A 113823-nucleotide genomic window follows, 5' to 3' on the forward strand; every position below is an offset into this window, starting at 1 on the left:
GCGGGGGCGTGGGGCACTTCGCCGTCCAGTTGGCGGCGCTGGCGGGCGCCCGGGTGACGGCACACGTGGGTTCGCCGGACCGGGCCGCCGGACTCCGCGAACTGGGGGCCGACAAGGTCCTGACCGACCTGGCCGAGACCGAGTGCCGCTTCGACCTCGTCCTGGACACGGTCGGTGGGCCGCTGACGGTCCAGGCGTGGAATTCCCTCGCCGAGGGCGGCACCATCCACGTGGTCGGTTACTCCTCGGGGCAGGACACCACGTTCCCGTCAGGGATCTTGTTCGGCTTCGGCGAACCCCGCAGCATCGCCACCTACGGCGACATGACGCCGACCAGCGGGGAGCTGACGGACCTGCTGGGCCTCGTGGCCGCCGGGAAGCTCTCGGTCCCGGTCGGACTGCGAGGCGACTGGCAGGACGTGGACGACGCCGTCCGGGCACTGTTCGCGCGGAAGGTACACGGAAAGATCGTTCTTGACGTGGTCTGACGCCCGACGACGAGAAGGGAACGATGGACGTACTCGCGGAGGCCTTGCGTGTATCGGGTGCGCGAGGGGCGCTCGGGGTCGTACTGAAGGCCGGCGGAACCTGGGGCCTGCGGCTGGACTCCGCTCCGGGAGCTGCACTGCACGTGGTGTCCCGGGGCACGATGTGGCTCCACGTCCCGGGCGGGAGGCCCCTGGAGGTGCAGGCAGGAGACGCCGTCCTGCTGCCGCCTGGCACCGCCCACGGGATAGCCGGCGGGTCCGGTACGACGATGAGTCCCTGTGACCGGAAGGCGACGGACCAGGCCCTCACCGACGGCAGCCCCCTGCACCTGGGCTCGGCGCCGGCGCAGACGGAAGTGCTCGTCCTGCGCTATGAGCAGGACCCGGAGGTGAGCACGCCGGTGCTCACCTCCCTCGTCCGGCCGATGCACGTCACGAGCCGGGAGAACACCCAGCTCAGAATGACCGTCGAGCTTCTCACGGCGGAGCTCGCACAGCCGCAGATCGGCACCACCGCCGCCGTCAACAGCATCGTCGACCTTCTGCTCATCCAGTTCGTACGCGTCTGGCTGGCCCGCCACCCGGAGGAGCAGTCCGGCTCATGGCTGGGCGCGATGCGTGATCCGGTCGTGCGCGACGCCCTGGCATGTGTCCACGCCCGGCCGGAACACCCCTGGACCACCGAGTCCCTGGCGGCCGCTACGGCGGTCTCCCGAACGACGCTGTCCAGGCACTTCCGGTCCGCGCTCGGACAGACGCCGGGCGCGTACGTGACGCAGTGGCGCATGGACCTGGCGTCCGTCCGGCTCCGCGACACCGACGAGCCGGTCGAGTCGATCTCCGGCACGGTCGGCTACGCCTCGCCGCACGCTTTCAGCCGTGCCTTCCGACGTGCCCGGGGCATGCCCCCGGGCGAGTACCGTTCTCGACTTCGCAAGTGATCGCAGGCAGGCGATCACCGGCGACACAGGTCAGCTCCCGCTGGAGGTCACGCTGGAGTTCGCCGACAGCGGCGAGGGTCTGCACCATGAACTTGACGGTGGACAGCCTCGATCCCGGCCTCGTCCAGGACGAGCTTCTGCCGGGCGGTCAGCTGCCGGCCGGTCGGCTGCCGGGCTGCTGGTCCATCGGCTGCTGGCCGGTCGAGACCCGCTCGTAGACCAGGTTCGCCGCAGGGGCCCCTTCCGTACGGAGGACCGGGCCCTATCGGTCGTCCGTCGAACCCTGTCGGCGATCACCATCGGATCTGATGGGATCCGGCCTCGTGGTGCGGTGCACCAGGCCGTCCAGGATGAGGGTCAGGCCGGCCTCGAATGCCGACTCGTGGTCGATCACGGGCATGTCCGCCTGCGGTTCCGAGTCGTCGCCGGAGCCGGCGTCCGCCTGTTCCTCCAGGGCGCTGCCGACCGTGAAACGGCCGGCGGCCAGCATGGCCATCTGTGCGTCCCGCTCAGGCACTCCCGAGGTGACCAGGAAGGTCATCTTGCGGCGGATCCGGTCGAGGTCGCCCGCGGGGGTGCTGCCCGCGTGGAGGCGTGCGCCGTCCCGGCGCATCAGCAGGGTGCGCCGGAAGCTTCGTGTGTTGTCCAGGAACCAGTCGCGCCAGTCGTCGTCGGGCGTCGGCAGCGGGGCGGCCGCATGCGGTGCCATCGCCGCCTCCGCCATGGCCGCGAGGAGGTCCTTCTTGGTGCGGAAGTACCAGTAGAGCGAGGGCTGTTCGACGCCCAGCCGCTTCGCCAGGCGCCGCGTACTGACCGTGTCCAGCCCGACCTCGTCGAGCAGGTCGAGCGCTTCGGAGACGACGATCTCGCGGTTCACCTTGGTCACGTTGACAAAACTATCACTGATAGATGACGCTGAAGAGGAATCATTCACCGATAGATTTTTGGGGTGACGGGCATGGCCGACGGATCGGGAGCGCGCCCCCTGCGGGTCCTCGTCGCCGGTGGCGGGATAGCGGGCCAGGCGCTGGCCTTCTGGCTCACGCGGGGCGGCCACAGCGTGACCGTCGCCGAACGCTTTCCGGCGCTGCGGGCCACCGGGGCGCAGGTCGACCTCCGCGGGCAGGGCATCGAGGCCGTCGAGCGGATGGGACTTCTGGACGCCGTCCGCGGCAGACTGGTGGACGAGGCGGGTGTCGCCTTCGTCGACGCGCGCGGCCGGGCCAAGGCGACGATCATGGCCAACACCTCCGGCCGCGGCCGGCAGAGCCTCACGTCCGAGTACGAGATCATGCGCGGTGACCTGGTACGCATCCTGCACGACGCCACCAAGGACGACACCGGGTACGTCTTCGGCATGAGCGTGGACGGCTTCGAACAGGACGGACAGAAGGTCGTCGCGCACTTCTCCGACGGCTCCTCCGGCGAGTTCGACCTCCTGGTCGGCGCGGACGGGCAGGGATCGCGCATCCGTCGGGCGATCCTCCCCGCGGACTTCAACCCGTACCGGCGGATCGGCATCCACATGGCCTACTGGTTCGTGCCGCGCACAGCGTCCGACAGCACCATCCGGGACACCTACATGGTCCCGGGCGGTCGTCAGATCATGCGCCGCAGCCACAACCCGACCGAGACCCAGGTGTACTTCGTGATGCGGGAGGAGTCCGAGGAGGCCTCGGCGATCCACCGGGAGCCCGTCGAGCGCCAGCAGGAGTTCTGGGCCGGCCGGTTCCGCGACGCGGGGTGGCAGACCGAGCGCTTCATCGGCGGTATGCGGACGAGCCCCTTCTTCTACTCCCAGGAGATCGTCCAGGTCCGGACCGACACCTGGTCCAAGGGCCGCGTGGTCCTCGTCGGCGACGCCGCCCACTGCGCTTCCCCGTACAGCGGCATGGGCGTCTCCGGCGGCCTGGTGGGCGCCTGCGTACTGGCCGGCGAGATCAACCGGCACCCGGGCGACCTGCCGACCGCACTGGCAAACTACGACCGCGTGCTGCGGCCCTTCGCCGACGAGATCCAGGGCGGGGTGAATCCGCGTCTCCTGCGCCTGGGCATGCCGATGACCCAGCGCGCGATCGACGCCTTCCAGGCCGCCACCGCGCTGGCCTGCTTCCTGCGCGTTCCCGATCTCGCCGCGCGCTTTTCGAAGGAGGACCGCGGCGGCAGCTGGCAGCTCCCCGAGAACCCGGCGCCGATCAGCACCGCCTGAAAGCAGCGGGACATCGGGGGCAATGGCCGTCGCGAGTGGCACGGCAAGAACGAAGGCACCGGCCCGCAGAGTGGTCAGCGCTCTGTCGGCCATGCCGGAGTCGGCGCCGGAGATGTGCGTGAACGTTTCCGTCATGCCGGGCAGCCCGGCGGCAACCTGGACGTACACGGCGTGCGGGGCGGAGGCGGGTTCGGCGAGGTGTCCGGCCTGCTCGCTCTCCAGGACGAGCGCGGTGAGCGCCTCCGGCTCGGCGGTCAACCGGCACGCCGAGGACCGTAGAGCCCGCTGGACAGGCAAAACGGGCACGTCACCGAACTGGAACCAAGGTCGCTCCGCTACCGGTGTTTTCCGTTCGGATGCTCCCCGAGGGCCGGTCCCCGCCGGGCCCGGCGGAACCCGCCCGACAACTGTGGATCTCTGGTGACCACATGACAGACTGTCACCATGTCTCCGACCCGTTCCCAGGCCGAACGCGACGCGATGACCGTCGAGATCGGTTTCGCCCTGCTGACCGGTGTGTTCGCGGCCGTCCTCGCGTTCGGCGTGGTCGTGAGTCCCCTGTTCTTCATCGGTCCGGACCGGACCTGGACGGGGGTGTTCCTGGCGGCGGCCGGAAGCGCGGCGGGGGTCGCGTTCGTGTGGCGGGTGGTGCGTGTCCTGCGCCGATTCACCGGCCGGCGCTCCGGGCAGGGCCGGTAGGGCGCTTCCGACGGATCTCCGCGGCCTCGGCACGCCCGGTACGCACCCCGGCCCGGCCGGCCGGAGAGCGCTCCCGGGCCGGACGGGCGGCTACCCGAGCCACCCCGGGCGCACCAGACCCGACTCGTAGGCCAGCACGACCAGTTGGGCCCGGTCCCGGGCGCCCAGCTTGACCATCGTGCGGCTGACGTGGGTCTTGGCGGTCAGCGGGCTGACGACCAGACGGCGGGCGATCTCCTCGTTCGACATCCCGATGCCGACGAGAGCCATCACCTCCCGCTCCCGCTCGGTGAGCGCGGCCAGCGTGCCGTCGGCCGCCGGTTCCTTGGAGCGGGCGGCGAACTCGGCGATCAGCCGGCGGGTCACGCCCGGGGAGAGCAGCGCGTCGCCCTCGACCACGGCGCGTACGGCCCGCACGAGTTCCTCCGGCTCGGTGTCCTTGACCAGGAACCCGGAGGCGCCGCAGCGGATCGCCTCGAAGACGTACTCGTCCAGCTCGAAGGTGGTGAGCATGACGACCTTCACGGCGGACAGCCGGGGGTCCTCGGTGATCTGGCGGGTGGCGGCGAGACCGTCCAGCACCGGCATCCGGATGTCCATCAGGACGGTGTCGGGCCGCAGCTCGCGCAGGGCGACGAGCGCTTCCTCGCCGTCCGCCGCCTCGCCGACGACCTCGATGTCGGGCTGGGCGTCCAGCAGGGCCCGGAATCCGGCGCGGACCAGCAGCTGGTCGTCGGCGAGCAGTACCCGGATCACGACTCCTCCTCGGTGGCGTGGGGCTTCACCGTATCCGGAGCGTGCGCGGCACCGGGCCGCTGCGGCTCCGGTGGCCCGGCGGGTGTCGCGGGGCGCAGCGGGACGCGGGCGTGCACCCGGAATCCGCCGTCCGGGCGTGGCCCCGCCTCGACGGTGCCGCCGAGTGCGGCGGCGCGTTCCCGCATGCCGATCAGGCCGTTGCCGCCCCCGATGACGTCTCCGGCGCGCCCGGCCGCGGTCGCCGGACCGTCGTCGTCCACCGTGATCTCCAACGCGTCGGTGCGGTGCCCGAGCCGGACCCGGGCGGTGCGGGACCCGGAGTGCCGCACGATGTTGGTCAGCGCCTCCTGGACGATCCGGAAGGCGGCCAGGTCGGCGCCCGGAGCGAGGCCGGTGCGGGCGCCGCTCTCGGTGACCTCCACCGTGAGCCCGGCGCCCGCGGCCTGCTCGCGGAGTTCGGGCAGCCGGTCCAGGCCGGGTGCGGGGGCGCGCGGGGCGTCGCCGGGGGTCCGCAGCGTGTCCAGGACCTGTCGGACCTCGCCCAGTGCTTCCTTGCTGGCGGCCTTGATGGTGGTCAGGGCGGTGCGGGCCTGTTCGGGGTCGGCGTCCAGGAGGGCGAGGCCGACGCCCGCCTGGACGTTGATGACGGAGATGCTGTGCGCGAGCACGTCGTGCAGTTCGCGGGCGATCCGCAGCCGTTCCTCGTCGGCCCGCCGCCGCTCGGCGGCCATCCGCTCGGCGCGTATCCGCGCGAACTGTTCCCGGCGTACGCGCGCCAGCTCGGAGACCGCCACGACCGCCGCCACGACGGCCGTGACGAACAGCTGCTCTCCCCAGGGCGCGGGCCGGTCGCCCGGCGGCGGCAGCCAGCGGTACAGCCAGTGGCCGACCAGGAGGTGGCTCGCCCAGACCAGACCGACGCCGGTCCAGGCCGCCGTGCGGTGCCCGGCGACGATGCCCGCGAAGCAGCCGAAGGCGACGACGAACAGGACCGGACCGTACGGATATCCGGCGGCGAGATAGACGGAGCAGACGACGGCGGTGCCGAGGGCGACGGTACGCGGGTGGCGGTGCCGCAGGAGCAGCAGGGCCGCGCCCGCGATCAGCAGCGTGTACGCGAGCGGGCCGAGGTCGGCGCGGCCGGGCTGCCCCTTCGCGGCGAACCGCGTGCCGACCAGCACGAACACGGTCAGCCAGACCGTCGAGAACCAGGGCAGCCGGGCACCGCCCCAGGCTCCGGGGTGAACACCCCCCGCCGCCCGCCACCCGCCCGGACGCGGGCCGCCCGGTCGCGGGCCCTGGCAGAACCGCGCCCACCGCGGCCGTCCGTCGTCCATGCCGCCACGCTAGACCGGCGCACCGTACGGGGGCGTCAGCCCGGCGTGGTGATCACGCGTACTCCGCGGGGAGTAGCTCCGGGGAGCGGCCGGAGGAAGTCGCCTGCGGGGTACGGCCACAGGAGGCTGCCCGCGGGGAGCGGCCGCAGAAAGTCGGCTGCGGGGAGTGGCCGCAGGGAGTAGCCGACGACGGCGGCATCGCCGACACTGTTCGCCACCGGGGCACGGCTCCCCCGCCGGGAGACACCCCGTCACCCCGTACAGGAGCACCCCGTACGGGAGCGCCCCCGTACAGAAGCGCCCACGGACAAGAACGCCCCCGTACAAGAACACCCCATACAGGAGCCCCATCCCAGAGCACCCCTCCCCCGGAAGCCCCGCTTCTCCCGGAAGCCCCGCTTCCGCCGACGCCCAGGAGGCCGCCCGATGACGACCACCCCTGCCTACGACAAGCCCGGCCGCCTCACCGTCCGTCTGAACGGTGTGATCGGCTGGTTCGCCCGCCACGGTGTCAGCTTCGCCGGGGCCGCGGACCTGGCGGTGCGGGGACGTACGAGCGGTACGTGGCGGCGCGTCCCGGTCAATCCGCTGACGTACCGGGGCAGCACGTACCTGGTGTCCGCCCGCGGCACGTCGGCGTGGGTGCGCAATCTGCGGGCGGCGGGCGGGGGCACGCTGCGCGTCGGCCGGCGCACCCGGAGCTTCACGGCCGAGGAGCTGCCTGCCGCCGAGACCCCGGAGCTGCTGCGCGCCTACCTGAAACGGTGGGGCTGGGAGGTGAAGCTGCACTTCGGCGGGGCGGGCACGGACTCCTCCGACGAGGAACTGCTCGCGGTGGCGCCCGGCCACCCGGTCTTCAGGCTGACGTTCGCCGCATCGGAGCCCGAGCCGTCCTGAGGACGGCCCCGGCCCCGCCGCGACCGAACCCGCCCGCCCCGGGCCCTACCGGTCCAACGTCCCCAGCGCCCGCCGCGCGACCGGATGCGTACGGACGATCTCGGCCAGCGTCGTCGTGCCGCGGACGATCTTCGCGAAGGCGTGCCAGGCCGGGCGGAAGCCGGTGAGGGCCGCGTGGATCATGCCGGGGCGGCGGGAGAAGAGGGTGAGCATACGGCGCCCGACGCCCATCTCCACCCCGAGCCCGGCCTTGATCGCGAAGGCGTAGTTCAGGGCCTGGCGGCGCGCGTCCACCGCGTCGTTGGCCTCCGCGACGCGGGCCGCCCACTCCCCCGCGAGCCGCCCCGACCGCAGCGCGAAGGAGATGCCCTCGCGGGTCCACGGCTCCAGCAGTCCGGCGGCGTCGCCGCAGACCAGGACGCGGCCGCGGGAGAGCGGCGAGTCCTCGGCGCGGCAGCGGGTCAGGTGCCCGGAGGAGATGTCCGGCTCGAAGCCCGCGAGGCCGAGCCGGCCGATGAAGTCGTCCAGGTAGCGCTTGGTCGCGGCGCCCTCGCCGCGGGCCGAGATCACGCCGACGGTGAGGGTGTCGCCCTTGGGGAAGACCCAGCCGTAGCTGCCCGGGATCGGGCCCCAGTCGATGAGCACCCGCCCGGCCCAGTCCTCGGCGACCGTCGGCGGTACCGGGATCTCGGCCTCCAGGCCCAGGTCGACCTGGTCCATCTTCACGCCGACGTGGGCGCCTATCCGGCTGGCGCTGCCGTCCGCGCCGACCACCGCGCGGGCCAGCACCACCTCGCCGTCGCCCAGCACCACGGCGACGGTCCGCCGGTCGGGCACCGCCGAGCCGTGCTGTTCGACCCGGGAGACCGTGGCGCCCGTACGGAGCTCGGCTCCGGCGTCCTGGGCGGTCTTGACCAGCTGGGCGTCGAACTCGGGGCGGTTGATCAGCCCGAACAGCATGTTCTTGGAGCGGCGGGTGCGGGTCAGCTTCCCGTTCAGGGAGAACGTCACCGCGTGCACGCGGTCGCGCAGCGGCAGGTCGAAGCCGGGTGGCAACGCGTCGCGGGACGGTCCGATGATGCCGCCGCCACAGGTCTTGTAGCGGGGCAGGTCGGCTTTCTCCAGGAGCAGCACCCGGCGTCCCGTACATGCCGCGGCGTAGGCGGCCGACGCTCCGGCGGGCCCCGCGCCCACCACCACGACGTCCCACACCTGCTGGTTCTCCTCGGCTGCGCTGTCGCTGCTCACCTGTGCTTCTGCTCCCGTTCGATGCCTTGCTGCGCGTACCGCCCGCATCCTACGGCGCGCCGCCGGACGGTCTTCCTGTGGGAAGATCGGCCCCAGAATCGCCCGTACGTACGGTTGGTCCGGTGGGGTAGAACCGGACGGACCGGCACGTGAGACCCACGTGTACAACGCCGCGCCCACAAGGAGCGTTCCATGCCTGAAAGCCCGCTCGCGCAAACCGTCGCCTCGCTGCAGTCCCGGGCCAGGACCGAGCTGGCCGAGCTGGTGGCCTTCAAGTCGGTCGCCGATCCGGCGCAGTTCCCGCGCAGTGAGTGCGAGGCCGCCGCAGAGTGGGTCGCGGGCGCACTGCGCTCCGAGGGCTTCACGGATGTGGCGCTGCTGGACACCCCGGACGGCACGCAGTCCGTGTACGGCTTCCTGCCGGGGCCCGCCGGGGCGCCGACCGTGCTGCTGTACGCGCACTACGACGTGCAGCCGCCGCTGGACGAGTCCGCCTGGATATCGCCGCCGTTCGAACTGACCGAGCGGGACGGCCGCTGGTACGGGCGCGGTGCCGCCGACTGCAAGGGCGGCCTGATCATGCACCTGACGGCGCTGCGGGCGCTCAAGGAGCACGGCGGCGTCCCGGTCAACGTCAAGGTGATCGTGGAGGGCTCGGAGGAGCAGAGCACCGGCGGCCTGGAGCAGTACGCCGAGGCCCACCCCGAGCTGCTGACCGCCGACACCATCGTCATCGGTGACACGGGCAACTTCCGCGTCGGCCTGCCGACGGTGACGGCGACGCTGCGCGGTATGACGGTGGTCCGCGTCCAGGTGGACACCCTGGAGGGCAATCTGCACTCCGGCCAGTTCGGCGGGGCGGCCCCGGACGCGCTGGCGGCGCTGATCCGCGTACTGGACTCGCTGCGGGCCGAGGACGGCACGACGACCGTCGACGGTCTGGAGCCGGACGCGTGCTGGGACGGCCTGCAGTACCCGGAGGAGGAGTTCCGCAAGGACGCCAAGGTGCTCGACGGCGTCGCCCTGACCGGCAGCGGTACGGTCGCCGACCGGATCTGGGCGCGCCCCGCCGTCACCGTCCTCGGCATCGACTGCCCGCCGGTGGTCGGCGCCACGCCGTCCGTGCAGGCGGGCGCGCGGGCGCTGGTGAGCCTGCGGATTCCGCCGGGCACGGACGCGGTGAAGGCGTCCGAGCTGCTCACCGCGCACCTGGAGAAGGCCGCCCCGTGGGGCGCGCGGGTCACCGTCGAGCAGATCGGGCAGGGCCAGCCGTTCCGCACCGACACCGGCAGCCCGGCGTACGCGTCGATGGCGGAGGCGATGCGGGAGGCGTACGACGGCGCCGAGATGCAGACGTCCGGTATGGGCGGTTCGATCCCGCTGTGCAACACCCTCGCCGCGCTCTACCCGCAGGCCGAGATCCTGCTCATCGGCCTCAGCGAGCCGGAGGCGCAGATCCACGCGGTCAACGAGAGCGTCTCGCCGCAGGAGCTGGAGCGCCTCTCGCTCGCCGAGGCCCTGTTCCTCCAGCGGTACGCGCGGCAGTCCGGCACCGCCACCGGCTGAGCACCCCTACGGCACGGGCACCGGCTGAGCACCCCTACGGCACGGGCACCGGCTGAGCACCCGTACGACGCGAACGCCGGCCGGGGGCCCTTCCGCCGCCCCCGGCCGGTGCCGCCTCATCCCACAGGGACGCCCGCCTCAAGATTGAGCGGGCGTCCCTGTTCGCGTGCGCGCAGGGCCCAGCGGAGCCGGTTCCAGCGGACCGGGGGCAGCATGTCCGCCGCCTCCTCCTCGGTGGCGAACCGCCAGTCCCGCAGTTCGGGTCCCGGCAGCAGCAGATCGCGGATCTGCTCGCCCGCCAGCCGCCCGCCGTCGAAGAGCATCCGCAGCCCCCCGAAGCCGGGCGGCACGGGTGGTTCCCAGTCCAGCACCAGCAGCCGTGGCGCGCTGCGCAGCCGGATGCCCAGTTCCTCGGTCACCTCGCGCAGCCCCGCGCGGGCCGGCGGCTCGCCCGGCTCCACGACGCCGCCGGGGAACTCCCAGCCCGGCTTGTACGTCGGGTCCACCAGGAGCACCCGGTCGGCGTCGTCGAAGAGCAGTACCCCGGCCGCCAGGGTCTCCGCCGTGGGCTCCGGTGTCTGCACGATGTCGCAGGCCCCGGCGCCGGTGCGGACCGCTTCCGCGACCCGCTCGGCGGTCTCTCGGGGCGTCAGCCGGGCGGTGTCGATGACGTGCGCGTCCTGCTTGAGCCAGCCGAGCGCGTCCTCGTACGACTCCAGGTGTGCGCGCTGCCGGGCGGCCGTGTCGCCCGCCGGGCCCCCGGTACGGCCGGCACGGCCCGCCCGCTCGCGGAGGATCGTTTCCTCCGCGTGCAGCAGGACATGGCGTACCGGCACCCGGCGCGAGGCGAGGCCGCCGAATATCTCGTCCCGGTAGTCCTGGCGCAGCAGCGGCATGGGGGTGATGAGCGGCCCCGGCACCTCGTTGAGCAGGGCGGCGGCCGTGTCCACGACGAGCCGGCGCCAGGACGGCAGGTCCTGGTAGTCGCCGATCTGCGCCAGCCGCGCGGCGGGCAGCATCAGCCGCAGCTCGCCGCCGACCAGTTCGGGGTCGTAGAGCGTGCTTCCGGGAAGCAGGTCCAGCAGGTGCCGGGCCGCGGTGGACTTTCCCGCACCGGACGCGCCGTTCAGCCAGACGATCACATTGCCCCCTTGTCCCTAGACCCCTGTGAGTTGCCCGTAACACCCTGCCACGGAAACTTTTGCGGGGACGGGGCTATCCGCGTGCTGTCGCAGACGTGGCCTTTTCCACCTTCGGCGCGATCCCGGAAGGTTTGAAGACCCCCTTGTACGCGCTGATCGCGGCCACGGCGGCGACGAGGATGCTGGTCACCACGTCCTTTCCGGCGAAGTCCCCGGCGAAGAGCGCACTCCCCAGTCCCACCAGCACCGAGACCATCACCTGCACCAGAGTTCTGGTGGCGTGCGACCATTGCGGCTGATTCACGACGGAGATGAGCAACGGCGACACGAACCCCACGATCAGCGCCCACATCTGAGCATTCGTCATGACGCTCCCCTTTCCCGCTCGGGATGTAGCCGGAGCGTCTCCGCCCCGGCCGGGCCCGGCAAGGGGCCGCGCACCGATATTCCCCGCGCGGGCGCGCGGTGACACGGACCGGTCCCCTCATCCCTTGTCATCCTTTGTTCGCACCCAGGGTCAGACCCGCGATGAAGTGCCGTTGCAGGAGCAGGAAGACGACGATCGTGGGCAGCGCGACGATGACCGAACCCGCCGCCAGCAGGTTGTAGTCGGTGAAGAACTGGCCGCGCAGATTGTTCAGTGCCGAGGTGACCGGGAGTTTGTCCCCGTCGGACAGGAAGACCAGGCCCCAGAGGAAGTCGTTGTACATCCAGGTGAATTCCAGGGTGCCCAGCGCGGCCAGCGCGGGCCGGCACAGCGGCAGGGTCACCCGCCGGTAGCGCGTCCACACCCCGGCGCCGTCGACGATCGCGGCCTCCAGGATTTCCCGGGGCAGGGTCCGCATGAAATTCGCCAGCACGAAGACGCAGAAGCCGAGCTGGAAGGCGACCTGTACGGCGAGCACGGCCCAGAGCGAGTCGTAGAGCGTCAGCGAGTCGGACATCCAGTACGGCAGCGGCACCTTGGTGAAGAGCACGTAGAGCGGGGTGACGATGACCTGTTGCGGCAGCAGGTTGCCGGCCGTGAAGAACATCAGCAGGAGCAGCGAACCGCGCAGCCGCAGCCGGGCCACGGCGAAGGCGGCGAAGGACGCCAGGAAGAGCGTGATCAGCACGCCCGGTACCGCGATCAGGAGGGTGTTCAGGAAATAGCGGCCCATGCCGGAATCGGTGAACGCCTGCCGGTAGTGGTCGAAGGAGAGCCGGTCCGGCAGGGAGAAGTAGCCGTCCCTGGCGGTCTCCTCGTACGGGCGCAGCGACGCGTAGACGGCGAGCAGCAGCGGCGCGAGGAAGGCGAGCGAGACGGCGAGCAGGAAGGCGTGCACCCCCCAGCGGCCACGGCGGCGGTCACGGCGGCGGCCGGGTGCGCCTCCGGCCGGTCCGGCGGGGCGTACCGGGCGCGCGGTCCGTACGGCGGGCACGGTCATCGGCGCTCCTGCCCCCTCAGTTCCTGGACGAGAAAGGTGACGATGAACCCGAGCGAGACCAGCAGCAGGACGACGGCGATGGCCGAGCCGAAACCGATCCGGCTCGCCTCGCCGACGATGTTGTCGGTCACCAGGACGGACAGCAGTTCCAGTCCGTTGCGGCCCTTGTTGACGGCGTAGACGATGTCGAAGGCGCGCAGGGCCTCGATGACGGTGATGACGCCGACGATGACGTTCACCGGGCGCAGTGCGGGCAGCACGACCCGGAGGAACGTCTGCCGTTCGGTGGCCCCGTCGATGGCCGCGGCCTCCTTGAGCTCCGGGTCCACGGACTTCAGCCCGGCGAGGTAGAGGATCATCACGTATCCGGTGTGCCGCCAGCAGGCGGCCAGCAGGATCATCCAGATGTTGAGGTCCGGGTCCCCGAGCCAGTCGACCGGGTCGTTCCCGATGCCCAGCAGGGCGTTCAGGGCGCCCTGGTCCCGGGAGAGGATCAGCTGGGCGATGAAGCCGACGACGGCGAGCGAGAGCACCACCGGCATGTACAGCGTGGACTGGTAGAAGCGGCTGAACCGCACGCCGCGGTCGATGAGCGCGGCGAGCAGCAGTCCGAACGGTGTCGCGAGCAGGCCGAGGGCGGCCAGCCACAGGAGGTTGTTGCGGACCGCCGGCCAGAACTGCGGATAGTCGGCGAAGAGATGCTCGTAATTGCCCAGCCCGGCCCATTCGATGTCGCCGACGCCGTCCCAGTCGGTGAAGGACAGGCCGACGGAGGCCAGCGTCGGGCCCCAGACCAGGACGAGGTCGAGCAGGACCGGCAGGCCCAGCAGGACGCACAGGACGGCGAGGTCGCGGCGGCTGTGGCGCCGCGGGCCCCGGCGTCCGGCGCGCCGTGCCGCGGTCTTCGGCATGGTTTCCGGCCCCCCGTCGGTCGTGCGGGTCGTGGTGGTCACGGCGTCAGTCCGCGGCGAATATCTGCTTCTTCTGCCGTTCGATGCTGTTCACCAGGCCGTCGATGTCGCCGGGATTGCCGATGAACTGCTGGATCGCCTGGATCAGTACGGTGGAGGCGAAATCGGGGCGGGTGTCGCGGTCCATGAACTGCGATATCTGCCGGGCGCCGGCCACCAGCCGGACGGCTTTCTTCTGGAGGGCGTCATACGTCTGTGTGCCGGCCTCGCCGTTGGCCGCGACGTTGTTCGGGTCCCGTTTCAGGTAGACCAGCTCGGCCTGCGGAGTGGCGAGGAAGGTGAGCAGGTCCCGGGCGGCGTCCCGGTGCCGTGTCTTCTTCGCCATCAGGAACCCGTCCATCGGCGCCTCGACCGCCTCCTTCCCGAAGGCCGGATCGATCTCGGGGAACGGGAAGAGGTCCAGGTCCGCGCGGTTCTCCGCGGTGAACTGCTGGCCGGGGTGCTGTAGTCCGAGGACCGTCATGCCGGCCTTCTTCCCCTGGAGGGACTGTGCCGCCTCCTGCCAGGTCCGGCCGTTGGCGCCTTCCTGGTGGTACGGCAGCAGGCTCCGCCACAGGTCGAAGACCTGCCGTACCTGCGGGCCTGTCCAGGATTTCTCCCCGCGCATCAGGGCGATGTGGAAGTCGTAACCGTTGGCCCGCATGTCGAGGTAGTCGAAGGTGCCCATGGCGGGCCATCCCTCCTTGTCGCCGAAGGCGAATGGGGTGAGGCCGTCCTTCTGCATCTGCCGGGCGAGCGCACGGTATTGATCGAAGGTCTCGGGCACTTCGTAACCCCGCGTCCGGAAAACGCTCTTCCGGTGGAAGACCGCCCACGGGTAGTAGTAGTACGGAACGAAGTACTGCTTGCCGTCCTCGCCCGTGGACTGTTTCTTCACCGCGTCGGAAAACCCGTCGAACTCCCTCCAGAGATCGCTGATGTCGGCGAGCAGGCCCTTTCGCGCGAAGTACTGCATCCGGTATCCGGCGAACCAGGTGAAGACGTCATCGGGTGTGCCCTGGAGGTAGCGGTTGATGTTCTCCTGGAAGTTCTCGTGGTTGACGGTGTTGACCTTCACCGTCTTCTTCGACTGCTTCTCGTACGCCGCGATGGCGTCGGCGTACGCGCGTTTGGGCACCGCGTCCGAGGCGTTGGACCCCAGGGTGGCTCCGCCGCCGGGGCCGTTGCCGCACGCGGTGAGCAGGGACGGCAGTGCGACCGCCCCCGCACCGGCCGCCGCGCCACGCAACAGGGACCGCCGGGGCACCCCGCGTGGCGCCCGGTGCGTACCCCGGCCCGAACCGCCGCCCGATGACTGGACCATGATTCCCCCTCCTCGGCGATGGAACCGAACAGAACCGAACGCGAGTGCTGGGATCTCACTCCCAACGAGGGGGACAGTCAAGGCTTTTGGCGGTCTCTTCCCGCGCCGCCGCCCGTCGTCTTCCAACACAGTCCAACAAGCCTTACCGTAAACACTCGGAATTGACTGGTACATGACTTCACTGCACTCTCCGAGAACGGAGGACGCGAATCATGCGCCCGCACACCCCCCTCACCCCCCTGCGCGCCCGGCGAAGAGTCGTCGCGGCGCTGTCCGCGGCGCTCCTGAGCGCGGCAGGGGTGACCGCCCTGCCCGCCGCGGCCCGCCCGGCCGACGCCACCGGCGGCCCGCCCGGCCCGCCGCCCGCCGCGAAGGCCGCCGCCCCGGCCGCGTCCGCCGCCCCGCGGCTGCCCGACGGCCTGGCCAGGACGCCTCCCATGGGCTTCAACAACTGGAACTCCACCCACTGCGGAGCCGACTTCAACGAGGCGATGATCAAGGGAATCGCCGACATCTTCGTCGAGAAGGGCCTGAAGGCCGCCGGTTACGCGTACGTGAACCTGGACGACTGCTGGGCCAAGAAGGAGCGGGACGCGAACGGCAAACTGGTCCCGGACCCCACCCGGTTCCCCAACGGCATCAAGGCCGTCGCCGACTACGTCCACTCCAAGGGACTGAAGTTCGGCATCTACACCAGCGCCGGCACCACGACGTGTGCACAGGCGATGCCGGGCGCACTGGGCCATGAGTACTCCGACGCCCGGCAGTTCGCCGACTGGGGAGTGGACTACCTAAAATACGACAACTGCAACAACCAGGGGGTGGACGCGAAGAAGCGCTACCTCACCATGCGCGACGCCCTGAAGGCGACGGGCCGCCCCATCGTCTACAGCATCTGCGAGTGGGGCGAGAACAAGCCATGGGAGTGGGCGGCGGACGTCGGGCACCTGTGGCGCACCACCGGTGACATCAGTGACGTGTGGGACAGCATGGTCTCGATCTTCAAGGCGAACGCGCCGCTGTCGCCGTACGCCGGTCCCGGCCACTGGAACGACCCGGACATGCTGGAGGTCGGCAACGGCGGCATGACGGACGCCGAGTACCGCAGCCACTTCTCGCTGTGGTCGATGATGGCCGCGCCGCTGCTGATCGGCGCCGACCTGCGCAAGGCCTCGCAGGCGACCTTCGACATCCTCGACAACCGCGAGGTCGTCGCGCTCGACCAGGACCCGCTGGGCAAACAGGCCCAGGTGCTGAAGTCCGAGGGCGGCCGCTGGGTGCTGAGCAAACCGCTGGCCGACGGCGACCGGGCGGTGGCCCTGTTCAACGAGACCGACCGGCCGCAGCACATCACCACCACCGCCAAGGACGCGGGCCTACCGCAGGCGAGCGGCTACCGGCTGCGCGACCTGTGGAAGGACGAGAACACCCACACCGCGGGCGAGATCGCCGGGACCGTACCGGCTCACGGCACACTGCTGTACCGCGTCACCGCCGACCGCCACTGGGCGCAGTACCCGCCGGCCCTGGACACCGCGGCGGAGGGCGTCGCGCCCATCGAGGTCGGCAAGGAGGTCCGGACCGCGACCCTCACCCGCAACCTGGGCCGGACCCCCGCGCTGGACGTCAAGGTCGACTTCAAGGGCCCGCAGGGCTGGCGCGTCGAGCCGGTCACGTCCACCGCCGCCCACACCCTGCCCCCGGGCAAGGAACTGGCCACCGCCTGGAAGATATCGCCCCTGGCGGGGACCAGGCCCGGCCCGTACGAACTGACGCTGACCACCGACTACCGCTCGACGCGCGGGCAACGCGTGACCCTGGCGCTGCCGTTCGCCGTCACCGTCGTCCAGGCGCCGCCCCCCGGCACCTCGTACGCCAGCGACCTGACCTGGCTCTCCGCCACCAACGGCTACGGTCCGGTGGAGAAGGACACCAGCGTGGGCGGGCCGCAGGCCGGTGACGGGACGCCGATCACCATCGGCGGCGTGCCGTACGCCAAGGGGCTGGGCGCCCACGCGCCCAGCGAGATCACGTACTACACCGGCGGGAAGTGCTCGGCGTTCAGCGCGCAGGTCGGCGTGGACGACGAGACGGGCGACCAGGGGACGGTCACCTTCGAGGTGTGGGCCGACGGGCAGAAGGTCGCCGAGAGCGGCAGGCTGACCGGCCCGGACCCGGCGAAGGCGATCAGCGCCGCGGTCTCCGGGGCGGGCACCGTGCGGCTGGTCGTACAGGACGCCGGGGACGGCTTCTTCTACGACCACGGCGACTGGGCCGACGCGAAGTTCACCTGCTGACACGGCCGTTCACCGCACGGCGCGGCACCGGCCGGGCGGGCCGCACGGCCCGCCCGGCCACCCGCGTACGGACGGGCCCGGCCCGGGTCAGCAGACCGGCAGGCCCGGGACCGGCGCGTCGTTCCGGCCGCCCTTGAGGTAGACGGCGCTGACGTACACCCCGGTATTGCCGCTGTCGTCGTCCGTCTTGGCCCACCACGTGTTGGTCCACCGGCCGTACGTTTCCCGGCGGCCCAGATTCGCCTGGCAGTAGAAGTAGTTGGTGCCCGCGTTCAACGTGCCGACCTGCTGGAAGGAGCTGGTGTACGAGGCGGCGCCGCGCCACACCAGGCAGTTGGAATTGCCGCCGCCGGCCGGCGCGCACGAACTGGGCTCCGGAGCGCCGCCGGTCCCGCCGGTGGCACTGCCGCCGCCCGAAGCGGCGGACCCGCCTCCGGACGCGGAGCCGCCGGTAGCACCCTGCCCGCCGTCGCCACCGCCGCCCGTGCCACCGGTCGCCGTGCCGCCGTCGCCGCCCTTGCCGGTCGTCCCGCCGCCACCGGGCGCGGGCTTCCCGGACGCGGCGCCCTTCGACGGCCCGCCGCCCGGAGTGGCGGGCGCCATGCTCGGCCCGCCCTCGTCCTTTCCGCCCGCCTCGGCACCGGGCTTCGCGTCCCCGGTCTCCTTCGGCGCGCCCGACGCGCCCGCCCGCGCCGTCTGTTCCTCCGGGGACGCGGGCTGCCGCCGCTCCGCGACCGTACTGCCGGAGTCCCGGGCCAGCAGTCCGTACGTCACTCCGCCACCCGCCAGCAGGACGGCGGCCACAGCGGCGGCGGTGAGCGCGGCGGTACGGCGCCCGCGCCCCGCCGTGCCCGCGGCAGGCACGGTGCTGGTCTCCCGCTCGCCGAGGCCGCCCGCGGACACCGGCCCCGTGGGGCTCTGCCCGCTGACCGGCCCGGCATCGGCGGACGTCACCGCTCCGGCGGCAGAACCGGAGCCGCCGGTCTCCGGGCCGTGCGGCGGGGGCGGCGGCGACGCCCAGACGTCCGGCGCGGTCGGCGTCCGCGGCGTACCCGTACCCGTGCCCAGCCGCACCGTGTCGCGCCCGTCGGCCGCCGCCGCCAGCAGCGCCCGCGCCTCGGCCGCGCTCGGCCGGGCGGCCGGGTCCTTGGCCATCAGCGCGTGCAGCACGGGCGTCAGCGGCCCGGCCCGGCGCGGCGCGGGCAGCGGTTCGGAGACGATCGCCGTCAGGGTCGACCAGACCGACGTACGGCGGAACGGCGCGCCGCCGCCCTCCACGGCCGCGTACAGCGTCATGCCCAGCGACCAGATGTCCGAGGCGGGCGACGGCGGCTGCCCCTGGGCGCGCTCGGGCGGCAGGTAGTCGAGCGAGCCGACGAGTTCGCCGCTGCGGGTGAGGTGGGTGGTCGCCCCGTCGTCGGGCGCCTCGATGCTGGCGATGCCGAAGTCGGTGAGCACCACCCGGCCCACCCCGGCGTCCGGGCGGGACGCACGCCGCTCCCAGCCCTCCAGCAGCACATTGCCGGGCTTGACGTCCCGGTGCAGCACGCCCACCTGGTGGGCGGCGTCCAGCGCGTCCATCACCTTGGCGCCGATGGCGGCGATCTCGCGTGGGTCCATGGCGCCGCCCCGGTCGAGCACGTCGTCCAGCGAAGGGCCGTCGACGAGCTCCATGACGATGACCGGGCGCCCGTCCTCGTCGATCACGTCGTGCACGGTGACCACGCCGGAGTGCCGGATACGGGCCGCGGCCCGTGCCTCGCGCTGCATCCGGGTGCGCAGGTCGGCCAGTTCCGGCGCGGACGCGTCGGTGTAGGCGCGCAGCACCTTGACGGCGACCTCCCGGCCCAGCACCTCGTCGACCGCCCGGCAGACGACGCCCATGCCGCCGCGCCCGATCTGGCCGGTGACCCGGTACCGCCCGCCGAGCAGCCGCCCGGTCAACTCCCCGGCGCCGCCGCTGCCTTCACGAGCGCCCCCGCCGTCCCCGCCGCTGCCCACGTCCCCCGGCCCGTCCACGCCATTCACGCCACTCGCCCCGTTCGCCCCACTCGTCCCCTGTCATGGTCGGCACCAGCCTAGAGGGAGACCTGGCCCCCAACGGCCCTTCAGGCCGTCGGGGCGAAGGCATCGAGACGCGACTGTTGCGCGGCGGCGGCCGCGGCACCCACCACACCGGCGTCCGTACCCATCCGGGCCGGTACGACCGTGATGCCCCGGGCGAAGGAGAGCGTCGCGTAGTCGTGCAGGGCGCGGCGCAACGGAGCGAAGAGGATGTCACCGGCGCCCGCCACGCCGCCGCCGACCACCGCGATCTCGATCTCGACGAGCGTGGCGGTGGCCGCGATACCGGCGGCCAGGGCCTGGGCGGCCCGCTCGAACGAGTGACGGGCCACCGGGTCACCCGCACGGGCCGCGGCGGCCACCGCGGCGGCGCTGGTGTCGCCGTCGGGGCCCGGCCGCCAGCCGCGTTCGAGGGCGCGGCGGGCGATGTTGGGGCCGCTGGCGATGCGTTCGACGCAGCCGCGGGCGCCGCACGGGCAGGGGTCGCCGTCGAGGTCCACGCTGATGTGGCCGATGTGGCCCGCGTTTCCGGTGGGGCCCGGATGCAGTCGGCCGTCCAGGACCAGGCCGCCGCCGACGCCCGTGGAGACCACCATGCACAGGGCGTTCGCGTAGCCGCGGGCGGCGCCCTGCCAGTGTTCCGCGGCGGTCATGGCCACGCCGTCGCCGACCAGGACGACCGGGCGCGCCCCGACCAGACCCTGCACCTCGGCGACGACCGGGAAGTCCCGCCAGCCGGGGATGTTGACCGGGCTGACCGTGCCGCGCCGGGCGTCCACCGGGCCCGCGCTGCCGATGCCGACGGCGGCCACCCTGGCCCACTCGGGGTGCGCGGTCAGCTCGCCCACGACCTCGGTCAGAGCACGCAGCACGGTGGCGCCGTCCCGGTCGGCGCGGGTGGGCCGGGTGGTGCGGGCGAGCAGCCTGCCGCGCCCGTCCACCAGTGCGCCGGCGATCTTGGTGCCGCCGATGTCCAGCGCTGCGCTCAGGTCCGTCTGCATCGGTGTCGAATCTCCTGGTGGGCGCCTGGGCCGGGGGGCGTGGGCCCGGCACGGGAACGCCAGTCTCGTGCTAAGTGACAACGTTGTCCAGAGGTTATGCTCGACGCCGTACCGCGCACCCTCGCGCGATACCGCCGGACGGTCCCGTCCGGCCGGCCCCACGCACCGGCCGCCCGGACGCCGCCACAGCCATCATCGGCGTACCGGAGGGGGAACCGCCACACCCGTCCCGCCCGTCTCTCCAGCAACAGCCGGAGCGAGAGCCGGAACCGTGGCCGCACCAGGGCCGCCCGGACGCCGCAACCGCCGCCGGCACCCCACCGCAGCCGACAGAATCAGGACCGCGCACCGTGACCGACACCGCCCGGGGCACCTCCCGCCGCTACGGCAGCCGGCCCACGATGAAGGACGTCGCCGCCCGGGCCGGCGTCGGCCTCAAGACGGTGTCCCGGGTGGTCAACGGCGAACCCGGCGTCACGCCGGAGACCGAGCGCCGCGTCCAGGACGCCATCACCGCCCTCGGCTTCCGCCGCAACGACTCCGCCCGCATCCTGCGCAAGGGCCGCACCGCCAGCATCGGCCTGGTCCTGGAGGACCTCGCGGACCCCTTCTACGGGCCGCTCAGCCGCGCCGTCGAGGAGATCGCCCGGGACCACGGCGCACTGCTGATCAACGGGTCCAGCGCCGAGGACCCGGCCCGTGAGCAGGAGCTGGCGCTCGCCCTGTGCGCGCGCCGGGTGGACGGCCTGGTGATCATTCCGGCGGGTGACGACCACCGCTATCTGGAGCCGGAGATCGCGGCGGGCGTGGCCACCGTCTTCGTGGACCGCCCGGCGGGCCGGATCGAGGCGGACACGGTGCTGTCCGACAGCTTCGGCGGCGCCCGCGACGCGGTGGCTCACCTCATCGCGCACGGCCACCGCCGCATCGGTTTCATCGGCGACCAGCCGCGCATCCACACCGCCGGGGAGCGGCTGCGCGGCTACCGTACGGCGATGGCCGACGCCGGACTGGCCGTCGACGAGTCGTGGGTGTCCCTCGGGTCAACCGCCCCGGACCGGGTACGTTTCACGGCCACCGCCATGCTGGACGGCGCGCGGCCGGTCACGGCGCTGTTCGCGGGCAACAACCGGATCACCGTCACGGCGGTACGGGTGCTCGCCGAACGCCCGTACCCGGTGGCGCTGGTGGGCTTCGACGACTTCGAACTCGCCGACCTGGTGTCCCCCGCGATCACCGTCGTGGCGCAGGACGCCGCGCGCCTCGGCCGTACCGCCGCCGCGATGCTCTTCCACCGTCTCGACGGCGCCGAGCGCCCTCCGCAGCGCCAGGAGATCCCCACCCGGCTCATCCCGCGCGGCTCGGGCGAACTTCCGCCACCGGCGGGCAGCTGAGCCCCGCCGCACCGGCCGGGCGGCGGCCTCATACACCGGCCTCCCCCTTCCCCTGCGTCAGCCCCCTCACCAACAGCCGTTGCACGTGGGTGTCCCTGCTGGCGCCGGGCGGCCTGCCGGTGACGCGTTTGAAGGCGCGGCTGAAGGCGGCCTGGGAGGTGTAGCCGAGGCGTTGCGCCACGGACTGGATCGGCAAGGTGTCCTGGGCCAGCAACTGGCTGGCGAGGAGCATCCGCAGCTCCGTGGCGTAACGCAGGGGCGGCATGCCGATCGTGGTCTGGAACCGGTCCGCGAAGACGGACCGGGAGACATGGCATTCCGCTGCCAGCTCCGCCACGGTCCAGTGACGTCCGGGCCGCCGGTGCAGGGCCAGGATGGCGCACGCCAGGCGGGGGTCGCGCAGCGCGGCCACGAGGCCGGAGCTGTTGTCGCAGCCGCATTCGATCCAGCCCCGCACGATCATGGCCGCCGCCACTTCGGCCAGCCGCGCGAGGATGCCGGCGAAACCCACACGCGCGGAGCAGGTTTCGCACTTCATGGACGTCAGGATCGGCATGAGTCCGGGATAACGCTGCCCCTCGGCATCGACCAGCATGACATCCGGCATCAGTCGGCTGATCCCCTGCATTCCGCCGAGGTCGAACTCCATGAAGCCGGTGAAGAAGACCGCGCTGGGAGCCGGTTCGGCGCTCGGGCAGGCATCCACGTCACACACCGCGTTGTTGAGGGGCACCGCGTCGAAACTGTCTATCCCCTGAGCCGGTGTGCCCGGACCGGAAAGCAGCTGATGGGACTCGCCGTGCGGCATGAATACGGCGTTTCCGGCGGAGAGTTCGCGGACGGTTCCGTCCTCGGTGCGCAGAACGGCGGAGCCGACGGCGAGGAAATGGAAATAGGCGCGTCCTGGCTTGGCGTCGAATGTGAGGCCGAACCGCGGGCCCACATGGACGCGGCGGTAGCGGACACCGCGCAGCCGCATGCTGGTCAGCAGTTCACTGATGAGGTCGGACGACAGGGCGAACGGCTCAACAGCCTTCCCGTCCGGAGTTTCGGTCACATAGTGCAGACGCTCTGTCATAGCTCATCCTGAAGTTCGCGTGCAGGCTTGACTTGACCTTTTCACGCGAGGCAAGAGAGCTGAACCGTTGAGCAGTGATGTGTGTGACACCGTGTCCGATACCGAACCCCGGGCGGCCGAAGGGGAACCGGTACCGCCCGAACCGGCCCCGTCGTCGTGGGCTGCGGTGTTCTCGCTGGCGGTGGGTGTCTTCGGACTGCTGACGGCGGAGTACCTGCCGGCCAGCCTGCTGACGCCGATGGCCGCCGACCTGGGGGTGCCGGAAGCCCTGGCGGGGCAGGCGGTGACGGTCACGGCGGTGGCGGCGATGCTGTCCGGACTGCTGACGGCGAGCCTGACCCGGAGGGTCGACCGCAGGGTCGTGCTGCTCGGCTTCACCGTCCTGATGATCGTGTCCAACCTGCTGGTGGCCGTGGCCGCCAACCTCGCGGTGCTGTTGCTGATGCGCATCCTGCTGGGTGTCGCGCTCGGCGGTTTCTGGAGCATGGCGGCGGCGGTGACGATGCGTCTGGTGCCCGCGGCTCTGGTTCCGCGGGCGATATCGGTCGTCTTCAGCGGGATCGCGGTGGCGACCATCGTGGCGGTGCCGCTCGGCAGCTACCTGGGCGAACGGTCCGGCTGGCGCAGCACCTTCCTGGCGGCGGCCGCACTCGGGGTGGTCACGTTGGTGTTCCAGCTGTTCGCGCTGCCCCGGATGACACCCCGCGGAACGGCACGGCTGGGCACGTTGTGGGAGGTGCTGCGGCGACCGGGCTTCGGGGTGGGCATCGTGGGAATGCTGCTGGTGCACATCGGGCACTACGCGCTGTTCACGTATATCCGGCCCGCTCTGGAAAGCGTGGTGAAGGTCGACGCCGATGCCTTGGCGCTGCTGCTGTTCGTCTTCGGAGTGGCGAACTTCGTGGGCACGCTGGCGGCCGGATGGCTTCTGCAGATCAGCCTGCGCCTGGCGCTGACGCTGACGCCTGCGCTGATGGGCGTGGCAGCACTGGGCGTGGCACTGCTTCCCGCCGGGCAGGCGGGGTACGTGGCGCTGGTGGTCCTCTGGGGCCTGGCCTTCGGCGGCGTGTCGGTGGCGTGGTCGAACTGGTCGACCCGCATGGTGCCCGACCAGGCGGAGAGTGCGGGCGGGCTCGTGGTGGTGGGCGTGCAGTCCGCCATCGCCGGCGGGGCCGCCGCGGGCGGTGTGATGTTCGGTCTCGGCGGCGTCGTCACCGTATTCACCGTCTCCGGCGCCGTGTTGCTCGCCTCCGCGTTGCTGATCGTCCTGCGGGTCCGGGCGCCCCGGCTCACGTGAGGAACCGGGGCGCCCGGCCGCTGGATCACGACATCGCGCCGGAGTGCTGGACGTGCGAGCTGGTGAGGACGACGAGCTGCTGGGTCGCCCTGGTCATCGCGACGTAGCGGTCGACGGTGCCTTCGATGCCCGCGCCGAACTTCTCCGGGTCGACGAGGACGACCAGGTCGAACTCCAGCCCCTTCGACAGCTCCGGCGTCAGCGACCGGACGCGGGGCGTCGCCCGGAACGCGGGGTCGCCGATGACGCAGGCGATCCCGTCGTCGTGCGCGGTGAGCCAGGCGTCGAGGATCGCGTCCCGGTCCGTGACCGGCCCGTGGACGACGGGGACGCCGCTGCTGCGGAGGGAGGCCGGCACGTTGGCGTCCGGGAGCGCGGTCCGGATGACCGGCTCGGCTTCCGCCATGACCTCTTCCGGCGTCCGGTAGTTGATGTTCAGGGACGCCACGTCGACCCGGTCGAGCCCGATCCGTTCGAGCCGCTCCCGCCACGACTCGGTGAAGCCGTGCCTGGCCTGGGCCCGGTCCCCGACGATGGTGAAGCTCCGGGACGGGCAGCGGAGCAGCAGCATCTGCCACTCCGCGTCGGTCAGTTCCTGCGCCTCGTCCACGACGACGTGCGCGAACGGGCCGGCGAGCAGGTCCGGTTCGACGGTGGGCAGCGCGGACTCGTCGATCAGGCTGTCCTTCAGGTCCTGTCCGTGCAGCATCGTCACCGCCCCTTCACCGTCGTCGTCGGCGGCGATCACGGTGTCGATGACGCGGTCCATGCGCTCGCGTTCGGCGGCGACGGCGGCGTTGTGCCGGCGCTTGCGCAGTGACGCCTCCGGGTCGCCGAGCCGCTGCCGTGCCGCGTCCAGGAGCGGCAGGTCGGACACCGTCCAGGCCTGCGGGTCCGCGCGCCGCAGCTTGCGGGCGTCGTCGCGGCCGAGCCAGGGAGCGCACAACCGCAGGTAGGCGGGGACCGACCAGAGGTCGCCGACGAGGTCGGCCGCTTCGAGCAGCGGCCACGCGCGGTAGAGGGCCCTGAGCAGATCCTTGTTGCTGTGCAGCGCCTTGCGCAGCAGGGCGGGCGGGACGTCGCCGTCGTGCTTGTCCGTCAGGATCGAGAGCAGCTCCTCCCATATCTGCTCGCGTGCGTCGTTGTGCGGGGTGCCCGGTTCCGGTGCTTCGAACGCCTCGGCCCAGTCGTCGGCGCTCAGCCGGACGTCGGACCAGGGCGTCGTGACCGTCATCCCCTCGGTGGGCGGCTCCTCGTAGAACCGGACGGCCGCCTCGATCGCCTTCACCATGTGCGCGGACGACTTCAGGAGGGCCACGTCCGGGTCGGCCTCGACGGCCGCTCCGGCTCCCTCGGCGACGAGGTCGCGCAGGGTGCAGGTCTGTACGCCCTCCTCGCCCAGGCTGGGCAGGACGTCGGCGACGTAGGCCAGGTAGGGCTGGTGCGGGCCGACGAACAGCACGCCACCGCGGCGGTGACCGAGGCGGGGGTCGGAGTAGAGGAGGTAGGCGGAGCGGTGCAGGGCGACGACGGTCTTGCCCGTACCCGGGCCGCCGTCGACGACGAGGGCGCCGCGGGACCCCGCCCGGATGATGGCGTCCTGGTCGGCCTGGATGGTGGCGAGCACGTCGCGCATCCGGTCCGACCGGTTGCTGCCGAGGCTGGCGACGAAGGCGGAGTGGTCGTCGAGCGCGGCGTGGCCTTCGAGCCCGTCGTCGGTGAACACCTCGTCCCAGTAGTCGCTGATCCGGCCGCGGGTCCAGCGGTACCTGCGGCGGCTCGCCAGCCCCATCGGGTCGGCGTGGGTGGCGCCGAAGAACGGCTCGGCCGCCGGGGAGCGCCAGTCCACCAGCAGGCGGCGGCCCGTGCTGTCGGTGAGGCCGAGCCGTCCGACGTAGACGGGCTCGGGGCTGTCCGTGCCGACCATGTGCCCCAGGCACAGGTCCAGGCCGAAGCGGCGCAGGGCACGCAGGCGTTTGTTCAGCCGGTGCACCTCCGTGTCCCGGTCCATCGCCTGCCGTCCGATGCCGCCGGGCGCCCTCAGCTCGGCGTCGAGGGCTTCGGACAGTTCGGCGATCGTGCGCTCCAGGCTCTCCGCGATGGCGGCGAAGTGCTGTTCGTCGCCGGCCGTCAGCTTGGGGTCGGCCTTGGCGGAGAGCCGGTCGGGAAGGTCGAAGACGCTGGTGGTCAGGGAGTTCATGTCGTCAGCTCCGATCCGGGGCCGCGCCTGCGGGGTCCGGCTGCGCGCACATCCGTACCTCGGGGCCGCGTGCCCGCGGCCGCGGTGCGGGTCCCCCCAACGGCTTCCCGTCATCGCACGCCACCTGGACCGACAACAACACACGCACTTCGTGAATCTCCCGTTTCCGCAGGTACTGGCCTCGGCGAGTGATTCTGCGGCATGACGGGGGCCTTGCCGCAAGCCCCCCTGTGCGCTATAAGTTGAAAGTGGCAAGGAGCGGGTGCTCCTTGCCTTTGTTTTTTGTCGTCCGCCGGCAGCCCGTCGTCCGCCGGCAATCCCCCGGCAGCGTCGCCAGTCCCCCGGCAGTCCGCCGTCAGGCGTTCCGGGCCGTGCGGCCCGCCAGGCCGTCGAGGTCGGCGCGGGTGAGCCCGGTCAGGCGGGCGGCCTCCGCGATGTCGACGGCGCCGCAGTCCAGGCCCCGCAGCAGATAGCCGCTGAGCGCCTTGGCGGTCGCGGGCTCGTCCATCACGTCGCCGCCCGCCTTGGCCACGTACGCGGCCAGCCGGGCCGCGGCCTGCTCCAGGCCCTCGCGGTAGAAGGTGTAGACGGCGGCGTAGCGGGTGGGCAGGTGGGCCGGGTGCATGTCCCAGCCCTGGTAGTACGCGCGGGCCAGCGAGCGGCGCACCAGGCCGTGGTGCAGCCGCCAGGCGTCGTGGACCCGGGTGGTCGCGCCGACCGGGAGGACGTTGGTCGAGCCGTCGGAGAGGCGGACGCCGGTGCCGGCGGCGGCGACCTGCATCACGGCCTTGGCGTGGTCGGCCGCCGGGTGGTCGGGCGACTGGTGGGCGGCGCTGACGCCGCAGGCGGCGCTGTAGTCGAAGGTGCCGTAGTGCAGGGAGGTGGCACGGCCCTCGGCGGCCTCGATCATGCGGGCCACGGTGGCGCGGCCGTCGGCACCCAGGATGGACTGGGTGGTCTCGATCTGGATCTCGAACCCGATCCGGCCGGACGGCAGGCCGTGCGTCTTCTCGAACGCTTCCAGCAGCCGCACCATCGCGGTGACCTGCTCGGCGTAGGTGACCTTGGGAAGGGTCAGCACCAGGCCGTCCGGGAGGCCGCCGGCCGCCATCAGGCCGGTCAGGAAGATGTCGAGGGTACGGATGCCGCGGTCGCGGACGGCGGCCTCCATGCACTTCATGCGGATGCCCATGCAGGGCGCGGCGGTGCCGTCCCGGTAGGCGGCCGCGACGAGGGCGGCGGCGCGGGCGGCGGCCTCGTCCTCCTCGGCGTCGGGACGGGGGCCGTAGCCGTCCTCGAAGTCGATGCGCAGGTCCTCGACGGGCTCGCGCTCCAGCTTGGCCCGTACCCGCTCGTACACCGGCTCGGCGAGTTCGTCCGGTATCCCCAGGACACCGGCGAACGCCTCGGCGTCCGGGGCGTGCTCGTCGAGCGCGGCGAGGGCCGCGTCGCCCCAGGCGCGGACGGTGCCGGCGGTGCAGACGTCGCCGGGGACGTAGACCGTGTGGACCGGCTGCCGGGTGCCGGGGTCTCCCGGGTAGCGCCGCGCGAGGTCCGCGTCGACCTCCGCGAGAGCGGCTCCGATCCCCTCGCGTACGGTGTCCCCGAGACTTGTCGCCACCGTCTCGTGCTGCCCCATCCGGCACCCTCCCAGTGCTCGCGCCCATCCCGTGGGCTCAACCGCCTTTTCCGCTTTACGGAATCAACAATCCGTAGAGCGAAGTTATCCGGGCCGAGTTCGCAGGTCAACACCCTCCGGGAACGGGATCGGTGGGGCGCTCCACGGGGAGCGTTCCCCACGGCGCGCGCCGCGCGCCCGCGCTGCGCAGATCCCGTTTCACCCCTTTCGGTGCTTCTCACGCCTTCACCGGCCGGGACGGAACGCCCGTGCGTAACATCACCGGCGCGGTGTGCGCGGCCCGGCCGCCCGCACGAGGCGTGGGGGGGGGCTGTATGCCGGAGGAGTTCGGGGACGCGCTGCGGCGGCTGCGGCGGGAGCAGGAGGTCTCCCTCCGGACCCTGGCGCAGCTGGTGCACTACAGCAAGGGCTATCTCAGCAAGATCGAGAACGGTGAGAAGCCGCCGACCGGGGACGTCGCCCGCCGCTGCGACGCGGCCCTGGCGGCGGACGGCGCGCTCACCCGGCTGCTGTCCGCCCGCACCCCCGGCGACCGCTGCCCCTACCCGGGGCTCGCCGCCTACACCGCCGAGGACGCCCCCTGGTTCTTCGGCCGGGAGCGCGCCACCGCCGCGCTGGTCGGCCGCCTCGCCGAGCGCCTGGAGGCCGCGGGTCCGCTGGTCGTGGCGGCCCCGTCCGGCGCCGGAAAGTCCTCCCTGCTCCGGGCCGGCCTGCTGCCCGCCCTGCGCGCCGGGGCCCTGCCCGGCTCCCGGCACTGGCCGGTCCGCGTCCTGACGCCCGGCGCGCACCCGCTCACCGAACTGGCCGCGGCGCTGGCCGTGCCGCCGTCGGCCCCGGGCCCGACGGCGGCACGGCCCCCGGCCGCCACACCCGACGCCACCACCACGGCCTCCGCCACCACACCACCCGCCACCACACCCCCCGCCATCGCCGCCGCCGCCGAAGACCTGGCCGAAACGCCCGGACGGTGTGCCGCCGCCGTCCGCGCCGCTCTCGGCACCCGCCCGCGCCTGGTCCTCGTCGTCGACCAGTTCGAGGAGGTCTTCACCGCCTGCGAAGACCCCCATGAGCGGCGGGCGTTCGTCGCGGCGCTGTGCGCGGCCGCCCGGAACGCCCCGTGCGCCGTGGTCCTCTGCGTACGCGCCGACTTCTACGGCCAGTGCCTGGACCACCCCCCGCTCGCCCCGGCCCTGTCCGCCGGGATCTTCGCGCTGCGGCCCATGTCCGTACCGGAGGTACGCGCGGCGATCACCCGGCCCGCGCGGGAGGCCGCACTGGAACTGGAACCGGGCCTCGAAGAGCTGCTCCTGTCCGACCTGGGCATCCACGAGGACGACGGCCCGGTGGCCGGAGGAGCGCTGCCCCTGCTGGCGCACGCCCTGCTCGCCACCTGGCAGCAGCGCAGCGGCCGCACCCTCACCGTCGCCGGCTACCGCCTGACCGGCGGCCTGCACGGCGCCGTCGCCACCACCGCCGAACGGGTGCACGCCGAACTGGACCCGGCCGAACGGCGGGCCGCGCGGCAGGTGCTGCTGCGGCTGGTGCAGGTCGGCGAGATCGCGGGGGAGACGCGCCGCCGCGTCCCGCACGGCCGTCTGCTGGAGCACCTGCCGGACCCGGAGAAGACCGCCGCCGTGATCGACGTCTTCGTACGCGCCCGGCTGCTGACCCTGGACGCGGACACCGTGGAGATCACCCACGAGGCGCTGCTGCGGGCCTGGCCGCGGCTGCGCGGCTGGATCCGGGCCGACCGGGCGGGGCTCGTCGTCCACCAGCGGCTCTCCGAGGCGGCCGGGGCGTGGAAGCGGGAGGGCCGGGAGGCCGCGGGGCTGTACCGGGGCACGCGGCTGGCGGTGACCCGCGAATGGGCCGGGCAGCAGGGCGAGGACGCCGGACTCAGCCCGCTGGAGGAGGAGTTCCTGCACGCGTCGCAGACGCGCGAGGCGGCCGCGGCGCGGGCCGGGCGCCGCCGGGTGCGCCGCCGCCGCAGGCTCGCGGGCACCCTGGCCGTGCTGCTCGTCCTCGCCGTGTGCGCGGGCGTGCTGGCGGTCCAGCAGTGGCGTACGGCGGAGTCCGGCCGCCTCGACGCGTACGCCGGTGAACTGGCCGCCCGATCCGGCCAGGTGGCCACCGGTCAGCCCGAGGCGGCCATACTGCTCGCCGCCGAGGCGTACCGGCTGCGCCCGTCCCCCGCCTCCCGCAGCGCGCTGCTCAGCACCCAGGCCCGGCCGTTCGCGGGTCGCCTGACGGGGCATCAGGGGCCGGTCAACGCCGCCGCCTTCAGCCCCGACGGGCACCTGCTGGCCGGGGGCAGTTCGGACGGCACGGTCCGCCTGTGGGACCCGCGCAACCGCCGTCCGCTGGGCACCGCGATCCGGGCGGGCGCGGCGCGCGTCCGCGGGGTCGCCTTCAGCCCGGACGGAGGGCTGCTGGCGGCAAGCGCCGCGGACGGTTCGCTACGGGTACGGGACACCGGCCGCCGGGCCCCGGCCACCACCGTGCCGGGCGACGGTCCGGGCGGCGAGTTGGCCTTCGCGCCCGCCGGTCCGGGCAGCCGGGCCGGTACCGGCGCGGGCCGCGGGCAGGTCCTCGCTGCCACCGGCCCCGGCGGCAGCGTGACCCTGTGGGACGCGCCCCGGATGCGGCTGACGGCCCGGCTGCACGGGCGCGGCGGCGGCGCCTCCGGCAAGGTGGCGTTCAGCCCGGACGGGCGCCTGCTGGCCCGCGGCGACGGCAACGGCCGGGTCCGGGTGTGGCGGCTGCCGCCCTCCCTGACCGCGTCCGCGCCCGGCAGCGCCCTGCCCGACGCCGACCGCCCCTCCTCCCCCACCGTCCTGGCCGACCGCTCCGGGCACGGCAACGGAGCCGTGGCCGTGGCCTTCAGCCCGGACAGCGCGACGCTGGCCGTCGGCGGCACGGACCGCACGGTGACGCTGTACGACACCCGCGACATGACCGTCATCGGCCGGCTCACCGGCCACAACGACGACATCAACGCACTGGCGTTCTGCCCCGACGGCGACACCCTCGCGTCCGCTTCCGGCGACGGCTCCGCACGCCTGTGGGAGGTCGCCACCCGCCGTACCGTCGCCGCCTTCACCGGACACAGCGACTACGTGCTCACCGTCGCCTTCTCCCCGGACGGCCGCACCCTGGCCAGCGGCAGCTTCGACCGGACGCTCACCTTGTGGAACCCGGCGGGCGCGGCGCTCACCGCCCGTCCGGTGTCCGGCCGTTCCGCCGTCGCCTTCGCGCCCGGCGGGCGGCGGCTGGCCGCCGCGGGCACCGACGGCTCCGTCCAGCGGTGGGACGTACGGTCCCGTACGCAGCTGGGGCCGCCGCTGCGCGCCCATCACGGCCCGGTGCGGGGGCTGGCCTACAGCCCGGACGGCCGGGCGTTCGCGACGGCCGGCGCCGACGGGACGGTCCGGCTGTGGGACGCGGCGAGCGGCGTCCGCAAGAGACTCCTCACGGGGTCGCGCGGATCGGTGTTCGCGGTCGCCTTCTCCCCCGACGGGCAGCGGCTGGCAGGGGCCAGCGAGGACGGCACGGTACGGCTGTGGAACCTCGCGCGGGGCGGATCGACCGTCCTGACCGGCCACGACGACTTCGTCAACGGTGTGGCGTTCAGCCCGGACGGGCGGCTGCTGGCCAGCGTGAGCGACGACCGTACGGTACGGCTGTGGGACGCCGCCACCCACCGCCCGGTCGCCGTGCTGCGCGGGCACACCGGCGCGGTGTGGGCGGTCGCCTTCAGCGCGGACGGACGCACGCTCGCCTCGGCGGGCAACGACCGCACGGTACGCCTGTGGGACGTCCGGCGGCACCGCGCCACCGGTGTGCTGCGCGGCCACACGGGGTCGGTGCGCGGCATCGCGTTCGCGCCGCGCGGACGGCAGTTGGCCACGGCCGGCTTCGACGGCACCGTACGCGTCTGGGACACGGCCGCCCATGCACAGGTCGCGACGCTGACCGGGCACACCGACGTGGTGTGGTCGGTGGCCTACGCGCCGGAAGGCGGAGCACTGGCGAGCACCGGCGCGGACGGCTCCGTACGCCTGTGGGACCTGGACTCCGGCCGGGTGGCCGGACGCATCTGCCCCTTGGTGGGCAGGACCGGTCCCGCGCGCTGGCGGGAGCTGCTGCCCGATGCCCCCTCTGGCCCACTCTGCGGGCAATGACGCCACGCGGTCCCGGGCCCGGGAGGAATTTAACCCGTGGCGTTCCCCGATCATGCCGGGTGACACTCTCCCGCATGACATGGATCGCACCTCAAGTGGAACGCCGTGCCGAGCCGTACGTGGCGGACGAACGCGTCATGCTCCAGGGCTGGCTGGACTGGCACCGCGACACCCTGCTGGCCAAGTGCGCCGGGCTCACCCCGGACCAGCTCGTCCGGGCGAGCGCCGAACCGTCCAACCTGACGCTGCTCGGCCTCGTACGGCACATGACCGAAGTGGAACGCGCCTGGTTCCGGACCCGCGTCGCGGGCCAGAAGATCGGCCCCCGCTACTTCACCGAGGAACAGCCGGACGCGGACTTCGAGGCGCTCGACACCGCCGGGGCCGAGGAGGCGCTGGCGGTGCTGCGCGCCGAATGCGAGGCCGCCGACCAGGCCGTGGCGCACCGCGGCCTGGACGACACCTTCCCGATGACGGACGGCCGGATCATCAGCCTCCGGTGGGTGTACATCCACATGATCGAGGAGTACGCACGGCACAACGGGCACGCGGATCTGCTGCGCGAGCGGATCGACGGGGCAACAGGCGAGTAGGAGCGGACTGACCGGCAGGGGCGGACGGGCTAACAGGGGCGAACGGGCCGGCAGGGGCGGACGGGCGCGGGGCGCCCCCGGAGTGCGCTCGCCCCCAGCGCGGCTCCCGCCCACCGGATCCCGCGCTACGCTTCTGCGTTACCGCGCGGCGGGCCGACCGCGGCGCAGTCGCCAAGGGGCAGCCATGCGCGTCATCCGGATCCTCGCCGTGTTCGCCGCCACCACTCTCCCCCTCACCGCCTGCTCGGACACCACCGAGCCGGATCACAGAGCCCCCTCCACCCAAACCCCCTCCACCCAGGCCCCCTCCACCCAATCGCCATCCGGCCAGACGTCATCGGGCACCGCCGTGGCCACCCCGGCGGTTCCGGAGATCGAGCCCCCCAAGGTGTCCGGTCTCGGCACGACCGCGCACACGGCCGGCTCCGGCGGCGGGATGCTCGACCTCACGCCGTCCAGCGTCGTGTACGTACCCCGCACCAAGAGCAAAACCCCCGTGAACGGGACATACGCCGTCGTGGCCTACAAGGCCCGCTCGACCACGGCAGTGGCCGCGACCGAAACGACACCGACCGCGAACGGCGGCTGGCGATGGACCGCCCGGGACGGCCGGACCGTGACCACACTCACCGGCAACGCAACCAGCGTGACACCCAACGGCTTCAACGGCTCGGGCCCCGTAAAACCCGGCAGCGACCAATGGCGCAGCCGGACATTCGACCTCCCGAAATCCCAGCACGGCGGCACCCTGGCCTACACCGACGGCAAGGGCCGGGTACACCGCTGGGCAATCCCCGCGAAGGACAGCGGCCCCGAAACAGCGAAACTGAAAAAGGCCCTGGAAGAGTAGCGTCGCCTTCCCCCGCCCCTCACCCCACCTCCACCATCCCCTCCCGCAGGCCCGTGAGGATGCGGGTCAGGAGGCGGGAGACCTGCATCTGGGAGATTCCGAGGGTTCTGCCGATTTCGGTCTGGGTCAGTTCTGCGACGAATCGCAGGTGGAGGATTTGCCGGTCGCGTTCTTCCAGGGCGCCCAGGAGTGGTTTGAGTGCCTGGATGTTCTCCGCCTTTTCCAGGGCGGGGTCCTCGCCTCCCAGGTAGGCGGCGAGTGTGCCGCCCGCCGAGTGTGTGTCGCCGTCCTCCGGTGGGGCGTCGAGGGAATCGGCGGAGTATCCGTTGCCGGCGTACAGCCCTTCGATGACGTCTTCCTGGTCCCTTTCCAGGTGCTGGGCCAGTTCGGCGGTGGTGGGCGCGCGGTTCAGGTCGTGGGCGAGTTTTTCGCGTGCTCCGGCGAGGTCGATACGGAGTTCCTGGAGGCGGCGGGGGACGTGCACCGCCCAGCTGGTGTCCCGGAAGTACCGCTTGATCTCCCCGACGATGTACGGGACGGCGAAGGCGCTGAACGGCACTTCGCGCGAGAGGTCGAACCGGTCGATCGCCTTGATCAGCCCGATGGTGCCCACCTGGACCAGGTCCTCGGTCTCGTCGGCACGGCTGCGGAATCTGCGGACGGCGAAGTGCACCAGGGACAGGTTCATCTCCACCAGGCAGTCGCGCGCGTACCGGTGGGCGGGATCGTCCTCTGGGAGGGTGGCCAGCCGTTCGAAGAAGAGCCGGGACACCTCGCGGGCGTCCTGCGGGGTGACGGCGCCCGCGTCCTCCAGCCAGGGCAGTCCGGCGGGTCCGGCCGCGGGCCGGTCCGTCACGGGGACGAGTTCGGTCATCACGCGGCCGCCTGCCCGCCACCGGCGGCCGAGCGCGGGTGGCGCACGCGGAACCACACCCATTTCCCGGTGCGTGTCCGGTCGAAGCCCCAGCCGTCCGCGAGCGCCCCCAGGAGCTCCAGGCCCCGGCCGCCCTCGGACAGCGGCCCGCGCTCGGCGCCGGTGGCCATCGGTACCGTACGGGCGGTGTCCCGGACCGCCGCGAAGAGCGTGCCGTCCGCCTCGCCGATCAGCATGAGCGGGATGTCGGGCGCGGTGGAGTGGCGTACGGCGTTGGCCACCACCTCGGACAGGCAGGTCTGGCCGTCACCGAGCACGTAGCGGTCGGGGTCCAGGACGGCGCAGACCGACTCGCGGGCCAGGCGGGGGGCCTGGGGGCTCGCCGGCAAGCGCATCCGCAGGGCGCGGACGGGGGCCTCGGCCGGGGCACGGACGGGGGCCACGGCCGGGGCGCCGGTGAGGGCTTCGGCGGGGGCTTCGGGCAGGGACATCGTGCGGGTCTTCCCTTCGGTCCGCAGTCGGGTTCCGGCACCCTCGTTGTGCCCCCGGGGCGGCCCGGAACCCGGGGCTTATGTCCTCGCGTGCGGGACGTAAGCCCCGAACGTCTCCGTGCGCCCGGACAGGCCCAGGGCCCGTACGCGGGTGCGTACGGGCCCTGGGCTCGTCTCTGGCGCGGCACGGTCCCGCCGTGCCCGGCGGGGTCAGCCCTTGCGGGCCTTGACCTCGTCGGTGAGGGCCGGGACGACCTCGAAGAGGTCGCCGACCACGCCGTAGTCGACCAGGTCGAAGATCGGCGCCTCGGCGTCCTTGTTGATGGCGACGATGGTCTTCGAGGTCTGCATACCGGCACGGTGCTGGATCGCGCCGGAGATGCCCGCCGCGATGTACAGCTGCGGCGAGACGGACTTGCCGGTCTGGCCGACCTGGTTGGTGTGCGGGTACCAGCCCGCGTCCACCGCGGCGCGCGAGGCGCCGACGGCCGCGCCGAGCGAGTCGGCGAGCGCCTCGATGACCGGGAAGTTCTCGGCGCCGTTGACGCCGCGGCCACCGGAGACCACGATCGCGGCCTCGGTCAGGTCCGGGCGGCCGGTGGACTCGCGCGGGGTGCGCGAGACGACCTTGGTGCCCTTGGAGGAGTCGGCGACGGTCACCGCGAGCTGCTCGACCGTACCGGCGGCCGGCGCGGCCTCCGGGGCGGCGGAGTTGGGCTTGACGGTGATGACCGGAGTGCCCTTGGTGATGCGGGACTTGGTGGTGTACGAGGCCGCGAAGACGGACTGCGTGGCCACCGGGCCCTCGTCGCCGGCCTCCAGGTCGACGGCGTCGGTGATGATGCCGGAGCCGATGCGGACCGCGAGGCGGGCGCCGATCTCCTTGCCCTCGGCGGAGGACGGCAGCAGCACGGCGGCCGGGGAGACGGCCTCGTACGCGGCCTGGAGCGCGTCGACCTTCGGCGCGACCAGGTACTCGGTGAACTCCGGCGCGTCGGCGGCCAGCACCTTCACCGCGCCGTGCTCGGCGAGCGTCGTGGCGGCGGTGTCGGCGCCGGGGCCGAGGTGGACGGCGACCGGCTCGCCGATGCGGCGGGCGAGGGTGAGCAGTTCGAGGGTGGGCTTGCGGACGGCACCGTCCACGTGGTCGACGTAGACAAGGACTTCAGCCATGGGATTGCTCTCCTGCGGGAAAAGTGAGGGCGGTGGTGCGGAAGGGATTCCGGGGGCTCAGATGAACTTCTGGCCCGCGAGGAACTCGGCGAGCTGCTTGCCGCCCTCGCCCTCGTCCTTGACGATCGTGCCCGCGCTGCGGGCGGGACGCTCGGCCGCCTCGTCGACCTTGGTCCAGGCGCCCTCCAGACCGACCTCGTCCGCCTCGATGTCCAGGTCGTCCAGGTCCAGGGACTCCACCTTCTTCTTCTTGGCGGCCATGATGCCCTTGAAGGAGGGGTAACGCGCCTCGCCGGACTGGTCGGTGACCGACACGACGGCCGGCAGCGACGCCTCCAGCAGCTCGGTGGCGGTGTCACCGTCACGGCGCCCCTTGACGACACCGCCCTCGACGGAGACCTCGGAGAGCTGGGTCACCTGCGGTACGCCCAGGCGCTCGGCGAGCAGCGCGGGCAGCACGCCCATGGTGCCGTCGGTGGAGGCCATGCCGCAGACGACCAGGTCGTAACCGGTCTTCTCGACGGCCTTGGCAAGTACGAGGGAGGTGCCGAGCGCGTCGGTGCCGTGCAGGTCGTCGTCCTCGACGTGCACGCCCTGGTCGGCGCCCATCGACAGCGCCTTGCGCAGCGCGTCGCTCGCGTCCTCGGGGCCGACGGTCAGGACGGTGATCTCGGCGTCGCCGTCGGCGGCTTCCTTGATCTGCAGGGCCTGCTCGACCGCGTACTCGTCGAGCTCCGAGAGCAGGCCGTCCACGTCGTCGCGGTCGACGGTCAGGTCCTCGGCGAAGTGCCGGTCGCCGGTGGCGTCGGGCACGTACTTCACACAGACAACGATCCTCAGGCTCACGCCGGCTCTCCTACCTGCTTCGACTCTTCAGAACTGCCTTGTGCTGGCAGCATAGGCGCCTGTTGGGGCGGCTTCCGGTCGGACGGGTTCCCCGCGCCGACCGAAATATTACTCGCCAGTACATCCACCCCATTCCCCGGAAGCAAGGCCGTTGAACTGTGACGTTGCCAACGGATACGGAAGGGGCGGACGCGTCCCGCGCACGGAACCGGCGGACCGCGCGACGCGTTGAGACGGCCGCGCGGCACGCGCCGGAGCGGACTCAGTCGCGCAGCGCGTTGTAGCGGCCCCCGTGGTAGAGGAGCGGGCGGCTACGGCCCGCCGTCCCGGCATATCCCTCCGGGTCGCCCTCGACGACCCGGCCGAGCACGATCCGGTGGTCACCGGCGGGCACCCGGGCCACCACCTCGCAGACCAGCCAGGCCAGCACACCGTCGAGCAGCGGCACGCCGTGCGGGCCGGGGCGCCAGGAGGTCGGGGCGGCGAAGCGGTCGGCACCGCTCCGCGCAAAGGTGCCGGCCAGCTCCTGCTGGTGCTCGCCGAGTATGTGGACGCCGATGTGCCCGGCCTCGGACACCGCGGGCCAGCTGGAGGAACCGGTGCTGATGCCGAAGGACACCAGCGGCGGGTCGGCGGCCACCGAGGTCAGGGAGGTGGCGGTGAAACCGGCCGGGCGGGCGCCGGGCACGGTGATCACGGCGACGCCGGCGGCGTGCTGCCGGAAGACGGAGCGCAGGAGGTCGGGGGCGGCGGAACGGGGCGTACCGAGGTCGGCCGGTGCCGTCATGGAGATGTCCTTCTGCCGTGGTGTACGGGCCGGAGCGGCGCCGTCGCCGGCGCAGCCGAAGTCGTCGCTGCTCACGTGGCGGGACAGCGCACGCCGACGGTGCGTCGGAGGTCCGCGTGCGCGCGTCCGCGAAGGAAGGGGCCTGACCGCATGACGTCACCCTGACGATGCGTGTGCCGGGCAGTCAAGTGACGCCCGGTTTCTGGGAGATCAATCACGGACGGCGTCCCCCAGGGCGGCGATGACATCGGCCTTGCGGGGCTGCCCGGCCGCGCGGCGCACCACCGCGCCGCCCCGGTCGAGCACCAGCACCGTCGGCGTGCGCTCGATGCGCAGGGTCCGCACCAGGTCCAGGTGCGCCTCCGCGTCGATCTCGACGTGGGCCACTCCGTCCACCATGTCCGCCACCTCGGCCAGGGTGCGCCGGGTGGCCCGGCAGGGCTGGCAGAAGGCGCTGGAGAACTGGACGAGCGTGGCCCGCTCCCCCAGTCCGGCGCCCACTTCGGCGGCTCCCAGCCGCGTCCCCACGTCCTGCCCTGACACCCGTCACCCTCCCGTCGCGGTGGTACGCGGCATGCCGGAAGCCCGCTGCCACGGGCACGGCGTCGCGCTCCATCGGTCCTGTCGTCGACGGGTGCAGCGTCCGCGGGGCCGGATTCATTCCCGCCGCCTGCGCGCGCCAGGTGTACCTTCTGCTGCGGAGGGCAACTGGACGGTGTGACCGGCACGTGATGAGAATCTCCCGGCAGCGGGGTCCCGTACGGTAGCCGCAGGGCCTCCGATCGGGCACGATCTCCCGAAAGCCGCATACTTACGGCTGCGTAACTTCTTCGCCGGGAGAACCCTCCCCAGGCACAGAAAAGGGGTCCCCCGACATGGCAGAGCTCGTCTATCCGCCCGTCATCGGCGCCGCCCGTACGGCGTTCAAGGCGCTCGACCTGAAGTTCGACATCGCCGGGGCCGACCACATCCCCCGGCGCGGCGGCGCGGTACTGGTGAGCAACCACATCGGCTATCTCGACTTCATCTTCTGCGGTCTGGCCGCCCGTCCCGCCAAGCGCCTGGTGCGCTTCATGGCGAAGGAGTCGGTCTTCCGGCACAAGGTGTCGGGGCCGCTGATGCGCGCGATGAAGCACATCCCGGTGGACCGCACGCAGGGCGTGCACGCCTACCGGCACGCGCTCAGCGCGCTGCGCGGCGGCGAGATCATCGGCGTCTTCCCGGAGGCGACGATCTCGGAGTCCTTCACGCTGAAGACCTTCAAGTCGGGCGCGGCCCGGCTGGCGCAGGAGGCGGGCGTACCGCTGCTGCCGATGGCCCTGTGGGGCACTCAGCGGCTGTGGACCAAGGGGCACAAGCGGGACCTGGGCCGCAACCACTTCCCCGTCACCATCCGGATCGGCGAGCCGGTCGAGGCCTCGCCGGACGAGCAGGCGGAGAAGATCACCGACCGGCTGCGGTCCCGCGTGCAGGACCTGCTGGAGGCGGCGCAGCGCGCGTACCCGGTGCGTCCCAAGGGCCCGGAGGACACCTGGTGGGTCCCCGCGCACCTCGGCGGCACGGCTCCCGCCCCCGGGGCGACGGCCTGAGTCCTGCCGTCCCGGCGGCTTCCGGAGGGACGGCGCGGCCGCGGCGTCCAGGTGGCCGCCGCGGCGCGGCTCAGTCGAAGAACCGCGGCTCCCGCACCTCGATGCGGGCGTCGGGGCAGGTCTTCGCCAGCGCTTCGGCGAGTTCGGCGGCCGCGGCGGTCAGTTCGGCGGCGGTCATCGGCGCCATCCGCTCCAGCAGGAACAGCGCGTTCACGGAGGAGTCGGTGAGCCGCGTCCGTACGCCCTGGCGCCAGTTCCAGCGGCGGCAGGTCACGCCCTCGTCGTCGCACCACACCACCTCGCCGGGCTCCGGGTGTTCGACGACCTGCTCGCCGCCGGCCGCGGTCACGAACGGTTCCGCGCCGGTGGCCCGTACGAGCCGCATGCCTCCCCGGATGTGGTCCAGGTCCTCACCGCCGACGGGGATCAGGTGGGCGACGCTGATGGCGTTGTAGAGGTCGACGAGGCGGTTGATGCGGGGCAGGCCGCCGTCCGCGAGGGCGCGCTTGGCCAGCGCTTCGGCCGAGTTGCGGGTACGGGACGGCTTGGTGCCGAAGGCGGTGTACGCGGCGCGCCAGGCGGCGATGTGCGGATCGTCCTGCGGGGCCCGGCCGTCCAGCCGCTCCGCGAGCCGTCGGGCCGCGGCGTCGAGCAGGGCCGAGCCGGCCTCGTCGCTGGGGCCGTTGGTCAGACCGTACGCCTCGACGGCGACATGGCCGAAGCCGGGCGCGAGGGCGCGTACCTCGTCGGAGACGTGCAGGGGGAAAGTCATGTTCGGCGTGCCTCGGGGATCGCTGGTGCGGTGGGGAGCAGCTGCCATAGGTGCGGCCGGTCGTCGGCCTTCCGGAGGCATTGCAGCACAGCGGGACGCGGTTCAGCAAACAGTACCTGGTAGTCCACTTCATTGGACTCCGGCCGGACCGGCCACGCCGGCTGCTCGCGGTCGGGGCGGAACCGCGACGCGTCGACACCGGGCTTACTCCGCAGCGCCCGACCGGAAGCCAATGATTCTCCGGTCGGGCGCATAGTGGTTCAGCTGATCCGAAAGATGCGGCCTAGCGGCCCATCTCCTCGCGCAGCGCGGCCAGCAGGCCGTCCACGTCCTCCTCCGTCGTGTCGAAGGAGCACATCCAGCGGACGTCGCCCGCCGCCTCGTCCCAGAAGTAGAAGCGGTAGCGCTTCTGGAGCCGCTCGGTGACGTCGTGCGGCAGCCGCGCGAAGACGGCGTTGGCCTGGACGGGGTAGAGGATCTCCACGCCGTCGACTTCGCGGACGCCGGCGGCGAGCCGCTGGGCCATGCTGTTGGCGTGGCGGGCGTTGCGCAGCCACAGGTCGCGTGCGAGCAGTGCCTCCAGCTGCACGGATATGAAGCGCATCTTGGAGGCCAGCTGCATGGACATCTTGCGTATGTGCTTCAGCGCCCGCACCGCGTCCGGGTTGATGACCACCACGGCCTCGCCGAACAGCGCCCCGTTCTTCGTGCCGCCGAGGGAGAGCAGGTCCACGCCGACCGCGTTCGTGAACGCCCGCATCGGTACGTCCAGCGACGCCGCCGCGTTGGCGATCCGCGCCCCGTCCAGGTGCACCAGCATGTCGCGCTCGTGGGCGTGCTCGCAGATGGCCCGCACCTCGTCGGGCGTGTAGACCGTGCCCAGCTCGGTGTTCTGGGTGATCGAGACGACCTGCGGCATCGCACGGTGCTCGTCGTCCCAGCCGTACGCCTCGCGGGCGATCAGCTCGGGGGTGAGCTTGCCGTCCTCGGTCGGCACGGTCAGCAGCTTCAGACCGCCGACGCGCTCGGGCGCGCCGCACTCGTCCACGTGGATGTGCGCGCTGTCCGCGCAGATCACCGCGCCCCAGCGGTCGGTCAGCGCCTGGAGGGCGACGACGTTGGCGCCGGTGCCGTTGAAGACCGGGAACGCCTCTGCGGTCTGCCCGAAGTGGCTGCGGACGGTCCGCTGGAGGTGCTCGGTGTACTCGTCTTCGCCGTAGGCGACCTGGTGGCCGCCGTTGGCGAGGGCGAGGGCCGCGAGGACCTCCGGGTGGGCGCCCGCGTAGTTGTCGCTGGCGAAGCCGCGCACCGACAGGTCGTGGCGCCGCCGGGCGTCGGTCTGCTGTTCGGTCACGCTTCGGGGGTCAGCCACAGACGCTGTCCATTCACTTCCTGGGCGGGCCGCTCCCAGACGCCGCTGACGGCCTGGGCCAGGTCCTTGACGTCCGTGAAGCCCGCGAACTTGGCATTCGGGCGCTCGGCGCGCATCTGGTCGTTGACGAGCGCCTTGACGACCAGGATGGCAGCCGCCGCCTTCGGGCCGTCCTCTCCCCCCGCCTTGCGGAAGGCGTCGCCGAGGGCCAGCGTCCACGCCTCGGCGGCCGCCTTGGAGGCGGCGTACGCGGCGTTCCCGGCGGTGGGCTTGCTCGCGCCCGCGGCGCTGACCAGCAGGAACCGGCCGTTGCCGGACCGCTCCAGCGGAGCCTGGAAGGCGAGCGAGGTGTGCTGGACCGTACGGATGAGCAGCTTCTCCAGCAGGTCCCAGTCCGCGAGGTCGGTCTCCGCGAACGACGCGGAGCCGCGCCAGCCGCCGACCAGGTGCACCAGGCCGTCGACGCGGCCGAACTCCTTCTCCGTGCGGTCCGCCCAGGCGCGGGTCGCGTCCAGGTCCAGCAGGTCCACGGTGTCGCCGGTGACGGTGGCGCCGCCGTGCGCGTACCGCGCGGCGTCCACGGCCTCCGCCAGCCGCGCGGCGTCCGCGTCGGAGGCGACCACGGTCGCCCCCGCCTCGGCGAGCCGCAGCAGTGTCGCCCGCCCGGCGGGACCCGCCGCCCCGGCCACCGCGATGACCGCGCCTTCCAGTGCTCCCTGGCCGTTCGTCGCAGTACTCATGTTCCTCGTCTCCTCGTGCTCCGGCCTGCCTTGTGTACCGTCGGCGCTCACACCGCCGCCAGTACGTCGCTTCCGGCCGTGATGCCCTTGGTGGAGGCAATCACGCCGCGCAGTTTCTTGGCGAGGGCCTCGTAGAACATGCTGAGCGGAAACTCGTCCGGCAGGACGTCGTCGACGAGCTTGCGCGGCGGCTTGTCGAGGTCGAGCGCGTCGGGTCCCTTGGCCCAGACGGAGCCGGGGTGCGGGGCGAGGTAGGTCGAGACGAGGTCGTAGGCGGCGAACCAGTGGACCAGCTTGGGCCGGTCGATGCCGTCCCGGTAGAGCTTCTCGATCTCGCCGCACAGCTGGTTGGTGACCTGCGGGGCCCGCTCCCAGTCGATGTGGAGGGTGTTGTCCGTCCAGCGTACGACGTCGTGCTTGTGCAGGTAGGCGAAGAGCAGCTGACCGCCGAGGCCGTCGTAGTTGCGCACCCGGTCACCGGTGACCGGGAAGCGGAACATCCGGTCGAAGATGACCGCGTACTGGACGTCGCGGGCCTGGCGGAAGCCTTCGGCCTCCAGCTTGACGGCCTCCTTGAAGGCGGTCAGGTCGCAGCGCAGCTCCTCCAGGCCGTACATCCAGAACGGCTGGCGCTGCTTGATCATGAAGGGGTCGAACGGCAGGTCGCCGTGGCTGTGGGTACGGTCGTGGACCATGTCCCAGAGCACGAACGCCTGCTGGCAGCGGTCCTGGTCGGCGAGCATCCCGCGGATGTCGTCGGGCAGTTCGACGCCCAGCGTCTCGACGGCGGCCTCGCTGACCCGGCGGAAGCGGGCGGCCTCGCGGTCGCAGAAGATACCGCCCCAGGTGAAGCGCTCGGGGGCCTCGCGCACGGCGATGGTCTCCGGGAAGAGGACGGCGGAGTTGGTGTCGTACCCGGCGGTGAAGTCCTCGAAGGTGATGCCGCAGAACAGCGGGTTGTCGTAGCGGGTGCGCTCCAGCTCCGCCAGCCAGTCGGGCCAGACCATGCGCAGCACGACCGCCTCGAAGTTGCGGTCCGGGTTGCCGTTCTGCGTGTACATGGGGAAGACGACCAGGTGCTGGAGGCCGTCGGCGCGCTGCCGCGCCGGCTGGAAGGCGAGCAGCGAGTCGAGGAAGTCGGGTACGGCGAAGCCGCCGTCGGCCCAGCGGCGCAGGTCCGCCACGAGCGCCTGATGGTAGGCGGCGTCGTACGGGAGCAGCGGCGCCAGCTCCCCGATGGCCGATATGGCGCGCTCGACCTCGCGCCGGACGGCGTCGGCAGCGGGTGCGCCCTCGGCGGCGAGGTCGATCGAGCCGTCCTTGGACTGCCACGGACGAATGGTCTCGATGGCGTCCTTCAGCTCCGGCCACGCCGGGTGCGCTACTACACGCTCTGCTGTCTCGATGCCCCCCGGGGCACCCACAGGCGAAAGAATTTCCGTCATGACTACCCTCCGGCAGGAGATCCTGTTGTCCGGCCACCGTATCCAGGGGTGCTTCGTCACCTCAAGAGCCACAGGGAAAAATCTTTCGTCAAACCCCCATGGTCACGAATTTTTTTCCTGCCTACCTAAGAGGAAGCGGAAGTTTCTGTCACGCGGGCTCACGGCTGCCACTCATCCTCCAGCCCGCATCCCGGAACAGCACGCATGCGTGACGGCGGCCCCCGGAACGATCACCTCATACGGCGCGGAGCGGCGGCCGAGGGGCCGCAGGAGCGGCATCCGGCCCCTGGGGGCGGGTGGATCCGGCCGATCCCGTCCGCCCGCCGGGCCGCTCCCGTACGGCGCCGCCTCGTGCAGACCACCACGCACACCCGGCGGCCGGGCCCGCCAACTGCGCCTCCGGGCCGCCCGGACTCCCCGCCGCGCTTCCGCCGCCGCCCCGCACCGCCCGCCCTCGCTTGACCGGTTCCTGTCACTCAGGCCGCCGCGCGGTCCTCCGCCGCCATCACGAACCGGGCCCAGCGGCCCGCCGCGTCAGCGCGTGAAGGACTCGCCCACGCACGAGTGAGCCGTTTTCCGGGCCGACAGCGCGGAGGGGGACGGCCGAGGCCCCCGGCGCGCGCCCGTCGCCGCGGAGCGGGCCGCCCAGGACCCGGGAAACGCCCCGGTTCCCGCGTTTTCAGCGGGTACGGCCGAGGGCTTGGCAAGCCCCCGTTCCGGCCACGTCACAGGGCTGTCCGACATCGGTTCCGCCGGTCGGGCCGCCCGTTAGGCTGTGCGCCGTTTCGAGAGAGCAGCCGGTGGGCCCGCGCCCGGCACAGGCCCGGCAGCCGTGCCCCACGGCCGGTACCGCTCTGCCGGCACCCCCGACAGAAACGAGGCAGCCTTGTCCTTTCTCACCATCGGACACCGCGGGATGATGGGCGTCGAGCCGGAGAACACCCTGCGCTCGTTCGTCCGCGCCGAACGCGAAGGTCTCGACGTCATCGAGCTGGACCTGCACCTGAGCAAGGACGGCGCGCTCGTGGTCATGCACGACGCGGACGTGGACCGCACGACCGACGGGACCGGTCCGGTCGCCGACCGCACCCTGGCCGAACTGCGCGACCTCGACGCCGGTGACGGCGAGCGCGTCCCGGTGTTCGAGGAAGTCGTGGACGCGGTGCGGGCGCCGCTCCAGGCGGAGATCAAGGACGCGGCCGCCGCCCGCGCGCTCGCGGACCTGCTGCGCGCCCGCGACCTGACGTCCCGGGTCGAGGTGATCTCCTTCCACGACGAGGCGCTGGTCACGGTCTCCCGGCTGCTGCCCGGCGTACGGACCGCGCTGGTCGCCGAGCACTACGGCACCGACGTGGTGGACCGCGCGCTGGCCGTGGGCGCCTCGGCGCTCTCCCTCGACATCCGCCGGCTCACCCTGGAGCTGGTGGACCGCGCCCACACCGCACAGCTGCGCGTCTTCGGCTGGACCGTCAACACCCACGACCAGCTCCGGCTCAGCCGCGGGCTGGGGCTGGACGGCGTCGTGACCGACTTCCCCGAGATCCGGCGGGCGGTGCGCTTCACGGCCTGAGGCCGCGGCCGCGCGGCACTCGTCAAGCGTCTCCGCCCTGGTCGAGCCTCTTGACCAGCAGCTCGAATTCCAGGTCGGGGCGCTGCGGGATGCCGAACCGCTCGTCGCCGTACGGGAACGGGAACATCCGGCCGGTACGCCGGTAGCCGCGCCGCTCGTACCAGGCGATCAGGTCGTCGCGCTGCCGGATGACGGTCATCCGCATCTCGGCCGCGTCCCACTCGGCGCGGGCGGTGCGCTCCGCCTCGGCCATGATGACCTTGCCGAAGCCGCCGCCCTGGAGGGCCGGCCGGACCGCGAACATTCCGAAGTACACGTGGTCGCCGCGGTGTTCGAGCTGGCAGCAGGCGACGATCTGCCCGGCGTTCTCGGCGAGCAGCAGCCGGCTCTTCGCGTCGCGCACCACGGCCGCGACACCCGCGGGGTCGGTGCGCTGCCCCTCCAGCAGGTCCGCCTCGGTGGTCCAGCCGGCCCGGCTAGCGTCGCCACGGTAGGCGGACTCGATCAGCTCGACGACCGCCGGGACGTCGGCCTCGGTGGCGGATCTGTAGGTCAGCTCGACGGTCGTCATGGGCGGAGGTCCTCTCGGTGGCGTACGGCGCGGCGGTACGGGCGCCGCGCCGGAGCGCCGCGCACGGTACGGCCGTACCGGAGGCTAACAAGAGCGACCGGACGGCCACCCGGGCCGTCCGGTGTTCCGCCACCTCGGCGGACGGCTTCCGAAAACGCCCCCGTGATCCGCGGCGCCCGGAGGCGTAGGGTCCGCAGCATGGTGCATGTACTGAGCAGCAGGGTGCTGGTGCGGCCGTCCGACCCGGAGCGGTCGCGGGAGTTCTACGGCCGCGCGCTGGGCCTGGCGATCTACCGCGAATTCGGTACGGGCCCGGAACGCGGAACGGTCTACTTCCTCGGCGGCGGCTTCCTGGAGGTCTCCGGCCGCTCCCCCGAGCCGCCTACGGCCACGCTCCAACTGTGGCTTCAGGTGGACGACGCGGCCGCCGCGCACGAGGAGCTGGCGGCCCGGGGAGTGGAGATCCTGCGCCCGCCGGTGCGGGAGCCGTGGGGCCTGGTCGAGATGTGGATCGCGGACCCGGACGGCCACCGGATCGTCCTGACCGAGGTCCCGGCCGACCACCCGCTGCGGTACCGGCCCGGCATCTGACCGCCCCGGCGTACGGCCTCCGCCTCCCGGGGGCCCGTGTCCCCGGAGTCCGTGTCCTGGGAGTCCGCCTCCCCAGGGCCCGCCTCCCCGGCCCCGCGCCCTGACGCCCCGTACTGCCGGTCTGCCGTCCTGCCGTCCCGGCGCCCTTCTGTCCCGCCGTCCCGCCGTCCCGCCGTCCCGCCGCGCATGCTCCCCGTCTGCGCCCGTGCGCTCCCGATTCAGGGTTTCCCGCGGGCGTCCGTGGGCCGTCCGCGGGGCACGATGCCGCTGTACGGGGCTGCACGACACCGGGCCGCGCGACACCGCGCCGGCCACGCCGCCCGCGTGCGACCGCCGTACGGGCTCGCGGGGAGGACGCCGTGCACGGACCGCCTTGGGTCGGATGGCTGCTGGTGCTGCTGTGCGCCGGAGCAGGGGCGTACTGCCTGTCGAGCGTGCGGCGCGGTACGGCCGCGCAGCGGCGGGAAGCGCGCGGTGAGGCGCTCATGGGGCTGGGCATGGCGGCGATGGCGGTGCCCGCCTCCGCCGTGGCGCAGCCGTCCTGGACGCCATGGGCGTTCGCGGCCGTCTTCGGTGCCGCGGGCCTGTGGGCGCTGCTGCTGAGGCATCCGCACCACGCGGTGGGCGCGGCGGCGATGGTCTACATGGCCCTCGCCATGGTGTCCGTCCCCGGCGGCGGGCCGGAGGGCGGCGGGCACGCGGCGCACACGGAATCCATGGAGCGGGCAGGGGCGATGGGGCCGGGTGGCCTGCCCGCGTTCACGGCGCTGCTGCTGGCGTACTACGCCGTGTACGTCGTCGTCGCCGGTGTGCGGCTGGCACCGGCAGCCACCCCGGATGCGGCGGACGTCGGCACGGCGGTCCCGGTGCGGGCCGCGTGGCCGGAGGTGGTGGGGGCGTGCCGGGTGGCGATGGGCATCGGCATGTTCGCGATGCTGCTGGCCCTGTGAGCGGATGCCGAAGCCCTGTGAGCGGATGCCCAAGGAGGGCGGATGCCGAAGGAGGACGGCCTCTCCTGAGCGCCGCCCGCCTCGGATGCCGGTGGTATACGTCACTTCCGGCGCGAGATCGTACCTCGCGGTAGCCGCGCGCTCATAGGCTGACGCCCATGATGGTCCCTCTCGCGCTGATGATGCTCGGCGCGCTGGCTGCGGCGATGGCGCCGCGCCTGATGGCCCGCGCCGACTGGCCCGACCGCGAACCGGTGCTCGCCCTGTGGGTGTGGCAGTGCGTGGTCGCCGCCGTCCTGCTGTGCTGCGTCCTCGCGATGTCGCTCTGCGGCGCCGCCGCGTGGGAAGCCGTGCGCAGCCACCTCTTCGGCCACGCGCCGCGCGTCGTCGTCGAGGCGTACGCGCTCAAGGCGTACGGCCCCTGGTCCGGAGTGCTGGCCGCGGTCCTGGCGTGCGGCGGCGCGTGGACGGCCGTCATGCTCACCCGCGAGGTGCGCGGCGCCCACGCCCGGCGCCGGCAGCGGCGCGCCGATCTGCTGCTGCGCTCCCCGCTGCTGCCCGGCGAGCAGCCGACGGCCGACCGGCTCGTGGTCCTGGAGGGCGATCGCCCCGAGGCGTGGTGGCTGCACGGGTCCGCCGCCCAACTGGTCATCACCACTTCGGCGTTGCGCCGCCTGAAGGGCCGTCAGCTCGACGCGCTGATCGCCCACGAGCAGGGGCACGCGCGGGCCCGCCACGACGTCCTGCTGCACTGCGCGTCGGCGCTCGCGACCGGCTTCCCGCAGGTGCCGGTCTTCGCCGCGTTCCGCGACCAGGTGCACCGGCTGGTCGAACTGGCCGCCGACGACGTGGCCTCGCGCCGTTTCGGACGGCTGACGATCGCCCTGGCCCTGGTCGAACTCAACGAGGACCGCGGGGTGTTCGGACCGTGCCCCGCCCAGTGCGCCCAGGTCCCGCACCGGGTGCACCGGCTGCTGGCCCCCGCGCCGCGCTTCACTCCCGGCCGCCGGCTGCGGATGACGGCGGTCGCGGCACTGGTCCCGGCCGTCCCGCTGCTGGTGACGTTCATGCCGGGGTTGAGCGCGCTGACGGGCTGACGTGCCGGGGCGTGCTGGGGCGTGATGGGGCGTACTAGGGCGACGTCCGAGGCGCTGAACCGCGGTGCTGACGCGGCGCGGTGCCGACGCGACGCGATGCCGTCACGGCGCGGCGCTGACCCGCGGAGCCACCGGCGTACGCGGCTCCGGCGGGAGCGCGCGGACGTGCGAACGCCCCCTCGTACGGGGACTTCCTGGCCCTCCCCCACCCCCCTCCGCAAAGATTCCCCCATGCCCCCCATGCCCCCCAAGCCCCCCAAGCCCCCCGCCCCATCCCTCTCACCACCCCGCCCCCACCTCTTCCGCCACCCCCTCCCCTCCTTCCTCCCCTGCCTCCTCCTCTCCCTCCTCTTCGCCGTACTCCTCGCCCTCGTGTCCGCCCGCTGGAGCCCGCTGCTCGCGCTCGACCGGGACATCGCCACGGCCCTGCACCACACGGCCGTCACGGCGCCCGGCCTGACACAGGCCAACAAGGTCTTCTCCGACTGGATCTGGGACCCGTGGACCTTGCGCGCCCTCCTGGCCGTCGCGTTCATCGCGCTCCTGCGGCGCGGTCAGTGGCTGCTCGGCTGCTGGGTGGTGGTCACGGCAGCGGTGGGCACGGCACTCCAGCAGGTGCTGAAAGCCCTGGTCGGCCGTCATCGCCCGGTGTGGCCGGACCCCGTCGACTCCGCGCACTACGCGGCTTTTCCTTCCGGCCACGCGATGACAGCGGCGGTCGTGGGCGGCCTGGCGCTGTGGCTGCTACGGCTGTACGGAGCACGTCGGCGGTGGCGGTGGGCCGCCGCGGCGCTGGTCGCCGGGTCCGTGGCGGGTGTCGGATTCACCCGCGTCTACCTGGGGGTCCACTGGGCGACGGACGTGCTCGGCGGCTGGCTGCTGGGCGCTGCCCTGGTGGCGGCCGCGTCGACCGCGTACGCCCGCCGGTACGGGACGCACCGGTGACGGCGGGCCGTCGGCACGACAGGATGGCCCTATGACGATCAAGGGTGTGCTCTTCGACTTCTCCGGGACGCTGCTGCGCATCGAATCGCCGGAGAGCTGGCTGCGGGCGGTGCTGGCCGAGACCGGGACGGACGTCGCGGAGGAGGACACCGTCCGCCTCGCGGCGGAGCTGAGCCGCGCCGGCGCGCTGCCCGGCGGTTCCTCGCCGGTGCGCCTGCCGCCCGGTCTGGCCGCTCTCTGGGAGGACCGGGACCGCAGCGCCGGTCATCACCGCGAGCTGTACACCGGGCTGGCCCGGCAGGTGGCCCTGCCCGACGACGCGTTGTACGACGCGCTGTACGAGCGCCACATGACGCCCGCCGCGTGGGCGCCGTACCCGGACGCCGCCGCTGTCCTGGGCGAACTGCGGCGGCGCGGCATCCGTACCGGCGTGGTCAGCAACATCGGCTGGGACCTGCGCCCGGTGCTCCGCGCGCACGGTCTCGACCGCTTCGTCGACAGCTACGTCCTGTCGTACGAGCACGGCATCCAGAAGCCGGACCCGCGGCTGTTCGAGATCGCGTGCGAGGAGCTGGGGCTGGCGCCCACGGACGTCCTGATGGTCGGCGACGACCGGACGGCGGACGGCGGCGCGACGGCACTCGGCTGCGGCTACCTGCCCGTCGACCACCTCCCGGTGACCGACCGCCCGGACGGCCTCCGCCCCGCCCTCGCACTGGCCGGCTGACCACCCACACGACCACCGGCCCTACGGCCGCAACACCTCCGTGTGAACGGCCAGCTTGAACTGGGCGTGCGCCCGGCCGGCGTCCCCGGATGCACGAACATCTGCCACGGGTACGTCTTGTACTGGCCGCTTGCCTTCTTGCATACCTGGGCTCTGCAGGCGCGACCGCAAAGAAAAGATCGAGCCGATCGGTTCAGCACCTATTGGCAGAAGATGGCGGCATCGAGATCGCTGTAGTCGGGCGGCGAAATAGGACAGCACGCATCAAGATGCACGACGGAACGCGAACTTCCCATTCGGCCCGCAAGTCGGGCGAGATGCTTTTCGGGCAGCCCCTTGTCGAGACTGTTGACTCCTACCATTTCCTCGTTGAAAATCTCCGCGGAACCCCCACAGGAGGGGTTGAGGAGGGGGAATGTCGTGAGGATATCCGGCAGAACGTTAGCTCTCGGCTTTGCGAGCGCGGCTCTCACTGTATGCAGCCCTGCTACGCCGGCCGCCGCAGACAGCCCTCAGGCTACAACCGTTGCCGCGGACGGCACTGTCATCACTGCGGATGATTCCGAGGCCGGTCACGTCACCACCCATAAGCGTGGCGACGGCACGGAACCGCCCGCCGAGCTGGGCAATCCCTCCGAATGGGGCGTGGTGAAGATCCAGATGACGGCTTCAGCTCACTCCGGCAGGCCGGACCAGGAGGCCTGCGTCAACGCCAGCGGTGGAAAGTGGTGTTATGGCTGGTACACCGATTTCAACCCCGGCAAGTACTGCTACTCGAACTATTTGCATGAGACGAAGTGGCACAGATCCTCGGTGAAGCTCGGCAGCGGCTCACGCTCCAGCGGTTCGGTGAAGCCCGGCAGCGCCTCCAATGCCCACCTCTCAGCGGGTTTGGCCTACACCTGCTACACCTACTACAGCATCGATTAGGCTCTGATCCCCGCATCAAGCGGTGCCCCCTCGGCAGACAGGGCAGGTTGGCGCACCGCTCGGGGGCCGTTCGGTCGCTCGTGCGGTCCTGGAGTGGCGCCGCCTCCGGCTCTGGCTCAATCACGGAACAGGCAAGGGAAATCATACATTTACCACGCACTCGCGTCGTGCCGCTTGCAGTGTCTCTAGGGGCGGGTTTGCTACTCGGCTTGGCGGGCCCCGTCGCCGGAAAGTGGGACAATCCCTTTTGCGCCGCCCTGAGTCTTGTTTTTTCCGGCGGGTGGTCGTGGGCTTGCTATGCGTTCTTGGTGGGCTATTTCCGCCGGTCCAAAATCGAGTCAACGCTGCTGCCGTCTTTGGGGTTGGCTATCGGGGTGGTCGCGTACTACCTGTTCAAGGACATGAGCCCCGCCGTCCCGGCCGGGCTGGAATCCGGCACCTCCGGCGAGAAGCTGTTCTCCAGGATTCTCACGTGGGGAATTGCAGCTTTCGCCCTCGGGGCACCCGTGGGGCTCCTGGGCAACCTGGCGCGAGTGCCGGGTGTCGGCGGTCTCCCCTTCCGGCTGATCATTCCGCTCGTAGCCTTTTTCGAGACCTCCATGCGGCTGACCGCAGAAGCGGACGGGCAGGGCCCGCTGGTCGGAATGATGTGGAATGTGATTCGGTTCGCCGCCTGCGCTGTTGCGTTGGCCCTGGTGGGTCACACCATCTGGAGCTGGTGGCACGCTCGGCGCACTCGCCCCTCGGAGGCTGACGAGCACCGCGCCAGAGGCGGCATCACGTCTGTGTGACCTTCTGGAGTCCGGCCCCCCGCCATCGCGCGACCCTGCGTCCGTGAACCCCTCGCCCCGGCGGCCCCGCCGGTTCCATTGCGCCACAGGTTCCGGTCGGCCGGTAGACGGCGGGCGGAATTTGGGGCGGTGCTCGGGAACCGGGCGGGGGGAGCGAGGAGGGAGTGAGGGGGGAGCGGCGGTTCAGCAGATGCCTACTGTGGACAGGGCGTGGCGTTGTGCGGCGGTGACCTCGGTGGGGAAGTAGACGTAGCAGATGCCGCCGGTGCCGCTGACGACTTTGCCTTCGGCGTTCTTGCGTTTGGTGCGGAGCCAGATCTTCTCGAACTGGCGGCGCTGGTAGACGCGGCGGACCGCGGCGTTGGTCGGCGAGTTGGGGTCGTTGGCGACGACGTCGCCGGTGCGGGTGAAGCCGATGACGGTCATCAGGTGGCCGGCCGTGCCGTAGCCCGCGCCGGTCAGTTCGGGGGCCAGGAAGGACTGCGAGGTGATCACCGGGATGCCCGCCGCGATCAGGGTCTCGGCGTCGGAGAGGGTGCGCAGCCGGGTGACGACGCCCTCCATGTCCCGGTACGTGGCCGCGTAGGCGGTGTTGAAGGGCCAGTTGCCGCAGCCCTCGTACTGGTAGTCGAAGGTGTAGCGGGCGGCGTGGCAGACCTGGGGGTCGGCGTAGGCGGGGTTGACCCAGGCCAGGTCGGCGGCGGTGGGTTTGCGGCCCCAGTACTCGATGATCATCTGGGAGGAGGTGGGGCTGCACCACGCCTCGCCCCCGTTGTCGTACTCCGGGTACTGGCCCTTGTGGGTCTCCTGCGAGTACCGCGGCACGACCAGTTCGCGGCCGGTCGCGACGCCCGGCTTGGCGGCCGGCACGTCGAAGCGGTCGGGGATGTCGGAGCCCATCAGGCCGAGGCGCCACACCGTGGGCGTCAGGGTGGTGCCGGGCTTCCGGTAGAGCGTGACGCGCAGCTCGTACGAGGTCAGCCGCAGGCCGCTCGCCGGGGCGTCGATGGCGAAGGTGTCGGTGGAGATGCTGCTCCTGCCGTCCTTCTGGCCGTCGACGGAGGTACGGCGGATGTCGCCGTCCCCGGCGGCCCAGCGGCCCATCACGTACCACGGGGTCTTCACCCCGTCGCCGTACGTGCCGCGCAGCTCGACGGCGATCCAGGTGCCGGCCGGCGTCTCGGCGTTCCAGGAGACGACGGCTTCCGTGGACGGGACCTTGAGGGTGCGGGCCGGGGAGGTCCAGACGGCGTACTCCCAGGTGGCGGTCGCACCGGTGTGTGGGTCGCGGTAGTCGGCGGAGCCGGCCGGGCGGTCGATCACCACGCCGGGGCGGCGCCCGTCGACGGTGCGGGTGCCGTTCGCGACGCCCTGGTTCCAGTCGGCTGCGGTGTGCCAGGCTCGGTAGTCCACGAGACGCTTCGCCTTCGGTGCGGCGGACGGTGCGGAAGGGGAGGCGGCGTGCGCCAGGGGGGTGGCCGTGCCCGCCGCGACGGCGAGGGCGGCGGCCAGGACGGTACGCCGGGGCGTGGGTCTGCTCATGGTGGAGTCCCCCAGTCGGATGCGATGGTTTGAGCCAGGAGAACGGTGGTGCTCAACTATTGCCCTTGCTTGCGCCCTTCGGCCAGCCATTCGTCGCGCGTCGCGGCAGGGATCACCGGGGTGCGGCGGCCGGGGCCCGTACGCGGGCGCGGGCGTTCCCGGGAACCGGCAGCCCGCAGGCCCCGCGGACCCGCTGGGCCGCACGTCCCGTACCGGTAATCTTGCGGCGTCCCACCGGTCACACCAGACAGGCAGCAGCGTGAGTCAAGAGCCGTTCCGGCCGTTCCCGCCCGGCCCGGAGCACCTGGGCGCGCTCGCCGGCCGGCTGCGCGCGCTGCCCCCGTCCTGCGGCCCTGTCCGGCTGATCGCGGTGGACGGCCACGCCGGATCCGGCAAGAGCACCTTCGCGCGGCGCCTGGGCGCGGCGCTCGGCGGCGCGCCGGTCGTCCGCCTGGACGACATCGCGACGCACGATGAACTGTTCGACTGGACGGAGCGGTTCCGCGCCGAGGTCCTGGAACCGCTGTCCCGCGGGGAGAGCGCCCGGTACCGGGTGTACGACTGGGAGCGCAGGGAGTTCGCCGCGCGCCGGGAGCTGGCACCGGCGCACGCCGTCATCGTGGAGGGCGTCGGTGCGGGGCGCCGCGCCGTGCGCCCGTACCTGGCGTGCCTGTTGTGGATGGAACTGACGGCAGGTCACTCCTGGGAACGGGGGCGGCGGCGGGACGGACCGGAGCTCGCCGCGTTCTGGGATGACTGGATCCCGGCGGAGCGGGCCCATTTCGCGGCGGACCCCTCGCGTCCGCACGCCGGTCTGCTGGTACGGGCGTGCGCCGAGGGCTACGAGGTGCTCCCGGGGCCCGGTGAGGTGCCCGGTACCCCTTGAACCGTCACCGAACGTGACGAACCACGGGCGGTACGCAGATCGTCGCCCTACGCGTACCGCCGACTGCCTCAACTCGGCTTGACCTGGGGGGCGTACAGGACTTACGTTCTCAATGTGCGGTTCTGACGGACCGCCCGCAGACGCGAAGCCCCCGGTTGTTCCCCCGTGATCGGGGGCTTCGTTCTGTGCCGGGCGCTCTTCGCGCGCCGCGCACCGTCCGCCTCCTCACCCTATGTCACCGCCCCCTTCGCGCCGCGGAGCCTCGTCTTCCCCCGTACCGCCCTCTTCGGCCTGCACCGATACCGCAGGTACGATGCGAGTCTGTGCCACCGAAGGACGCAAACGAAGGGCCCGGGGGGACCGGCAACTGCCGCCCCGGGTAAGGCGGTTCGATCGAACACGCTGCGGCCTGGCACTCGCCCGGCGGCACACCACGGGGGACGTTTTGTGGGGGACGTGATGGATTTCGGCACGCAGGGCACACACGCCCCGGCCGAACTCGCCTGGCTTCGCGCGGTGGACGCCTACACAGTAGGCGCTTACCCGCAGGCCGAGGAGGAGTTCCGGGCCGCGGTGCGGATGGATCCGACGATGGCCGACGGCTGGCTCGGCCTGCACGCGCTGCGTGCGGACACCTCGGCCGCGCTGCTGCACATGCACCGGCACCGCGACCGTTTCGGGGAGCAGCGGGCCCGGCACCGACGCACACTCAATTCCTGGTACTGGCTCGGCTGGTGGGTGCAGCCGGTACTGGAGACCGGCCGCGACCTGCTGCTGGCGCACGCCTCGCACTGGCTCGACGGCCGCCATGTGGCCGAGCTGGACCAGGCGTTGGCGGGCTGCCCGCCGGTGGACACCGACCCGCAGGTGCGCTTCCTGCACGCCTGCCGCTCCTATCTCGTCAAGGACTGGGACCAGCTCGTACGGCACACCGAACCCCTGCTCGACGACCCGCTGCTCGGCATCGAGGCCGGGCTGTTCGGCGGCATGGCCCGGGTGCGCCAGGAGATGTACGGGCAGGCCGAGCCGCTGCTGTCGGCCGCCCTGATGCGCTGCCGCAGCGAGCAGCCGCAGCGCAAGGAGCTGCGGTACTGGCTCGCCCGCGCCCACGAGGGCACCGGCCGCAGCGCGGCCGCGCTGCCGCTGTACCGCTCGGTGCACCGGGTCGACCCGGCGTTCATGGACACCGCGGCGCGGCTCGCGGCCATAGCCGAGGGGGACGGCCTGGAGGAGGGCACCGACCTCGCGGCCGTCTCCGCCGGTTTCGGCCAGGAGGCGGGCGGGGATCTCGACCCGCTCTCCCCGCTCGATCCGGTGGACGGGCGGGAGCTGCTGGCCACGACCGAGCCGGAGGGCCCGGACGGTGACCTGGCGGGCGGTTCGCCGGGGGACGCCGGCCCGGCCGTACGGGAGAAGGCCGCGTCCGGCGGCCCGCGCGGGTCCGGTCAGCTGCCCGCCGGTCCGTCCGATCCGGTGCTGCTGGAGAAGGCGCTCGCCGAGCTGGAGCGGATGGTCGGGCTGGAGCCGGTGAAGCGTCAGGTCAGAGCGCTGTCGGCGCAGTTGCGCATGGCACGGTTGCGGGCCGGCCAGGGCCTTCCTGTGCAGCCGCCGAAACGACACTTCGTCTTCTCCGGGCCCTCCGGCACCGGCAAGACCACCGTGGCCCGGATACTCGGCCGGGTGTTCTACGCGCTCGGACTCCTCGGCGGTGACCACCTCGTCGAGGCGCAACGGGCCGACCTGGTCGGCGAGTTCCTGGGGCAGACCGCCGTGAAGGCGAACGAGCTGATCGACTCGGCGCTGGGCGGGGTGCTGTTCGTGGACGAGGCGTACAGCCTGTCGAACTCCGCGTACAGCAAGGGCGACGCATACGGCGACGAGGCCCTGCAGGTCCTGCTCAAACGGGCCGAGGACAACCGTGACCGGCTGGTCGTGATCCTCGCCGGCTACCCGGAGGGGATGGACCGCCTGCTGGCCGCCAACCCCGGCCTGTCCTCGCGCTTCACCTCACGCGTCGACTTCCCGAGCTACCGGCCGCTGGAGCTGACCGCCATCGGCGAGGTGCTGGCCGCCGAGAACGGCGACCACTGGGACGAGGAGTCGCTGGAGGAGCTGTGCAGCATCAGCGGCCACGTCGTCGACCAGGGCTGGATCGACGAACTCGGCAACGGCCGCTTCCTGCGCACCCTGTACGAGAAGAGCTGCGCCTACCGTGACCTGCGGCTTTCCACCTGGTCCGGCGCTCCGTCCCGGGACGACCTGGCGACCCTGCGGCTGCCGGACCTGATGCAGGCGTACGGCGAGGTCCTCTCCGGCCGCGGACCGGCCACCGGGCCGGGCCCGGAGGCACCGCCGCCGCTCTGACCGGCCGGGGCGCCCGGCCGAACGGGCGCCCCGGCCGCGCCCCGGCCGGCCTCCGCGAACAGCGGGAAGCGGCCAGCGGCCAGCGGCCGACAGTCGCCGTCCAGCGGTCGCCGTCCAGCAGTAGTAGGCGTCCAACTGCGCAAGCTACGCCGTTGAGCCGGGCGCCCCCGCAGACGGTACGAGCCCGCGGATCACCGCGGGCCCACACCGTCCGGCACCGGCGGATCACCCCGCCAGCGCCCGGTCCTCCCGGGCCGGTCCCGACGCGGTGCGCGGGCCGGCGAGCCGGTCGCCGGGCACCTCGGGGACGCGGGAGCCCGGCGGGCCGCCGAGCTGCGGTACGGACGGCAGGTCCTGCCGGTGCGCCGGGTCGCGCACCTCCCCCACCAGCTTCTCCAGCACGTCCTCCAGCGCGACCAGCCCCAGCACCCGCCCGGTCGCGTCCGCGACGGCGGCCAGGTGGGAGGCGGACCGGCGCATGGCGGTCAGGGCGTCGTCCAGGGGGAGTTCGGCGCGCAGCGTCGTCATCGGGTGCCAGATGTGCTGCGGCACCGCGCGTGCGTCGTCTTCCAGGTCCAGGACGTCCTTGACGTGCAGGTAGCCCATGTAGGCGCCGCCGGGCGCGGACACCGGGAAGCGGGAGTAGCCGGTCTTGACGGTCAGCTCCTCGACCTGGCGCGGGGTGACGGCCGGGTCGACCGTGACCAGCCCGGCCGGGTCCAGGAGGACGTCGGTGACCGGGCGGCTGCCCAGCTCCAGCGCGTCGGACAGGCGTTCCTGCTCGGCCGGGGCCAGCAGGCCCGCCTGCTTGGAGTCCTCGACGAGGTGGGTGAGCTGCTCGCTCGTGAAGACCGCCTCGACCTCGTCCTTCGGTTCGACGCGGAACAGCCGCAGGACGCCGCGCGCGCACGCGCCGAGCAGCGCGGTGACCGGGCGGCACAGCCGGGCGAAGGCGACCAGGCCGGGGCTGAACCACAGCGCGGTCTTCTCCGGCGCGGCCATCGCCAGGTTCTTCGGGACCATCTCGCCGATGACGAGGTGGAGGAAGACCACCACGGCCAGGGCTATGACGTAGCCGAGGGGGTGGATCAGCGGTTCGGGCAGGTGTGCCGCGTGGAAGAGGGGCTCCAGGAGGCGGGCGACGGTCGGTTCGGCGACCGCGCCGAGCGTCAGGGAGCAGACGGTGATGCCGAACTGGGCCGCCGCCATCATCTGCGGCAGGTTCTCCAGGCCGTGCAGCACCCTGCGGGCCCGTTTGGAGCCCGCGGTGGCCAGCGGTTCGATCTGGCTGCGGCGCACCGAGACGAGCGCGAACTCGGCGCCCACGAAGAAGCCGTTGACCAGGACCAGGAAGACGGCGAAGAGGAGTTGCAGAAAACTCACCGGGCCACCTCCGCCGGCATCGGGGCGGGCGCGGCGGCGCCCGCGGTCCGTATGATCCGGACCCGCTCGGCGCGGTGGTGGGACACCAGCCGCACCCGCAGCCGCCAGCCGTCCAGTTCGGCGGTGTCGCCGGGGGCGGGCACCCGTCCGAGTATCTGGGCCACCAGGCCCGCGACGGTCTCGTACGGGCCGTCGGGGGTGTCCAGTCCGATCCGCCGCAGGGTGTCCACCCGGCAGCCGCCGTCGGCGTCCCAGGCGGGCCGGCCGTCCTCGGGCGGTGCCTGGGCCAGCTCGGGCAGGTCGATCCGGTCGTGCTCGTCGCGGACCTCGCCGACGAGTTCCTCGACGATGTCCTCCAGGGTGACGACGCCGGCCGTGCCGCCGTACTCGTCGACCACGACGGCTATCGGCTGCTCGCTGCGCAGCCGCTCCAGCAGCGGCTGCACCGGCAGCGTCGCCGGGACCAGGAGCGGCGGTACGGCGATCCGCCCGGCGGGGGTGCGCAGCCGGTCGTTGACGGGCACCGCGAGGGCGTCCTTGAGGTGCACCATGCCCACCACCTCGTCGAGTCGGGTGTGGTAGACGGGGAAGCGGGACAGGCCGGTGGCACGGGTGAGGTTGAGGACGTCCTCGGCGGTCGCGGACGCCTGCAGGGCGCTGACCCGTACCCGCGGGGTCATCACGTTCTCGGCGGTCAGCCCGCCGAGGGAGAGGGTGCGCACGAACAGGTCGGCGGTGTCCTGCTCGATCACTCCGGCGCGGGCCGAGTGGTGGGCGAGCGAGACCAGTTCGCCGGGGGTGCGGGCGGAGGCCAGCTCGTCGGTCGGCTCCACGCCCAGGGCCCGTACGAGCCGGTTGGCGACGGTGTTCAGCAGGGAGATCACCGGGCGGAAAAACCGCGAGAAGGCGCCCTGCGGGCCCGCGACGAAGCGGGCGACCTGGAGCGGCTTGGAGACCGCCCAGTTCTTGGGCACCAGCTCGCCGAGGACCATCTGCACGGCGGAGGCCAGCAGCATCCCGATGACGACGGCGATGCCGGGTACGGCGCCGGCCGGCAGCCCGGTGGCGGTCAGCGGCGCGGACAGCAGGCGGGCGAGGGCGGGCTCGGCGAGCATGCCGACCACCAGGGAGGTGATGGTGATGCCGAGCTGGGTGCCGGAGAGCTGGAAGGAGAGTTCGCGCAGCGCGTCGACGACGGTGCGGGCGCGCCGGTCCCCTTCGGACGCGGCCCGTTCGGCCTCGGCCTTCTCCACGGTGACCAGGCCGAATTCGGCGGCGACGAAGAAGCCGTTGGCCAGGATCAGGACGAGTGCCGCCGCGAGCAGCAGCAGTGTGGCGGTCATGCCGCCGCCTCCGTGCAGGGGAATTCCCGCTGGCGCGGGGGTTCCGGTGGAGGGGCGGCGCAGGTACTACCGGACGATCCGTCCATTGCTGGAGGGAGTCACTCCTCAGGTGGCAGGGGCCCGCTGGCGGGGCGGGGCGCGGGGCGCGCCCTGGGCACCAGGGTAATCAGCAGGGCCGGGGTGCGGGCAGGGTCACCGGGCCGGCTGGTCTCCGGAGCCGTGGTTCTCGGCGAGCGCCCGCAGGGTGCGGGCGTCCCGGATGGCCTGGTTGCGCGCGATGCCGGGCTGGATGCCCATCGCGGGCAGGCTGGTGCCGTCGGCCAGGTCGAGGTGCACCCAGGCGTCGCCCTGGCGCAGGTTGACCCGCAGCACCTGGGCCCAGTCCAGTTCGCGCTTGGTGGTCAGGTTGACGACCGTGATGCCGTCCTCCCGGGCGACCACCTTGGGGCGGGCGAGCAGCAGGAGCACGGCGAGCACGATCAGTCCGGTGAACACGAAGCTGATCCGCTCGCCGCCGCCCAGCTTCGGCAGCAGGAAGGCGATCACCGTCAGGACGGCGAGCTGGGCGATGCCCACGCCGTACAGGACGGCTCGGGTGCGGCCCGGCCGGAAGGTCACCGGGAGGGCGGGCAGGGGCGCGGATGCGGGCGCGGACACGTCGCTGGGCTCTTTCGTACGGGCCGCCGGCACGGGCCGGCGGCGGGTGTGGCCGCCGCCCGTCGGCGGCGGCCGGGCCGCCGGGTCAGAGGCGGCAGGCGTGGATGCCGGTGGTCAGGATGGCGCGGGCGCCCAGTTCGTACAGCTCGTCCATGATGCGCTGGGCGTCCTTGGAGGGGACCATCGAGCGGACCGCGACCCAGCCCTCGTGGTGCAGCGGGGAGACGGTGGGCGACTCCAGGCCCGGGGTGAGGGCGACGGCCTTCTCGACGTGCTCCACGCGGATGTCGTAGTCCATCATCACGTAGCGCCGGGCCACCAGGACGCCCTGCATGCGGCGGAGGAACTGGCGGACCTTCGGGTCGTCCTCGGGGGCGCCCTTGCCGCGGATGACGACCGCCTCGGACTTCAGGATCGGCTCGCCGATGATCTCCAGCCCGGCGTTGCGCAGGGTGGTGCCGGTCTCCACGACATCGGCGATGATCTCGGCGACGCCGAGCTGGATGGCGGTCTCCACGGCGCCGTCCAGGTGGACGACGGAGGCGTTGACGCCGTGGTCGGCGAGGTGCTGGGTGACCAGTCCGGAGAAGGACGTGGCGACCGTCATGCCGCCGAAGTCGGTGACCTCCCGGGCGGTGCCCGGCCGGGTGGCGTAGCGGAAGGTCGAGCCGGCGAAGCCGAGCTGCATGATCTCCTCGGCCCGCGCGCCGGAGTCGAGCAGCAGGTCCCGGCCGGTGATGCCGATGTCCAGCTTGCCGGAGCCGACGTACACCGCGATGTCGCGCGGGCGCAGGAAGAAGAACTCGACCTCGTTCTCCGCGTCGACCAGGACCAGTTCCCTGCGGTCCTTGCGCTGGCGGTAGCCGGCCTCATGGAGCATCGCCGACGCAGGCTCGGACAGTGAACCCTTGTTCGGGACGGCGATGCGCAGCATGAGGGCGACTTCTTTCGTGCGAGGGGTGACGGAAAAGCGGTGCGGTGCGGTCGTGCGGGGGCCGGGCGACGGCTCAGAGATGGGCGTAGACGTCGTCGAGGGAGATGCCCTTGGCGACCATCATCACCTGAAGGTGGTAGAGGAGCTGGGAGATCTCCTCGGCGGCGGCCTCGTCGGACTCGTACTCCGCGGCCATCCAGACCTCGGCGGCCTCCTCGACGACCTTCTTGCCGATCGCATGGACGCCGGAGTGGACCAGCTCGGCGGTGCGGGAGGTGGCGGGGTCGCCGGAGGCGGCCTTCTGCTGGAGCTCGGTGAAGAGCTCCTCGAACGTCTTCTTGGACATGATGTGAACCACCCTACGCGGTCGCCGGTGCCCGCTCAGCGCCAGGGCTCGGCGACGGTGCGCAGCGTCGCGGCGGTGGCGACGGCCGCGGTCACCGCCTCGTGGCCCTTGTCCTCGGTGGAGCCGAAGATTCCGGCCCGGTCCAGGGCCTGTTCCTCGGTGTCGCAGGTCAGCACGCCGAATCCGATCGGTACGCCGGTGTCGACGCTGACCTGCGTCAGGCCCTGGGTGACGCCCTGGCACACGTAGTCGAAGTGCGGCGTGCCGCCGCGGATGACGACGCCGAGCGCCACGATCGCGTCGTAGCCGCGGCCCGCCAGGACCTTGGCGACCACCGGCAGCTCGAAGCTGCCGGGCACGCGCAGCAGCGTCGGCTCGTCGATGCCCAGCTCGGACAGGGCGCGCAGGGCGCCGTCCACGAGGCCGTCCATCACCTTCTCGTGCCACTGGGCGGCGATGACGGCCACCCGCAGGTCGCCACAGTTCTTCACGGACAGTTCGGGTGCGCCTTTGCCGCTCACTGTTCTCCTCGTGGTGCGGTGCTCGGATATGTACGTGGTGGGTCGGCCGGGGTCCGGCCGCGGTGCTACTGGTTGCCGCAGGCCGACGCGCGGTCCGCGTCGAGCCAGGGCAGGTCGTGCCCCATCCGGTCCCGCTTGGTGCGCAGGTACCGCAGGTTGTGTTCGCCGGCCTGTACGGGCATCGGCTCGCGGCCGGTGACCTTGAGGCCGTGCCGGACCAGCGCTTCGGTCTTCTCCGGGTTGTTGGTCATCAGCCGCAGCGACCGGACGCCGAGGTCGGCCAGCACCTGGGCGCCGGCGCCGTAGTCCCGGGCGTCGGCGGGCAGGCCCAGCTCCAGGTTGGCGTCGAGGGTGTCGCGGCCGCGCTCCTGGAGCTCGTACGCCCGCAGCTTGGACAGCAGTCCGATGCCGCGCCCTTCGTGGCCGCGCAGGTAGATGACCACGCCGCGCCCGGCCTCCGAGATCCGGCGCAGCGACTCCTCCAGCTGGGGGCCGCAATCGCAGCGCAGCGAGTGGAAGATGTCGCCGGTCAGGCACTCGGAGTGGACGCGTACGAGGACGTCCTCTCCGTCGCCGATCTCACCGGCGACCAGCGCGATGTGCTCGACGCCGTCGACGGTGGAGCGGTAGCCGTACGCGGTGTACTCGCCGTAGCGGGTGGGCAGCCGGGTCCGGGCCTCGCGCCGGACGGTGGGTTCGGCGCTCCGGCGGTAGGCGATCAGGTCCTCGATGGAGATGACGGACAGGCCGTGCTTGCGGGCGAAGGGGATCAGCTCGGGCAGCCGCAGCATCGTGCCGTCCTCGCCGGCGATCTCGACGATGGCGGCGGCGGGCCGCAGTCCGGCCAGCCGGGCGAGGTCCACGCCGGCCTCGGTGTGGCCGTTGCGGACGAGTACGCCGCCCTCGCGGGCCCGCAGCGGGAAGATGTGGCCGGGGCGTACGAAGTCTGCGGGTTCGGCCTCGCCGGAGGCGAGCAGGCGCAGGGTGGTGGCGCGGTCGGCGGCGGAGATGCCGGTGCTGACGCCGTGCGCCGCGGTGGCGTCGACGGAGACGGTGAACGCGGTGCGCATCGACTCGGTGTTGTGCTCGACCATCTGCGGCAGCGCGAGGCGGTCCAGGTCGGCGCCTTCCATGGGGGCGCAGATCAGGCCGCGGCACTCGCTCATCATGAAGGCGAGGATCTCCGGGGTGACCCGTTCGGCGGCGACGACGAGGTCGCCCTCGTTCTCGCGGTTCTCGTCGTCCACGACCACGACCGGACGGCCGGCGGCGATGTCGCCGATGGCCTGCTCGACGGGGTCCAGGGCCAGGACGGCGGCGTGCCCGCCGGTGCCCTCGGGGTCGTACCAGCTCTGCAGTGCGGTCATGCCGCCGCTCCTTCCAGGACGGGCTGCGGGTTGGTGCGGGAGCGCAGCCACCAGTCGCGCATACCCCACAGCACGAGGCCGAGGTAGACGACGTAGACGAGGCCGGAGAAGGCCAGGCCGCTGCTGAAGGCGAGGGGGACGCCCACGATGTCGACGAGCAGCCAGGCGAACCAGAACTCGACCAGGCCGCGGGCCTGGGCGACCATCGCCGCCAGGGTGCCGACGAAGATGTACGCGTCGGGCCAGGGGTTCCAGGACAGCTGCGGCAGCAGCGCGAACAGGGAGCCGACGGCGGCGGTGCCGACCGCCGTGCCGGCGATCAGGAGGCCGCGCTCCCGCCAGGTGGCGAAGCGCACGGCGATGGAGCCGTCCTGGGCCTGCTGCCGGCCGCGCTGCCACTGCCGCCAGCCCCACAGCGCCACGGCGATGACGAGCAGCTGCTTGCCGACGCCGCCGCTGAGGTGGGCGTAGGCGTACGCGGAGACGAGGATCAGGCCGGAGAGGAACTGCGCGGGCCAGGTCCAGATGGAGCGCCGCCAGCCGAAGGCGAGGGCGGCCAGGCCGACGCTGTTGCCGATCATGTCGGACCAGATGACCTGCTGGCCGAAGGCGGTGAACGCCGGGCCGTTCAGCCAGCCGAGGACGTTCACCGCAGGCTCTCTTCCACGGCCGCGGCGGCCGCCGCGGTGCCCCGGCCCTGTCCCAGCAGCCGTTCCACGTACTTCGCCAGCACGTCGACCTCCAGGTTGACCGGGTCGCCGGGCTGCTTGGTGCCGAGGGTGGTCAGGGCGAGGGTGGTGGGGATGAGGCTGACGGTGAAGTAGTCGTCGGCCGCGTCGACGACGGTGAGGCTGACGCCGTCGACGGTGATGGAGCCTTTCTCCACGACGTAGCGGGCGAGTCCGGCGGGCAGCGCGACCCGGACGATCTCCCAGTGCTCGCCGGGGGTACGCGACACGATCGTGCCGGTGCCGTCCACGTGCCCCTGGACGAGGTGGCCGCCGAGGCGTCCACCGAGGGCCATCGGGCGTTCGAGGTTGACGGGCGAGCCGGGGGCCAGCGCGCCCAGGCCGGAGCGGCCGAGCGTCTCCGCCATCACGTCGGCGGTGAAGGTGCCCCCGCCGGTCTCCACGACGGTCAGGCAGACGCCGTTGACGGCGATCGAGTCGCCGTGTCGTGCGTCCTCGGTGACGAGCGGGCCGCGCAGGGTGAACCGGGAGCTGTCCCCCAGGTTCTCGACGGCGGCGACCTCACCCAGTTCTTCGACGATTCCGGTGAACACGTCAGTTCTCCTCGGTCGGGGTGTGGCGGGCGGGGGTGGCGGTGATGCGCAGATCGGGGCCGAGCCGGACGGTGTCGGTCACATCGAGGCGCAACGCCTGGCCGATCGTGCCGATTCCGGCGTCGCCCAGGGCGGCGGGACCGGCGCCGAGCAGCACGGGCGCGAGATAGCCGACGACCTTGTCGACGGCGTGCGCCGCGAGGAAGCCACCGGCCAGCGTCGGGCCGCCCTCCAGGAGCACCGACCGGACGTCGCGCTCGTACAGGGCGTCGAGCAGGGCGGGCAGGTGCACCCCGGTGCCGCTCGCGGAGCGCGGCAGCCGGACGATCGGGGCGAGCCCTTCGAGATGGCGGGCGTCGGCGTCCTCGGCGACCGCGATCAGGGTGGGTGCGGTGCCGTCCAGCACCCGGGCGCCGGGCTTGACGACGGCGGCGCCGGTGTCGATCACGACCCGCATCGGCTGGCTGACCTCGTCGTCGGTCAGGCCCGCGAGCCGCGCGCCGAGGTGCGGGTCGTCGGCGCGGGCGGTGCCGGACCCGACGATCACCGCGTCGGCCTGGGCGCGCAGCCGGTGGACGTCGGCGCGGGACTCGGCCGAGGTGATCCAGCGGCTGGTGCCGTCGGCGGCGGCGATCCGGCCGTCGAGCGTGGCGGCGTACTTCCACAGCACGAAGGGGCGGCGGCGCAGTACGGCGGTCAGCCACGCCTCGTTGCCGGCGGCGGCCTCGTCGGCGAGCAGGCCGCCCTCGACCCGGACGCCGGCCGCGGCGAGGGTGGTGGAGCCGCCGGTGGCGGCGGGGTTCGGGTCCGCGACGGCGTAGTACACCCGGGCGACGCCCGCGTCGATGAGGGCCTGGGCGCAGGGGCCGGTGCGGCCGGTGTGGTTGCAGGGCTCCAGCGTGACGAAGGCGGTGCCGCCCCTGGCCCGCTCGCCCGCGGCGCGCAGCGCGTGGACCTCGGCGTGCGGACCGCCGGCCCGCTCGTGCCAGCCCTCTCCCACGACGTGTCCGTGCGCGTCCAGGACGACACAGCCGACGACGGGATTGGGGCTGGTGTGTCCGAGGCCGCGGGCGGCAAGCTGGATGGCTCGGCGCATCGCCGCGGTCTGCGCGGGGGCTGGGGTGGCCACCGGGTCCTCCTGCCGCTCAGGGCACGGACTCCGGGGCTGTCACGAGGACAGAAAAACGGGAACGGAACAACGGGGACACCGAGGCCGGAGAGGAGGACGCCGTCGTGAGAACGAGGACGCCCGCCGGCGGCGGTGTACCGCTGCTCGCCCGCCGCGCACTGCCTCCCATCCGGACTTTAACCGTCGGTGCAGGAATTCCACCTGCTCAACCGGCCGCTGGAGGCGGCCGGGTCGCGGACTATTACCGCCGGTTCGGACTTTCACCGACCCCGGAGTGCGCTGCGTATGTCAATTCAGTACGGCTTCAGTCTGCCACGTCTGATCGTCGGCCATGCGGGCGGCGAGCTGTGGAGTGGCTCACAGGACACGGCGCGGGCGGTCGCACCCGGCGCCGGCCCTCCCGTTCCGTCGGCGACGGGCCCGCGCGGCCCGCTCGGCGACGCCCCGCCCCCTACTCCGAGGACCCACGGCGATGACGACGATTCTGGTGACCGGCGGCACGGGCACGCTCGGCCGGGCCGTGGTCGGGCGGCTGCTCGCCGCCGGTCACGACGTACGCAGCCTCAGCCGCCGCCCGCACACCGGCACCGAACGGCCCCGGCTGCGCTCGTACGCGGTCGACCTCCGCGACGGCTCGGGGCTGGCCGTGGCGCTGGCGGGCGTGGAGACGGTGGTGCACTGCGCCTCGTCGCCGAGCGGCGACACCGAGGCGGCCGGCCGGCTCGTCGAGGCGGCACGCGCGGCGGGGGTACGGCACCTGGTCTACATCTCCATCGTCGGTGTGGACCGCATCCCGCTGGGCTACTACCGCACGAAGCTCGACGTGGAGCGGCTGATCGGGGAATCGGGGCTCGGCTGGACCGTCCTGCGCACCACGCAGTTCCACGATCTGGTGCTGCGGCTGGTCAAGGCCGGGGCGCGGCTGCCGGTGGTGCCGGTGCCGGCCGGGGTCCGGTTCCAGCCGGTGGACGTGCGCGAGGTCGCCGGGCGGCTGGTCGAGCTGGCGTCCGGCGCACCGGCGGGCCGGGTGGCGGACCTGGGCGGCCCGGAGGCACGCAGCGCCCGTGACCTCGTACGGGACACCCTGCGGGCCGGCGGGCGGCGGCGTGTGCTCGTACCGCTGTGGGTGCCGGGCAGGATGTTCGGGGCACTGCGGCGGGGCGAGAACCTGACCCTCCGGCACGCGGACGGCACGGTGCGCTACGGGGACTTCCTGGCGGAGCGGGGCGGCGGGAAGGCGACGGCCGGGCGGTAGGAGAGGGCGCCCGCGGGCGCCCTCCGGTCTCAGGCCGCGGGCCCGAACAGGTCGTCCTGGGCGGCGTCCATCGCCGCGAGCACCGCCCCGCGCAGCACGGCCCGGCCGCCGACCGTTCCCGCGCGCACTTCGGTACGCAGCGGGGACATCCGCGCGAGGTGCTCCGCGACCCGGGCGGCCAGTGCGTCGCCGCCCGCGCGGCCGGTCTCGCCGCCCAAGACGACGCAGCCGGGGTCCAGGACGGCGCAGACGGCGGCGGCCCCGATGGCGACCCGGGCGGCCAGTGCGTCCAGGAAGGCGGCACCGGCCTCGCCCGCCCGTACAGCGGCGCGCACCAGTGCCTCGGCCGCGGGTGCGCCGGTCCCGTCCGCGTCGCCGGGGCCGGTCCGGCCCTCCCCGGGCGGCGCCTCGATGCCGTGCTCGGCGGCCAGTCGGCACACCGCGGCGGAGCCCGCCAGCGAGTGGAAGCCGCCGTCGCAGCCCGCGGCCGTGGGCAGCGTGTCCGTGCCCGGTACGGGCAGGAAGCCGATCTCGCCGGTGCCGCCCGAGGCACCGCGGCGCAGCCGGCCGTCCAGGACGACGGCGGCGCCGGTGCCGTGGCCGAGCCAGAGCAGGACGTAGGTGTCGCGGTCGCGCGCGGCGCCGTCGCGCTGCTCGGCGATGGCGGCAAGGTTGACCTCGTTCTCCAGCAGGACCGGGGCGGCGGGCCGGTCGCCGAACGCCGTGACCAGCGCGGCGTGCCAGGCGGGCACCCATTCCGTACCGCCGAACCGCCCGGTGGCCGGGTCGACCAGGCCGGGCGCGCCGACCGCGACGACGTGCGGCCTTCCGGCTCCCGCCTCGCCGGCCAGCTTCTCCAGGGCGGCCACGCCGTTCGCCGCCGCCCGGCCGGGGCCGGTGTCCGGCCCGACCGGTACGACCGCCTCGGCCAGCACCCGGCCGAGCAGGTCGGCGACCGCGAGGGTGGCGCTGTGCGTGCGCAGGTCCACGGCGGCGAGGTGGGCCCGGCCGGCGACGATCCCGTACAGCCGAGCGTTGGGCCCGCGCCGCCGCGCGCCGGATTCGCCGACCACCGCGATCAGTCCGGCGTTCTGGAGGCGTTCGACGAGGTCGGCGACGGTCGGCCGGGACAGGCCCGTGGCCGCCTTCAGCTGACCGGCGGTCAGCGGTCCTTCGGCCTGGAGGAGCCGGAGGGCCAGGCGGTCGTTGATGGCCCGTGCGGTGCTCGGTGAGGCGGTGCGCGGGGTGGTGCGTACGGCAGCCGAGGGGGTACGGGCGGGAGCGGCTGCGCGCGTCTCATCCATGTCCGGATCCTTCCAGACCCCCTGGTGCGGGGATCGCTGCGGTGCGGGCGAGGTATTCCCCTTATTATCAGGCAGGGTTCCTGATAGTTTGCCGCCCATGGATGGCACCGGCGTTCCCGACGCGGCTCCCCCGCCCGCCCCACCCCCCACGCACCACCCGGTCGGACACGTCCCCCCGGACCGGCTGCGCCGCGCCCGCTGGTCCGTCGCGGTGGTCTTCCTCGTGCACGGCTCGGTGACCGGCAGCTTCGCCACCCGGGTCCCCTGGATCCAGGACCACGCCCAGATCAGCGCGGGGCAGCTGGGCCTCGCCCTCGCCTTCCCCGCGATCGGCGCGTCCCTCGCCATGCCGCTGGCCGGCCGGATCAGCCACCGCCTCGGCGCCCGCACCGCGCTGCGCCTGCTGCTCGCCCTCTGGACGCTCTCGCTCACCCTGCCCGCCCTCTCCCCCAACCTGTACGGGCTGTGCGGCGCCCTGCTGGTGTACGGCGCGACCGCGGGCATGGCGGACGTGGCGATGAACGCGCTGGGGGTGGAGACCGAGGACCGGCTCGGCAAACCGATCATGTCGGGGCTGCACGGCATGTGGAGCGTGGGCGCCCTGCTCGGCTCGGCGGCCGGCACCGCCGCGGCGCACGCCGCCACCGACGCCCGGCTGCACCTGGCCGTCGCCGCGGCGGTGACGACCGTCCTGGGCGCCGTCGCCTGCCAGGGCGTGCTGGATCTGCGCAGCACTCCGGACGAGCACCCGCCGCCGCGCTTCGCGCTGCCCCCGAAGTCCGCGCTGGTCATCGGTGCGATCGGGTTCTGCGCGGTCTTCGCGGAGGGCGCCAGTCTGGACTGGTCGGCGGTCTATCTGCGCGACGTGCTGGACACCGACGCGGGCCTGGCGGCCGCGTCGACCACGGCCTTCTCGTGCACCATGGCGGTCGCCCGGCTGGCGGGCGACCGGGTGGTGGCCCGCTTCGGGCCGGTGCGCACCGTACGGGTCAGCGGGGTGCTGGCGACCGTGGGCGGTCTGCTGATCGTGCTGGCGCGGCACCCGGCCATGGCGCTGACGGGCTTCGCGCTGATCGGCCTGGGCATCGCCGTGGTGGTACCGCTGGCGTTCGCGGCGGCGGGGCGCAGCGGCCCGGCGCCCAGCCAGGCCATCGCGGGTGTCGCCACCATCACGTACACCTCGGGGCTGATCGCCCCGTCCGCCATCGGCTCCATCGCCCAGGCGACCTCGCTGACCGGCTCGTTCCTGCTGGTGACGGTGCTGGCCTGCGGGCTGTTCGTGGGCGCGGGGGTGCTGCGGGCACCGGGCCGGAGCGCCGCCGGGCGCGGCACGGCGCCGGCCGGCGGCCCGGAACGTCCCTGACCCGGGGCGTTCCCGTCCTGGACTGGATCGCATCCCGGACCACCCGGGCCCGGACGCCCGTCCGCATCCGTACCGCGGACGGGCGTCCTGCTGCTCAGGCGGCCTGCGCCTCCGGGTGCAGCAGCTCCGCCGCTATCCCCCGGGCGTGGTCCGACCAGGGGGTGGGCCGCAGCGCCTGCGGGTCGACGCGGACCAGGACGCGGTGGCCGCGCGCGTAGGTCTGTTCGCCGTCGGCGGAGCAGAGCCGGAAGCCGTACGTCAGGCCGGTGCGGCCCAGGCGCTCGACCCACAGGTGCGCGGCGTAGTAGCCGGGCCGGGTGACCGGCTGCTCGTACGAGACCTTCATCTCCTTGATCACGTTGCACATGTCGCCGGCCGCCGCCCAGTCCCCGTCGAAGCCGAAGCCGCGGGCGTGCCAGAACTCGGCCCAGGCGCGCTCGACGAGCAGCGGGTAGCGCGAGTTGTGCAGCATGCCGAGCGCGTCGAGGTCGTCGAAGTGCACGGTGACGGGGACCAGCTGTCCGTACGGGACGGCGGGGGCGGCCTCAAGGGCTTCGACGCTCACGGGTGGTGCTCCTGGTTCTGCGGCGGGCGGTGCCCGATGCTGTTGACTGTTCAAGAAGTGAACACGGCCATCGTAAGCAGCTGCTTAAAATGCTCCGGCCGCCGGGGCGGCCGATGCCGACCTACCATGTCCCGGCCGGTGCCCCGCCCGGCCGACCCCCTGCGACGTACGTGAAGAAGTGGAGCACTCATGGGCCTCGGTGTGCGCTGGACCGTGCACGGCGACGGGCGCACCCCCGCCCCCGGAGCCGTCGTCAGACCGGACGAACGGCTGTCCTGGCCGCGCACCGCCGGTCTCGGCGCGCAGCACGTGGTCGCCATGTTCGGCGCCAGCTTCGTCGCTCCGATCCTGATGGGCCTGGACCCCAACCTCGCCATCATGATGTCGGGCGTCTCGACCGTCATCTTCCTGCTGGCGACGCGCGGCCGGGTGCCGTCCTACCTCGGGTGCTCGCTCTCCTTCGTCGGTGTCGCCGCCGTGATCCGCGCGCAGGGCGGCAGCAGCGCCACCGTCACCGGCGCGGTCTTCGTCGTCGGCGCGGCACTCTTCCTCGTCGGCCTGGCGGTGCAGCGGTTCGGCGCGCGCATCATCCACGCGGCGATGCCGCCGGTGGTCACCGGTGCCGTCGTCATGCTCATCGGCTTCAACCTGGCGCCGGTGACGGCGAGCACGTACTGGCCGCAGGACCAGTGGGTGGCGCTGCTGACCATGCTCTTCACCGGGCTGGCCGTGGTCTGCCTGCGCGGCTTCTGGTCGCGGGTCGCGATCTTCCTGGGCCTGGTCTTCGGGTACGGCATCTCCTGGGTCCTCGACCTGGTCTTCGGGAAGATCCACTCGGTGAACGGCGCCGGGCAGGTCACCGACCACTGGCGCCTGGACCTGTCCGGCGTCGGCAAGGCCGAGTGGATCGGCCTGCCGTCCTTCCACGCGCCGTCCTTCCAGTGGTCCGCGATCCTGGTCGCGCTGCCGGTGGTGATCGCGCTGGTCGCCGAGAACGCCGGGCACGTCAAGGCGGTCGGCGAGATGACCGGCGACCCGCTCGACGACAAGCTGGGCACCGCGGTCTCCGCCGACGGCGTCGGCTCGATGCTCTCCACCGCGCTCGGCGGCCCGCCCAACACCACGTACTCGGAGAACATCGGGGTGATGGCGGCCACCCGCGTCTACTCCACCGCGGCCTACTGGGCGGCGGCCGGTTTCGCGCTGCTCTTCGGCCTGTGCCCGAAGTTCGGCGCGGTGGTGGCCGCGATCCCCGGCGGCGTGCTGGGCGGCATCACCGTCATCCTGTACGGCATGATCGGCCTGCTCGGCGCGCAGATCTGGGTGCACAACAAGGTGGACCTGCGCAATCCGCTGAACCTGGTGCCGGTCGCCGCGGGCGTCATCATCGGCATCGGCGGCGTCAGCCTGAAGATCAGTGACAACTTCGAGCTGAGCGGTATCGCGCTCGGCACGATCGTGGTGCTCTCCGGCTACCACGTGCTGCGCGCGCTGGCCCCCGCCCACCTGAAGCGGCAGGGTCCGCTGCTCGACGAGGGCACCAGCGCGTACGACGAGAAGGCACCGGGCGGGCCGGAAGAGCCGCGGGCGAAGGCGTGACGCTCCCCGCGCGGCGGCGCCGGCCCGGCGGGGCCCCGGCTCAGCCGAGTTTCTTGACCGCCTGGTAGTACGTCCACGCGAGCGCGCCGCACGAGGTCTTCTTCGCGCCGCTGTACTTGGCGCAGACCCGCTTGAGGTCTTCGTACAGCGCGCTGTCCAGCCGCGGCTTGTTCGCCGGGAAGGTCCCGGCCTTCTTGTAGTTGCGGTAGCCGAAGTCATGGCGGGCGCAGGAGGTCTCGAAGGGGAAGCCGAACGGGTTGTCGGGCGATTTGGAACAGTAGTCGGTGCTCCAGTCGAACTTGTACGCCGCCCATTTCCCCTGGTTGCCGCGGGCCGCGAGCCAGCTGCCGTAGCTGCCGGCGCCGGTCTGCGTCCAGCCGGACAGCACCTTGGACCGGTCGGCGGGAGCGGCCTGCGCCGGGGCGGCGGCCGCCGCCAGCGCGGTCACGGTCATGGCCGAGGCGGACAGGGCGGCGGCCAGTCTTCGGGACATCTTCAACCTCCGGTGCGCGGCGACCCCTTGGCGGGCCGGACCACTTCGTTGAAGGCTGAAAATATGCAGCTTGAACGAGCGCCGGTGGAGTTTTGACTGAACAGTGATCAGCGGGCGGGCGTCGCCGGGGCAAGAGGGCGGTCGCGTATTACCCCGATCCGGTCATCCCCCACCGGACCGCCCGCTACGGTGCGCACCCGGCTGTCACGCTGTGCGCATGACGACGATTCAGCAGGTCCCGGGAGCCCCGGCGGCGCAGACGGCCGCGCGCGCGGCCCGGCCGGTCCCGGTGGCTCCGCAGGCTTCCGCGCCCCCGGCCCCCGTGGCCGCGGTCCTGGCGCGGATGCGCGTGCTGGAGGCCACGCTGCCGCCCGCCGACGGCGTCGCGGTGTTCAACCGGGTGTACCTGTCCGTCACCGAGGAGATCGCCCGGCGCCTCGGCGCGGGCGGCTTCCAGGACCCCACGGCGGCGGGCGAGCTGGACGCGGTCTTCGCGCGGCGCTACCTCGCCGCGGTGGACGCGGCCGGCGCCGGCCTGACCGTACCGGCCTGCTGGCGTCCGGTGTTCCAGCTGCGCCGCCACCCCGGCGTGCGGCCGCTGCAGTTCGCGCTGGCGGGGATCAACGCGCACATCGGGCACGACCTGGCGCTGGCCGTCGTGGACACCTGCCGCGCCCTGGGGTGCGAACCAGCCGCGCTGGCGGCGGACTTCGAGCGCGTCGGCGACCTCCTGACGGGCATGGAGGAGCGCATCCGGGAGAGTCTGATGCCCGGCCCCGACCTGCTGGACGTGGCCGATCCCCTCACCCACCTCGCCGGTTCCTGGAGCCTGGAGATGGCCCGGGACGGCGCGTGGGCGGCGGCGCGGGTGCTGTGGAGTTTGCGCGGTCTGCCCGCGACGGGGCAGGAGTTCGCCGAGCAGCTCGGTTCGGGCGTGGGCCTGGTGGGCCGCTGCCTGCTGACGCCGCTGGGCTGACGGAGGCCGCGTACGGCGTGCCGTACGCGGCCCTTCCGGTCCGGTCTCAGTCCTCCGGCAGCTCGACCGGCGCGATCTCGTCGTACACGTCGCCCGGCCCGGGGTTGGCCGCGTCCGTGCTGCCGCCGAACTGCGTCATCACGCCCCACACCGCGTTCAGCGCGGTCTGCACGGCGCCCTCGGCCCAGCCCGCCGTCCAGGAGATGTCGTCGCCCGCGAGGAAGAGGCCGCGCTTGTCCGCGGGCAGCCGGTCCTGCATGAAGTGGGTGAACAGGCGCCGCTGGTAGCGGTAGTGGCCCGGCAGGTTGGCCTTGAACGCGCCCATGAAGTACGGCTCGTTCTCCCAGGAGACCGTCACCGGGTTGCCGATGATGTGCTTCCTGATGTCGACCTTCGGATAGATCTCCGAGAGCGACTTGAGCATGACCTCCATACGGTCGTTGGCGTTCAGCGGCAGCCACTTCAGGCTGTCGTCGCACCAGGTGTAGGAGAGGCAGATGACGGCCGGCTGGTCGGGGCCGTCGTCGAGCAGGTAGGTGCCGCGGGTCATCCGGTCGGTGAGCGTCATGCTCATCACGTCCCGGCCCGTCTCCTCGTCGGTGTCCAGCCAGAACGGCCGGTCGACCGGCACGAACAGCTTGGACGACTCCATGTAGTGGGTGCGCTCCATCGCCGTCCAGTGGTCGATGGGGAACAGCGCGTCGTCGCAGGCGATCTTCGACAGCAGCAGCCAGGACTGCGCGGTGAACACGGCCGCCTCGTACGTGCGGATGTCACCGCTCGCGTCGGTGACGGTGACGCGGTTGCCCGCCGTACGGTGCAGCCGGGTGACCGCCGGGCGCGGCGTGCCGTCGTGCAGGGTGGCCAGCGAGGTGCCCTGCTCCCAGTGGAGGATCTTCTCCGGGGCGCGCTCCCACAGGCGCAGCGGCAGCTGCTGGCTGCCGCCGACGATGCCGCGGTGGTGATCGTCGGCCTCGGTGTAGACGACGCGCAGGATCTCCAGGATGGAGTTGGGGAAGTCGGTGTCCCAGCCGCCGGTGCCGAAGCCGACCTGGCCGAAGATCTCGCGGTGCCGGAAGGACTTGAAAGCGGTGGAGTCGCAGAGGTAGCCGTAGAAGGTCTGGTTGTCGAGCTTGTCGACGAGCCGCGCCCAGATCTCCCGGATGCGCGGCACGTCGCGCTCGCGGATGGCGCGGTTCATGTCGGAGAAGTCCGCGCCCTCCTCCAGGCAGGCGTTCCAGGCGTCCATGACCTGGTGGTAGACCTCGGGCAGGTCCTCGACGGTGCGCGCGTAGTGCGACTCGCCCTTGAGGTCGACGACGGTCGACGGGGTGTCGGGCGCGAGCGGGTTGGGGAACGGCTTGGTCTCCAGGCCCACCAGGTCGATGTAGTGCTGGAGGGCGGTGGAGGACGGCGGGAAGCGCATCGCGCCCATCTCCGCCGTCAGCCCGGGGTCGCAGCCCTCGAAGCCGACGGTGCGCAGCCGGCCGCCTATCCGGTCCGCCTCGTAGACGACGGGCTTGAGGCCCATCTTCATCAGCTCGTAGGCCGTGATGATGCCGGACAGGCCGCCGCCGATGACGGCGACCTCCTTGCCGTGCTCGGTCGCGGGCACCTGGCCGAGGCCCGCCGGGTGGGCGAGGAAGTCGTCGTACGCGTACGGGAAGTCCGGGCCGAACATGGTGATGGGCGGCTGGGCGTCCGCGTGGTGGGCGGCGGTGGGCACGGTCATCGGTTCGGGCTCCTTGCAGGCAGGTACATGAGGGGGGGTGCGGGGGCGCGCGGGCAGGCGTGGGAGCGGCGCCGTGGCGCCGCTGCGGGGGTCGGTTCAGGCCGGGGTCAGGTCAGCGAGCCGTAGAGGTCCGGGCGCCGGTCGGCGAGGTACGGGTTGTCCTCCCGCGACCGCTTGAGGAGACCGGCGTCGACGTCGGCGAACACCATCTCCTCGGCGCGTCCGGCGCGGGCGCGCACCACACCGTCCGGCCCGGCCAGACAGCTGAGGCCGACGAACTCGAACTCGCCCTCCGGGCCGACCCGGTTGACGTAGGCGATGTAGAGCTGGCTCTCGAAGGCCCGTACCGGGACGAGCGACTCGGCGACGAACTGGAAGGGGTGCAGCTGGGCGGTGGGCACCAGCAGCAGGTCGGTGCCGGCCAGCGCGTGGGCGCGGACGTTCTCCGGGAACTCCACGTCGTAGCAGATCATCAGGCCGATGCGCAGACCGCCCAGTTCGGCCTGGACGACCGGGACGTCTCCCGGGGTGAACCAGTCGCGTTCGAAGCAGCCAAAAAGGTGCGTCTTGCGGTAGTTCGCCAGCGTGCGTCCCTCGGGGCCGATCAACTGGGCCGTGTTGTAGACCTCCGCGCCGTCGCGCTCGGGGTAGCCGTAGAGCACCGCGATGCCGTGCTCGGCGGCGATCCGGGCGATCGTCCGGGCGGCCGGGCCGTCGGCGGGCTCGGCGAGCCGGTGCAGGTCCTCGCCGATGGCGTAGCCGGTCAGGAACAGCTCCGGGCAGACCAGCAGTCCGGCGCCGCCCGCCGCGGCCGCGCGCGCCGCGTCCTCGACGGCCCGCAGGTTGTACGCGACGTCGCCGGGCCGTCCCGAACTCTGGAGCAGGGCGGTGCGCAGCGACGACATGGGACCCCTCGGAGGACACGTACGGGCGGATCGGGCGGCCGGTCCGGGCACCTGCGGCGCCGTGGCGGCCCGGCGATCGGCGGGACGCCTAGACGGTACGGTCCGCCGAACCGCCCGTACAAGGCATCACCATTGCGTGCAGCCGGATGTTTCGTTGCGTGTTGTACGGCCGGTACGGCGATTCGTTGCGCAGGGTGGCGCGGGGGCTCATGAGGCCGGGCTGATGGCGTCCGCCACCACCTCGCGGACGAGACCGCGCAGCCAGGCGTGGCCCGCGTCCCCGTCCTGGCGCGGGTGCCAGGCCATGCCGACGGCCACCGGGGGCAGCTCCAGCGGGACCGGCAGTGCGCGCAGCCCGAGGCGGCGTACGGAGCGCGCGCCGACCCGTTCCGGCGCGAACGCGACGGCGTCGGTGTCCGCGGCCATCAGCATGGCCGCCGCGAAGGTCGGCACGGTCGCGATCACCTTGCGCCGCAGGCCCAGTTCGGCGAGGGCCGCGTCGACCGGGCCGGTCAGCCGTCCGCGGCGGGAGAAGGTGACGTGCGGCGCGTCCGCGAGGCGCCGGGCGGTCAGCGTGCCGCGGGCCAGCGGGTGGTCCTCCCGCACCACGGCCGCGACCCCGTCGGCGTACAGGTCCTCGACGTGGAGTTCGGGCGCCCGGCCGGTGATCATCCCGATCTCCAGATCGGCGTCCCCTTCCCGGAGCACCGGCACGTCCACGTGGCTCTCGCCGAGGAAGCGCAGCGTCACGCCGGGCGCCTGCCGGGCGGCGCGGCCCAGCAGACCGGGTCCGACCACGGTGGTGAACAGGTCGTTGGCGTGCAGGGTGAACACCCGCCGCAGCTCGGCCGGATCGGCGGGCGGGGCGGGCGTCAGGATGCTCCGGGCGTCCCGGACCGTCCTGTGCACGGCGGCGCGGATCTCCAGGGCGCGCGGGGTCGGCACCATGCGCCGACCGGCCCGTACGAGCACCGGATCACCGACCGTACGGCGGATACGGCCCAGCGCCCGGCTCATCGCGGGCCCGGACAGGCCGAGGCGGTCGGCGGCCGCCGTGACGCTCTCCTCCTCCAGCAGCGCGTCCAGCGCGGTCAGCAGATTGAGGTCGAGGGCGGGGCCTTGCGCGGTCACTGGTGTTCCCCTCACAGAGTTGTCCGGGCCATGACGGAATCGGCGCCGGACACATGATCGTCCTGTCTACGATGTGCTCATGCTCGCGTACGCCCTACCGGCCCTGTTCTTCGTCCTGTTCGCCTTCGGTGTGCTGCGCGACCGGCGCCGCTTCAGCAACGCCGTCTACCTGGGCCTGACCGTCGTCTTCCTGGTTCCCGCCCTGCTCATGCAGGTGCAGCGGATGCCCACACCGGCGGCCGTGGCGGTCACCGTGCTCATCCTCCTGCTCCCCTCGCTCGGCGTCCTCGTCCTCGGGGTCTTCCTGGTCCTCAACGGCGTGAAGATGGTCCGCAAGGAGGGCCGGAGCCTGGCCAACCTGCTGTCCCTGCTGGCCGGGCTCGGGATCTTCGCGGTCATCGCCCTGCTGATCACGGCCGTCGGCACCGCGTCGCGCACCCTGGTCGCGCTGGCCGGGACCACCCTGCTGGTCGTCGGCTATGTGTCCTTCCTCTTCCTGTGCTTCGTCGGCTACGCGTTCCTCTACGGACGGCTGCGGGTGCGCCGCGACGCCGACTTCGTGGTGGTCCTGGGCTCCGGGCTGATCGGCGGCACGCGCGTACCGCCGCTGCTGGCGAGCCGGCTGGAGCGGGCCCGCGCGGTGTACGAGCGCCAGGCGCGGCGCGGCACCCCGCCGGTGCTGCTCGCCTCCGGCGGCCAGGGCCCCGACGAACAGCTCCCGGAATCCCGGGCGATGGCCGCCTACCTGGTCGAGCGCGGCTTCCCGGAGGACCGGATCCGGTGCGAGGAGCGGTCCAGGACCACGGAGGAAAACCTGGCGTTCAGCAAGAAGATCATGGAAGAGGCGGTGCCGGACCACCGTTGCGTGATCGTCACCAACAACTACCACGTGCTGCGCGCCGCCCTGCTGGCCCGCCGCGCCGGCGTCAACGGCCAGGTCGTCGGCGCCCCCACCGCCGCCTACTTCTGGCCGAGCGCCACCATCCGCGAGTTCGCCGCGGTCTTCCTCTCCTACAAGCTCGTCAACCTCGGCATCTGCGGACTCCTCGTCCTGGGCGGCGCGCTCGCCCTGCTGGCCGCCGGCTGACCGCGGGGACCCGGCGGCACCGGATCAGTCCGGGGCCGTCTCGTCGACGGCGGGCATCGGCCCGCCGCCCGGGTGCCATGCGTCGAGGAACGCCGCCTGCCTGCTGATGTCGACGAGTTCGACCCGCGCGCCGATGCTGTCCATACGGTGGTAGGCGAACGGCCTGCCATAGGGACAGCCGGAGAAGTCCTCGGGCAGCCCCTGCTCCGCGAGGCGCCGGGAACCGTCGCGCACCTCGCTGCTCCAGAAGCCGATGTGGTCGAACCGGGCTCCCCCGGACGCGTCCCAGGGGCTGCCCGGCGGTCCCTCGACGAGTTCGATGAAGGGCGGGCCGCCGGTGGTGAAGGCGATGCGGTAGTCCCAGTCACCGAGCCGGTCGGACACCGGCTCGCTCCACCCGGTCCCGGCCGCCCGCCGGAAGTCGCGCATGGCCCGCTCGATGTCGGGGACCACGAAGCACACGTGGTAGAAGGCCGTCATCCCGCCATGATCGGGCACGCCGTCCGCGGCCCGGCTGCCGGGGCGGTCGGGCGGCCGCGCCCCGGTGGCGGCCGCGTCCCGATGGCGGCCGCGTCCCGATGGCGGCCGCGCCCCGGCCCGGCGGCCCGGCTCAGCCCGGTGACCCGGAGCTGAAGCGGCGCAGCAGCGGGGAGAGGACCAGGACCGACTTGGTGCGCTCCACGAACGGTTCGCCCGCGATGCGTTCCAGCACCCGTTCGAAGTGCCGCATGTCGGAGGCGAAGACCTGGACGATGGCGTCCGCCTCACCGGTGACGGTGGAGGCGGACGCCACTTCCGGGTAGCGCGACAGACCCCGGTGGATGGAGTCCGGCGAGGTGTTGCGGCGGCAGAACAACTCGATGAACCCCTCGGTCTCCCAGCCCAGCGCCGCCGGGTCGACCCGTACCGTGAACCCGGTGATGGCGCCCTCGGCGCGCAGCCGGTCCACCCGGCGTTTGACCGCCGGGGCGGAGAGCCCGACCTCCGCCCCGATGTCGGCGTAGGAACGGCGGGCGTCCTCCGCCAGGGCATGGACGATGCGCTGGTCGAGTTCGTTCATCTGTCGCACTGCGGGTGGATCACTTCTCTGCGGTGGCCAATCGGGAGCGGCGGATGCCGTAGACGAAGTAGACCACGAGCCCGACGGCCATCCAGACACCGAAGACCACCCAGGTGACCGGGCCGAGGCTGCTCATCATGTACAGGCAGAGCAGGAAGCCGATCGCCGGGAAGACCGGCGCCAGCGGCGTACGGAAGGTGCGCGGCATGTCCGGCTTGGTGAAGCGGAGCACGATCACCGCGATGTTCACCAGCCCGAAGGCGAAGAGCGTGCCGATGCTGGTGGCGTCGGCGAGCTGGCCGAGCGGGACGGCGGCGGCCAGGATGCCGCAGAACAGCGAGACGATGACGGTGTTGGCGCGCGGGGCGCCGGTCTTGGGGTGGACCTTGGAGAACACCTTCGGCACCAGTCCGTCGCGGGACATCGCGAACAGGATGCGGGTCTGCCCGTAGAGCACCGTCAGGACGACGCTGGCGATGGCGATGACGGCACCGGCGGCCAGCAGCACGGACCAGAAGCTCTGCCCGGTGACCTCCTTCATGATCCCGGCGAGCGCGGCCTCCGAGCCCTCGAAGCCCTTCCACGACTTGGCGCCCACGGCGACCGCCGCGACCAGGCAGTACAGCGTGGTGACGATGATCAGCGACAGCATGATCGCGCGCGGCAGGTCACGCTGCGGGTTCTTGGCCTCCTCGCCCGCGGTGGAGGCGGCGTCGAAGCCGATGTAGGAGAAGAAGAGGGTGGCTCCGGCGCCGCTGACGCCGGCGATGCCCAGCGGCATGAAGTTGGAGTAGTTGCCGGAGGAGATGCCCTGGACGGCGACACCGCAGAACAGCAGCAGCGCGATGATCTTGATGGTCACCATGATGGTGTTGGCGCGGGCGCTCTCCTTGGCGCCGCCCAGCAGGAAGACCATGGCGAGCAGCACGACGATCAGCGCCGGGAGGTTGAAGATCCCGCCGTCGCCGGGCGGCGCGGACAGCGCGGCGGGGATGGTGACGCCGATCGTGCCGGACAGCAGCTCGTTGAGGTACTGGCCCCAGCCGACGGCGACCGCCGCGACCGAGACGCCGTACTCCAGGATCAGACACCAGCCGCAGACCCAGGCGACCAGTTCGCCGAGGGTCGCGTAGGTGTAGGAGTACGACGATCCGGCGACCGGGATGGAGCCCGCCAGCTCCGCGTAGGACAGCGCGGAGAACAGGGCGGTGACACCGGCGATGACGAACGAGATGATGACGGCCGGGCCGGCCTTGGGCACCGCCTCGCCGAGGATGACGAAGATGCCGGTGCCCAGCGTCGCACCGATGCTGATCATGGTCAGCTGCCACATGCCCAGCGAGCGGCGCAGGGTGCCACCCTCGCCCTGGCCGCCCTCGGCCACCAGCCGCTCGACGGACTTGCGCCGCATGAGCCGGGAGCCGAGGCCCCCGGAAGGGGCGGGGGGCCGGGGATCGCTGCCCGCGGAGGGCGGGGCTGCGCCGTGCTCCAACACTGGGGTGGCTCCTTCATCGCTGCCGGTCAAGGTGGGCGGTCGACCGGCAGCGGTCCCCGTGCGCGGGTACGCCGAGACAACCCGCGTCCAAGAAGGGGAGACCGCCGAGCAGGCGGTCTCCGCCACTCCACGTACAGCGCATGACTGTACGGGTCGCGTGTGAGCTGCCGTAATGCAGGTTCCTTGCGCAACCGTGAACTTTTGTTGCGCACCTGGTCCCGCTTCGGTCGTTCGTTGCGCACAAACGACAAATCTCACCGGTTGGGCGTTCTCGCCCACCTCGCCCGTGAACGCGTCCGGCCCCGTACCGAAACGTTTCGGTACGGGGCCGGACAGCGTGCTGCCGACGGGCGGCGGGTCAGCTCCAGCTGGCGTGCAGCGGCTTGCCCTCCGCGTAGCCCGCGGCGCTCTGCACGCCGACGACGGCCTTCTCGGCGAACTCCTCCAGGGAGGCCGCGCCCGCGTACGTGCAGGAGCTGCGCACGCCCGCGATGATCGAGTCGATCAGGTCCTCGACGCCGGGGCGGGCCGGGTCGACGAACATCCGCGAGGTGGAGATGCCCTCCTCGAACAGGCTCTTGCGCGCCCGGTCGTACGCGGATTCCTCACTCGTACGGTTGCGGACCGCACGCGCCGAGGCCATGCCGAAGCTCTCCTTGTACGGACGTCCGTCGGCGGTGTGCTGGAGGTCGCCGGGCGACTCGTACGTCCCGGCGAACCACGAGCCGATCATGACGTTGGACGCGCCCGCGGCCAGCGCCATCGCCACGTCGCGCGGGTGGCGCACGCCGCCGTCCGCCCAGACGTGCTTGCCGTACTTCTTCGCCTCGGCGGCGCACTCCAGGACGGCGGAGAACTGCGGGCGGCCCACGCCGGTCATCATGCGGGTGGTGCACATGGCGCCCGGACCCACACCGACCTTGATGATGTCCGCGCCGGCCTCGATCAGGTCGCGCACGCCCGCGGCGGCGACGATGTTGCCCGCCACGATCGGCACCTGCGGGTCCAGCGCCCGGACGGCCTTGACCGCGCTGATCATCGACTCCTGGTGGCCGTGCGCGGTGTCCACCACGAGGGTGTCCACACCGGCCGCGAGCAGCGCCTTGGCCTTGCCGGCCACATCGCCGTTGATGCCCACGGCGGCGGCGATGCGCAGCTTGCCGTCGGCGTCGGTGGCGGGCTTGTACAGGGTTGCGCGCAGGGCGCCCTTGCGGGTCAGGATGCCGGCCAGCATGCCGTCGGCGTCGACCGCCGGGGCCAGCTTGCGGTTGGCGGCGTCGAGCTGGTTGAACGCCTCGCGGGGGTCGATGTCCGCGTCCAGGACCAGCAGGTCCTTGGACATGACCTCGGAGACCTGGGTGAACCGGTCCACGCCGGCCAGGTCGTGCTCGGTGACGATGCCTACGGGGCGGCCGCCCTCGACGACGATCCCCGCGCCGTGCGCCCGCTTGGGCAGCAGCGACAGGGCGTCGGCGACGGTGGCGACCGGGGACAGCACGATCGGCGTGTCCAGGACCAGATGACGGCGCTTGACCCAGCTGACGACGTCGGCGACGACCTCGATCGGGATGTCCTGCGGGATGACGACGATGCCGCCGCGGCGGGCGACGGTCTCGGCCATCCGGCGGCCGGCAATCGCGGTCATGTTGGCGACCACCAGCGGGATGGTCGTGCCGGTGCCGTCCGGCGCGGACAGGTCCACGCCCTGACGGGAGCCCACCGCGGAGCGGCCGGGCACCATGAACACATCGTCGTACGTCAGGTCGTACGGCGGCTTGACATCGTTCAGAAACTTCATACTGGCTCTCTCACCTGCGGATTCACTGCTCGGGCGGGTGGGGAGTCAGCTCCGAACCGGCACCGGTCAGGATGCGGCTCCTAGGACATCATCCCTGATGAGTGCGGTCCGGGGCGAACCGGTGTTCCCCGGCGCACGTCCGCCCGCCTCCGCCGGGACGGCGCCGGACACCGCGTCAACCCCCCTCACCGACCGCCACCCAGTGACTCTGTGTCACCTATTTGGCTGGTCTTCGATGGCCCGGACGGCCGGTCACCTGCGGTTCGACGCCGATGTGACCATATGACGGGACGAGAGGTTCTTGCTGGCCAGCAGGTGGGTAGAACCGTGTACAGGCCGCTTCGGGTGTCGATCCGGGGCGACCGCCGGGCCGCCGAGCGCCTGGGCGATCACTTCGCAAATGGATACGTACAGTAACCGCGACGCGCGGTGGCGCCCGGCCCGGCCGGGCGGGACCGCCTCGGCCGTGGGGGAAGGGGAGGACATGCGCGAAGTCCGACAGGGCGCCCTGCTGCTGCTCACGGCCGTGGCCGGAGCCGCCGTCGCGGCCTGCGACCTGGCACTGGGGCCGGACGTCAGCCTGGCCGGGCTGCTGCTGATCGGCCCGCTGGTGGCCGCGACCAGACTTGAGGGCGCCTGCACGGCCGTGGTCTCGTTCGCCGCCCTGCTCCTGGGCGTGGCCGTCGCCGGACACGAACACACCCTGGCCCGCACCGACCAGCTGCTGTCCCTGACCGTGCTCGCCGCCGCGGCGGCCTACGCGACCTGGGCCTCCGACCGGCAGGCCGCCCTGGACAACCAGCTCGCCGGCGTCGCCGCCGCGGCCCAGCGCGCCATCCTGCGGCCGACCTCGTTCCGGGTCAGCGGGGCCTCGGTCTGCGCCCGCTACCGCTCCGCCGCGCCCCGCGCCGTCATCGGCGGCGACCTGTACGCCTTCGCCGACACCCCGAGCGGACTGCGGGTGCTGATCGGCGACGTACGCGGCAAGGGCCTGGAGGCCGTCCGCCTGTCCGCCGCGGCCATAGGGCACTTCCGCGACTGCGCCTACACCCGCAGCAACCTCGCCGAGGTGGCCGAGGAGGTCGACCGGCGGCTGATCGACGACCTCGGCCCCGAGGACTTCATCACCGCCGTGATAGCCGAGATCTCCCCCGGCCGGCTGCGGCTGGTCAACTGCGGTCACCACCCGCCCCTGCACCTGCCCGCCGCCGGGCCGCCCGTCCTGCTCACCCCGTCCGAACCGACCACGCCCATCGGGCTGCTGCCGCTGCCGCGGGTGCAGGAGGTGGAGCTGGCCCCCGGCGACCGGCTGCTGCTGTACACCGACGGCCTCGCCGAGGCCCGCGACCCCGACGGCACGATGCTCGACCTGGCCGGCCTGCTGCCGGCCTGTTCGCTGCCCGACCTCAACGACGCCATCGAGGCGGTGCTGTCGACGATGTGCCGGCACACCCACGGCGCCCAGGACGACGACGTCGCCCTCGTCCTCGTCGAGCTGGAGCCGAGCATGCCCCGGCAGCACCACACCCCTACGACGCCCGCCGTCACCCGTACGAGTGCCGAGCCCCCCGGTGGTCTCGCGGACCGGGCCGGCTGCCCTTCGTCCTCCGCCGCGGTGTCCGACTGACGCGCCGCCGCGGTCTCCGACTGACGCACGGCCACGGTCTCCGGCTGACGCGCGGCCGTGGTGTCCGACTGACGCACGGCCGTGCCGGAGCCGTCACGGTTCCCGGTCCGCCATCCGGCGGCGGTCGTCCGGATCCGGCGGGCCCACCAGCTCGTCCAGCACATCGGTCATGGTCACGAAGCCGAGCACCGCGCCCTGCTCGCCGCTGACGGCGGCCAGCTGCGTACCGGCCGCCCGCATCGCGGTCAGGGTGTCGTCCAGCGGGGTGCCGCGGCCGACCCGCGGCATGGGGCGCAGCGCGTCCCGGGGGAACGGCCGGTCCCGGCCGGTGACGCCGAGGGTGTCCTTGATGTGGAGGTAGCCGAGGACCGTGCCGCCCGGCCCGGTGACCGGCAGCCGGGAGAATCCGGCGCGGGCCGCGGTGCGTTCCAGCTCGTCGGGGGTGACGTTCCGGTCGACGGTGACCATGTCCGCGAACGGTACGAGCAGTCTGCCGACGGGCCGCCGGCCGAGTTCCAGCGCGTCCCGCAGCCGCTCGCCGCCGGTGTCGGAGAGCAGCCCGGCGTGGCGCGACTCCTGGACGATACGGGCGAGTTCCTCGTCCGTGAAGGCGGCGGCGACCTCGTTCTGCGGCTCGATCCTGGCGAGCCGCAGCAGGGCGTTGGCGAGCGCGTTGATGCTCACGACGACCGGGCGCAGCGCGCGGGTGAGGGCCACCAGCGGCGGCCCCAGCAGCAGCGCGGCACGCTCCGGCGCGGCCAGGGCGACGTTCTTGGGGACCATCTCGCCGACGAGCATGTGCAGGTAGGTGGCCAGCGTCAGCGCCAGTACGAAAGCGATCGGGTGGACCAGCCCGTGCGGGACGTGCAGCGCCTCGAAGGCCGGCTCGGCGAGGTGGGCGATGGCCGGTTCGGCCATCGCGCCGAGGAGCAGCGAGGAGGCGGTGACGCCCAGTTGGGCGGTGGCGAGCATCTCGGAGAGGTGTTCCAGGCCCCACAGCACCCGGGCGGCCCGCCGGTCCCCGGCCTTGGCGCGCGGGTCGATCTGGCTGCGCCGTACGGAGATCATCGCGAATTCGCCGCCGACGAAGAAGGCGTTGCTGAGCAACGTCAGCGCGGCGACGGCCAGTTGGAGGGCGGTCACGGCCGCTCCTCTCCCCCGCCGGCGGTCCGGGCGCCCGGCGAGGACGACCCGGCGGGCGCCGTCACCCGTACCCGCTCGGCCCGGTGGCGGCGCGCCGCCAGCACCGTCAGCCGCCAGCCGTCCGCCACGCCCACCTCGTCACCGGGCTCCGGGATCCGGCCGAGCCGGGTGGCGAGCAGTCCGGCGAGCGTCTCGTACGGCCCTTCGGGCGCCTCCAGGCCGATCCCGGCCAGCCCGTCCAGGCGCACCCCGCCGTCCGCCTCCCAGGACCGCGCCCCGGTCCGCAGCAGCTCCGGGCCCGCCACCGGGTCGTGCTCGTCCCGTACGTCGCCGACGATCTCCTCGACGATGTCCTCCAGGGTGACGATCCCGGCCGTGCCGCCGTACTCGTCGATCACCACGGCCATGGAGCGGACCGTGCGCAGCCGGTCGAGCAGCCGGTCGACGGGCAGCGACTCCGGCACCAGCACGGGTTCGGCGGCCAGCTCCGCGACGGTGGTGGCGGTCCGCCGCTCCGGGGCGAGCGCGAGGACGTCGCGGATGTGGACGGTGCCGGTGACCTCGTCCAGCCCGCCGCGGTACACGGGGAAGCGGGACAGTCCGGTGGCCAGGGTCAACGTGGCCGCGTCGGCCGCCGTGGCGTGCGCCTCCAGGGCCCGTACCTCCACCCGTGGCGTCATGACGTTCTGCGCGGTCAGCTCGCCCAGGTGCAGGGTCCGTACGAACAGCTCCGCCGAGTCGGCGGGCAGCGCGCCCTCCTGCGCCGAATAGCGGGCCAGGGAGACCAGTTCGGCCGGGCTGCGGGAGGACGCCAGCTCCTCGGTGGGCTCCAGCCCGAAGCGCCGTACGAGCCGGTTGGCGGACTGGTTCAGATGGCGGATGAACGGTGCGAAGGCGGCGCTGAAGGCGCGCAGCGGCCCGGCCACGAGCCGGGCCACGTGCAGCGGCCGGGAGATCGCCCAGTTCTTGGGGACCAGTTCGCCGACGACCATCAGCACCACCGTGGACACACCGACTCCGAGCGCGGACGCGACGCCGGGGGCCACCGTGCCCGGCAGTCCGGCCGCCGTGAGCGGGCCGCGCAGCAGCGCCGCCAGGGACGGTTCCGCGAGCATGCCGATGACCAGTGACGTCACGGTGATGCCCAGCTGGGCGCCGGACAGCTGGAACGCGAGGGCGCGGACGGCGCCCAGCACCCTTTCGGCCCCCCGCTCCCCCTCCTCCACCGCGCGCTCCACCACGCTGCGCTCGACCGTCGTCAGCGAGAACTCCGCCGCGACGAACACGGCACAGGCCAGCGTGAGCGCCAACGCCACCAGTAGGAGCAGTACCTCGGCCACCGCGTCACCTCCCGCCGCACCTCGGTGCCCGGCGGCGGGCGGGTGAAACATCGCGCGCGCCGGACGGGCGGGGGAGGCAGCGTGCGGCCGGGTCCCTGTGGCAGGCCCGGGGTACGGGCGTACCGGGTCAGGCCGGGCCGGTACGGCGCCGGGCCCGCAGCCACCCGTGCACCGCCCACGCGCACGCGGCGCCCACCGCGTACCAGAGCAGGTCCGGCGCGTTGAAGGTCGAGCCGAGCACCAGACGAGCCACCACACTGCGCCGGGAAAGCTCCGCCGGCACATCGCTGAGCTGCGCGAACTCCACCGCCCAGCTGAAGGCCAGGGCCACGGCCGCCGCGACCGGCGGCCGGACGCGCGGCGCGGCCAGCACGACCAGCGCCTGCACGAGCACCGTGTACAGCGCGTCGCCGGCGTACTTGCCGACCTCGGGGTCGAGCCCCGCGCGGGCCGCACCGGCCCGGACACCGAGCCCCGCGGCGACCGTCAGCAGCGCCGCCGCGCCCGCGATCAGGCGCGTCCGCGCGCCGCCCCGCCGTTCCCCACCCCCGTACGTCACGCCGTCCGTGCCCCCGGCTCCCGGCCCCGCGCCATCACGATCGCCAGCCCGGTGTCCGTGTCGCGCCAGAAGCCCACCGCGTCCGCGATGATCTCCTCCGCGACGCTCCAGTCGTCCGGCTCGGCGGCCGCGTACTCCTGCCAGCCGCACACCACCAGCACCCGGCCGCGGTCCGCCGGGCACCACGACAGGTCGGTGACACAGTCCGCGAGGGCGTCCCAGTTGCGCCCGAACCAGTCGGGCAGCCGCAGCGCCTTCGCGCAGCGGTCCATGAACTCCGCCTTGCCGGTGACCCCTTCGAGGTCGAGCAGCGCGCCGTGCCAGCCGGCCGCGCGCGCCGCGTCCAGCGCTTCGCGCGCGGGCCGGTCGTGCGGCCAGGGCACGACCCCGGGGGGCGTACTGCCGTCGAGCACCGCCGCGAGCGGCCGGGGCACGGGAACCGTCATCGGAGCACCGCCTTGAAGGTCCGGTAGTGGTCGTCGGTGTAGTACGTCTCGCGGCTGTCGCCGGTGACGATCCGGCGCGCGCCGCGGTCCTTCGACCCCGGGGTGCGGACCGTGTACTCGTGGTAGTAGCCCCGCTTCTGCTTGGGCAACTGCCGTTCGCGGTTGCCGAAGACCGTGCCGTCCTTCGGGTACGGGAACGGTCCGTGCGCGTCGATCAGCCGCAGCGTCTCGCGGGCCTGCGCGGGCAGCCGGCTGGCCTGTACGGTCCCCATGTCCCCGGCCCAGTCCGGCGCGGTGGCGCCCGCCGAGGGCGCCCCGTGTGTGGGCTTCGCGCTCCCCTTCCCGCCACCGCCGCCTCCCGAGCAACCGGACAACAGCAGCAGGAGGCAGGCCAGCAGCGCAGCGAGTACGCCGAAGGCCGCGCGGGGAGCGGAGCGGATCACCATGCGCCGATGCTGTCACAGGCCGGCACGGGGTGCGCGCCCGCACCCGTACAAGGTCACATGGCTGGTCGCGCGGCGCTCGGGGGCCGTGCGGAGCCGCCCCTCAGGGAGCGTCCGGGCCGTCTCGTCAGGCCCGTCCGGAACTGCCCGCTCAGGCCCCGTCCGGGCCGTCCCCTCAGGCCCCCTCCGGAACTGCGCCCTCAGGCCCCGTCCGGGGCAGCCCCCTCAGGCCCCGTCCGGGTCAGCCTCCCGAGGTTCAGGCTCCGTCCGGGTCCGCCCGCTCCAGCGCCGGGCGCGGGCCCGGACCCGTCTCCAGCAGCAGGTGGTCGGCGGCGGCCGTGTCCGTCACCAGGCTGGTCACCAGCCCGGACCGCAGCACCGCGCCGATCGCCGCCGCCTTCTGCCGACCGCCCGCGATGGCCACCACCTCGGGGATGCGGCGCAGCCGGTCCCCCTCGACCGTGATGCACCGCTCGCCCAGGTCCCGTCCGATGCGGCGGCCCTCGGTGTCGAAGAGGTGCGCGGACATCTCGGCGGCGGCGCCCAGCGAGGCGTAGTGCTCCCGCTCCTGCTCCGAGAGCATGTCGTAGACGGTCGAGATGCCCGGCGCCCAGGAGCCGATGGACACACAGGCGACGGTGACCTTGTCGAAGTACTCGAACGCGCGGGCGATACCGGTCTGTCCGCGCAGCGCGGCGGCCGTCGCCGAGTCGGGCAGCAGCATCGGCGCGTAGATGGGGTGCGCCTCGCCGCCGGAGACCTCGGCCGCCCGGCGTACCGCCTCGACGGAGCCGCGGTCCGCGGTGCCCGCGTCGTACACACCGGTCAGCTGGACGACCGTGCACGGGGGCAGGCGGTGCAGCGCGGCCGCCATGTGGATGGTGGACCGGCCCCAGGCCAGGCCCAGCACATCGCCCTCGGTGACCAGTTCACCGAGGAGGTCGGCCGCGACCTCGCCGAGGTTCTCCGGGTCCGGGGCGTCGTCGGTGGCGTCGGCGGGCGACTCCACCACGACCGCGTGCCGCAGGCCGTAGCGGGCCCGCAGCGCGTCGGACCGTTCGGCGTCCAGCTCCGCCGGAACGCGGATCTCGATCCGTACGAGGTCACGCTCCAGCGCCGTCTCCAGCACCCGGGCGACCTTGAAACGGCTGACGCCGAACTCCTCGGCGATCTGGATCTTGGACTTGCCCTCCAGATAGAAGCGGCGGGCCATGGCCGCGGCCTGCACCAGCTCGGCGGGGCCCATTGCGGACTGCGGGCGGCTGGCAACCACGAGATTCTCCCCTTGTGCGCACCTGATCGAGTCTTTGCTCATCCTTGCAGAAACCCGAGGTGGTCGGGGACCATCACCGCTCCCGCCGTTGTGAACGCTCGGTAGCGGCAACACCAAGAAACACCGGCGTGCGGGGATCGGTGCGCGCTCCCCGCCCGCCACGTGCGGCGCCGGCGCCCACGGCTGTCGCGCGGGCGCCCCTGTGCGTCAGTGGGCGCAGCCCCAGCCCGCCGCGGCCGTCGCCGACTCGGCCTGCGCGCGCAGTTCGCGCACCGCCTTCGCCGGGTCGTCCGCGCCGTAGACCGCCGAACCCGCCACGAACACGTCCGCGCCGGCCTCCGCACACCGCTCGATCGTGGACGCCGAGACCCCGCCGTCCACCTGGAGCCACATCTCCAGGCCGTGCTTGGCGATCAGCTCCCGGGTCCGGCGGATCTTCGGCAGCATGATGTCCAGGAACGCCTGGCCGCCGAAGCCGGGCTCCACGGTCATGATCAGCAGCATGTCCAGCTCGGGCAGCAGGTCCTCGTACGGCTCGACCGGCGTGGCCGGCTTGAGCGCCATCGACGCCCGCGCGCCCTTGGCCCGGATCTCCCGCGCCAGGCGTACGGGCGCGGCCGCCGCCTCCGCGTGGAAGGTGACCGACCCGGCGCCCGCCTCGATGTACTGCGGCGCCCAGCGGTCCGGGTCCTCGATCATCAGGTGCAGGTCGAGCGGGGTGTCCGTCGCCTTGCTCAGCGCCTCGACGACCGGAGCGCCCAGCGTCAGGTTCGGCACGAAGTGGTTGTCCATCACGTCGACGTGCAGCCAGTCGGCGCCCTCGACGGCCTTCGCCTCCTCGGCGAGCCGGGAGAAGTCTGCGGACAGGATGCTGGGGTTGATCAAGGCCATGCCTCCAGTATGTCCTGCCATCACGGGCACGCCTAAGCGGGTGGGCCCGCGCCCGCCCTGCGCCCGGCGCACGCGTCGCGTGCGGCCACACCCGCCACCACCAACGCGCCCGTCGCTCCTGTTGCTCCTGTCGCTCTTGTCGCGCGCTACGCCGTCCGCCGCAGCAGCGCCAGGTACATCGCGTCCGTACCGTGGAGATGCGGCCACAGCTGTACGTCCGGGCCGTCCCCCAGCGCGGGCACGCCCGGCATCAGCGGGCGCGCGTCGATCCACTCCGCGGTCACGTCCGCGTCGGCCTTCCCCTTGAGGACGTCCTCCACCACGGCCCGCGTCTCGGCCGGGTGCGGCGAGCAGGTCGCGTAGCCGACGACGCCGCCGACCCGCACCGACACCAGCGCCTGGCGCAGCAGCTCCCGCTGGAGCGGCGCGAAGCCGTCCAGGTCCTCCGGGCGGCGGCGCCAGCGCGCCTCCGGCCGTCGGCGCAGCGCGCCGAGCCCGGTGCACGGCACGTCCATCAGGACCCGGTCGAAGGCGCCGGGCCGCCACGGCGGGCGGGTGCCGTCGGCCGCGATGACCTCGTACGGACCGGGGTTGCCCGCCAGCGACCGCGCCACCAGTCGCGCACGGTGCGGCTGCTTCTCGGAGGCGAGCAGCCGGGCACCGCGCTGCGCCGCGAGCGCGCCCAGCAGCGCGGCCTTGCCGCCCGGCCCGGCGCAGCCGTCCAGCCAGGTGCTGTCGGCGCCTTCGACAGGCGCGTTGGCCAGCGCCGCCGCGACGAGCTGGCTGCCCTCGTCCTGCACACCGGCCCGGCCCTCGCGCACCGCGTCCAGGGCGCCGGGCTCACCGCCCTCGGCGAGCCGTACCGCGTACGGGGACCAGCGCCCCGGCAGGGCGCTCTCCTCCCCCACGGCCTCGATCAGTTCCTCGGTGGTGGACCGTCCCGGCCGGGCCACCAGCGTGACCTCGGGCCGCTCGTTGTCGGCCTCCAGCAGGTCTTCGAGACCGGCACGCCCGCCGCCGAGGGCGTCCCAGAGCGCCGAGACGATCCAGCGCGGGTGCGCGTGCACGATCCCCAGGTGCTCCTCGGGGTCGTCGTCGTACTCCGGCGCGACCCGCTCCAGCCACCCGTCCAGATCGTCCGCGGCGATCTTCCGCAGCACCGCGTTGACGAACTTCGCCCGCCCGTCCCCCAGCACCACACGCGCCAGTTCGACGCTCGCGCTCACCGCGGCGTGCGTCGGGATGCGCGTACCGAGCAGCTGGTGCGCGCCGAGCGCCAGCACGTCCAGGACCGGCGGGTCCACCTCCCGCAGCGGCCGGTCCACGCACCGCGCGATGATCGCGTCGTAGGTGCCCTGCCGCCGCAGCGTGCCGTACACCAGCTCGGTCGCCAGCGCCGCGTCGCGCCCGTCGAAGTCCCCGTCCTCACGCGCCTTGCGCAGCATCGGCGGCAGCACCAGGTTCGCGTACGCGTCCCGCTCGTCGACGGCCCGCAGCGCCTCGAAAGCGAGTATCCGGACCGGGTCCTTCTTGGGGCGGCGGTAGGGCTTGCTGGGACGACGCGACTGACCACTCACGAGAAATGTGCTCCGCAGTACGAGATGGGATTCGTCCCCCAGCGTACGTGGGCGGGCGCGCGGGAGCGGGCCGGGGGCGCGCGGCCGTCCCGCGGCCGCCCTCAGTCCCCCAGCCGCTCCCCGTCGCCGATCCGCACCCCGCGCGCCCAGTCCGCGCCGCGCATCGGCTTCTTGCCCTGCGGCTGCACCCACAGCAGTTCCACCGCGTGGCTGCCCGTACCGGCGTACACCGCCTTCTTGGTGACGGCGAGTTCGCCGGGCGCCAGGTCCGTTCGGTCCGCGACCTGCCCGACCGCCATCAGCTTCAGCCGCTCCCCCCGGAAGACGGTCCACGCGCCGGGCGCGGGCGCGCACCCGCGCACGAGCCGGTCCACCCGCAGCGCGGGCGCCGCCCAGTCCGCCTTCGCGTCCTCGACCTCGATCTTCGGTGCGAGGGTGACGCCCTCGGCCGGCTGCGGCACCGGTGTCAGTGTGCCGTCCTCGATGCCGTCCATGGTGGCGGCGAGCAGCCCGGATCCGGCGAGGGCCAGCCGGGTCAGCAGGTCGCCGCTGGTGTCGGTCGGCCGTACCTCCTCCGTCACGACACCGAAGACGGGGCCGGAGTCCAGTCCCTGCTCGATGAGGAACGTGGACGCGCCGGTCACCTCGTCACCCGCCAGCACCGCGTGCTGCACCGGGGCCGCGCCGCGCCACGCGGGCAGCAGCGAGAAGTGCAGGTTGACCCAGCCGCGTGCGGGAATGTCCAGGGCCACCTTCGGCAGCAGGGCTCCGTAGGCCACCACCGGGCAGCAGTCCGGGGCGATCTCCCGCAGCCGGGCGAGGAAGTCCTCGTCGCGCGGCTTGGCGGGCTTGAGGACCTCGATACCGGCCTCCGCCGCGCGCTCGGCGACCGGGCTGGCGACCAGCCGGCGGCCGCGGCCGGCGGGGGCGTCGGGCCGGGTGACGACGGCGACGACCTCGTGCCGGTCCGAGGCGATCAGGGCATCCAGGGCGGGTACGGCGACCTCGGGGGTACCGGCGAAGACGAGCCTCATGGGTGGCGTACTACCTCTCACACGCTGCGGAACGGCGCACCAGTCTATGGGTCACACCTTCAGGGGGGCGCGCGAACAGACGCACGCCCCTCATTGGAGCCCGTACGCCCCCATACCGTGACCAGAGCCGCTGCTGTTGCGTTGGTCAAGCAGCATTGACCGAGCCGGGCCGCCCTCGCGGCCCGCTCGCTTTCACCTGCTTGTCACGTTCCTCCGCACATCCAACGCCGGTTCGAGAGGCTTGTTCATGGCCGACCACGCAACCCACGACGCCCAGGCACGCGCCAGCCTGCACCTACTGGTACGGGACATCGAGCGGGTCCGCCGGCAGGTGGACGCCCTGCGCACCCTGACAGCTCAGCTCGGCAACGTCTACCGGCCGCGGCGCACCGGCCCGTCCGCCGGCTTCGTCGTCTACGGCCGCGCCCCCGCCCCGACCGTACGTCTCGCCCAGGAACTGCGCGACAGCGTCGAAACCCTCGTCACCGCGGCGGTGGACTTCGACCGGTCGCTGGGCTTCTCCTGGGACGCGGTGGGTTCGGCACTGGGCGTCACCAAACAGGCCGTGCACCGCCGTTACGGCGCCCGCCGCTCCACCGCGCAGCCCGGCCCCGAGAGCGGCGAGGCGGTCCGCACGCCCGAACCGTCCGCGGCCCGGAGCCTGACCGTCTCCCCCGGCCTGCCGGGCGCACCGGCCGTACCCGCCGCGCGCACCCTGCCGGGCCAGTCCTCGCTCCCCGCACGGGAAGAGGCCCGCCCCGGCGTCTTCCCCGGCCCCCGCAACGGCTGACTCCAGGCCCCCGCCCCGGCCCGCCCCCGGGGCGGCCTCTCCTTTTCCCGGCCGCTCCCGCACCACCACCTCCGGAACCGCACCGTCCCCTCCGCACCGCCCCCTCCGCACGGACCCCCTCCCCCTGCCTCCTCGCCCCGCCCGTCCCCCGTCCCCCATCCTCATCTCACCCGAGATCGGGCGGATCGACTCGTATCCGCACCGCCTCCCCCTCCCGCTTCACCAGCCGCGCCGCCTGCGCGGTCTTGAGTGCCGCCGCCAGCGCAGCACCTTGGCCGGGACGCACCCGTACCAGCGCCCGTTCCCACTCCTCCCCGGGCGGCGGGTCCCCCGGGCGGCGCGGCCGCCCCGCTTCGGGAGCCGTCACCGGTACGGGGCCCAGCACCTCGGCACCCTCCGGCAGTACGGCCGCCGCCAGCATCTCCGCCACGTCTTCGGACCGGCCCGTCACCGACGCCATCCGGGACACCGGCGGGAAGCCCAGCTCGGCCCGCTCCGCCAGCTCGCGCACCGCGTGCCCGGCCGGGTCCCAGCGCACCAGCGCCTGCACCGGGCGCAGTGTCGCCTCCGCGATGACCGCGACCGTGCCGCCCTGCTCCTGCCCCCGGACCAGCGACGCGGCCTGGAGCCAGCGCCGCAGCGCCTCCTCGCCGGCCCGCAGATCCGGCCGGCTCAGCAGCGCCCAGCCGTCCAGCAGCAACGCGGCGGCATAACCGCCCTCGGCCACCGGCTCCGCCCCCGGCGTACTCACCACCAGGGACGGCGCGCCGGGCACCGTGTCCAGCACGTGGTCGCGCCCCGACGTACGCACCGGAACGGCCGGAAACGCCCGCCCCAGCTCCTCCGCCGTCCTCCGCGCCCCCACGATCTGCGCCCGCAACCGCACGCCCCCGCACTCCCCGCAGCGCCAGTCGCCCTCCTCGCGCCCGCACCAGCCGCACCGCAGCTCCCCCGCGTCCCGCGCCTCCAGGGGACCCGCGCAGGCCCGGCAGCGCGCGGGCTCCCGGCACCGCTCACACGCCAGCCGCGGTACGTACCCCCGCCGCGGCACCTGGACCAGCACCGGCCCGTGCTTGAGCCCTTCGCGCACCACCTGCCACGCCAGCGTCGGCAGCCGCGCGGCCCGCGCGGCGGCGTCCCGGGCCTCGTCTGCGTCACCGACCGTACGGACCAGGGGGGCCGCCGCCCGCACCTGCTCACGCTCGGCCGTCAGCGGCCGCGCCCAGCCCGTCTCCACCAGCTGCGCCGCCTCGACCGTGCAGCTCAGCCCGCCCAGCAGGAACCCGGACCGCTCATTCACCGCCCGCTGCAACAGCACTTCCCGCGCATGCGGCTGCGGGGCGTGCGGATCGCTGTGACTGCCGTCCCCGTCGTCCCAGATGGCCACCAGCCCCAGATCCCGCACCGGCGCGAACATCGCCGCCCGCGTCCCGATCACCGCCCGCACCGCACCACGGCTGACCGCCAGCCACCGGCGATACCGCTCCTCGGGCCCGGCATCGGCGCTCAGCACCACATGCCGCCCCTCCCCGACGAGCTCCCGCAACGCCGCGTCCACCCGCGCGGCAGCCCGCCCGTCCGGCAGTACGACCAGGGCTCCCCGCCCGGACGCCAGCGCGGCGGCCATCGCCCGCGCCAGCTCCTGCGGCCAGTGCGGCCCCGGCAGAGCCGTCCACACAGCACGCGGCGAATCCCCCCGCGCCAACGCCTCCAAGAACCCGGGCCCCGCCGCATACCTCCCCCAACTACCCGCCTCCGGAGGCGCATTGGGCGGCAACGGCGCCCCGGACCCCTTTCCCTCCGCCTTCGCCCGCCGCGGCGGCACCGCCAGCTGCACCACATCCGCGAGCGTCCCCGCATACCGGTCGGCGACGGCCCGGCACAGCCCCAGCAACTCCGGCGTCAGCACCCGCTCCGGCGACAGCACCTGCGCGATCGGCGCGAGCACCCCGCGGAAGTCGCTCTCCGCCACCCGCTCCACCACGAACCCGCTGACCAGCTTCCCCCCTTCCCGCCGGCCCCCCTTCTCCCCGGCCCCGAACCGCACCCGCACCCGCACCCCGGGCTGCGCCTCCTCGTCCATCGCCGCCGGCACCGCATAGTCGAAATACCGGTCGAGATGCACCAGCCCCTTGTCCACCAGCACCCGCGCCACCGGCAACCGCTCCGCCAGCTCGGCCCCCCGCCACGTCCGCGGCTTCGCCCGCGCCGCCTTCGTCCCCCGCACCGCCTCCCGAATCAACGCAAGCTGCTCCGGCCCCGCACCCTGCCCCTCGTCTTCCCTGCTCACAGCAACAGTCTTAGCAGACACCACCGACAACGCCCCCGGCCCCGGGGCTCCGCCCGGGGGGGGGCTCGACAGCGATCCGGACGTCCGCTTCGCTGCCTCACGGGCCACGCCCACCGGCAAGAAGAGGAAACGGGAAACCGTTCCGGCCGCTTGTTCGCGCCGGCCCCGCCACCGCACGCTGACGTTCGGAGTCGGGACCGCCCGAGCGGCCGCACGGTCGACATGACGGAGGTTCACGTGTCGGAGCAGCCGATCTCGTTCGGAATCGAACTCCGAAGGTGCCGCACGGCCAGAGGGTGGTCCCTCACCCGGCTGGCCATGGCGGTGCACTACAGCAAGGGCCACCTGAGCAAGGTCGAGACGGGACTCAAACGCCCGACGTCCGAGCTCGCCCGGCTCTGCGACACCGTTCTGTGTGCCGACGGCGCACTGGCGGGTCTGGTGCCGCCGCACGCAGCAACAGAGGCGGCGCCCCCTTCCGAGTCCCGGCCCGACGAAGAGGTGTGGATCATGCAGAGGGATTCAGACGGCTCGGTTCGCTTCGCCTCCATGGACCGCCGCCATGCGCTGACACTGGGTGCCTCCTGCCTGCTCGCCGTGGCTGCGGGTGAGGCTCACGCCGCGGCTTCTCCTGCGGACGCGGGACTGCTGCAAGCCTCACGGTCGTTGTTCGACCAGTACCGCAGACTGGGCCAGAGCGCGGAACCGGGCGCGCTGGTGCCGCCTCTGGTGGCACAGGCGCAGGCGTTGTGTGACCTCGCGTCCCGCTCGGCAGGCGGAACCCGCCGTGGCCTCCTCGTCCTGGCTTCCCGCTATGCGGAATTCGCGGGGTGGATGGCACAGGAGTCCGGCAACGACCGCGCCGCGTCATGGCTCACCCGGCGCGCGGTCGACCTCGCCGATGCCGGAGGTGACCGCCACCTGGCGACCTACGCCCTGGCCCGGCAGGCGCTGATCTCCTTCTACGCAGGTGACGCCCCCGCGACCATCGGCCTGGCCGGTCGTGCGGCGAACACCAAGGACGCGCCGGCGCGTATCAGGGGACTGGCCGCGCAGCAGGAGGCACAGGGCCATGCGCTCGCCGGGGACCACCGGACCTGTATGCGCCGGCTGGAGGCCGCCCGCGCCTGGCTCGTCGCCGACACCGAAGACCCCTCCCTCCCGGTCATCGGGAGCAGCAATCTGACGGATCCCGTGTCGATGGCGACCGGGTGGTGCCTCTACGACCTCGGCCGTCCGCACCAGGCCGCCGACATCCTCGACACCGAAACCGCCCGGTTACCCGGCCATTCCGTACGGAACCAGGTCCGCTACGGCATGCGCCGTGCGCTCAGTCACGCGGCGGCCGGCGACGTCGAGCACGCCTGTTCCGTGGCGGGCGCTCTGCTCGGCCCCGCGTCCCAGGTCGGCTCGGCGACGGTCCGGGCCGACATACGGCGGCTGGCCCGCCTGCTGGGCCGCCACAGCTCGAACTCCGCGGTGCGGGAGATCACCCCGCGACTCACCTCGGTCCTGCACCCCACCGCTTGATTCTCGCCCGGTCGGCGCGGACATATGGCCCGCGCCGGTCATCGCCCTGCACCGACAAAGGAGATCACGTGTCCGGCCAACCCGAAATATTCATCAATTACCGCACGGTGGACGCAGCGGACGGCGCCGCTCTCATCGAGAACCACCTCTCTCAGCGATTCGGCTCGGAGCTGATTTTCCGGGACGGGAAGTCCATCCCGGCGGGCAGCCCTTTCCCCGAAGCCCTGCGGTCGGCCGTACGGAATTGCAGCGTCCTGCTGGCCGTCATCGGGCCGCGGTGGCTGGACGGGCTCGCCGGACAGGCGGAGGGCGGTGGTGACGACTGGACATGCCGCGAGATCGCCGAGGCGCTGGAGAGCGGAGCCCAGGTCATTCCCGTACTCATCGGTGCAGACACCCGCCTGCCGTCGCCCGATCGCCTTCCGGTCGGCATCCGCGAACTGGCGCGCCGCCAGTTCCGCCGGGTCGATGCCTACTCCTCGCACCACGACTTGGAGGTGCTCGCGGACGAACTCGCCGGCCTCGTTCCCCGGCTGGGCACGACGGATTCCCGGGCCTGCGCCGACAGCGACACCGGAGCACATGCCCGCAACTCCGTCGATGACAATCGCGGCACGGCCTTCCAGGCCGGCACCATCGGCACCGCGCTCAACGCTCCGGGCGGCACCGTCCACAGCGGCCAGGGGGATCAGTACGTCAACTCGCATCGAGGCGACCAGTACACCCACTCCAACCACCAGTCCGGGGGCAGTGGCGTCCACTTCACCGGCGGAAACCAGGGCGGCATCCGCTTCAACGCCACTCCCTCCGAGGACGGGAGCGACGGCCGGTGACCGAGTACATCGGGACGGCATTCGGTGATGCGTCCGGCCCGCTGCATTCGGGGTCAGGCGATCAGCACATCCACTTCGGGCCGTCGCCCATCGGCACTCCTCGCCGCCCCCCTCGGGACGCCGCCCGGGACGAGCTTCTCCGTCTGCACCGTCGGTTCGTCCTCCCGCCGGGCTTCGAGAACGCCCGGAGCCGCCTTTCGGAGTACCGCACCGTCCTGGTCACCGGCCCCGTCGGCAGCGGGCGCAGCGCGGCGGCACGCGAGTTGTTGTACGAGCGTCAGCTGGGCAGAGGCAGCCGGTTCATCAGGCTGCCGGACCGGGTGGAGGACAAGGACGACAGCATCCTCCACCCGGATGACATTCAGCGATCCGACCTGATGCTGCTGGATCTCACGGCTTCCGGGCAAGATGTACTGGATCAAGCTCAGTGGGAAATGTCCGAGTTCCGCGCTGCCGTGCAGGAGAAGCACGCCTGGCTCACCGTCGCGCTGCCGCCCGACACTCCGCTTCGCGACGACTTGCACGGTCTGCGGGTCCCGCTGGACCGGCCGGTCGGACTCCATGTACTGCGCAGGCATCTGCATGCCGAACGCATCGTTCCGGAGAAAGAGGAATTCTCTCGAGGCGAGCTGACGGCTTTTCTCGCCACCGCGCACATGCAGGAGATCGCCAGGTTCGCGGACCTCGTAAAGCAGTATCGCGACCGGCGGGACACGGATACCGGTCGCTTCACGGACTGGCTGGAAGGTGCACTGGCTGACACGATCAGACGGCAGGGTGAAATACGCACCATCCTTGAGCGATCCTCCGGTACACAACGTGCCCTCTTTCTGTCGTGCGCCATGCTTCACGGAGCACGCGGGCAGGTCGTCCAGGTAGCGGCCACAAAATTGCTGCAGGCGGCCGAAGAGCCGCATGTCGTACAGCCCTTGCTCAGCCGGATGACCCTGCCACACCGCCTCGCGGCCGTCGGAGCGGAGATGAAGGGCGACGGCCGGGTGATGTTCCGCGGCCTTCGGTACGACGAAGCGGTCAGCGACTGTTTCTGGGACGATTTTCCGGAACTGCGGCCCGTTCTGCGTTCCTGGACGGACCGCCTGGTCCGGGATGCCGCCGCGGCCGGCGAGGAACGCGACGACCTCGTTCTGCGCTATGCGAGGCAGTGTCTGCGCACCGGGAGTCCCGAGGAGCTCTCCGGGACCGCGGTCGCGTGGACCTCCGACGGGACGCCCGCCTGGTTGCACAAGTCGGCGTATCTCGCCCTGGACACCGGGCTGCGTGACGAGACACACGGTGGTCATTTCCGGGCGAGGACGTACGAGTGGGCGACCGCGCGGCAGCCCAGCCCCGGCTTGGTAGGGGTTCTGGTCGGCGTCTGCTCCGGGGCCATGGCCGTTCAGCACCCCGACAGTGCCCTGGTGCGGCTCCTGCACCTCGCCCGCCGGGAGACCGCCGAAACCGCGCCCGCCGCCCGCGACGCCTTGTTCGGTCTCGCCTTCTCCGAAGGCCGCCTGATACGACGCCTGCTGGACCGTATCGACCGTGCCTGGTCCCGGCCCCTCTCTTCCTGGCGCCACACCCGCGAGATCGAGTTGTTCTTGCGGCTCGCCGAACCGGAGCGTTTCGCCGACCCGGGGGGCCGGACTCGGCCGCTGATCTCCGAGCCGGCCGTACGCAGGCAATTGACGTCGGGCTGGCGCGCCACCCTCAAGGCGCGCCCGTTCGCCGAATGCCGTTCCAAAGCGGCCGACTGGTTACGGACCGCCCGCAAGTGGCCTGCAGCGCGGGAGGGTGTTCTGGATGTTCTCGTGCATGCCTGCGAAGGGCGCGGCGACCTTCTCGGCGAGCTGTACGCATTGGACTGGCACCTGCCGTGCACCTCTCGGGAAGACCCGGCAGCCAAGGCGGACGTCTCGGTGCGGGTTTGGCAGAAGATCAACGCTGCCCAGAATGCAGGCAGCTGACTCGGGGGACAGGAAAGATGAGTTCGGGTCACAAGACCTTCACCTTGTTCATCGCGGTGATCGGCGAACTGCTCGTCGCCATCGCCGGACTGGCGCTGGGCTGGCAGCCGCTCTGGCTGTGGCCCGTGCTGGCGTTGTCCCTGCTGGCCGGAGCGGTCGCGGCGTTCGCGGCCGCCGATCGCAGGAAGCCGTTGATTCCCCGGGAGGCACTGCCGGATCCCGACCTGCCGATTCCGCCCCGCGAATCGCAGGAACGATACGTCACCGAGGTGGCGCTCCCCAGCCAGTCGGCAGACTACGACTTTCTCTTCTCCGCCAGTATCCGCTGGGCCGTCCTCGAGGATGCCGGATACGGACCACCGGTGAGTCCCGGAGGCCTGGCCGTGAGCGCGATACTGGAGCGCGCCCGCGCTGTCACCGCTCAGCAGTTGCCACTTCGCTGTTCGCTGATACAACACCAGTTGGGTGGCGCCCTGGGCACCATGCAGGCCGATGGGTCCGGCCGGGTCCTGGCCATGGCCGACAACATCTCGCTCACGCTGAGCGAGCCGGACCGTGACCGGCTGAGCAAATTGTCGACCGTTCGCAAGGACGAGGCCGTCTGGGAGCACGAGCGCAAATACGAGAGGAACAAACGCACTTACCTGGGCGAGGACGTCCTCAAGGATCCTGGCAGCGCCGTCGTCTGGTACCTGTCCCGGAACGAGGACGCGATCGAGCACACCGTCGATCTGATCGGCACCCTTACACGACTCGCCGGGGCGGCCAACACCCACGACTTCCCCGACCCTGTCGACGAGCCGGACTCACCACCGTCGGTCGATGAACACCGTCCGCACCCCGCATGGGAAGACAGCGCGTCCGGCCCAGGAGACGGTCAGCCGGCCCCCGAAGACCCGACCGTCGAGTATGTCGGCCTCTTGCTGGAGCATCTGGGTGTCCCCGATACGCCGGAAGGCGCCGTGCTGGCCCAACGCTTCGCGGAGAACATCGCCAAGTGTTCCGCCGCCGGCGCGGCCGAGGCGGCGGCAGCCGTCCGTGACCACTTCACCCCGCCCGCCCCACCGCCGTACCAGGACGCCGCCCAGGAGGAGAGCGGCCCGGCGCCCGAGAGCACCGGGTCCCGGCAGCCTCCACCGCAGGAGCCGCCGCTGCCGGACAGTCAGGACTGAGGCGGCGGCGTCAACGCGAGAGGCCCGCCTCGGAAGGCGGGCCTCAGTACGGTGAAAGCGAAGCCCTACAGCCCCGCAGCCTTTCGCAGTGCGTCCACGCGGTCCGTGCGCTCCCAGGTGAAGGCGTCCAGCTCGCGGCCGAAGTGGCCGTAGGCGGCGGTCTGGGCGTAGATGGGGCGCAGGAGGTCGAGGTCGCGGATGATGGCGGCCGGGCGGAGGTCGAAGACCTCGGCGATGGCGTTCTCGATCTTGTCGACGTCGATGGTGGCGGTGCCGAAGGTTTCGACGAACAGGCCCACCGGCTCGGCCTTGCCGATGGCGTAGGCGACCTGGACCTCGCAGCGGGCGGCCAGCCCGGCCGCTACGACGTTCTTGGCGACCCAGCGCATGGCGTAGGCGGCCGAGCGGTCGACCTTGGACGGGTCCTTGCCGGAGAAGGCACCGCCGCCGTGGCGGGACATGCCGCCGTACGTGTCGATGATGATCTTACGGCCGGTGAGGCCGGCGTCGCCCATCGGGCCGCCGATCTCGAAGCGGCCGGTGGGGTTGACCAGCAGGCGGTAGCCGTCGGTGTCCAGCTTGATGCCGTCCTCGACGAGCTGGTTGAGGACGTGCTCGACGACGAACTCGCGGATGTCGGGCGCGAGGAGCGAGTCGAGGTCGATGTCCGACGCGTGCTGCGAGGAGACGACGACCGTGTCGAGGCGGACGGCCTTGTGGCCGTCGTACTCGATGGTGACCTGGGTCTTGCCGTCGGGGCGCAGGTACGGGATGGTCCCGTTCTTGCGGACCTCGGAGAGGCGCTTGGACAGGCGGTGCGCGAGGTTGATCGGGAGCGGCATCAGCTCCGGGGTCTCGTCGCAGGCGTAGCCGAACATCAGGCCCTGGTCGCCCGCGCCCTGCTTGTCCAGCTCGTCCTCATCGCCCTCGACGCGCTTCTCGTAAGCGGTGTCGACGCCCTGGGCGATGTCGGGGGACTGTGCGCCGATGGAGACGGAGACGCCACAGGAGGCGCCGTCGAAGCCCTTCTTCGACGAGTCGTAGCCGATCTCCAGAACCTTGTTGCGCACGAGGTTGGGGATGTCGGCGTACGCCTTCGTCGTCACCTCGCCGGCCACGTGGACCAGGCCGGTGGTGATCAACGTCTCGACGGCGACCCGGGAGGTCGGGTCCTCCTTCAGGAGGGCGTCGAGAATGGTGTCGCTGATCTGGTCAGCGATCTTGTCGGGGTGACCCTCGGTGACGGACTCCGAGGTGAACAGGCGGCGGGACACATCGCTCCCTGGGGTTGCAGCGGCTGCTGGCTGATCATTGGCGGAAAGGCCGAGAGCTGCGCTCGGCTCGATCCGGGGCCAGTTTATCGGTCATGAGCGGCGTTCGGGCACGCAGTCTCGATTTATGGACCCCTCGTGACCTGGGACACCTCCCCGAAGAGAGGAAGATCCCGTTCCGGACACGGCCCGGACGGAGGCGTTGGATCATGGGGAGGAGGAGGTGGGAGGGGTCTGCGGGGTGGGCAGGCGGGGGGCCACGAGGTCCCAGATGCGATCGGAGAGGGCTTCCTTCGGGCCGTACGGTACGGGGGTCTCGGCGCCGTCGGCGGCCAGGATCACCGCCTCGTTCGCGGCCGAGCCGAACGCTTTGTGGTCGCCGACCTCGTTGACGACCAGCAGGTCGCACCCCTTTCGGGTGAGCTTGGCGCGGCCGTTGGCGAGGACGTCGTCGGTCTCGGCGGCGAAACCGACGACCACCTGGCCGGGGCGGGAGCGGTCGGCGGAGATCTCGGCGAGAATGTCCGGATTACGGACCAGGGCCACCGGCTCGGGCTCCTGGCCCTCCTGCTTCTTGATCTTTCCGGTGGCGTACGCGGCGGGTCGGAAGTCCGCCACGGCGGCCGCCATGACCACGGCGTCGGCGTCCGCCGCGGCCTTCAGCACGGCCTCGCGCAGTTGGACGGCCGTACCGATGTGGACCACGTCCACCCCGGCCGGGTCGGGCAGCTCGCTGTTGCCGGCGACGAGGGTGACGCGGGCGCCGCGGGCCACGGCGGTGCGGGCGAGCGCGTACCCCTGCTTGCCGGAGGAGCGGTTGCCCAGGAAGCGGACCGGGTCCAGGGGCTCGCGGGTGCCGCCGGCGCTGATGACGACGTGCCGGCCGGCCAGGTCCCGGGTGAGGCCGAGCGGGCCGCGGGCCAGTACGCGGCGGCAGGCCTCGAAGATCTCGGACGGGTCGGGGAAGCGGCCCTTTCCGGTGTCCACGCCGGTCAGCCGGCCGACGGCGGGCTCGATGACGACGGCGCCGCGGCGGCGCAGCGTGGCGACGTTGTCCTGGGTGGCCGGGTGCTCCCACATCTCGGTGTGCATCGCCGGGGCGAAGATCACGGGACATCGCGCGGTGAGGAGGGTGTTGGTGAGCAGGTCGTCGGCGAGCCCGTGGGCGGCCTTGGCCAGCATGTCGGCGGTGGCGGGGGCCACCACGACCAGGTCGGCGGACTGGCCGATCCGCACGTGCGGGACCTCGTGGACCGATTCCCACACCTCGGTGGAGGCCGGGTTGCCGGAGAGCGCGGACCAGGTGGCCTCGCCGATGAAGTGCAGGGACGCCGCGGTCGGTACGACCCGGACGTCGTGGCCCGACTCGGTGAGCCGTCGCAGCAGCTCGCACGCCTTGTAGGCGGCGATCCCGCCGCTCACTCCCAGGACGACCTTGGGACGGCGCGCCGGGCCACCCCCGTGGGCCAGGCCACTCCCGTCCGCCGAATCACTCCGGTCCGCCGGGCCTCCCCCGCCCACCGGGCCGCCCCGGTCCACCGGGCCACCCCCGTCCCCCGCGTCGGCTCCGTCCGCCGTTCCGGCGGCCCGCTGCGGCTGTGTCGGCTTGTCCATCGCGTTCTCTCCCCACGCCGTGGGTTCCGTCCCGTGCGGGGTGCGGACCCGGTCGGTTACTCCCCCATGACACACCAAGGGCCCGGCAGCGGCGCTGCCGGGCCCTTGGTCGAGGCGCCGTGGCGGTCCCGAAGGACTCCGCCACGCGGCGCCGCACTGCTACTGAGCCGGGCCCTCGACGGCCTCGGAGGTCAGCAGACCCGCGTTGATCTCGCGGAGCGCGATCGACAGGGGCTTCTCGTGGACGTGGGTGTCGACCAGCGGGCCGACGTACTCCAGCAGGCCCTCACCGAGCTGCGAGTAGTACGCGTTGATCTGACGGGCGCGCTTGGCGGCGTAGATCACGAGGCTGTACTTCGAGTCGGTGGCCTCGAGAAGCTCATCAATCGGCGGGTTGATGATGCCCTCGGGCGCGGTGATGGAAGAGGACACTCTCTGCCTTCCGAAGGGGGGTGAAAACCGGTGTAAAGATCAAAGAACCTTCATCAAGGCTAGCAGCTCACGGCTGACGTCCTCGACGGAGGTGTTGACCAGGGTGACGTCGAACTCGGGCTCGGCGGCCAGCTCGACCTTGGCGGCCTTCAGGCGGCGCTCGATGACCTCGGGCGCCTCCGTGCCGCGGCCGGTGAGCCGGCGGACCAGTTCCTCCCAGCTCGGCGGAGCCAGGAAGACCAGCTGGGCCTCCGTCATGGACTCGCGGACCTGCCGCGCGCCCTGAAGGTCGATCTCCAGCAGAACCGGCTCGCCGGCCTCCAGGCGGTCCTGGACGGCCTTGCGGGGCGTGCCGTAGCGGTTGCCCGCGAATTCGGCCCACTCCAGCAGTTCGCCGTTGGCGACGAGCTTGTCGAATTCCTCGTCGTCCACGAAGAAGTACTGGACGCCGTGCCGCTCCCCGGGGCGAGGCTGGCGCGTGGTGGCCGACACCGAGAGCCAGACCTCGGGGTGGACCTTGCGCATATGGGCGACGACCGTGCTCTTGCCGACCCCCGAGGGGCCGGAGAGCACGGTCAGCCGCGGACGGGCGTCCGGGGATACGGGGGACGGCCCCCGGGGTGTTGCTGCCATACGGCGATTATTCCAGTTCCCCGGCAGTGCCAGGAAACCCGGCTACGCCTTGTCGCCGAACTCTCGCTCAAGGGCAGCGATCTGGTTGGTGCCCAGGCCGCGGACCCGGCGGCTCTCGGAGATACCCAGCCGCTCCATGAGCTGCTTGGCGCGGACCTTGCCGACGCCGGGAAGGGACTCAAGAAGGGCGGAGACCTTCATCTTGCCGATGACGTCGTTCTCCTGGCCCTGCTTGATGACGTCATGAAGGGAGGCGCCGGAGTTTTTGAGCCGATTCTTGACCTCGGCGCGCTCCCGGCGAGCCGCGGCGGCCTTCTCGAGCGCGGCTGCGCGCTGTTCAGGGGTAAGGGGCGGAAGAGCCACGCCTACGTCACCTCGGATGTCGAACTGTCGGATACGGACCGGTGTGGAACCTAGTCGCCCCACACCTGCGGGGCAACGAGCAACGCGCTTACGTGCACTGCTCTCGTCGGAGACTAGCGGCCACGGCGCTCGGAGTCAGCGAGAACAGACGAAAAGTCCTGGTCAGACTCTGCTGACCAGGACATATCGGGACTAAAGTCCCTGTCGTTCGACCGCTGTCCGCACCTCGTCGGCACATCCGAGGGCGGCCGCGCGAAGTGCGGCGACGTCCGGACCGTGCCGCAGCACCCCCCGGCTGACGCTCGGCACGACGTTGCGGACCGCGTCCCCGAACACCCGCGGGAGGTCCGCGGGGGTCGCGCCCTGCGCACCGATGCCGGGCGCGAGCAGCGGTCCGCCGGTCGCCAGGTCGTACGCGGACAGGTCGCCGAGCGTGGCGCCGACGACGGCTCCGTACGAGCCCAGCTCGCCGCGGGAGGCGGCGTCGGCGTTCTCCGCCTTCAGGTGGCCCAGCACGGTCGCGGCGACGGTACGGCCGTCGGCCCGTACCGCGTGCTGAACCTCCTGCCCTTCGGGGTTCGAGGTCAGCGCGAGGGCGAACAGCCCGCAGCCGTTCTCGCGGGCCAGCTCGACGGCCGGGCGCAGCGACCCGAAGCCCAGGTACGGGCTGACCGTCACCGCGTCCGAGAACAGCGGCGAGGCCGGGTCCAGGTACGTGGCGGCGTACGCGGCCATGGTGGAACCGATGTCACCGCGCTTGGCGTCCATCAGGACGAGGGCACCGGCCTGCCGGGCCGCCGCGACGGTCTCCTCCAGGACGGCGATGCCCCGCGAGCCGAAGCGCTCGTAGAAGGCGGACTGCGGCTTGAGGACGGCGACGCGGTCGGCCAGCGCCTCGACGACGGTGCGCGAGAAGGCCGCCAGGCCCGTCACGTCGTCGTTCAGGCCCCAGTCGGCCAGGAGCGAGGCATGCGGGTCGACGCCGACGCAGAGCGGGCCGCGTGCGTCCATGGCGGCCCGCAGGCGGGCGCCGAAAGGTCCGGGGCTCACGAGGTGGCCTTCCTGTGCTCGGCGCCGACGGCGTCGGCGAGGGTGGCGTACGGGCTGTTGCGCAGGCGGGCGGCGAGGCCCTTGTGGATCGCGCGGGCGTAGAACGGGCCCTCGTAGATGAAGGCGCTGTAGCCCTGTACGAGGGTGGCACCGGCGAGGATGCGCTGCCAGGCGTCCTCGGCGTTCTCGATGCCGCCGACGCCGACCAGGGTGACGCGGTCGCCGACGCGGGCGTACAGGCGCCGCAGCACGGCCAGGGAGCGCTCCTTGACGGGGGCGCCGGACAGGCCGCCGGTCTCCTGGACGAGGGCCGGGTCGGAGGCCAGGCCGAGGCTCTCGCGGGCGATGGTGGTGTTGGTGGCGATGATGCCGTCCAGGCCCAGTTCCACGGCGAGGTCGGCGACCGCGTCCACGTCCTCGTCGGCGAGGTCCGGCGCGATCTTGACCAGCAGCGGGACCCGGCGGCCCGGGACGGTGCGGTCGGCCGCCTCGCGGACCGCGCCGAGCAGCGGGCGCAGGTGGTCGACGGCCTGGAGGTTGCGCAGGCCGGGGGTGTTCGGCGAGGAGACGTTGACGACCAGGTAGTCGGCGTGCGCGGCGAGCCGCTCCGTGGAGGTCACGTAGTCGGCGACGGCCGCGTCCTCGGGGACGACCTTGGTCTTGCCGATGTTGACGCCCAGCGTCGTGCGGAAGACCGGGTTGCGGGCCGCCAGGCGGGCCGCCACGGCCGCCGAGCCGTCGTTGTTGAAGCCCATGCGGTTGATGAGCGCGCGGTCCGGCACGAGGCGGAACAGGCGCTTTCGCGGATTGCCGGGCTGCGGCTCGGCGGTGACCGTGCCGATCTCGACGTGGTCGAAGCCGAGCATGGCCATGCCGTCGATCGCGACGGCATTCTTGTCGAAGCCGGCCGCCAGCCCGAAGGGGCCGTGCATCCGGCGGCCCAGGGCCTCGGTACGCAGCTCCTTGTGGCGGGGGGCCAGGACGGCCGCGGCGAAGGTGCGCAGCACCGGGATGCGCGCGGCCAGCCGGATCCAGCGGAAGGCCAGGTGGTGGGCCTTCTCGGGGTCCATACGGCGGAAGATCAGGTTGAAGAGGAGGGAGTACACGGGCAGGCGGGCCTTCCGCAGTTCGAAGGGGCGAGGGGGCGGGGCTCGTGAAGAGGGGGACACCGCGGCGGTGTCCCCCTCCTGGTGGCCCTACTCCTCGCGGGCCGCGGTCAGCTGCCGCGCGTGTTCCTGCAAGGAGCGCACGCCCACGTCGCCGCGGGACATCGCCTCGATGCCCTGGACGGCGGCGGCCAGCGCCTGGACCGTGGTCAGGCACGGGACGGCGCGGGCGACGGCCGCGGTGCGGATGTCGTAGCCGTCGAGGCGGCCGCCGGTGCCGTAGGGCGTGTTGACGATGAGGTCGACCTCGCCGTCGTTGACGAGCTGGACGATGGTCTTCTCGCCGTTGGGGCCCTCGCCCTCGCTGTGCTTGCGCACGACGGTGGCGCTGATGCCGTTGCGGCGCAGCACCTCGGCGGTGCCGGAGGTGGCGAGCAGTTCGAAGCCGTGGGCGACCAGTTCCCGGGCCGGGAAGATCATCGAGCGCTTGTCGCGGTTGGCGACGGAGACGAACGCGCGGCCCTTGGTGGGCAGTGCGCCGTACGCGCCGGTCTGCGACTTGGCGTACGCCGTACCGAAGACCGAGTCGATGCCCATGACCTCGCCGGTGGAGCGCATCTCCGGGCCCAGCACGGTGTCCACGCCGTGCCCCGCGGCGTCGCGGAACCGCGACCAGGGCATGACGGCCTCCTTGACGGAGATCGGCGAGTCCAGCGGCAGCGTGCCGCCGTCGCCGCTCTTCGGCAGCATCCCCTCGGCGCGCAGCTCGGCGACGGTGGCGCCCAGCGAGATGCGGGCGGCGGCCTTGGCCAGCGGCACCGCGGTCGCCTTCGAGGTGAAGGGGACGGTGCGCGAGGCGCGCGGGTTGGCCTCCAGCACGTACAGGATGTCGCCGGCCATCGCGAACTGGATGTTGATCAGGCCGCGTACGCCGACTCCCTTGGCGATGGCCTCGGTGGAGGCCCGCAGCCGCTTGATGTCGTGGCCGCCGAGGGTGATGGGCGGCAGCGCGCAGGCGGAGTCGCCGGAGTGGATGCCGGCTTCCTCGATGTGCTCCATGACGCCGCCGAGGTAGAGCTCGGTGCCGTCGTAGAGGGCGTCCACGTCGATCTCGATGGCGTCGTCCAGGAAGCGGTCGATGAGGACCGGGTGCTGGTCGATCAGGCCCGCGTGCCGGGTCAGGTACTCGCCCAGCGACGGCTCGTCGTAGACGATCTCCATACCGCGGCCGCCGAGGACGTAGGACGGCCGGACCATGACCGGGTAGCCGATCTCGGCGGCGATGCCCTTGGCCTCGCCGAAGGAGTAGGCGGTGCCGTACTTGGGGGCGGGCAGGCCCGCCTCGGTCAGCACCCGGCCGAACGCGCCGCGCTCCTCGGCCAGGTCGATGGCCTCCGGCGAGGTGCCGACGATCGGCACGCCGTTGTCCTTGAGCGCCTGCGCCAGGCCCAGCGGGGTCTGGCCGCCGAGCTGGACGACGACGCCGGCGACCGGGCCGGCCTGCTGCTCGGCGTGGACGATCTCCAGGACGTCCTCCAGGGTGAGCGGCTCGAAGTAGAGCCGGTCGGAGGTGTCGTAGTCGGTGGAGACGGTCTCCGGGTTGCAGTTGACCATGACGGTCTCGTAGCCCGCGTCGCTCAGCGCGAAGGAGGCGTGCACGCAGGAGTAGTCGAACTCGATGCCCTGGCCGATGCGGTTCGGGCCGGAGCCCAGGATGATCACCGCGGGCTTCTCGCGCGGCGCGACCTCGCTCTCCTCGTCGTAGGACGAGTAGAAGTACGGGGTCTTCGCGGCGAACTCGGCGGCGCAGGTGTCCACCGTCTTGTAGACGGGCCGGACGCCGAGGGCGTGCCGGACCTCGCGGACGACGTCCTCGGCGAGGCCGCGGACGGCGGCGATCTGGCTGTCGGAGAAGCCGTGGCGCTTGGCGTACGCCAGGATCTCGGGGCCGAGCTGGTCGGCGGCCGCGATCTCGTCGGCGACCTCCTTGACCAGGAACAGCTGGTCGACGAACCACGGGTCGATCTTCGTGGCGTCGAAGACCTCCTCGGGGGTGGCGCCGGCCCGGATGGCCTGCATGACGGTGTTGATCCGGCCGTCGGTGGGGATGCCGGCCTTCTCCAGCAGCTCCGCCTTGCCGCCCGGGTCGCCGGTGAAGTCGAACTGGCTGCCCTTCTTCTCCAGGGAGCGCAGCGCCTTGTTGAGCGCCTCGGTGAAGTTGCGGCCGATGGCCATGGCCTCGCCGACCGACTTCATGGTGGTGGTCAGCCGAGCGTCCGCCGCCGGGAACTTCTCGAAGGCGAAGCGCGGGACCTTGACCACGACGTAGTCGAGGGTCGGCTCGAAGGACGCCGGCGTCTGCTCGGTGATGTCGTTGGGGATCTCGTCGAGCGTGTAGCCCACGGCGAGCCGGGCAGCGATCTTCGCGATCGGGAATCCGGTGGCCTTGGAGGCGAGCGCCGAGGAGCGCGAGACGCGCGGGTTCATCTCGATGACGATGACCCGGCCGTCGACGGGGTTGACGGCGAACTGGATGTTGCAGCCGCCGGTGTCCACGCCGACCTCGCGGATCACCGCGATGCCGATGTCGCGCAGGGTCTGGTACTCGCGGTCGGTGAGCGTCATCGCGGGCGCGACCGTGATCGAGTCGCCGGTGTGCACGCCCATCGGGTCGAAGTTCTCGATGGAGCAGACGACCACGACGTTGTCGTTCTTGTCGCGCATCAGCTCCAGCTCGTACTCCTTCCAGCCGAGGATGGACTCCTCCAGGAGCACCTCGGTGGTCGGCGACAGGGACAGGCCCTGGCCGGCGATACGGCGCAGCTCCTCCTCGTCGTGTGCGAAGCCGGAGCCGGCGCCGCCCATGGTGAAGGAGGGGCGCACGACGACCGGGTAGCCGCCCAGTTCCTCGACGCCCTTCAGGACGTCGTCCATGGAGTGGCAGATGTAGGAGCGCGCGGACTCGCCGTGGCCGATCTTGCGGCGGACCGCCTCGACGACGCCCTTGAACAGGTCGCGGTCCTCGCCCTTGTTGATCGCCTCGACGTTGGCGCCGATCAGCTCGACGCCGTACTGCTCCAGCGTGCCGGACGCGTGCAGCGAGATCGCGGTGTTCAGCGCGGTCTGGCCGCCCAGGGTGGGCAGCAGCGCGTCCGGGCGCTCCTTGGCGATGATCTTCTCGACGAACTCCGGGGTGATCGGCTCGACGTAGGTGGCGTCGGCGATCTCCGGGTCGGTCATGATCGTGGCCGGGTTGGAGTTGACCAGGACGACCCGCAGGCCCTCGGCCTTCAGGACCCGGCACGCCTGCGTACCGGAGTAGTCGAACTCGGCTGCCTGGCCGATGACGATCGGGCCGGAGCCGATGACCAGGACGGACTGGATATCGGTGCGCTTAGGCACGCTGGCCCTCCATGAGCTGGACGAAGCGGTCGAACAGGTAGGCCGCGTCGTGCGGGCCCGCGGCGGCCTCGGGGTGGTACTGGACGCTGAAAGCCGGCCGGTCGAGGAGTTGGAGCCCCTCCACCACGTTGTCGTTCAGGCAGACGTGGGAGACCTCGGCGCGGCCGAAGGGGGTCTCGGAGACCTGGTCGAGCGGCGCGTCGACGGCGAAGCCGTGGTTGTGCGCGGTGACCTCGACCTTGCCGGTCGTACGGTCCTGCACCGGCTGGTTGATGCCGCGGTGCCCGTACTTGAGCTTGTACGTGCCGAAGCCCAGCGCGCGGCCCAGGATCTGGTTGCCGAAGCAGATGCCGAACAGCGGCGTGCCGCGCTCCAGCACGCCCCGCATGACGGAGACGGGGTGCTCGGCGGTGGCCGGGTCGCCGGGGCCGTTGGAGAAGAACACGCCGTCCGGCTGCACCGCGTACACGTCCTCGACGGTGGCGGTGGCGGGCAGCACGTGCACCTCGATGCCACGCTCGGCCATGCGGTACGGGGTCATGCCCTTGATGCCCAGGTCGACCGCGGCGACGGTGAAGCGCTTGGTGCCCTGCGCGGGCACGACGTACGCCTCCTTGGTGGCGACCTCGGCGGACAGGTCGGCGCCCTTCATCTGCGGGGCCGCCTGCACCTTGGCCAGCAGCATCGCCTCGTCGGCGAGCCCGGTGCCGGACGGGCCGTCGAGCCCGGGGCCGGAGAAGATGCCGACCCGCATCGCGCCGCGCTCGCGCAGGTGGCGGGTGAGCGCGCGGGTGTCGACGCCGCTGATGCCGACGACGCCCTGGGCGGCCAGCTCGTCGTCGAGGGAGCGGGCCGAGCGCCAGTTGGACGGGGTGCGGGCGGGGTCGCGTACGACGTAGCCGGACACCCAGATGCGGGCGGACTCCGGGTCCTCGTCGTTGACGCCCGTGTTGCCGATGTGCGGGGCGGTCATGACGACGACCTGGCGGTGGTACGAGGGGTCGGTCAGGGTCTCCTGGTAGCCGGTCATGCCGGTGGAGAACACCGCCTCGCCGAAGGTCTCCCCCTCGGCTCCGTAGGCGCGGCCGCGGAAGCTGCGGCCGTCCTCCAGGACGAGTATGGCGGGAGACGCCGCCCTCCTCTTCGAGGCGTTCCCCTGGCTGGAGGTGGTCATCGTGCGCCTTCCGTTTCGGTGGTCTTGCTGTTCTTGCCGGTCAGGTCGGTGAGAGCGGCGACCCATGCGGTGTGCTCGGCGGCCCGGTCGGAGCGGAAACCGGAGTCGATCTCCTTGTCCCCGTGCGCCCAGGTGATCACCAGCAGGCCGCCCTCGGGCAGGACCTTGCCGGCGATGCCCTTGTCCAGGCGGGCGCCGCGCAGCGCGGCGGCCGGGACGAAGAAGTCCTGCGCGCCGGGCCGTACGACGTCCACGCCGGCGTCCGTCAGGGTCAGCTCGGCGCGGCTGCGGGTGCCCAGTCCGCGTGCGACGACGCGGTCCAGCCACTGCCCGGCGGTCGTCGAGCCGTGGTAGCGGCCGGTCATCGTCAGCCGCGGCTCTCCCGCGTCCTCGGGAGCGGTGGGCAGCTCGGGCAGGTCGCCCTGGAGGGTGCCGCGCCACTTCCAGCCCTCGCGCATCAGCCAGTAGACGAGCGCGACGAACAGGAGCAGGCCGACGACCCAGCCGATGCGGGCCGCCCAGTCGGTGACCTCGGCGGACTTCTGCTCCGCTGCCAGTTGGATGATTGAAGATGTCACGCGAGTTTCCCGTCCACGACCGTTGCCCGGCCCCGCAGGAAGGTGTGGGTCACGCGCCCCGGCAGCTCACGGCCCTCGTAGGGGGTGTTGCGGCTGCGGGAGGCGAAGCCCGCGGGGTCCACGGGTCCACGGTATGCCGGATCGAGCAGCGTGAGGTTGGCGGGCTCGCCAGGCGAGACGGGCCGGCCGTGCCCCTTGAGACGCCCGATCTCCGCGGGGCGGAAGGACATCCGGTCGGCGACGCCGGCCCAGTCGAGCAGGCCGGTGTCGACCATCGTGTGCTGGACGACGGACAGCGCCGTCTCCAGGCCGACCATGCCCATGGCGGCCGCGCCCCACTCGCAGTCCTTGTCCTCGTGCGGGTGCGGGGCGTGGTCGGTGGCGACGCAGTCGATGGTGCCGTCGGCCAGCGCCTCGCGCAGCGCGAGCACGTCGGCCTCGGTGCGCAGCGGCGGGTTCACCTTGTAGACCGGGTTGTAGGACCGGACGAGTTCGTCGGTGAGCAGCAGGTGGTGCGGGGTGACCTCGGCGGTGACGTTCCAGCCCTTGGACTTGGCCCAGCGGACGATCTCGACGGACCCGGCGGTGGACAGGTGGCAGATGTGCACCCGCGAACCGACGTGCGCGGCGAGCAGCACGTCCCGCGCGATGACCGACTCCTCGGCCACCGCGGGCCAGCCGGCCAGGCCCAGCTCGGCGGAGACGATGCCCTCGTTCATCTGGGCGCCCTCGGTCAGCCGGGGCTCCTGGGCGTGCTGGGCGATCACGCCGTCGAAGGCCTTCACGTACTCCAGCGCGCGGCGCATGATCACCGCGTCGTCCACGCACTTGCCGTCGTCGGAGAAGACCCGTACGCCTGCCGCGGACTCGTGCATGGCGCCCAGCTCGGCGAGCTTCTTGCCCTCCAGGCCCACGGTCACCGCGCCGACCGG

102 protein-coding genes and 1 riboswitch (2 of these 103 running past the window's edge) are annotated in these 113823 nt (G+C 72.5%); of the genes, 35 read left to right on the plus strand and 67 right to left on the minus strand.

Annotated features, from left to right (window positions below):
• From A6A06_RS35600 to A6A06_RS43645, 3 genes are all read left to right on the plus strand, one after another.
• Positions 1-488, plus strand: the 3' portion of a protein-coding gene (locus A6A06_RS35600) for a zinc-binding dehydrogenase (protein WP_073767534.1). It extends 421 nt beyond the left edge of the window; the window shows 488 of its 909 coding nt (coding positions 422-909); its start codon lies off the left edge, out of view; the stop codon is at positions 486-488.
• 23 nt (positions 489-511) lie between these two features.
• Positions 512-1429 (plus strand): AraC family transcriptional regulator, encoded by a 918-nt coding sequence (locus A6A06_RS35605; RefSeq protein ID WP_073767536.1) that lies wholly within the window; start codon positions 512-514, stop codon positions 1427-1429.
• A gap of 86 nt (positions 1430-1515) precedes the next feature.
• Positions 1516-1647, plus strand: coding sequence for a hypothetical protein (locus A6A06_RS43645; protein ID WP_274535909.1), 132 nt, complete (start codon positions 1516-1518; stop codon positions 1645-1647).
• A gap of 44 nt (positions 1648-1691) precedes the next feature.
• Here the strand turns inward: A6A06_RS43645 and A6A06_RS35610 are convergent, their stop codons facing one another.
• The gene (locus A6A06_RS35610; protein WP_079194591.1) at positions 1692-2315 is read right to left on the minus strand and encodes a TetR/AcrR family transcriptional regulator C-terminal domain-containing protein; all 624 of its coding nucleotides are present in this window, start codon (positions 2313-2315) and stop codon (positions 1692-1694) included.
• A 72-nt stretch (positions 2316-2387) separates the two neighbouring features.
• Between A6A06_RS35610 and A6A06_RS35615 the strand changes: the two genes are divergently transcribed.
• On the plus strand, positions 2388-3638 hold the full coding sequence (locus tag A6A06_RS35615; protein WP_073767538.1) for an FAD-dependent monooxygenase: 1251 nt from the start codon (positions 2388-2390) through the stop codon (positions 3636-3638).
• A gap of 444 nt (positions 3639-4082) precedes the next feature.
• A complete protein-coding gene (locus tag A6A06_RS35620; RefSeq protein WP_073767540.1) occupies positions 4083-4337 on the plus strand; it encodes a DUF6332 family protein in 255 nt (84 codons plus the stop codon).
• A 90-nt stretch (positions 4338-4427) separates the two neighbouring features.
• On the opposite strand, the gene A6A06_RS35625 is transcribed toward A6A06_RS35620, so the two are convergent.
• Positions 4428-5093, minus strand: coding sequence for a response regulator (locus A6A06_RS35625; protein WP_073767542.1), 666 nt, complete (start codon positions 5091-5093; stop codon positions 4428-4430).
• Positions 5090-6430, minus strand: a complete 1341-nt coding sequence (locus A6A06_RS35630) for a sensor histidine kinase (RefSeq protein WP_073767544.1) — start codon at positions 6428-6430, stop codon at positions 5090-5092. Before A6A06_RS35630 ends, A6A06_RS35625 begins: the two co-directional genes overlap by 4 nt.
• Before the next feature lie 426 nt (positions 6431-6856).
• On the opposite strand from A6A06_RS35630, the gene A6A06_RS35635 reads away from it, so the two are divergent.
• The gene (locus A6A06_RS35635; protein ID WP_073767546.1) at positions 6857-7327 is read left to right on the plus strand and encodes a nitroreductase family deazaflavin-dependent oxidoreductase; all 471 of its coding nucleotides are present in this window, start codon (positions 6857-6859) and stop codon (positions 7325-7327) included.
• 45 nt (positions 7328-7372) lie between these two features.
• Here the strand turns inward: A6A06_RS35635 and A6A06_RS35640 are convergent, their stop codons facing one another.
• Entirely contained in the window at positions 7373-8575 is a 1203-nt protein-coding gene (locus A6A06_RS35640; RefSeq protein WP_073767548.1) for a geranylgeranyl reductase family protein, read from the minus strand.
• A gap of 192 nt (positions 8576-8767) precedes the next feature.
• On the opposite strand from A6A06_RS35640, the gene A6A06_RS35645 reads away from it, so the two are divergent.
• Positions 8768-10141 (plus strand): dipeptidase, encoded by a 1374-nt coding sequence (locus tag A6A06_RS35645; protein WP_073767550.1) that lies wholly within the window; start codon positions 8768-8770, stop codon positions 10139-10141.
• 116 nt (positions 10142-10257) lie between these two features.
• Here A6A06_RS35645 and A6A06_RS35650 read toward each other — a convergent pair whose 3' ends face one another.
• The 5 genes from A6A06_RS35650 to A6A06_RS35670 all read right to left on the minus strand — a co-directional run bounded on the left by A6A06_RS35650 (position 10258) and on the right by A6A06_RS35670 (position 14984).
• The gene (locus tag A6A06_RS35650) at positions 10258-11283 is read right to left on the minus strand and encodes an NUDIX hydrolase (RefSeq protein WP_073767552.1); all 1026 of its coding nucleotides are present in this window, start codon (positions 11281-11283) and stop codon (positions 10258-10260) included.
• Between the two features lie 73 nt (positions 11284-11356).
• Complete coding sequence (locus A6A06_RS35655; protein ID WP_199931383.1) at positions 11357-11650, minus strand: hypothetical protein; 294 nt, start codon at positions 11648-11650, stop codon at positions 11357-11359.
• A 127-nt stretch (positions 11651-11777) separates the two neighbouring features.
• Positions 11778-12710 carry a carbohydrate ABC transporter permease gene (locus A6A06_RS35660; protein ID WP_073767556.1) on the minus strand — a complete coding sequence of 311 codons (933 nt, stop codon included), beginning with the start codon at positions 12708-12710 and terminating at the stop codon, positions 11778-11780.
• On the minus strand, positions 12707-13621 hold the full coding sequence (locus A6A06_RS35665; protein WP_073768308.1) for a carbohydrate ABC transporter permease: 915 nt from the start codon (positions 13619-13621) through the stop codon (positions 12707-12709). The genes A6A06_RS35660 and A6A06_RS35665 overlap by 4 nt, the downstream gene beginning before the upstream one ends.
• A gap of 46 nt (positions 13622-13667) precedes the next feature.
• Positions 13668-14984, minus strand: a complete 1317-nt coding sequence (locus A6A06_RS35670; protein WP_199931384.1) for an ABC transporter substrate-binding protein — start codon at positions 14982-14984, stop codon at positions 13668-13670.
• Between the two features lie 212 nt (positions 14985-15196).
• Here A6A06_RS35670 and A6A06_RS35675 point away from each other — a divergent pair, with 212 nt between their 5' ends.
• A complete protein-coding gene (locus A6A06_RS35675) occupies positions 15197-17281 on the plus strand; it encodes an NPCBM/NEW2 domain-containing protein (protein ID WP_079194592.1) in 2085 nt (694 codons plus the stop codon).
• 87 nt (positions 17282-17368) lie between these two features.
• Here A6A06_RS35675 and A6A06_RS35680 read toward each other — a convergent pair whose 3' ends face one another.
• Both A6A06_RS35680 and A6A06_RS35685 read right to left on the minus strand, forming a co-directional pair.
• A complete protein-coding gene (locus A6A06_RS35680; RefSeq protein WP_443333823.1) occupies positions 17369-19300 on the minus strand; it encodes a serine/threonine-protein kinase in 1932 nt (643 codons plus the stop codon).
• 89 nt (positions 19301-19389) lie between these two features.
• Positions 19390-20346 (minus strand): ROK family protein, encoded by a 957-nt coding sequence (locus tag A6A06_RS35685; RefSeq protein ID WP_073767558.1) that lies wholly within the window; start codon positions 20344-20346, stop codon positions 19390-19392.
• Between the two features lie 350 nt (positions 20347-20696).
• Between A6A06_RS35685 and A6A06_RS35690 the strand changes: the two genes are divergently transcribed.
• Positions 20697-21740, plus strand: a complete 1044-nt coding sequence (locus A6A06_RS35690) for a LacI family DNA-binding transcriptional regulator (protein ID WP_073767560.1) — start codon at positions 20697-20699, stop codon at positions 21738-21740.
• Positions 21741-21768: 28 nt separating this feature from the next.
• Here A6A06_RS35690 and A6A06_RS35695 read toward each other — a convergent pair whose 3' ends face one another.
• Positions 21769-22818 (minus strand): AraC family transcriptional regulator, encoded by a 1050-nt coding sequence (locus tag A6A06_RS35695; RefSeq protein ID WP_073767562.1) that lies wholly within the window; start codon positions 22816-22818, stop codon positions 21769-21771.
• A gap of 91 nt (positions 22819-22909) precedes the next feature.
• Here A6A06_RS35695 and A6A06_RS35700 point away from each other — a divergent pair, with 91 nt between their 5' ends.
• Complete coding sequence (locus A6A06_RS35700) at positions 22910-24115, plus strand: MFS transporter (protein WP_073768316.1); 1206 nt, start codon at positions 22910-22912, stop codon at positions 24113-24115.
• Between the two features lie 25 nt (positions 24116-24140).
• Here the strand turns inward: A6A06_RS35700 and helR are convergent, their stop codons facing one another.
• Entirely contained in the window at positions 24141-26315 is a 2175-nt protein-coding gene (gene helR / locus A6A06_RS35705) for an RNA polymerase recycling motor ATPase HelR (protein WP_073767564.1), read from the minus strand.
• A 355-nt stretch (positions 26316-26670) separates the two neighbouring features.
• On the minus strand, positions 26671-27954 hold the full coding sequence (locus A6A06_RS35710; protein ID WP_073767566.1) for a DUF6986 family protein: 1284 nt from the start codon (positions 27952-27954) through the stop codon (positions 26671-26673).
• Between the two features lie 248 nt (positions 27955-28202).
• On the opposite strand from A6A06_RS35710, the gene A6A06_RS35715 reads away from it, so the two are divergent.
• From A6A06_RS35715 to A6A06_RS35725, 3 genes are all read left to right on the plus strand, one after another.
• Positions 28203-32135, plus strand: coding sequence for an nSTAND1 domain-containing NTPase (locus A6A06_RS35715; RefSeq protein ID WP_073767568.1), 3933 nt, complete (start codon positions 28203-28205; stop codon positions 32133-32135).
• A gap of 74 nt (positions 32136-32209) precedes the next feature.
• On the plus strand, positions 32210-32728 hold the full coding sequence (locus A6A06_RS35720) for a DinB family protein (protein WP_073768318.1): 519 nt from the start codon (positions 32210-32212) through the stop codon (positions 32726-32728).
• Positions 32729-32912: 184 nt separating this feature from the next.
• Positions 32913-33578 (plus strand): hypothetical protein, encoded by a 666-nt coding sequence (locus tag A6A06_RS35725; protein ID WP_073767570.1) that lies wholly within the window; start codon positions 32913-32915, stop codon positions 33576-33578.
• Positions 33579-33597: 19 nt separating this feature from the next.
• On the opposite strand, the gene A6A06_RS35730 is transcribed toward A6A06_RS35725, so the two are convergent.
• The 6 genes from A6A06_RS35730 to A6A06_RS35755 form a co-directional block, all read right to left on the minus strand.
• Positions 33598-34452: an RNA polymerase sigma factor SigF gene (locus A6A06_RS35730; RefSeq protein ID WP_073768320.1), complete on the minus strand. Its 855-nt coding sequence runs from the start codon at positions 34450-34452 to the stop codon at positions 33598-33600.
• Positions 34452-34943, minus strand: a complete 492-nt coding sequence (locus tag A6A06_RS35735) for an ATP-binding protein (protein WP_079194595.1) — start codon at positions 34941-34943, stop codon at positions 34452-34454. The genes A6A06_RS35730 and A6A06_RS35735 overlap by 1 nt, the downstream gene beginning before the upstream one ends.
• A 210-nt stretch (positions 34944-35153) precedes the next feature.
• Positions 35154-36116 carry an electron transfer flavoprotein subunit alpha/FixB family protein gene (locus tag A6A06_RS35740; RefSeq protein WP_073767572.1) on the minus strand — a complete coding sequence of 321 codons (963 nt, stop codon included), beginning with the start codon at positions 36114-36116 and terminating at the stop codon, positions 35154-35156.
• A 57-nt stretch (positions 36117-36173) separates the two neighbouring features.
• Positions 36174-36962 (minus strand): electron transfer flavoprotein subunit beta/FixA family protein, encoded by a 789-nt coding sequence (locus tag A6A06_RS35745; protein ID WP_073767574.1) that lies wholly within the window; start codon positions 36960-36962, stop codon positions 36174-36176.
• Positions 36963-37224: 262 nt separating this feature from the next.
• Complete coding sequence (locus A6A06_RS35750; RefSeq protein ID WP_073768324.1) at positions 37225-37749, minus strand: flavin reductase family protein; 525 nt, start codon at positions 37747-37749, stop codon at positions 37225-37227.
• 210 nt (positions 37750-37959) lie between these two features.
• Complete coding sequence (locus tag A6A06_RS35755) at positions 37960-38292, minus strand: thioredoxin family protein (RefSeq protein ID WP_073767576.1); 333 nt, start codon at positions 38290-38292, stop codon at positions 37960-37962.
• 332 nt (positions 38293-38624) lie between these two features.
• Between A6A06_RS35755 and A6A06_RS35760 the strand changes: the two genes are divergently transcribed.
• Positions 38625-39338: a lysophospholipid acyltransferase family protein gene (locus A6A06_RS35760; protein WP_073767578.1), complete on the plus strand. Its 714-nt coding sequence runs from the start codon at positions 38625-38627 to the stop codon at positions 39336-39338.
• A gap of 70 nt (positions 39339-39408) precedes the next feature.
• On the opposite strand, the gene A6A06_RS35765 is transcribed toward A6A06_RS35760, so the two are convergent.
• The 4 genes from A6A06_RS35765 to A6A06_RS35785 all read right to left on the minus strand — a co-directional run bounded on the left by A6A06_RS35765 (position 39409) and on the right by A6A06_RS35785 (position 43667).
• The gene (locus A6A06_RS35765) at positions 39409-40110 is read right to left on the minus strand and encodes a B3/B4 domain-containing protein (protein WP_073767580.1); all 702 of its coding nucleotides are present in this window, start codon (positions 40108-40110) and stop codon (positions 39409-39411) included.
• Positions 40111-40393: 283 nt separating this feature from the next.
• The gene (locus tag A6A06_RS35775) at positions 40394-41482 is read right to left on the minus strand and encodes a threonine aldolase family protein (RefSeq protein ID WP_073767582.1); all 1089 of its coding nucleotides are present in this window, start codon (positions 41480-41482) and stop codon (positions 40394-40396) included.
• On the minus strand, positions 41461-42222 hold the full coding sequence (locus tag A6A06_RS35780) for an SDR family NAD(P)-dependent oxidoreductase (protein WP_079194596.1): 762 nt from the start codon (positions 42220-42222) through the stop codon (positions 41461-41463). Before A6A06_RS35780 ends, A6A06_RS35775 begins: the two co-directional genes overlap by 22 nt.
• 47 nt (positions 42223-42269) lie before the next feature.
• On the minus strand, positions 42270-43667 hold the full coding sequence (locus A6A06_RS35785) for a DUF6421 family protein (protein WP_073767586.1): 1398 nt from the start codon (positions 43665-43667) through the stop codon (positions 42270-42272).
• Between the two features lie 886 nt (positions 43668-44553).
• Here A6A06_RS35785 and A6A06_RS35790 point away from each other — a divergent pair.
• Positions 44554-45237: a glycerophosphodiester phosphodiesterase gene (locus A6A06_RS35790; RefSeq protein WP_073767588.1), complete on the plus strand. Its 684-nt coding sequence runs from the start codon at positions 44554-44556 to the stop codon at positions 45235-45237.
• Between the two features lie 22 nt (positions 45238-45259).
• On the opposite strand, the gene A6A06_RS35795 is transcribed toward A6A06_RS35790, so the two are convergent.
• On the minus strand, positions 45260-45808 hold the full coding sequence (locus tag A6A06_RS35795; RefSeq protein WP_073767590.1) for a GNAT family N-acetyltransferase: 549 nt from the start codon (positions 45806-45808) through the stop codon (positions 45260-45262).
• Between the two features lie 198 nt (positions 45809-46006).
• Between A6A06_RS35795 and A6A06_RS35800 the strand changes: the two genes are divergently transcribed.
• From A6A06_RS35800 to A6A06_RS35830, 7 genes are all read left to right on the plus strand, one after another.
• On the plus strand, positions 46007-46399 hold the full coding sequence (locus tag A6A06_RS35800) for a VOC family protein (RefSeq protein WP_073767592.1): 393 nt from the start codon (positions 46007-46009) through the stop codon (positions 46397-46399).
• 359 nt (positions 46400-46758) lie between these two features.
• Entirely contained in the window at positions 46759-47349 is a 591-nt protein-coding gene (locus tag A6A06_RS35805; protein WP_073767594.1) for a DUF5134 domain-containing protein, read from the plus strand.
• Positions 47350-47507: 158 nt separating this feature from the next.
• Positions 47508-48446, plus strand: coding sequence for a M56 family metallopeptidase (locus A6A06_RS35810; protein WP_073767596.1), 939 nt, complete (start codon positions 47508-47510; stop codon positions 48444-48446).
• 240 nt (positions 48447-48686) lie between these two features.
• Positions 48687-49391, plus strand: a complete 705-nt coding sequence (locus A6A06_RS35815) for a phosphatase PAP2 family protein (RefSeq protein WP_073768326.1) — start codon at positions 48687-48689, stop codon at positions 49389-49391.
• 31 nt (positions 49392-49422) lie between these two features.
• Positions 49423-50118 carry an HAD family hydrolase gene (locus tag A6A06_RS35820; RefSeq protein ID WP_073767598.1) on the plus strand — a complete coding sequence of 232 codons (696 nt, stop codon included), beginning with the start codon at positions 49423-49425 and terminating at the stop codon, positions 50116-50118.
• Between the two features lie 420 nt (positions 50119-50538).
• A complete protein-coding gene (locus A6A06_RS35825) occupies positions 50539-51048 on the plus strand; it encodes a lactococcin 972 family bacteriocin (RefSeq protein WP_073767600.1) in 510 nt (169 codons plus the stop codon).
• Positions 51049-51257: 209 nt separating this feature from the next.
• Positions 51258-51839 carry a hypothetical protein gene (locus A6A06_RS35830; RefSeq protein WP_242441125.1) on the plus strand — a complete coding sequence of 194 codons (582 nt, stop codon included), beginning with the start codon at positions 51258-51260 and terminating at the stop codon, positions 51837-51839.
• Positions 51840-52022: 183 nt separating this feature from the next.
• Here A6A06_RS35830 and A6A06_RS35835 read toward each other — a convergent pair whose 3' ends face one another.
• Positions 52023-53381 carry a peptidase C39 family protein gene (locus tag A6A06_RS35835; protein WP_073767602.1) on the minus strand — a complete coding sequence of 453 codons (1359 nt, stop codon included), beginning with the start codon at positions 53379-53381 and terminating at the stop codon, positions 52023-52025.
• A gap of 259 nt (positions 53382-53640) precedes the next feature.
• Here A6A06_RS35835 and A6A06_RS35840 point away from each other — a divergent pair, with 259 nt between their 5' ends.
• Positions 53641-54267 carry a uridine kinase family protein gene (locus tag A6A06_RS35840; RefSeq protein WP_073767604.1) on the plus strand — a complete coding sequence of 209 codons (627 nt, stop codon included), beginning with the start codon at positions 53641-53643 and terminating at the stop codon, positions 54265-54267.
• Between the two features lie 459 nt (positions 54268-54726).
• Positions 54727-56631: an AAA family ATPase gene (locus A6A06_RS35845; RefSeq protein ID WP_073767606.1), complete on the plus strand. Its 1905-nt coding sequence runs from the start codon at positions 54727-54729 to the stop codon at positions 56629-56631.
• A 225-nt stretch (positions 56632-56856) separates the two neighbouring features.
• Here A6A06_RS35845 and A6A06_RS35850 read toward each other — a convergent pair whose 3' ends face one another.
• From A6A06_RS35850 to ribD, 10 genes are all read right to left on the minus strand, one after another.
• The gene (locus A6A06_RS35850) at positions 56857-58014 is read right to left on the minus strand and encodes a hemolysin family protein (RefSeq protein WP_073767608.1); all 1158 of its coding nucleotides are present in this window, start codon (positions 58012-58014) and stop codon (positions 56857-56859) included.
• Positions 58011-59357 carry a hemolysin family protein gene (locus A6A06_RS35855; protein ID WP_073767610.1) on the minus strand — a complete coding sequence of 449 codons (1347 nt, stop codon included), beginning with the start codon at positions 59355-59357 and terminating at the stop codon, positions 58011-58013. Before A6A06_RS35855 ends, A6A06_RS35850 begins: the two co-directional genes overlap by 4 nt.
• A 192-nt stretch (positions 59358-59549) precedes the next feature.
• Complete coding sequence (locus A6A06_RS35860) at positions 59550-60014, minus strand: PH domain-containing protein (RefSeq protein ID WP_073767612.1); 465 nt, start codon at positions 60012-60014, stop codon at positions 59550-59552.
• A gap of 85 nt (positions 60015-60099) precedes the next feature.
• Positions 60100-60948 carry an ATP phosphoribosyltransferase gene (hisG, locus tag A6A06_RS35865; RefSeq protein ID WP_073767614.1) on the minus strand — a complete coding sequence of 283 codons (849 nt, stop codon included), beginning with the start codon at positions 60946-60948 and terminating at the stop codon, positions 60100-60102.
• 73 nt (positions 60949-61021) lie between these two features.
• Entirely contained in the window at positions 61022-61294 is a 273-nt protein-coding gene (locus tag A6A06_RS35870; RefSeq protein WP_073767615.1) for a phosphoribosyl-ATP diphosphatase, read from the minus strand.
• A 35-nt stretch (positions 61295-61329) separates the two neighbouring features.
• Positions 61330-61815, minus strand: a complete 486-nt coding sequence (ribH, locus tag A6A06_RS35875) for a 6,7-dimethyl-8-ribityllumazine synthase (protein ID WP_003986918.1) — start codon at positions 61813-61815, stop codon at positions 61330-61332.
• A gap of 65 nt (positions 61816-61880) precedes the next feature.
• On the minus strand, positions 61881-63182 hold the full coding sequence (locus tag A6A06_RS35880) for a bifunctional 3,4-dihydroxy-2-butanone-4-phosphate synthase/GTP cyclohydrolase II (RefSeq protein WP_073767617.1): 1302 nt from the start codon (positions 63180-63182) through the stop codon (positions 61881-61883).
• Complete coding sequence (locus A6A06_RS35885; RefSeq protein ID WP_073767618.1) at positions 63179-63832, minus strand: nicotinamide mononucleotide transporter family protein; 654 nt, start codon at positions 63830-63832, stop codon at positions 63179-63181. The genes A6A06_RS35880 and A6A06_RS35885 overlap by 4 nt, the downstream gene beginning before the upstream one ends.
• Positions 63829-64464, minus strand: coding sequence for a riboflavin synthase (locus tag A6A06_RS35890; protein ID WP_073767620.1), 636 nt, complete (start codon positions 64462-64464; stop codon positions 63829-63831). Before A6A06_RS35890 ends, A6A06_RS35885 begins: the two co-directional genes overlap by 4 nt.
• A 1-nt stretch (position 64465) precedes the next feature.
• Positions 64466-65593, minus strand: coding sequence for a bifunctional diaminohydroxyphosphoribosylaminopyrimidine deaminase/5-amino-6-(5-phosphoribosylamino)uracil reductase RibD (gene ribD / locus A6A06_RS35895; RefSeq protein ID WP_242441126.1), 1128 nt, complete (start codon positions 65591-65593; stop codon positions 64466-64468).
• 151 nt (positions 65594-65744) lie between these two features.
• A riboswitch (FMN riboswitch) is annotated at positions 65745-65875 on the minus strand.
• Between the two features lie 190 nt (positions 65876-66065).
• Between ribD and A6A06_RS35900 the strand changes: the two genes are divergently transcribed.
• On the plus strand, positions 66066-66848 hold the full coding sequence (locus tag A6A06_RS35900; RefSeq protein WP_073767622.1) for an SDR family oxidoreductase: 783 nt from the start codon (positions 66066-66068) through the stop codon (positions 66846-66848).
• A 29-nt stretch (positions 66849-66877) separates the two neighbouring features.
• Here A6A06_RS35900 and A6A06_RS35905 read toward each other — a convergent pair whose 3' ends face one another.
• On the minus strand, positions 66878-68152 hold the full coding sequence (locus tag A6A06_RS35905) for an ROK family transcriptional regulator (RefSeq protein ID WP_079194597.1): 1275 nt from the start codon (positions 68150-68152) through the stop codon (positions 66878-66880).
• A gap of 97 nt (positions 68153-68249) precedes the next feature.
• Between A6A06_RS35905 and A6A06_RS35910 the strand changes: the two genes are divergently transcribed.
• Positions 68250-69515 (plus strand): MFS transporter, encoded by a 1266-nt coding sequence (locus A6A06_RS35910; RefSeq protein WP_079194598.1) that lies wholly within the window; start codon positions 68250-68252, stop codon positions 69513-69515.
• A 94-nt stretch (positions 69516-69609) separates the two neighbouring features.
• Here A6A06_RS35910 and A6A06_RS35915 read toward each other — a convergent pair whose 3' ends face one another.
• The gene (locus A6A06_RS35915; protein WP_073767623.1) at positions 69610-70080 is read right to left on the minus strand and encodes an acyl-CoA thioesterase; all 471 of its coding nucleotides are present in this window, start codon (positions 70078-70080) and stop codon (positions 69610-69612) included.
• 189 nt (positions 70081-70269) lie between these two features.
• Between A6A06_RS35915 and A6A06_RS35920 the strand changes: the two genes are divergently transcribed.
• Complete coding sequence (locus tag A6A06_RS35920; protein ID WP_073767625.1) at positions 70270-71679, plus strand: uracil-xanthine permease family protein; 1410 nt, start codon at positions 70270-70272, stop codon at positions 71677-71679.
• 40 nt (positions 71680-71719) lie between these two features.
• On the opposite strand, the gene A6A06_RS35925 is transcribed toward A6A06_RS35920, so the two are convergent.
• Entirely contained in the window at positions 71720-72172 is a 453-nt protein-coding gene (locus tag A6A06_RS35925) for a phospholipase (RefSeq protein WP_073767626.1), read from the minus strand.
• Positions 72173-72389: 217 nt separating this feature from the next.
• Between A6A06_RS35925 and A6A06_RS35930 the strand changes: the two genes are divergently transcribed.
• Complete coding sequence (locus tag A6A06_RS35930) at positions 72390-73148, plus strand: DUF5995 family protein (RefSeq protein WP_274535910.1); 759 nt, start codon at positions 72390-72392, stop codon at positions 73146-73148.
• Positions 73149-73194: 46 nt separating this feature from the next.
• Here the strand turns inward: A6A06_RS35930 and A6A06_RS35935 are convergent, their stop codons facing one another.
• The 3 genes from A6A06_RS35935 to A6A06_RS35945 all read right to left on the minus strand — a co-directional run bounded on the left by A6A06_RS35935 (position 73195) and on the right by A6A06_RS35945 (position 76916).
• Positions 73195-74880, minus strand: coding sequence for a flavin monoamine oxidase family protein (locus tag A6A06_RS35935; RefSeq protein ID WP_073767628.1), 1686 nt, complete (start codon positions 74878-74880; stop codon positions 73195-73197).
• 107 nt (positions 74881-74987) lie between these two features.
• Positions 74988-75785, minus strand: a complete 798-nt coding sequence (locus A6A06_RS35940) for a carbon-nitrogen hydrolase family protein (protein WP_073767629.1) — start codon at positions 75783-75785, stop codon at positions 74988-74990.
• Positions 75786-75992: 207 nt separating this feature from the next.
• Positions 75993-76916 carry a LysR family transcriptional regulator gene (locus A6A06_RS35945; RefSeq protein ID WP_073767631.1) on the minus strand — a complete coding sequence of 308 codons (924 nt, stop codon included), beginning with the start codon at positions 76914-76916 and terminating at the stop codon, positions 75993-75995.
• Between the two features lie 79 nt (positions 76917-76995).
• On the opposite strand from A6A06_RS35945, the gene A6A06_RS35950 reads away from it, so the two are divergent.
• Positions 76996-78003 (plus strand): YdcF family protein, encoded by a 1008-nt coding sequence (locus tag A6A06_RS35950; RefSeq protein WP_073768338.1) that lies wholly within the window; start codon positions 76996-76998, stop codon positions 78001-78003.
• 24 nt (positions 78004-78027) lie between these two features.
• Here A6A06_RS35950 and A6A06_RS35955 read toward each other — a convergent pair whose 3' ends face one another.
• The 4 genes from A6A06_RS35955 to A6A06_RS35970 all read right to left on the minus strand — a co-directional run bounded on the left by A6A06_RS35955 (position 78028) and on the right by A6A06_RS35970 (position 82356).
• Complete coding sequence (locus A6A06_RS35955; protein ID WP_073767633.1) at positions 78028-78483, minus strand: VOC family protein; 456 nt, start codon at positions 78481-78483, stop codon at positions 78028-78030.
• A 130-nt stretch (positions 78484-78613) separates the two neighbouring features.
• Positions 78614-79063, minus strand: coding sequence for an Lrp/AsnC family transcriptional regulator (locus tag A6A06_RS35960; protein ID WP_030017398.1), 450 nt, complete (start codon positions 79061-79063; stop codon positions 78614-78616).
• Between the two features lie 19 nt (positions 79064-79082).
• Positions 79083-80558 (minus strand): amino acid permease, encoded by a 1476-nt coding sequence (locus A6A06_RS35965; protein ID WP_073767635.1) that lies wholly within the window; start codon positions 80556-80558, stop codon positions 79083-79085.
• 358 nt (positions 80559-80916) lie between these two features.
• Complete coding sequence (locus tag A6A06_RS35970; RefSeq protein ID WP_073767637.1) at positions 80917-82356, minus strand: GuaB1 family IMP dehydrogenase-related protein; 1440 nt, start codon at positions 82354-82356, stop codon at positions 80917-80919.
• Between the two features lie 484 nt (positions 82357-82840).
• On the opposite strand from A6A06_RS35970, the gene A6A06_RS43650 reads away from it, so the two are divergent.
• Complete coding sequence (locus tag A6A06_RS43650; RefSeq protein ID WP_073767639.1) at positions 82841-83983, plus strand: PP2C family protein-serine/threonine phosphatase; 1143 nt, start codon at positions 82841-82843, stop codon at positions 83981-83983.
• A gap of 93 nt (positions 83984-84076) precedes the next feature.
• Here A6A06_RS43650 and A6A06_RS35980 read toward each other — a convergent pair whose 3' ends face one another.
• The 9 genes from A6A06_RS35980 to fmt all read right to left on the minus strand — a co-directional run bounded on the left by A6A06_RS35980 (position 84077) and on the right by fmt (position 92689).
• Positions 84077-85126: a hemolysin family protein gene (locus tag A6A06_RS35980; RefSeq protein WP_073767641.1), complete on the minus strand. Its 1050-nt coding sequence runs from the start codon at positions 85124-85126 to the stop codon at positions 84077-84079.
• Positions 85123-86466, minus strand: coding sequence for a hemolysin family protein (locus A6A06_RS35985; protein ID WP_073767643.1), 1344 nt, complete (start codon positions 86464-86466; stop codon positions 85123-85125). The genes A6A06_RS35980 and A6A06_RS35985 overlap by 4 nt, the downstream gene beginning before the upstream one ends.
• 127 nt (positions 86467-86593) lie before the next feature.
• Entirely contained in the window at positions 86594-87025 is a 432-nt protein-coding gene (locus tag A6A06_RS35990) for a ribosomal maturation YjgA family protein (protein WP_073767645.1), read from the minus strand.
• On the minus strand, positions 87022-87471 hold the full coding sequence (locus tag A6A06_RS35995; protein ID WP_073767647.1) for a barstar family protein: 450 nt from the start codon (positions 87469-87471) through the stop codon (positions 87022-87024). Before A6A06_RS35995 ends, A6A06_RS35990 begins: the two co-directional genes overlap by 4 nt.
• Positions 87468-87917 (minus strand): ribonuclease domain-containing protein, encoded by a 450-nt coding sequence (locus A6A06_RS36000; protein ID WP_073767649.1) that lies wholly within the window; start codon positions 87915-87917, stop codon positions 87468-87470. The genes A6A06_RS35995 and A6A06_RS36000 overlap by 4 nt, the downstream gene beginning before the upstream one ends.
• A gap of 253 nt (positions 87918-88170) precedes the next feature.
• Positions 88171-89160: a sugar-binding transcriptional regulator gene (locus A6A06_RS36005; RefSeq protein WP_073767651.1), complete on the minus strand. Its 990-nt coding sequence runs from the start codon at positions 89158-89160 to the stop codon at positions 88171-88173.
• A gap of 234 nt (positions 89161-89394) precedes the next feature.
• On the minus strand, positions 89395-90078 hold the full coding sequence (gene rpe / locus A6A06_RS36010; RefSeq protein WP_073767653.1) for a ribulose-phosphate 3-epimerase: 684 nt from the start codon (positions 90076-90078) through the stop codon (positions 89395-89397).
• 146 nt (positions 90079-90224) lie between these two features.
• Positions 90225-91655, minus strand: a complete 1431-nt coding sequence (locus tag A6A06_RS36015) for an RsmB/NOP family class I SAM-dependent RNA methyltransferase (protein WP_073767655.1) — start codon at positions 91653-91655, stop codon at positions 90225-90227.
• A 101-nt stretch (positions 91656-91756) separates the two neighbouring features.
• Positions 91757-92689 carry a methionyl-tRNA formyltransferase gene (gene fmt, locus A6A06_RS36020; protein WP_073767656.1) on the minus strand — a complete coding sequence of 311 codons (933 nt, stop codon included), beginning with the start codon at positions 92687-92689 and terminating at the stop codon, positions 91757-91759.
• Positions 92690-92936: 247 nt separating this feature from the next.
• Between fmt and A6A06_RS36025 the strand changes: the two genes are divergently transcribed.
• Positions 92937-93479, plus strand: a complete 543-nt coding sequence (locus A6A06_RS36025; protein ID WP_073768340.1) for a hypothetical protein — start codon at positions 92937-92939, stop codon at positions 93477-93479.
• A gap of 166 nt (positions 93480-93645) precedes the next feature.
• Here the strand turns inward: A6A06_RS36025 and A6A06_RS36030 are convergent, their stop codons facing one another.
• Complete coding sequence (locus A6A06_RS36030) at positions 93646-95769, minus strand: primosomal protein N' (RefSeq protein ID WP_073767658.1); 2124 nt, start codon at positions 95767-95769, stop codon at positions 93646-93648.
• A 237-nt stretch (positions 95770-96006) separates the two neighbouring features.
• Between A6A06_RS36030 and A6A06_RS36035 the strand changes: the two genes are divergently transcribed.
• The 4 genes from A6A06_RS36035 to A6A06_RS36050 all read left to right on the plus strand — a co-directional run bounded on the left by A6A06_RS36035 (position 96007) and on the right by A6A06_RS36050 (position 101268).
• Complete coding sequence (locus A6A06_RS36035; RefSeq protein ID WP_073767660.1) at positions 96007-97299, plus strand: helix-turn-helix domain-containing protein; 1293 nt, start codon at positions 96007-96009, stop codon at positions 97297-97299.
• 68 nt (positions 97300-97367) lie between these two features.
• Complete coding sequence (locus tag A6A06_RS36040) at positions 97368-98132, plus strand: toll/interleukin-1 receptor domain-containing protein (RefSeq protein WP_073767662.1); 765 nt, start codon at positions 97368-97370, stop codon at positions 98130-98132.
• Positions 98129-100096: a hypothetical protein gene (locus A6A06_RS36045; RefSeq protein ID WP_073767664.1), complete on the plus strand. Its 1968-nt coding sequence runs from the start codon at positions 98129-98131 to the stop codon at positions 100094-100096. The genes A6A06_RS36040 and A6A06_RS36045 overlap by 4 nt, the downstream gene beginning before the upstream one ends.
• A gap of 17 nt (positions 100097-100113) precedes the next feature.
• Complete coding sequence (locus A6A06_RS36050) at positions 100114-101268, plus strand: hypothetical protein (RefSeq protein ID WP_073767666.1); 1155 nt, start codon at positions 100114-100116, stop codon at positions 101266-101268.
• A 65-nt stretch (positions 101269-101333) separates the two neighbouring features.
• Here the strand turns inward: A6A06_RS36050 and metK are convergent, their stop codons facing one another.
• The 11 genes from metK to A6A06_RS36105 form a co-directional block, all read right to left on the minus strand.
• Positions 101334-102542 (minus strand): methionine adenosyltransferase, encoded by a 1209-nt coding sequence (gene metK / locus A6A06_RS36055; protein WP_073767668.1) that lies wholly within the window; start codon positions 102540-102542, stop codon positions 101334-101336.
• Between the two features lie 204 nt (positions 102543-102746).
• Complete coding sequence (gene coaBC, locus A6A06_RS36060) at positions 102747-104153, minus strand: bifunctional phosphopantothenoylcysteine decarboxylase/phosphopantothenate--cysteine ligase CoaBC (protein WP_242441127.1); 1407 nt, start codon at positions 104151-104153, stop codon at positions 102747-102749.
• Between the two features lie 159 nt (positions 104154-104312).
• Positions 104313-104585 (minus strand): DNA-directed RNA polymerase subunit omega, encoded by a 273-nt coding sequence (rpoZ, locus tag A6A06_RS36065; RefSeq protein WP_003982715.1) that lies wholly within the window; start codon positions 104583-104585, stop codon positions 104313-104315.
• A gap of 39 nt (positions 104586-104624) precedes the next feature.
• The gene (gene gmk / locus A6A06_RS36070) at positions 104625-105218 is read right to left on the minus strand and encodes a guanylate kinase (protein ID WP_073767670.1); all 594 of its coding nucleotides are present in this window, start codon (positions 105216-105218) and stop codon (positions 104625-104627) included.
• 42 nt (positions 105219-105260) lie between these two features.
• Positions 105261-105581 carry an integration host factor gene (locus tag A6A06_RS36075; RefSeq protein ID WP_073767672.1) on the minus strand — a complete coding sequence of 107 codons (321 nt, stop codon included), beginning with the start codon at positions 105579-105581 and terminating at the stop codon, positions 105261-105263.
• A 192-nt stretch (positions 105582-105773) separates the two neighbouring features.
• On the minus strand, positions 105774-106631 hold the full coding sequence (gene pyrF / locus A6A06_RS36080) for an orotidine-5'-phosphate decarboxylase (RefSeq protein ID WP_073767674.1): 858 nt from the start codon (positions 106629-106631) through the stop codon (positions 105774-105776).
• The gene (locus tag A6A06_RS36085) at positions 106628-107737 is read right to left on the minus strand and encodes a quinone-dependent dihydroorotate dehydrogenase (protein WP_073767676.1); all 1110 of its coding nucleotides are present in this window, start codon (positions 107735-107737) and stop codon (positions 106628-106630) included. The genes pyrF and A6A06_RS36085 overlap by 4 nt, the downstream gene beginning before the upstream one ends.
• A gap of 90 nt (positions 107738-107827) precedes the next feature.
• The gene (gene carB / locus A6A06_RS36090; RefSeq protein WP_073767678.1) at positions 107828-111139 is read right to left on the minus strand and encodes a carbamoyl-phosphate synthase large subunit; all 3312 of its coding nucleotides are present in this window, start codon (positions 111137-111139) and stop codon (positions 107828-107830) included.
• Positions 111132-112313 carry a glutamine-hydrolyzing carbamoyl-phosphate synthase small subunit gene (carA, locus tag A6A06_RS36095; RefSeq protein WP_073767680.1) on the minus strand — a complete coding sequence of 394 codons (1182 nt, stop codon included), beginning with the start codon at positions 112311-112313 and terminating at the stop codon, positions 111132-111134. Before carA ends, carB begins: the two co-directional genes overlap by 8 nt.
• Positions 112310-112891 (minus strand): PH-like domain-containing protein, encoded by a 582-nt coding sequence (locus A6A06_RS36100; protein ID WP_073767682.1) that lies wholly within the window; start codon positions 112889-112891, stop codon positions 112310-112312. The genes carA and A6A06_RS36100 overlap by 4 nt, the downstream gene beginning before the upstream one ends.
• On the minus strand, positions 112888-113823 hold the 3' portion of the coding sequence (locus A6A06_RS36105) for a dihydroorotase (protein WP_073767684.1). It continues 360 nt past the right edge of the window; 936 of the gene's 1296 nt are visible here — the last part of the coding sequence; the start codon falls outside the window, past its right edge — the gene reads right to left on this strand; the stop codon is at positions 112888-112890. The genes A6A06_RS36100 and A6A06_RS36105 overlap by 4 nt, the downstream gene beginning before the upstream one ends.

Origin of the sequence: Streptomyces sp. CB02923 (assembly GCF_001905005.1) — a bacterium.
Lineage (GTDB): Bacteria > Actinomycetota > Actinomycetes > Streptomycetales > Streptomycetaceae > Streptomyces.

What these genes read in the sequence shown, in the direction of transcription:
- A6A06_RS35605 (WP_073767536.1), top strand. Translation starts at nt 512, where the DNA reads ATGGACGTACTCGCGGAGGCCTTGCGTGTATCGGGTGCGCGAGGGGCG.
- A6A06_RS43645 (WP_274535909.1), top strand. Translation starts at nt 1,516, where the DNA reads ATGAACTTGACGGTGGACAGCCTCGATCCCGGCCTCGTCCAGGACGAG.
- A6A06_RS35615 (WP_073767538.1), top strand. Translation starts at nt 2,388, where the DNA reads ATGGCCGACGGATCGGGAGCGCGCCCCCTGCGGGTCCTCGTCGCCGGT.
- A6A06_RS35620 (WP_073767540.1), top strand. Translation starts at nt 4,083, where the DNA reads ATGTCTCCGACCCGTTCCCAGGCCGAACGCGACGCGATGACCGTCGAG.
- A6A06_RS35630 (WP_073767544.1), bottom strand. Translation starts at nt 6,430, where the DNA reads ATGGACGACGGACGGCCGCGGTGGGCGCGGTTCTGCCAGGGCCCGCGA.
- A6A06_RS35635 (WP_073767546.1), top strand. Translation starts at nt 6,857, where the DNA reads ATGACGACCACCCCTGCCTACGACAAGCCCGGCCGCCTCACCGTCCGT.
- A6A06_RS35645 (WP_073767550.1), top strand. Translation starts at nt 8,768, where the DNA reads ATGCCTGAAAGCCCGCTCGCGCAAACCGTCGCCTCGCTGCAGTCCCGG.
- A6A06_RS35655 (WP_199931383.1), bottom strand. Translation starts at nt 11,650, where the DNA reads ATGACGAATGCTCAGATGTGGGCGCTGATCGTGGGGTTCGTGTCGCCG.
- A6A06_RS35660 (WP_073767556.1), bottom strand. Translation starts at nt 12,710, where the DNA reads ATGACCGTGCCCGCCGTACGGACCGCGCGCCCGGTACGCCCCGCCGGA.
- A6A06_RS35665 (WP_073768308.1), bottom strand. Translation starts at nt 13,621, where the DNA reads ATGCCGAAGACCGCGGCACGGCGCGCCGGACGCCGGGGCCCGCGGCGC.
- A6A06_RS35670 (WP_199931384.1), bottom strand. Translation starts at nt 14,984, where the DNA reads ATGGTCCAGTCATCGGGCGGCGGTTCGGGCCGGGGTACGCACCGGGCG.
- A6A06_RS35675 (WP_079194592.1), top strand. Translation starts at nt 15,197, where the DNA reads ATGCGCCCGCACACCCCCCTCACCCCCCTGCGCGCCCGGCGAAGAGTC.
- A6A06_RS35685 (WP_073767558.1), bottom strand. Translation starts at nt 20,346, where the DNA reads ATGCAGACGGACCTGAGCGCAGCGCTGGACATCGGCGGCACCAAGATC.
- A6A06_RS35695 (WP_073767562.1), bottom strand. Translation starts at nt 22,818, where the DNA reads ATGACAGAGCGTCTGCACTATGTGACCGAAACTCCGGACGGGAAGGCT.
- helR (WP_073767564.1), bottom strand. Translation starts at nt 26,315, where the DNA reads ATGAACTCCCTGACCACCAGCGTCTTCGACCTTCCCGACCGGCTCTCC.
- A6A06_RS35710 (WP_073767566.1), bottom strand. Translation starts at nt 27,954, where the DNA reads ATGGGGCAGCACGAGACGGTGGCGACAAGTCTCGGGGACACCGTACGC.
- A6A06_RS35720 (WP_073768318.1), top strand. Translation starts at nt 32,210, where the DNA reads ATGACATGGATCGCACCTCAAGTGGAACGCCGTGCCGAGCCGTACGTG.
- A6A06_RS35725 (WP_073767570.1), top strand. Translation starts at nt 32,913, where the DNA reads ATGCGCGTCATCCGGATCCTCGCCGTGTTCGCCGCCACCACTCTCCCC.
- A6A06_RS35730 (WP_073768320.1), bottom strand. Translation starts at nt 34,452, where the DNA reads ATGACCGAACTCGTCCCCGTGACGGACCGGCCCGCGGCCGGACCCGCC.
- A6A06_RS35735 (WP_079194595.1), bottom strand. Translation starts at nt 34,943, where the DNA reads ATGTCCCTGCCCGAAGCCCCCGCCGAAGCCCTCACCGGCGCCCCGGCC.
- A6A06_RS35740 (WP_073767572.1), bottom strand. Translation starts at nt 36,116, where the DNA reads ATGGCTGAAGTCCTTGTCTACGTCGACCACGTGGACGGTGCCGTCCGC.
- A6A06_RS35750 (WP_073768324.1), bottom strand. Translation starts at nt 37,749, where the DNA reads ATGACGGCACCGGCCGACCTCGGTACGCCCCGTTCCGCCGCCCCCGAC.
- A6A06_RS35760 (WP_073767578.1), top strand. Translation starts at nt 38,625, where the DNA reads ATGGCAGAGCTCGTCTATCCGCCCGTCATCGGCGCCGCCCGTACGGCG.
- A6A06_RS35765 (WP_073767580.1), bottom strand. Translation starts at nt 40,110, where the DNA reads ATGACTTTCCCCCTGCACGTCTCCGACGAGGTACGCGCCCTCGCGCCC.
- A6A06_RS35780 (WP_079194596.1), bottom strand. Translation starts at nt 42,222, where the DNA reads ATGAGTACTGCGACGAACGGCCAGGGAGCACTGGAAGGCGCGGTCATC.
- A6A06_RS35785 (WP_073767586.1), bottom strand. Translation starts at nt 43,667, where the DNA reads ATGACGGAAATTCTTTCGCCTGTGGGTGCCCCGGGGGGCATCGAGACA.
- A6A06_RS35795 (WP_073767590.1), bottom strand. Translation starts at nt 45,808, where the DNA reads ATGACGACCGTCGAGCTGACCTACAGATCCGCCACCGAGGCCGACGTC.
- A6A06_RS35800 (WP_073767592.1), top strand. Translation starts at nt 46,007, where the DNA reads ATGGTGCATGTACTGAGCAGCAGGGTGCTGGTGCGGCCGTCCGACCCG.
- A6A06_RS35810 (WP_073767596.1), top strand. Translation starts at nt 47,508, where the DNA reads ATGATGGTCCCTCTCGCGCTGATGATGCTCGGCGCGCTGGCTGCGGCG.
- A6A06_RS35815 (WP_073768326.1), top strand. Translation starts at nt 48,687, where the DNA reads ATGCCCCCCAAGCCCCCCAAGCCCCCCGCCCCATCCCTCTCACCACCC.
- A6A06_RS35820 (WP_073767598.1), top strand. Translation starts at nt 49,423, where the DNA reads ATGACGATCAAGGGTGTGCTCTTCGACTTCTCCGGGACGCTGCTGCGC.
- A6A06_RS35835 (WP_073767602.1), bottom strand. Translation starts at nt 53,381, where the DNA reads ATGAGCAGACCCACGCCCCGGCGTACCGTCCTGGCCGCCGCCCTCGCC.
- A6A06_RS35845 (WP_073767606.1), top strand. Translation starts at nt 54,727, where the DNA reads ATGGATTTCGGCACGCAGGGCACACACGCCCCGGCCGAACTCGCCTGG.
- A6A06_RS35855 (WP_073767610.1), bottom strand. Translation starts at nt 59,357, where the DNA reads ATGACCGCCACACTGCTGCTGCTCGCGGCGGCACTCGTCCTGATCCTG.
- hisG (WP_073767614.1), bottom strand. Translation starts at nt 60,948, where the DNA reads ATGCTGCGCATCGCCGTCCCGAACAAGGGTTCACTGTCCGAGCCTGCG.
- A6A06_RS35870 (WP_073767615.1), bottom strand. Translation starts at nt 61,294, where the DNA reads ATGTCCAAGAAGACGTTCGAGGAGCTCTTCACCGAGCTCCAGCAGAAG.
- A6A06_RS35880 (WP_073767617.1), bottom strand. Translation starts at nt 63,182, where the DNA reads ATGACCGCACTGCAGAGCTGGTACGACCCCGAGGGCACCGGCGGGCAC.
- A6A06_RS35900 (WP_073767622.1), top strand. Translation starts at nt 66,066, where the DNA reads ATGACGACGATTCTGGTGACCGGCGGCACGGGCACGCTCGGCCGGGCC.
- A6A06_RS35905 (WP_079194597.1), bottom strand. Translation starts at nt 68,152, where the DNA reads ATGGATGAGACGCGCGCAGCCGCTCCCGCCCGTACCCCCTCGGCTGCC.
- A6A06_RS35910 (WP_079194598.1), top strand. Translation starts at nt 68,250, where the DNA reads ATGGATGGCACCGGCGTTCCCGACGCGGCTCCCCCGCCCGCCCCACCC.
- A6A06_RS35920 (WP_073767625.1), top strand. Translation starts at nt 70,270, where the DNA reads ATGGGCCTCGGTGTGCGCTGGACCGTGCACGGCGACGGGCGCACCCCC.
- A6A06_RS35925 (WP_073767626.1), bottom strand. Translation starts at nt 72,172, where the DNA reads ATGTCCCGAAGACTGGCCGCCGCCCTGTCCGCCTCGGCCATGACCGTG.
- A6A06_RS35930 (WP_274535910.1), top strand. Translation starts at nt 72,390, where the DNA reads ATGACGACGATTCAGCAGGTCCCGGGAGCCCCGGCGGCGCAGACGGCC.
- A6A06_RS35935 (WP_073767628.1), bottom strand. Translation starts at nt 74,880, where the DNA reads ATGACCGTGCCCACCGCCGCCCACCACGCGGACGCCCAGCCGCCCATC.
- A6A06_RS35940 (WP_073767629.1), bottom strand. Translation starts at nt 75,785, where the DNA reads ATGTCGTCGCTGCGCACCGCCCTGCTCCAGAGTTCGGGACGGCCCGGC.
- A6A06_RS35950 (WP_073768338.1), top strand. Translation starts at nt 76,996, where the DNA reads ATGCTCGCGTACGCCCTACCGGCCCTGTTCTTCGTCCTGTTCGCCTTC.
- A6A06_RS35955 (WP_073767633.1), bottom strand. Translation starts at nt 78,483, where the DNA reads ATGACGGCCTTCTACCACGTGTGCTTCGTGGTCCCCGACATCGAGCGG.
- A6A06_RS35960 (WP_030017398.1), bottom strand. Translation starts at nt 79,063, where the DNA reads ATGAACGAACTCGACCAGCGCATCGTCCATGCCCTGGCGGAGGACGCC.
- A6A06_RS35970 (WP_073767637.1), bottom strand. Translation starts at nt 82,356, where the DNA reads ATGAAGTTTCTGAACGATGTCAAGCCGCCGTACGACCTGACGTACGAC.
- A6A06_RS43650 (WP_073767639.1), top strand. Translation starts at nt 82,841, where the DNA reads ATGCGCGAAGTCCGACAGGGCGCCCTGCTGCTGCTCACGGCCGTGGCC.
- A6A06_RS35995 (WP_073767647.1), bottom strand. Translation starts at nt 87,471, where the DNA reads ATGACGGTTCCCGTGCCCCGGCCGCTCGCGGCGGTGCTCGACGGCAGT.
- A6A06_RS36000 (WP_073767649.1), bottom strand. Translation starts at nt 87,917, where the DNA reads ATGGTGATCCGCTCCGCTCCCCGCGCGGCCTTCGGCGTACTCGCTGCG.
- A6A06_RS36005 (WP_073767651.1), bottom strand. Translation starts at nt 89,160, where the DNA reads ATGGGCCCCGCCGAGCTGGTGCAGGCCGCGGCCATGGCCCGCCGCTTC.
- rpe (WP_073767653.1), bottom strand. Translation starts at nt 90,078, where the DNA reads ATGGCCTTGATCAACCCCAGCATCCTGTCCGCAGACTTCTCCCGGCTC.
- fmt (WP_073767656.1), bottom strand. Translation starts at nt 92,689, where the DNA reads ATGAGGCTCGTCTTCGCCGGTACCCCCGAGGTCGCCGTACCCGCCCTG.
- A6A06_RS36025 (WP_073768340.1), top strand. Translation starts at nt 92,937, where the DNA reads ATGGCCGACCACGCAACCCACGACGCCCAGGCACGCGCCAGCCTGCAC.
- A6A06_RS36050 (WP_073767666.1), top strand. Translation starts at nt 100,114, where the DNA reads ATGAGTTCGGGTCACAAGACCTTCACCTTGTTCATCGCGGTGATCGGC.
- coaBC (WP_242441127.1), bottom strand. Translation starts at nt 104,153, where the DNA reads ATGGACAAGCCGACACAGCCGCAGCGGGCCGCCGGAACGGCGGACGGA.
- gmk (WP_073767670.1), bottom strand. Translation starts at nt 105,218, where the DNA reads ATGGCAGCAACACCCCGGGGGCCGTCCCCCGTATCCCCGGACGCCCGT.
- carA (WP_073767680.1), bottom strand. Translation starts at nt 112,313, where the DNA reads ATGACCACCTCCAGCCAGGGGAACGCCTCGAAGAGGAGGGCGGCGTCT.